Source organism: Streptomyces sp. NPDC059917 (assembly GCF_042730635.1).
Taxonomy (GTDB): domain Bacteria; phylum Actinomycetota; class Actinomycetes; order Streptomycetales; family Streptomycetaceae; genus Streptomyces.
The window spans coordinates 1-85,978 of record NZ_JBHWLC010000034.1 but is presented as its reverse complement, the minus strand read 5'-3'; the positions used below and the strand labels follow the sequence as shown (position 1 = coordinate 85,978).

At 71.8% G+C, this 85,978-nt stretch carries 81 protein-coding genes, 5 tRNA genes and 1 pseudogene; 64 read left to right on the top strand and 23 right to left on the bottom strand.

Annotated features, from left to right (window positions below; genetic code table 11):
- Window positions 1-44: 44 nt before the first annotated feature.
- Window positions 45-1,475 carry a cytosine permease gene (locus tag ACFWAR_RS20950; protein WP_385779216.1) on the bottom strand — a complete coding sequence of 477 codons (1,431 nt, stop codon included), beginning with the start codon at window positions 1,473-1,475 and terminating at the stop codon, window positions 45-47.
- Window positions 1,476-1,631: 156 nt separating this feature from the next.
- Here ACFWAR_RS20950 and ACFWAR_RS20945 point away from each other — a divergent pair.
- The 5 genes and pseudogenes from ACFWAR_RS20945 to ACFWAR_RS20925 form a co-directional block, all read left to right on the top strand.
- Window positions 1,632-1,886: pseudogene (locus tag ACFWAR_RS20945) on the top strand (urease subunit gamma); the annotation flags it as partial.
- 130 nt (window positions 1,887-2,016) lie between these two features.
- Entirely contained in the window at window positions 2,017-3,021 is a 1,005-nt protein-coding gene (locus ACFWAR_RS20940; protein WP_385779228.1) for an agmatine/peptidylarginine deiminase, read from the top strand.
- A gap of 27 nt (window positions 3,022-3,048) precedes the next feature.
- Window positions 3,049-3,693, top strand: coding sequence for a TetR/AcrR family transcriptional regulator (locus ACFWAR_RS20935; protein WP_385779214.1), 645 nt, complete (start codon window positions 3,049-3,051; stop codon window positions 3,691-3,693).
- Window positions 3,694-3,988: 295 nt separating this feature from the next.
- On the top strand, window positions 3,989-5,611 hold the full coding sequence (cimA, locus tag ACFWAR_RS20930; RefSeq protein WP_385779212.1) for a citramalate synthase: 1,623 nt from the start codon (window positions 3,989-3,991) through the stop codon (window positions 5,609-5,611).
- Window positions 5,612-5,708: 97 nt separating this feature from the next.
- Complete coding sequence (locus tag ACFWAR_RS20925; RefSeq protein WP_385779210.1) at window positions 5,709-7,043, top strand: hypothetical protein; 1,335 nt, start codon at window positions 5,709-5,711, stop codon at window positions 7,041-7,043.
- 66 nt (window positions 7,044-7,109) lie between these two features.
- Here ACFWAR_RS20925 and ACFWAR_RS20920 read toward each other — a convergent pair whose 3' ends face one another.
- Entirely contained in the window at window positions 7,110-7,742 is a 633-nt protein-coding gene (locus ACFWAR_RS20920) for a YceI family protein (protein ID WP_385779208.1), read from the bottom strand.
- 278 nt (window positions 7,743-8,020) lie between these two features.
- Between ACFWAR_RS20920 and ACFWAR_RS20915 the strand changes: the two genes are divergently transcribed.
- Together ACFWAR_RS20915 and ACFWAR_RS20910 are read left to right on the top strand one after the other, a co-directional pair.
- Window positions 8,021-9,604, top strand: a complete 1,584-nt coding sequence (locus ACFWAR_RS20915) for an acyl-CoA carboxylase subunit beta (RefSeq protein WP_385779206.1) — start codon at window positions 8,021-8,023, stop codon at window positions 9,602-9,604.
- 23 nt (window positions 9,605-9,627) lie between these two features.
- Window positions 9,628-9,831 carry an acyl-CoA carboxylase subunit epsilon gene (locus ACFWAR_RS20910; protein WP_354380047.1) on the top strand — a complete coding sequence of 68 codons (204 nt, stop codon included), beginning with the start codon at window positions 9,628-9,630 and terminating at the stop codon, window positions 9,829-9,831.
- A gap of 96 nt (window positions 9,832-9,927) precedes the next feature.
- On the opposite strand, the gene ACFWAR_RS20905 is transcribed toward ACFWAR_RS20910, so the two are convergent.
- The 8 genes from ACFWAR_RS20905 to ACFWAR_RS20870 all read right to left on the bottom strand — a co-directional run bounded on the left by ACFWAR_RS20905 (window position 9,928) and on the right by ACFWAR_RS20870 (window position 20,610).
- Entirely contained in the window at window positions 9,928-10,515 is a 588-nt protein-coding gene (locus ACFWAR_RS20905; protein ID WP_351048370.1) for an ATP/GTP-binding protein, read from the bottom strand.
- The gene (locus ACFWAR_RS20900) at window positions 10,496-11,080 is read right to left on the bottom strand and encodes a DUF742 domain-containing protein (protein WP_385779204.1); all 585 of its coding nucleotides are present in this window, start codon (window positions 11,078-11,080) and stop codon (window positions 10,496-10,498) included. Before ACFWAR_RS20900 ends, ACFWAR_RS20905 begins: the two co-directional genes overlap by 20 nt.
- A gap of 93 nt (window positions 11,081-11,173) precedes the next feature.
- On the bottom strand, window positions 11,174-11,587 hold the full coding sequence (locus tag ACFWAR_RS20895) for a roadblock/LC7 domain-containing protein (RefSeq protein WP_319722215.1): 414 nt from the start codon (window positions 11,585-11,587) through the stop codon (window positions 11,174-11,176).
- 10 nt (window positions 11,588-11,597) lie between these two features.
- Window positions 11,598-14,825, bottom strand: a complete 3,228-nt coding sequence (locus ACFWAR_RS20890) for a nitrate- and nitrite sensing domain-containing protein (protein ID WP_385779202.1) — start codon at window positions 14,823-14,825, stop codon at window positions 11,598-11,600.
- 292 nt (window positions 14,826-15,117) lie between these two features.
- Window positions 15,118-15,702, bottom strand: a complete 585-nt coding sequence (locus tag ACFWAR_RS20885; RefSeq protein ID WP_354380050.1) for an ATP/GTP-binding protein — start codon at window positions 15,700-15,702, stop codon at window positions 15,118-15,120.
- Window positions 15,683-16,078: a DUF742 domain-containing protein gene (locus ACFWAR_RS20880; RefSeq protein ID WP_385779199.1), complete on the bottom strand. Its 396-nt coding sequence runs from the start codon at window positions 16,076-16,078 to the stop codon at window positions 15,683-15,685. Before ACFWAR_RS20880 ends, ACFWAR_RS20885 begins: the two co-directional genes overlap by 20 nt.
- Before the next feature lie 149 nt (window positions 16,079-16,227).
- On the bottom strand, window positions 16,228-16,641 hold the full coding sequence (locus tag ACFWAR_RS20875) for a roadblock/LC7 domain-containing protein (RefSeq protein ID WP_008739864.1): 414 nt from the start codon (window positions 16,639-16,641) through the stop codon (window positions 16,228-16,230).
- 9 nt (window positions 16,642-16,650) lie between these two features.
- Window positions 16,651-20,610 carry a nitrate- and nitrite sensing domain-containing protein gene (locus tag ACFWAR_RS20870; protein WP_385779197.1) on the bottom strand — a complete coding sequence of 1,320 codons (3,960 nt, stop codon included), beginning with the start codon at window positions 20,608-20,610 and terminating at the stop codon, window positions 16,651-16,653.
- 584 nt (window positions 20,611-21,194) lie between these two features.
- Between ACFWAR_RS20870 and ACFWAR_RS20865 the strand changes: the two genes are divergently transcribed.
- The 9 genes from ACFWAR_RS20865 to ACFWAR_RS20825 all read left to right on the top strand — a co-directional run bounded on the left by ACFWAR_RS20865 (window position 21,195) and on the right by ACFWAR_RS20825 (window position 25,206).
- Entirely contained in the window at window positions 21,195-21,389 is a 195-nt protein-coding gene (locus ACFWAR_RS20865; protein ID WP_385779195.1) for a hypothetical protein, read from the top strand.
- Window positions 21,390-21,525: 136 nt separating this feature from the next.
- Window positions 21,526-22,329, top strand: coding sequence for a fumarylacetoacetate hydrolase family protein (locus tag ACFWAR_RS20860; protein WP_385779193.1), 804 nt, complete (start codon window positions 21,526-21,528; stop codon window positions 22,327-22,329).
- Window positions 22,322-23,797, top strand: coding sequence for a glutamate--tRNA ligase (gltX, locus tag ACFWAR_RS20855; RefSeq protein ID WP_385779191.1), 1,476 nt, complete (start codon window positions 22,322-22,324; stop codon window positions 23,795-23,797). The genes ACFWAR_RS20860 and gltX overlap by 8 nt, the downstream gene beginning before the upstream one ends.
- Before the next feature lie 76 nt (window positions 23,798-23,873).
- Window positions 23,874-24,626, top strand: coding sequence for an HAD family hydrolase (locus ACFWAR_RS20850; protein ID WP_385779189.1), 753 nt, complete (start codon window positions 23,874-23,876; stop codon window positions 24,624-24,626).
- Between the two features lie 87 nt (window positions 24,627-24,713).
- Window positions 24,714-24,785 (top strand) — tRNA-Gln (locus tag ACFWAR_RS20845).
- A 27-nt stretch (window positions 24,786-24,812) separates the two neighbouring features.
- Window positions 24,813-24,885: transfer RNA gene (locus ACFWAR_RS20840), tRNA-Glu, on the top strand.
- A gap of 61 nt (window positions 24,886-24,946) precedes the next feature.
- Window positions 24,947-25,019 (top strand) — tRNA-Glu (locus tag ACFWAR_RS20835).
- A 24-nt stretch (window positions 25,020-25,043) separates the two neighbouring features.
- Window positions 25,044-25,115 (top strand) — tRNA-Gln (locus ACFWAR_RS20830).
- Window positions 25,116-25,133: 18 nt separating this feature from the next.
- A tRNA-Glu gene (locus ACFWAR_RS20825) sits at window positions 25,134-25,206 on the top strand.
- Window positions 25,207-25,370: 164 nt separating this feature from the next.
- Here ACFWAR_RS20825 and ndgR read toward each other — a convergent pair.
- Window positions 25,371-26,087 (bottom strand): IclR family transcriptional regulator NdgR, encoded by a 717-nt coding sequence (ndgR, locus tag ACFWAR_RS20820; protein ID WP_073911130.1) that lies wholly within the window; start codon window positions 26,085-26,087, stop codon window positions 25,371-25,373.
- 184 nt (window positions 26,088-26,271) lie between these two features.
- Here ndgR and leuC point away from each other — a divergent pair, with 184 nt between their 5' ends.
- From leuC to ACFWAR_RS20800, 4 genes are all read left to right on the top strand, one after another.
- A complete protein-coding gene (gene leuC / locus ACFWAR_RS20815) occupies window positions 26,272-27,696 on the top strand; it encodes a 3-isopropylmalate dehydratase large subunit (RefSeq protein ID WP_385779186.1) in 1,425 nt (474 codons plus the stop codon).
- Window positions 27,697-27,699: 3 nt separating this feature from the next.
- Window positions 27,700-28,293 (top strand): 3-isopropylmalate dehydratase small subunit, encoded by a 594-nt coding sequence (leuD, locus tag ACFWAR_RS20810; protein ID WP_385779184.1) that lies wholly within the window; start codon window positions 27,700-27,702, stop codon window positions 28,291-28,293.
- 125 nt (window positions 28,294-28,418) lie between these two features.
- Window positions 28,419-28,646: a hypothetical protein gene (locus ACFWAR_RS20805; protein ID WP_330332835.1), complete on the top strand. Its 228-nt coding sequence runs from the start codon at window positions 28,419-28,421 to the stop codon at window positions 28,644-28,646.
- Window positions 28,647-28,790: 144 nt separating this feature from the next.
- A complete protein-coding gene (locus ACFWAR_RS20800) occupies window positions 28,791-29,468 on the top strand; it encodes an HU family DNA-binding protein (RefSeq protein ID WP_385779181.1) in 678 nt (225 codons plus the stop codon).
- Between the two features lie 122 nt (window positions 29,469-29,590).
- Here the strand turns inward: ACFWAR_RS20800 and ACFWAR_RS20795 are convergent, their stop codons facing one another.
- Both ACFWAR_RS20795 and cofC read right to left on the bottom strand, forming a co-directional pair.
- Entirely contained in the window at window positions 29,591-29,797 is a 207-nt protein-coding gene (locus ACFWAR_RS20795; RefSeq protein WP_283459872.1) for a hypothetical protein, read from the bottom strand.
- Between the two features lie 59 nt (window positions 29,798-29,856).
- The gene (cofC, locus tag ACFWAR_RS20790; protein ID WP_385779179.1) at window positions 29,857-30,498 is read right to left on the bottom strand and encodes a 2-phospho-L-lactate guanylyltransferase; all 642 of its coding nucleotides are present in this window, start codon (window positions 30,496-30,498) and stop codon (window positions 29,857-29,859) included.
- A 222-nt stretch (window positions 30,499-30,720) separates the two neighbouring features.
- On the opposite strand from cofC, the gene ACFWAR_RS20785 reads away from it, so the two are divergent.
- The 3 genes from ACFWAR_RS20785 to ACFWAR_RS20775 are packed head-to-tail and all read left to right on the top strand — an operon-like array spanning window position 30,721 to window position 33,677.
- On the top strand, window positions 30,721-31,473 hold the full coding sequence (locus tag ACFWAR_RS20785; RefSeq protein ID WP_385779177.1) for a lysophospholipid acyltransferase family protein: 753 nt from the start codon (window positions 30,721-30,723) through the stop codon (window positions 31,471-31,473).
- Window positions 31,470-32,480, top strand: a complete 1,011-nt coding sequence (locus ACFWAR_RS20780) for an NAD(P)H-dependent glycerol-3-phosphate dehydrogenase (protein WP_385779175.1) — start codon at window positions 31,470-31,472, stop codon at window positions 32,478-32,480. The genes ACFWAR_RS20785 and ACFWAR_RS20780 overlap by 4 nt, the downstream gene beginning before the upstream one ends.
- A 39-nt stretch (window positions 32,481-32,519) precedes the next feature.
- Entirely contained in the window at window positions 32,520-33,677 is a 1,158-nt protein-coding gene (locus ACFWAR_RS20775; protein WP_385779173.1) for a D-alanine--D-alanine ligase family protein, read from the top strand.
- Between the two features lie 84 nt (window positions 33,678-33,761).
- On the opposite strand, the gene ACFWAR_RS20770 is transcribed toward ACFWAR_RS20775, so the two are convergent.
- Together ACFWAR_RS20770 and ACFWAR_RS20765 are read right to left on the bottom strand one after the other, a co-directional pair.
- Complete coding sequence (locus ACFWAR_RS20770; protein ID WP_385779171.1) at window positions 33,762-34,262, bottom strand: DUF3515 domain-containing protein; 501 nt, start codon at window positions 34,260-34,262, stop codon at window positions 33,762-33,764.
- A gap of 23 nt (window positions 34,263-34,285) precedes the next feature.
- A complete protein-coding gene (locus ACFWAR_RS20765; protein ID WP_351040055.1) occupies window positions 34,286-34,519 on the bottom strand; it encodes an Lrp/AsnC ligand binding domain-containing protein in 234 nt (77 codons plus the stop codon).
- Window positions 34,520-34,755: 236 nt separating this feature from the next.
- Here ACFWAR_RS20765 and ACFWAR_RS20760 point away from each other — a divergent pair, with 236 nt between their 5' ends.
- On the top strand, window positions 34,756-35,736 hold the full coding sequence (locus ACFWAR_RS20760) for a thiamine-phosphate kinase (RefSeq protein WP_356407989.1): 981 nt from the start codon (window positions 34,756-34,758) through the stop codon (window positions 35,734-35,736).
- Window positions 35,733-36,539, top strand: a complete 807-nt coding sequence (gene thiD / locus ACFWAR_RS20755) for a bifunctional hydroxymethylpyrimidine kinase/phosphomethylpyrimidine kinase (RefSeq protein WP_385779168.1) — start codon at window positions 35,733-35,735, stop codon at window positions 36,537-36,539. The genes ACFWAR_RS20760 and thiD overlap by 4 nt, the downstream gene beginning before the upstream one ends.
- Before the next feature lie 160 nt (window positions 36,540-36,699).
- Here the strand turns inward: thiD and rpmB are convergent, their stop codons facing one another.
- On the bottom strand, window positions 36,700-36,885 hold the full coding sequence (gene rpmB, locus ACFWAR_RS20750; protein WP_073911113.1) for a 50S ribosomal protein L28: 186 nt from the start codon (window positions 36,883-36,885) through the stop codon (window positions 36,700-36,702).
- 244 nt (window positions 36,886-37,129) lie between these two features.
- Here rpmB and ACFWAR_RS20745 point away from each other — a divergent pair, with 244 nt between their 5' ends.
- The 9 genes from ACFWAR_RS20745 (at window position 37,130) to mutM (ending at window position 46,229) form a co-directional block, all read left to right on the top strand.
- Window positions 37,130-38,803: a DAK2 domain-containing protein gene (locus ACFWAR_RS20745; protein ID WP_385779166.1), complete on the top strand. Its 1,674-nt coding sequence runs from the start codon at window positions 37,130-37,132 to the stop codon at window positions 38,801-38,803.
- Window positions 38,804-38,864: 61 nt separating this feature from the next.
- Window positions 38,865-41,078 (top strand): ATP-dependent DNA helicase RecG, encoded by a 2,214-nt coding sequence (gene recG, locus ACFWAR_RS20740; protein ID WP_385779164.1) that lies wholly within the window; start codon window positions 38,865-38,867, stop codon window positions 41,076-41,078.
- A 53-nt stretch (window positions 41,079-41,131) separates the two neighbouring features.
- Window positions 41,132-41,710: a 16S rRNA (guanine(966)-N(2))-methyltransferase RsmD gene (gene rsmD / locus ACFWAR_RS20735; RefSeq protein WP_385779162.1), complete on the top strand. Its 579-nt coding sequence runs from the start codon at window positions 41,132-41,134 to the stop codon at window positions 41,708-41,710.
- Between the two features lie 29 nt (window positions 41,711-41,739).
- The gene (gene coaD / locus ACFWAR_RS20730; RefSeq protein ID WP_385779226.1) at window positions 41,740-42,219 is read left to right on the top strand and encodes a pantetheine-phosphate adenylyltransferase; all 480 of its coding nucleotides are present in this window, start codon (window positions 41,740-41,742) and stop codon (window positions 42,217-42,219) included.
- A gap of 94 nt (window positions 42,220-42,313) precedes the next feature.
- Complete coding sequence (locus tag ACFWAR_RS20725; protein WP_385779224.1) at window positions 42,314-43,405, top strand: cell division initiation protein; 1,092 nt, start codon at window positions 42,314-42,316, stop codon at window positions 43,403-43,405.
- Between the two features lie 143 nt (window positions 43,406-43,548).
- Entirely contained in the window at window positions 43,549-44,196 is a 648-nt protein-coding gene (locus tag ACFWAR_RS20720; RefSeq protein WP_385779222.1) for a YceD family protein, read from the top strand.
- Between the two features lie 2 nt (window positions 44,197-44,198).
- Window positions 44,199-44,372 carry a 50S ribosomal protein L32 gene (rpmF, locus tag ACFWAR_RS20715; protein WP_003965982.1) on the top strand — a complete coding sequence of 58 codons (174 nt, stop codon included), beginning with the start codon at window positions 44,199-44,201 and terminating at the stop codon, window positions 44,370-44,372.
- A gap of 19 nt (window positions 44,373-44,391) precedes the next feature.
- A complete protein-coding gene (gene rnc / locus ACFWAR_RS20710; RefSeq protein ID WP_351040040.1) occupies window positions 44,392-45,231 on the top strand; it encodes a ribonuclease III in 840 nt (279 codons plus the stop codon).
- A 128-nt stretch (window positions 45,232-45,359) separates the two neighbouring features.
- Window positions 45,360-46,229: a bifunctional DNA-formamidopyrimidine glycosylase/DNA-(apurinic or apyrimidinic site) lyase gene (gene mutM, locus ACFWAR_RS20705; protein WP_385779160.1), complete on the top strand. Its 870-nt coding sequence runs from the start codon at window positions 45,360-45,362 to the stop codon at window positions 46,227-46,229.
- Here mutM and ACFWAR_RS20700 read toward each other — a convergent pair.
- Window positions 46,202-46,609, bottom strand: coding sequence for a winged helix-turn-helix transcriptional regulator (locus ACFWAR_RS20700; protein ID WP_385779158.1), 408 nt, complete (start codon window positions 46,607-46,609; stop codon window positions 46,202-46,204). The two genes, mutM and ACFWAR_RS20700, sit on opposite strands and share 28 nt — an antisense overlap.
- A gap of 105 nt (window positions 46,610-46,714) precedes the next feature.
- On the opposite strand from ACFWAR_RS20700, the gene ACFWAR_RS20695 reads away from it, so the two are divergent.
- A complete protein-coding gene (locus tag ACFWAR_RS20695) occupies window positions 46,715-47,317 on the top strand; it encodes a flavodoxin family protein (RefSeq protein ID WP_385779156.1) in 603 nt (200 codons plus the stop codon).
- 37 nt (window positions 47,318-47,354) lie between these two features.
- Here ACFWAR_RS20695 and ACFWAR_RS20690 read toward each other — a convergent pair whose 3' ends face one another.
- Window positions 47,355-48,215 carry a CAP domain-containing protein gene (locus tag ACFWAR_RS20690; protein WP_385779154.1) on the bottom strand — a complete coding sequence of 287 codons (861 nt, stop codon included), beginning with the start codon at window positions 48,213-48,215 and terminating at the stop codon, window positions 47,355-47,357.
- Window positions 48,216-48,338: 123 nt separating this feature from the next.
- Between ACFWAR_RS20690 and ACFWAR_RS20685 the strand changes: the two genes are divergently transcribed.
- The 4 genes from ACFWAR_RS20685 (at window position 48,339) to ACFWAR_RS20670 (ending at window position 54,810) form a co-directional block, all read left to right on the top strand.
- A complete protein-coding gene (locus ACFWAR_RS20685; protein ID WP_385779152.1) occupies window positions 48,339-48,620 on the top strand; it encodes an acylphosphatase in 282 nt (93 codons plus the stop codon).
- A 314-nt stretch (window positions 48,621-48,934) separates the two neighbouring features.
- Window positions 48,935-49,150: a hypothetical protein gene (locus ACFWAR_RS20680; protein ID WP_283460000.1), complete on the top strand. Its 216-nt coding sequence runs from the start codon at window positions 48,935-48,937 to the stop codon at window positions 49,148-49,150.
- 218 nt (window positions 49,151-49,368) lie between these two features.
- On the top strand, window positions 49,369-53,124 hold the full coding sequence (locus ACFWAR_RS20675; RefSeq protein ID WP_385779150.1) for an AAA family ATPase: 3,756 nt from the start codon (window positions 49,369-49,371) through the stop codon (window positions 53,122-53,124).
- A 255-nt stretch (window positions 53,125-53,379) separates the two neighbouring features.
- Complete coding sequence (locus tag ACFWAR_RS20670; RefSeq protein ID WP_385779148.1) at window positions 53,380-54,810, top strand: sugar porter family MFS transporter; 1,431 nt, start codon at window positions 53,380-53,382, stop codon at window positions 54,808-54,810.
- A gap of 43 nt (window positions 54,811-54,853) precedes the next feature.
- Here ACFWAR_RS20670 and ACFWAR_RS20665 read toward each other — a convergent pair whose 3' ends face one another.
- Together ACFWAR_RS20665 and ACFWAR_RS20660 are read right to left on the bottom strand one after the other, a co-directional pair.
- Window positions 54,854-55,840, bottom strand: coding sequence for an LLM class flavin-dependent oxidoreductase (locus ACFWAR_RS20665; RefSeq protein WP_385779146.1), 987 nt, complete (start codon window positions 55,838-55,840; stop codon window positions 54,854-54,856).
- A 71-nt stretch (window positions 55,841-55,911) separates the two neighbouring features.
- Window positions 55,912-57,369: a purine-cytosine permease family protein gene (locus ACFWAR_RS20660; protein WP_385779144.1), complete on the bottom strand. Its 1,458-nt coding sequence runs from the start codon at window positions 57,367-57,369 to the stop codon at window positions 55,912-55,914.
- A gap of 146 nt (window positions 57,370-57,515) precedes the next feature.
- On the opposite strand from ACFWAR_RS20660, the gene ftsY reads away from it, so the two are divergent.
- Window positions 57,516-58,739, top strand: a complete 1,224-nt coding sequence (gene ftsY, locus ACFWAR_RS20655; RefSeq protein ID WP_385779142.1) for a signal recognition particle-docking protein FtsY — start codon at window positions 57,516-57,518, stop codon at window positions 58,737-58,739.
- A gap of 108 nt (window positions 58,740-58,847) precedes the next feature.
- Here ftsY and ACFWAR_RS20650 read toward each other — a convergent pair whose 3' ends face one another.
- A complete protein-coding gene (locus tag ACFWAR_RS20650) occupies window positions 58,848-59,516 on the bottom strand; it encodes a bifunctional DNA primase/polymerase (protein WP_385779140.1) in 669 nt (222 codons plus the stop codon).
- Between the two features lie 491 nt (window positions 59,517-60,007).
- Between ACFWAR_RS20650 and ACFWAR_RS20645 the strand changes: the two genes are divergently transcribed.
- The 6 genes from ACFWAR_RS20645 (at window position 60,008) to ftsH (ending at window position 70,205) form a co-directional block, all read left to right on the top strand.
- On the top strand, window positions 60,008-61,453 hold the full coding sequence (locus ACFWAR_RS20645; RefSeq protein ID WP_385779220.1) for a hypothetical protein: 1,446 nt from the start codon (window positions 60,008-60,010) through the stop codon (window positions 61,451-61,453).
- A gap of 315 nt (window positions 61,454-61,768) precedes the next feature.
- Complete coding sequence (locus ACFWAR_RS20640) at window positions 61,769-63,112, top strand: ammonium transporter (RefSeq protein WP_385779138.1); 1,344 nt, start codon at window positions 61,769-61,771, stop codon at window positions 63,110-63,112.
- Entirely contained in the window at window positions 63,109-63,447 is a 339-nt protein-coding gene (locus ACFWAR_RS20635) for a P-II family nitrogen regulator (protein ID WP_351040006.1), read from the top strand. The genes ACFWAR_RS20640 and ACFWAR_RS20635 overlap by 4 nt, the downstream gene beginning before the upstream one ends.
- 17 nt (window positions 63,448-63,464) lie before the next feature.
- Window positions 63,465-65,900, top strand: a complete 2,436-nt coding sequence (locus tag ACFWAR_RS20630) for a [protein-PII] uridylyltransferase (RefSeq protein WP_385779135.1) — start codon at window positions 63,465-63,467, stop codon at window positions 65,898-65,900.
- A gap of 635 nt (window positions 65,901-66,535) precedes the next feature.
- Window positions 66,536-68,110, top strand: a complete 1,575-nt coding sequence (gene ffh / locus ACFWAR_RS20625; protein WP_385779133.1) for a signal recognition particle protein — start codon at window positions 66,536-66,538, stop codon at window positions 68,108-68,110.
- Between the two features lie 130 nt (window positions 68,111-68,240).
- The gene (ftsH, locus tag ACFWAR_RS20620; protein WP_385779131.1) at window positions 68,241-70,205 is read left to right on the top strand and encodes an ATP-dependent zinc metalloprotease FtsH; all 1,965 of its coding nucleotides are present in this window, start codon (window positions 68,241-68,243) and stop codon (window positions 70,203-70,205) included.
- A gap of 39 nt (window positions 70,206-70,244) precedes the next feature.
- On the opposite strand, the gene ACFWAR_RS20615 is transcribed toward ftsH, so the two are convergent.
- On the bottom strand, window positions 70,245-70,928 hold the full coding sequence (locus tag ACFWAR_RS20615) for a methyltransferase type 11 (RefSeq protein ID WP_385779129.1): 684 nt from the start codon (window positions 70,926-70,928) through the stop codon (window positions 70,245-70,247).
- 133 nt (window positions 70,929-71,061) lie between these two features.
- On the opposite strand from ACFWAR_RS20615, the gene proS reads away from it, so the two are divergent.
- The 18 genes from proS to ACFWAR_RS20525 all read left to right on the top strand — a co-directional run bounded on the left by proS (window position 71,062) and on the right by ACFWAR_RS20525 (window position 85,519).
- The gene (gene proS, locus ACFWAR_RS20610; protein WP_385779127.1) at window positions 71,062-72,474 is read left to right on the top strand and encodes a proline--tRNA ligase; all 1,413 of its coding nucleotides are present in this window, start codon (window positions 71,062-71,064) and stop codon (window positions 72,472-72,474) included.
- A gap of 199 nt (window positions 72,475-72,673) precedes the next feature.
- Window positions 72,674-73,273, top strand: coding sequence for a hypothetical protein (locus ACFWAR_RS20605; RefSeq protein ID WP_385779125.1), 600 nt, complete (start codon window positions 72,674-72,676; stop codon window positions 73,271-73,273).
- 230 nt (window positions 73,274-73,503) lie between these two features.
- The gene (rpsP, locus tag ACFWAR_RS20600; protein ID WP_330332868.1) at window positions 73,504-73,944 is read left to right on the top strand and encodes a 30S ribosomal protein S16; all 441 of its coding nucleotides are present in this window, start codon (window positions 73,504-73,506) and stop codon (window positions 73,942-73,944) included.
- A gap of 2 nt (window positions 73,945-73,946) precedes the next feature.
- Window positions 73,947-74,186 (top strand): RNA-binding protein, encoded by a 240-nt coding sequence (locus ACFWAR_RS20595; RefSeq protein ID WP_283456387.1) that lies wholly within the window; start codon window positions 73,947-73,949, stop codon window positions 74,184-74,186.
- Window positions 74,187-74,279: 93 nt separating this feature from the next.
- Window positions 74,280-74,867: a ribosome maturation factor RimM gene (gene rimM / locus ACFWAR_RS20590; protein WP_385779123.1), complete on the top strand. Its 588-nt coding sequence runs from the start codon at window positions 74,280-74,282 to the stop codon at window positions 74,865-74,867.
- A complete protein-coding gene (gene trmD, locus ACFWAR_RS20585; protein ID WP_385779121.1) occupies window positions 74,867-75,688 on the top strand; it encodes a tRNA (guanosine(37)-N1)-methyltransferase TrmD in 822 nt (273 codons plus the stop codon). The genes rimM and trmD overlap by 1 nt, the downstream gene beginning before the upstream one ends.
- Window positions 75,689-75,821: 133 nt before the next feature.
- Window positions 75,822-76,172, top strand: coding sequence for a 50S ribosomal protein L19 (gene rplS / locus ACFWAR_RS20580; RefSeq protein ID WP_354380090.1), 351 nt, complete (start codon window positions 75,822-75,824; stop codon window positions 76,170-76,172).
- 46 nt (window positions 76,173-76,218) lie between these two features.
- The gene (gene lepB, locus ACFWAR_RS20575; protein WP_385779119.1) at window positions 76,219-76,974 is read left to right on the top strand and encodes a signal peptidase I; all 756 of its coding nucleotides are present in this window, start codon (window positions 76,219-76,221) and stop codon (window positions 76,972-76,974) included.
- A complete protein-coding gene (lepB, locus tag ACFWAR_RS20570; protein ID WP_385779117.1) occupies window positions 76,967-77,854 on the top strand; it encodes a signal peptidase I in 888 nt (295 codons plus the stop codon). Before lepB (ACFWAR_RS20575) ends, lepB (ACFWAR_RS20570) begins: the two co-directional genes overlap by 8 nt.
- A gap of 115 nt (window positions 77,855-77,969) precedes the next feature.
- Window positions 77,970-78,842, top strand: a complete 873-nt coding sequence (gene lepB, locus ACFWAR_RS20565; RefSeq protein ID WP_385779115.1) for a signal peptidase I — start codon at window positions 77,970-77,972, stop codon at window positions 78,840-78,842.
- 45 nt (window positions 78,843-78,887) lie between these two features.
- Window positions 78,888-79,664 carry a signal peptidase I gene (gene lepB / locus ACFWAR_RS20560; protein ID WP_385779113.1) on the top strand — a complete coding sequence of 259 codons (777 nt, stop codon included), beginning with the start codon at window positions 78,888-78,890 and terminating at the stop codon, window positions 79,662-79,664.
- Window positions 79,651-80,142: an NUDIX hydrolase gene (locus ACFWAR_RS20555; protein WP_385779111.1), complete on the top strand. Its 492-nt coding sequence runs from the start codon at window positions 79,651-79,653 to the stop codon at window positions 80,140-80,142. The genes lepB (ACFWAR_RS20560) and ACFWAR_RS20555 overlap by 14 nt, the downstream gene beginning before the upstream one ends.
- Before the next feature lie 55 nt (window positions 80,143-80,197).
- Window positions 80,198-80,506 carry a DUF2469 domain-containing protein gene (locus ACFWAR_RS20550; protein WP_005311352.1) on the top strand — a complete coding sequence of 103 codons (309 nt, stop codon included), beginning with the start codon at window positions 80,198-80,200 and terminating at the stop codon, window positions 80,504-80,506.
- Window positions 80,507-80,610: 104 nt separating this feature from the next.
- Complete coding sequence (locus ACFWAR_RS20545; RefSeq protein WP_385779109.1) at window positions 80,611-81,060, top strand: YraN family protein; 450 nt, start codon at window positions 80,611-80,613, stop codon at window positions 81,058-81,060.
- Complete coding sequence (locus ACFWAR_RS20540) at window positions 81,060-82,685, top strand: YifB family Mg chelatase-like AAA ATPase (protein ID WP_385779107.1); 1,626 nt, start codon at window positions 81,060-81,062, stop codon at window positions 82,683-82,685. The genes ACFWAR_RS20545 and ACFWAR_RS20540 overlap by 1 nt, the downstream gene beginning before the upstream one ends.
- Window positions 82,682-83,866 carry a DNA-processing protein DprA gene (dprA, locus tag ACFWAR_RS20535; protein ID WP_385779105.1) on the top strand — a complete coding sequence of 395 codons (1,185 nt, stop codon included), beginning with the start codon at window positions 82,682-82,684 and terminating at the stop codon, window positions 83,864-83,866. The genes ACFWAR_RS20540 and dprA overlap by 4 nt, the downstream gene beginning before the upstream one ends.
- A 209-nt stretch (window positions 83,867-84,075) precedes the next feature.
- Window positions 84,076-84,909, top strand: coding sequence for an RNA polymerase sigma factor WhiG (gene whiG, locus ACFWAR_RS20530; RefSeq protein WP_385779103.1), 834 nt, complete (start codon window positions 84,076-84,078; stop codon window positions 84,907-84,909).
- Between the two features lie 52 nt (window positions 84,910-84,961).
- Window positions 84,962-85,519, top strand: coding sequence for a TetR/AcrR family transcriptional regulator (locus ACFWAR_RS20525; RefSeq protein ID WP_385779218.1), 558 nt, complete (start codon window positions 84,962-84,964; stop codon window positions 85,517-85,519).
- Window positions 85,520-85,535: 16 nt separating this feature from the next.
- On the opposite strand, the gene ACFWAR_RS20520 is transcribed toward ACFWAR_RS20525, so the two are convergent.
- On the bottom strand, window positions 85,536-85,978 hold a 443-nt coding region (locus tag ACFWAR_RS20520), incomplete at its 5' end, for a M23 family metallopeptidase (protein WP_385779101.1).

The window sequence follows — 85,978 nt, the reverse complement described above, 5'->3', positions numbered from 1 at the left end:
GCCCTTTCGTCGGGGGCGCGGGCCGTCGTCGTACCGGCGGGGGCTCAGACCCCGGCCAGCTCCTCGGCGGCGGCCGCGGCGGCCGGGTCCCGGGCCGGTTCGGCGCGGGCGGTCAGCGCCGCGTAGACCAGGCCGCCGGCCAGGCCGGAGAAGATGAAGGAACAGTCCACCCCGCCGGTCAGGGCGAGCAGCGGACCCTCGTAGAAGGGGGTGCTCACGGCGAGCAGCCCGACGCCCGCGCCGATCGCCCAGGACGCGGTGGCGGCGGGGTTCCAGCCGCCGCGGTACCAGTAGATCCCGCCCACCGCGCGGCGGTTGAAGACCTGGAGCGCGTCGGCGTCGTACCGGCCCCGGCACCGGAAGAAGCCGATCAGGGTGATCACGGCCCACGGGGTGCCGAGCGCGGTCAGCACCAGGACGAAGGACGTCATCGCGGACTGCACGTTCCACTCGAAGGAGCCGACGAAGACGAAGGCGGTGGCGACGGCGGCGGCGATCACGGTGGCCCGGGTGCGGGTGGCCCGGGGCACGATCGCGTCGAGGTCCAGGCCCATGGAGTACAGCATCAGCCCGGCGTTGCCGACCGAGCCGGCCGCGGCGGCGACGAGCAGCGGGACCAGGTACCAGAAGGGGGAGGCGGCCACGAGCGGCCCGGCGTAGTCGTCCGCGCCCGCCCCCGCGGCGAGCGCGGTGTAGGTGCCGAACAGCTGGGGGATCAGCAGCCCGATCAGCAGGCCGAAGCCGGTGGCCCAGAACACCTTGCGGGGGCTGTGCGCGCGGGGGGACACGTAGCGCGTGTAGTCGCCGAGCAGGGTGATGAAGGCGACCGGGCCGCTGAGCCCGGCGGCCACGGCGGCGAGCAGCCAGGTCGGCCAGAAGCCGCCCAGGAGGTAGGAGGCCTCCACCGGGGCGGTGGTGAAGTCGGGGGCGTAGGCGAAGACGCCGATCGCCAGCAGGACCACCATGGCGACGGAGAGGACCTTGCTCATGCGCAGCAGGAGCCGGTAGCCGAAGACGGCCCCCACGACGGTGCAGGCGGCGAGCACGCCGTACATCGCGGCCCGCGAGACGCCGGTGTTCGGCAGTCCGGTGAGCCGGGACAGGGCGCCCACCATCACGTCGCCGCCGATCCACAGCGTCAGGGCGGTGTAGCCGAGCGAGAGCAGCAGGCCCACGACCGAGCCGACGAGCCGCCCGCGGACGCCGAACTGCGCGCCGCTGGAGGTGGAGAGGTTGGTCGCGGTCCGCAGCGAGACCAGCGCCAGCGGCGCGGTGACGGCGATTCCGACGACGGTGCCGGTCACGATGGCGGTGACCGACGGCCACAGGCCCAGTCCGAAGGACGGGGGCAGCCAGCCGAAGACGATCACACCGAGGCACAGATTGGAGCCGAGGAGGATCGAGATCAGGTCACGTGGACCGCTCGTTCGCTCCTCCTCCGGAATGGTGTCGACTCCGCGCTGTTCGATGGGCATGGGGGGACTCCCTTGGCAGGGCGGGGGGCGGCAACGCATTGTTTGAGCGCCATTCAATGTGACCTAAGGCCAGGTCTCAGGTCAATGCTTCATTGCCGAGAAATGAAGAGTTAGAGTGATGCTCTAACCCATCGACGCACAAGGTGGTGGATCGTCGTGCGGCTGACCCCGACGGAACGTGACCGGCTGCTGCTCCGCGGCGCCGCGGAACTGGCCAGGGCCCGCCGGGCCCGCGGGCTCGAGCCCGACGTTCCCGAGGCCACGGCGCTCATCGCGGACACGGTCTGCGAGGCCGCGCGCGACGGCAATCGATTGGCACGGGCCATCGAGGAGGCCCGCTCCGTCCTCGGCCCCGACGACGTCCCGCCCGGCGTCAGCGACGTGGTCACCGAGGTGCACGTGGAGGCCGTCCTCTGATCCGCCCCGCACCACCCCTTTCGCCCCGTCCCGCAGCCCGGAAGGACCTTCCGCCATGAACGCCACGCCCGCCACGCCCGCCACCTCCGACCCGTCCGCCACGCCCGCCTCCGCCGGTTTCCGCATGCCCCCCGAGTGGGCCCCCCACGAGCGCACCTGGATGGCCTGGCCCAGCCCCAACCCGACCTTCACCGACGAGCACGAGCTGGCCGGGGCCCGCCGGGCCTGGGGCGCCGTGGCCCGCGCCGTGCGCGCCTTCGAACCGGTGACCCTGGTCGTCGCGCCCGGCGACGCCGACGGCGCCCGCGCGATCGTCGGCGACGACGTCGAGCTGGTGGAGCGCGAGCTGGACGACGCCTGGATGCGGGACATCGGCCCGACCTTCGTCACCAACGACGCGGGCGAGCTGGCGGCCGTGGACTGGACCTTCAACGGCTGGGGCGCCCAGGAGTGGGCCCGCTGGGAGCACGACTCGAAGATCGCCCGGTACGTCTCCGACCTCGCCGGCACCCGGACGTACAGCACCCCGCTCGTCAACGAGGGCGGCGCGATCCACGTCGACGGCGAGGGTACGGTCCTGCTCACCGACACCGTGCAGCTCGGCCAGGGCCGCAACCCCGACTGGACCCGGGAGCAGGTCGAGCGCGAGATCCACGCGCACCTGGGCACCACCAAGGCGATCTGGCTGCCCTACGGCCTCGCCGGCGACTACGGCACCTACGGCACCCAGGGCCACGTGGACATCGTCGCCGCCTTCGCCCGCCCCGGCGTGGTGCTGGTGCACACCCAGCCCGACCCCGCGCACCCCGACCACGAGCGCTGCAAGCTGATCGCGGCCCTGCTGCGCGGCCAGACCGACGCCCGCGGGCGCCGGCTGGAGGTCGTCGAGGTCCCCGCGCCGACCGTGCTGGAGGAGGACGGCGAGTGGGTGGACTACTCCTACATCAACCACTACCTGTGCAACGACGGCGTGGTGCTGTGCTCCTTCGACGACCCGCGCGACGAGGAGGCCGCCGAGATCTTCCGCGGACTGTTCCCCGAGCGGACCGTGCGGCTGGTTGACGCGCGTACGATTTTCGCCGGGGGTGGCGGTATCCACTGCATCACCCAGCAGCAGCCGAAGGTGTGACCCGCGGCGGACGGTAAGGAGTGGCCCATGGCGGCCCCGGTAGTACGCGCGCGGAAGAACGCGCCGCCGCGCGAGGACGTACTCGTCGCCGCCATGGCCATGATCGCCGAGTGCGGTCTGGAGGGCCTGACCATGGCCGGTCTGGGCCGCCAGGTCGGCATGAGCAGCGGCCACCTCCTCTACTACTTCCGCAGCAAGGACGAACTCCTCCTGCAGACCCTGGAGTGGAGCGAGGCCGCCCTCGGCGACGCGCGGCGCGGCCTGCTCTCGCGCCGCGGCCCGGCCCGCGAGCGGCTCCAGGCGTACGTCGACCTGTACGTGCCCGACGGCGCCCGCGACCCGCACTGGACCCTGTGGATGGAGGTCTGGAACCGCTCGCAGAACGCCGGACCCGAGGAACGCGACCGCCAGGCCGCCGTCGAGGGCGCCTGGCACCGCGACCTGGTGGCGCTGCTCGCCGAGGGCATCTCGCGCGGGGAGTTCCGACCGGTGGACGCCGACCGCTTCGGAGCCCGGCTGCGGGCGCTGCTGGACGGATTCAGCATCCAGCTGGCCGTGGGCCTGCCCGGGATCGGGCGCGAGGACATCCTGGCGCACGTCGGGGAGTTCCTCGACGAGGCGCTCCTCGCCGCCCCCCACCGGTCCACGGACGCCCGTTCGACCGGATCGTGAGACGGCCCGCTCGCGGGGCGGACCGTGTGGCAGACTGCGGACGTGCTTGCTCAGCCCATGATTATCGGCAGCAGCGCGCCGGTCCGCAGTGACCGCTGACACCGTGGAAGAACTTCGCGGCAGCGGCATCGTGCCCCAGACCCGCGCGCAGACCTCTCGCACCCGCGAGGGGTTTTTTCGTTTCCCGGCCCCATTCCTGCCGGGAGCGGACCGCGCGCGATGATGGGGGCAAGCGACGGCGGCCTTCCCTCGGGCGGGCGTCCGGAGCCACTCATCCGACAGGAGTCAGATCAGCATGACGACGACAGAGGCGACAGCGGCGAGCGCGGTCCTCGACGACGGCTTCCACGTCTTCGACACCACCCTGCGCGACGGCGCGCAGCGCGAGGGCATCAACCTCACCGTCGCGGACAAGCTGACGATCGCCCGGCACCTGGACGACTTCGGCGTGGGCTTCATCGAAGGCGGCTGGCCCGGCGCCAACCCGCGCGACACCGAGTTCTTCGCCCGCGCCCGCGGCGAGATCGACTTCAAGCACGCCCAGCTGGTCGCCTTCGGCGCGACCCGGCGCGCGGGCGGCTCGGCCGCCGAGGACCCGCAGGTCCGCGCGCTGCTGGAGTCCGGCGCCCCGGTCATCACGCTGGTGGCCAAGTCGCACGACCGGCACGTCGAGCTCGCCCTGCGCACCACCTTGGACGAGAACCTCGCCATGGTCCGCGACACCGTCTCCTACCTGCGCGAGCAGGGCCGGCGGGTGTTCGTCGACTGCGAGCACTTCTTCGACGGCTACCGCGCGAACGCCGCCTACGCCAAGGCGGTCGTGAGCGCCGCGCACGAGGCCGGCGCCGACGTGGTCATCCTCTGCGACACCAACGGCGGCATGCTGCCCGCCCAGGTGAGCGCCGTCGTCGCCACCGTCCTCGCCGACACCGGCGCGCGCCTGGGCATCCACGCCCAGGACGACACGGGCTGCGCGGTCGCCAACACGCTGGCCGCCGTCGACGCGGGCGCCACCCACGTGCAGTGCACGGCCAACGGCTACGGCGAGCGGGTCGGCAACGCCAACCTCTTCCCGGTGGTGGCCGCGCTGGAGATCAAGTACGGCCGCACCGTGCTCCCCGAGGGCGCGCTGGCCGAGATGACCCGGATCTCGCACGCCATCGCCGAGGTCGTCAACCTCACGCCCTCCACCCACCAGCCCTACGTCGGCGTCTCGGCCTTCGCGCACAAGGCGGGCCTGCACGCCTCGGCGATCAAGGTGGACCCGGACCTCTACCAGCACATCGACCCCGAGCGGGTCGGCAACACCATGCGGATGCTGGTCTCCGACATGGCCGGGCGCGCCTCGATCGAGCTCAAGGGCAAGGAGCTGGGCGTCGACCTCGGCGGGGACCGCGCGCTGGTCTCCCGGGTGGTGGAGCGGGTCAAGGAGCGCGAGCTGGCCGGCTACACCTTCGAGGCCGCCGACGCCTCCTTCGAGCTGCTGCTGCGGGCCGAGGTCGAGGGCCGGGCGCGCAAGTACTTCCGTACGGAGTCCTGGCGCGCGATCGTCGAGGACCGCCCCGACGGCACGCACGCCAACGAGGCCACGGTGAAGCTGTGGGCCAAGGGCGAGCGGATCGTCGCCACCGCCGAGGGCAACGGCCCGGTCAACGCACTCGACCGGGCCCTGCGGGTGGCGCTGGAGCGCTTCTACCCCCAGCTCGCCAAGTTCGAGCTGATCGACTACAAGGTCCGCATCCTGGAGGGCAAGCACGGCACGGACTCCACGACCCGGGTGCTGATCTCCACCACCGACGGCCACCGCGAGTGGTCCACGGTGGGCGTGGGCACGAACGTGATCGCGGCGTCCTGGCAGGCACTGGAGGACGCCTTCACCTACGGCCTGTTGCACGCGGGCGTGGAGCCCGCGGAGTAGGTCCGGCGCAGGGGCGACCGGGGGTCCGCGGACGGGCCCCCGGGGGGCTTATGTCCTACTCACACAGGAAACGACCGGTTCCGGTACCGTCGTGACCATGAGGACCAGGCTGATATCCGCACTTTCCGGTCTGCTGCTGGCCCTGTCCGCGACCGCCCTCGTGGTCGCGCCGCAGGCCGCCGCGGCCACCGGACCCGCAGCCGTGGCGGAGGCCCTCAAGAAGGGCCCGGTCTACGTCGACCCCCGCGCCGAGGCGCAGCTCCCCAAGGACCGGGCGGACGCCCTGGCGAAGAAGATCAAGGATGCGGGCAAGCCCGTGTTCGTCGCGGTGCTGCCCGCCACCGCCGAGTTCCCGGCCGCCAGCGTGCTGCGCACGGTCCGTACCGAGACCGGCGTCACCGGGCTCTACGCGATCCGGCTCGGCGACGGCTTCAACGCCGCGGCCGACCGCACGGTGATGTCGGCCAACTCGGTCCGCAACCTCACCGACGCCGTCAAGGCGGGCGGTCCCGTCGACGCGGCCACCCAGCTCGACAACTTCGTCGACCAGGCCCTGTCCCAGACCAAGGGCCGCGCCCCGGCCTCCTGGGGCGGCGGCTCGGACGACGGCGGCGGCTCCGGCGCGCTGATCGGCCTGGGCGCGGTGGCGCTCGTGGGCGGCGGTGGCGCGTACGCGCTGGTGCGCCGGGGCCGCAAGAAGAAGGAAGAGGCGGAGCGCGAGGCCGTCCGCAAGCTCTCCGTGGTCGTCGACGAGGACATCACGGCCTTCGGCGAGGAGCTGGACCGGCTGGACTTCCACCCCGGTGAGCCCGGGGCCGACGACGCCATGCGCAAGGACTACGAGCAGGGCCTCGACTCGTACGAGAAGGCCAAGCAGATCATGGCCTCGGTGCGGCACCCCGAAGAGGTGCGGGGCGTGACCCAGGCGCTGGAGGACGGCCGCTACGCGCTGGCCTCGCTGGACGCGCGCCGTCAGGGCAAGCCCGTGCCCGAGCGTCGGGCGCCCTGCTTCTTCGACCCGCGCCACGGGCCCAGCACCGAGGACGCCGACTGGGCCCCGGTGGGCGGGGCGCCCCGGACCGTCCCGGTCTGCGCGGCGGACGCCGTCCGGCTGCGCGACGGCCAGGACCCGGCGGTCCGCACGGTCGACACGGAGCACGGTCCGCGTCCCTACTACGACGCGGGCCCGGCGTACGGTCCCTGGGCCGGCGGATACTTCGGCGGCGGCATGCTGCCCGGCCTGCTCATGGGCACGATGCTCGGCTCGATGATGATGTCGGGTCCCGCCTACGCCTCCGACATGGGCGGCGGCGGCTTCGACGGCGGGGACGTCTCCGGCGCCGACTTCAACCCCTCCGACTTCGGCGGGGGCGACTTCGGCGGGGGCGGCGGCTTCGACGGCGGCGGCGGCTTCGGCGGCGGGGACTTCTAGGGCGTTCTCACTCCGTGGGGGGACGGGCCGACCGGCCCGTCCCCCCACGCGCGTCCCCCCGCCGCATCAGCCCTGCTTGATCGCGGAGATGTCGAAGGTCAGCTTGACCTTGTCGCTCACCATCACGCCACCGGCCTCCAGGGCGGCGTTCCAGGTCAGGCCCCAGTCGGAGCGCAGGATCTCGGCGGAGCCCTCGAAGCCCACGCGCTCGTTGCCGTAGACGTCCTTGGCGGATCCGCCGAACTCCAGGTCGATGGAGAGCGGCCGGGTGACGTCCTTGATCGTCAGCTCACCGGTGATGCGGTAGGTGTCGCCGGACAGCGGGGCCGCCGCGGTGGAGCGGAAGGTCATCAGGGGGAAGGCCTCGGCGTCGAAGAAGTCTCCGGAGCGCAGGTGGCCGTCGCGGTCGGCGATCCCGGTGTCGACCGAGGCGATCCGCACGTCGATGGAGGCCGTGGAGCGCGCGGGGTCGGCGCCGTCCAGGTGCAGGGTGCCCTCGTGGTCGGCGAAGGTGCCGCGGACGTTGGTCACCATGGCGTGGCGGACGGTGAAGCCGATGCGGCTGTGGGCGGCGTCGATGACGTAGTCACCGGTGAGCGCGGCCAGTGCCGGGTCCACGTCCAGCGTGGCGACCGCGCCGGACGCGTTCGCGGCGGTGGCGGGGGTGGTGTTCTGGCTGCGGCGGGTGAAGATTCCCATGACTCACTCCTCGGTTCTGGCGCCCGGTGGGAACGCTTCTCGTTGAGGCCCTGTTGTTTAAGCTTCAACGACATTGACGTTAGACCCATTCCGTTCAAATTTCAACATCTCCGCATCGCGTCGCGCCGCTTTGTGGTGTCCCCACAAAGGACGAAGGTCCCAACTGGTGGAGTCCTCGCATGACGCGAGCCATCTGTCCGGGCCGGACAGCGGATCGGGCCGGAGACTGTGCGGAACCAACGGAGGGTTTTCGGCGGTCCGCTTCGTAAGGTCGGTACATGACCGTTGTGGACCAGACTTCGAGCGAGCCCACGGACGCACGTGGCCGGGTGGCCGAGCTGCACGACCTGCGGGAGCAGGCGCGGCGCGGACCCAGTGACCGTGCGACCGAGGCGCAGCATGCCAAGGGCAAGCTGACGGCGCGGGAGCGGATCGCGCTCCTGCTCGACGAAGGGTCCTTCAAGGAGGTCGAGCAGCTGCGTCGCCACCGTGCGACGGGCTTCGGCCTGGAGGCGAAGAAGCCCTACACCGACGGTGTGATCACGGGCTGGGGCACGGTCGAGGGCCGGACGGTCTTCGTCTACGCCCACGACTTCCGCATCTTCGGCGGCGCGCTGGGCGAGGCCCACGCCACGAAGATCCACAAGATCATGGACATGGCGATCGCCGCGGGTGCTCCGCTGGTGTCGCTGAACGACGGTGCGGGCGCCCGTATCCAGGAGGGCGTCTCGGCGCTCGCCGGTTACGGCGGCATCTTCCAGCGCAACACCCGGGCCTCGGGCGTGATCCCGCAGATCTCGGTCATGCTGGGCCCCTGCGCGGGCGGCGCGGCGTACTCGCCGGCGCTGACCGACTTCGTCTTCATGGTCCGCGACACCTCGCAGATGTTCATCACCGGCCCGGACGTGGTCCGCGCGGTGACCGGCGAGGAGATCTCGCAGAACGGTCTGGGCGGCGCCGACGTGCACGCGGAGACCTCGGGCGTCGCGCACTTCGCGTACGACGACGAGGAGACCTGCATCGCCGAGGTCCGCTACCTGATCTCGATGCTGCCCTCGAACAACCGGGAGAACCCGCCGGTCCACGAGAGCACGGACCCGGCCGACCGCCGCTCCGACGTGCTGCTGGACCTGGTGCCGGCGGACGGCAACCGTCCGTACGACATGCTCAAGGTCATCGAGGAGCTCGTCGACGAGGGCGACGTCCTGGAGATCCACGAGCGCTGGGCCCGCAACATCATCTGCGCGCTGGCACGGATGGACGGCCAGGTCGTCGGCATCGTCGCCAACCAGCCCGGCCACCTCGCCGGCGTGCTGGACATCCACGCGTCGGAGAAGGCCGCACGGTTCGTGCAGCTGTGCGACGCCTTCAACATCCCGATCATCACGCTGCTGGACGTGCCCGGCTTCCTGCCGGGCGTGGACCAGGAGCACGGCGGGATCATCCGGCACGGCGCGAAGCTGCTCTACGCCTACTGCAACGCGACGGTGCCGCGGATCTCGCTCATCCTGCGCAAGGCGTACGGCGGTGCCTACATCGTGATGGACTCCCAGTCCATCGGTGCGGACATCACCTACGCCTGGCCGACCAACGAGATCGCCGTGATGGGCGCCGAGGGCGCCGCCAACGTGATCTTCCGCAAGCAGATCGCGGACGCCGAGGACCCCGAGGCGATGCGCGCGCGGATGGTCAAGGAGTACAAGTCCGAGCTGATGCACCCGTACTACGCGGCCGAACGCGGTCTCGTCGACGACGTCATCGACCCCGCCGAGACCCGCGAGACCCTCGTGGCCGCGCTCTCGATGCTCCGCAACAAGCACGCCGACCTGCCGTCGCGCAAGCACGGCAACCCGCCGCAGTAAGAAGTGAAGGAGACCTGCCACCCATGAGCATCAGCACCGACACCCTGCTGCGCGTCGAAAAGGGCCACGCCGAGCCCGAGGAGCTGGCCGCGATCACCGCGATCCTGCTCGCCCGCGCCGCCGCCACCTCCGAGGCCGGTCCGGTCCGCACCACCGGCTCCACCGCCGGATGGCGCCGCCTGGAGCGCACCCCGGGCTTCCGCGCCCCGCACAGCTGGCAGGGCTAGGCACCGGCCGCGCACCCCGCGGCCCGCACCGCGCACCATACGAAAGGCCCCCCGCACTCTCGCGAGTGCGGGGGGCCTTTCGCCGTCCTGCGGTGGCTACCGCAGGCGGGCCATCAGCGCGTGCTCGACGAGAGTGATCAGGGCACTCTTGGCGTCGCCGCGGTGGCGGGCGTCGGTGGTGATGATCGGTGCGTCGGGTCCGATCTGCAGGGCCTCGCGCACCTCTTCGGGGGTGTACGGCTGGTGCCCGTCGAAACCGTTCAGGGCGATCACGAAGGGGAGGCCGCTGTTCTCGAAGTAGTCGACGGCGGGGAAGCAGTCGGCGAGGCGGCGGGTGTCCACGAGGACGACGGCGCCGATGGCGCCGCGCACGAGGTCGTCCCACATGAACCAGAAGCGGTCCTGTCCGGGGGTGCCGAACAGGTACAGGATCAGGTCCTGGTCCAGGGTGATGCGGCCGAAGTCCATGGCGACCGTGGTGGTCGTCTTGTCCCCGGTGTGGGTGAGATCGTCGATCCCCGCGGAAGCGGACGTCATCACGGCTTCGGTGCGCAGCGGGTTGATCTCGGAGACGGCGCCCACGAACGTGGTCTTGCCCACGCCGAAGCCACCCGCCACCACGATCTTCGCGGAGGTGGTGGAGCGAGTCGCTCCGCCGCCGCCGCTAGAGCTTGCGAAGTCCACTGAGCACCCTTTCGAGCAGTGTCACGTCTGGCTGACCGCCGGCGGATTCGTCCCCGCCGGGCTGATGGATGGCGACAAGGCCCGCCTCCGCCAGGTCGGCGACGAGGATTCGGGCGACGCCGAGGGGAATGGAGAGCAGGGCCGAGATCTCGGCGACCGACTTGATCTCGATGCAGAGTCGGCAGATGCGCTGGTGCTCGGGCAACTGCCCTTGCAGGCGCGAGGGATCGGCCGTGGTGCTGACCAGTGCCTCGATGGCGAGCTGGTAGCGGGGCCGGGTCCGGCCGCCGGTCATGGCGTACGGACGCACCAGCGGGTTGTGCGCCTTGGGGGCCGGCGGCTGCGAAGGCCGCTGCGGCTGCTGGTGCTGCTGGTGCTGCGGGGGCGTGTACGGCTGCTGCCGCTGCGGAGCCTGCGAGGGCTGTCCGTAGGGCTGCTGCGGGTAGGGCTGGTGCTCCGGCGCGGGCCGGCTGGGAGCGGAAGGGAAGTTGAAGCGGTTCTGGTCGTGCCCACCCTGCGGCTGCTGCGCGCCGCCATAAGGATGTCCTCCGTGGGGTGTTGTCACGTTTCCTCCTCCGACTCCAAGAACGCAGTACTCCCTGTGGAACCGCGCCACCGCACCCTATGGTGCGATGGCGCGAAACGCACTGCCTGTCTGCTAGTTGAGAAGACTGCCCTGCAGCTCCGCACGCAGGTCCGGAGTGAGGACGCTGCCCGCGCGATCCACGAGCAGGGCCATCTCGTAGCCCACCAGACCGATGTCGCACTCGGGGTGCGCGAGCACCGCGAGGGAGGATCCGTCGGACACCGACATGAGGAAGAGGAACCCGCGGTCCATCTCCACCACTGTCTGGTTGACGGCGCCGCCTTCGAAGATGCGGGAGGCACCCGCGGTCAGCGAGGTCAGTCCGGAGGCCACGGCCGCCAGCTGGTCGGCGCGGTCCCGGGGGAAGCCTTCCGACATGGCCAGAAGGAGGCCGTCGGCGGAGACCACCACCGTGTGGGACACCCCCGGGGTGTTGTCCACGAAGTTCGTGATCAACCAGTTCAGGTTCTGTGCCGCCTGGCTCATCGGGCTCACACTAACGCTCCTGGTCATAGCTGTTACTTGACTGCTCCGAACCCGCGGTGCGTCCCTGTTGGACACCGCGGCGCAGGTTGCTCAACCTGCCGCGGACGTCCTCCGGGGCGCGGGAGACCTGTGGGCCGCCCTGCGGAGTCGATTCCGCCGCGCCCTCGACCAGGTTGGCCTTGGGCACCCGCCGAGGGAGACCGGACGGGGTGACCCCGCCCGCCTTCGGCTCACGGAGCTTTCCGGCCTGCTGCCAACGCTCGTCATTGCGCGAGCGCCAGGAGTCGGGGCCTTGTGCTTCCTCCGGGGCCGTCTCCGTTTCGGCGGACTGCTGCTGTCGCTGCTGCCGCCCCTCGAAGAGGGATCCGGTGGACTCCGTTTCCTTCTGTGCCGGCTGCCACTGCTGCTGGCTGCCGCGACGCGGCAGGCCCGCTCCGGTCAGTGCGTGACCGGTGTCGGCAGCGGTGTCCGGACGGTCGAAGCCTACGCGCTCCGGGGCGGGTTCGGCACCGGCCGGTGATTCCGATTCGGTCCCGTAATCCTGCTGGTAGGCGGCCGGATAGGTGTTCTGTTCCGGCCACTCCGCCTGGTGGGGCTGGGCGTCGTAGCCACCGGCGTAGGGCTGTTCACCCTGCTGGTTGTCCTGGTACCCGTCTTCCGGATAGGCGTAACCGTCCTGCTGGTACGGCGCGTAGCCGGCCTGCTGGGGGTAGCCGTCGGGGGTGCCCTGGGCGTCGTAGGCGGCGCTCTCGTAGCTCTGCTCGGGCTGCTGCTCGTACCCCTGGTACTGCTGGTAGCCGTGTTCCGGCTGGGGTTCCGCATACTCCTGCTGCGCGGGCTGCGCCTGCGGTTGCTGCTGCGGGAAGCCGACCTGGGCCTCCAGCGCGGCCCGGCGCTCGTCGCGGCCCAGCGAGCGGCCGACCGCGTCCAGCTCGCGCGGGGCGCCGTCCGGGCCGCCCTCGGGGGCCGGGCGGCGGTCGTACTGCGAGTCGTCGAAGCCGAGCTCGGCGGCCGTGCGCAGCGGTGCGCTCTGCTGGAGCTGGTGCTGCTCCGGGATCATCTGCGAGACGGTGAAGTCGTCGTCGGGTATGCCCTCGCCACCACCACCATGGGTGATCGCGTCCGGGAGCATGACCAGCGAGGTCGTACCGGCCTGCTCGCCCGAGGGGCGCAGCTGGACCCGGATGCCGTGCCGGTCCGACAGCCGCCCGACCACGAAGAGGCCCATGCGCTGCGAGATCGCGGCGTCCACGGTCGGCGGGTTGGCCAGCTTGTGGTTGATGTCCGCGAAGTCCTCGGCGGTGAGGCCGATGCCCTTGTCGTGGATCTCGACCATGACGCGGCCGTCGGGCAGGCGGGTCGCGTTGACGCGGACCTTGGTCTGCGGGGAGGAGAAGGTGGTGGCGTTCTCCAGCAGCTCGGCGAGCAGGTGCACGAGGTCGGTCACGGCCTGGCCGTGGATCTCGGCCTCGGAGACGCCCGACAGCTCGATGCGCTCGTACTGCTCCACCTCGGAGGAGGCGGCGCGCAGGACGTCGACCAGCGGGACCGGCTGGTCCCAGCGGCGGCCCGGTTCCTCACCCGCGAGGATGAGGAGGTTCTCGCCGTTGCGGCGCATACGGGTGGCCAGGTGGTCCAGCCGGAAGAGGTTCTCCAGCTGGTCCGGGTCGGCCTCGTTGTTCTCCAGGTCGGTGATGAGGGTCAGCTGGCCCTCGATCAGCGACTGGTTGCGCATGGAGAGGTTCGTGAAGATCGCGTTGACGTTGCCCCGCAGCAGGGCCTGCTCGGCGGCGAGCCGGACGGCCTCGCGGTGGACCTGGTCGAAGGCGCGGGCGACCTCGCCGATCTCGTCCTGGGAGTCGATCGGGATCGGCACGACGCGGGTGTCGACCTTGCCGGGGTCGGTGCGCGAGAGCTGGTCGACGAGCATCGGCAGGCGCTGCTCGGCGACGTCGAAGGCCGCGCTGCGCAGGCGGCGCATCGAGCGGCCCATCTGGCGGGCCATCATGCCCGCCAGGATGAAGGCGGCCAGCAGGGCCACGACCACGATGGCGCCGTTGGTGATGGCGGCGTTGCGGGCGTCGTCGGAGATGACGATGGTGTCGCTGACGGCCTTGTCGAGCAGGTCCTTCTCGACCTCGGCGTAGCCGTCGAACTTGGCGGTGGAGGCGGCCTGCCAGGCCAGCGGGGTGGTACCGCCCGCGGCCAGCTTGGTGTTCTTGTCGCCGCTGGCTATTGCCTCGGTCATGCCCGTCAGGGCGGAGCCGTTGACGAGCGGCGGGGCCTTGAAGGGCGTGCCGGACTGCTGGGCCTGGTTCTGGGCCTCGGCGAGCTTGTTGGCGCCCGCCGTGGACCGCTTGCCCATGACCTCCTTGAGCTTCTCCGTGTCCTCCTCGGTACCGGCGGAGACGTACTCGCCGATCGCGATGTCCTCGAGGTAGGCGTAGGAGGAGAAGGCGACCAGCTGGGCCTTGCGGATCTCCTCGCTCTCGTTCGGGCGGACCAGGAGGTGGGTGCCGACCGAGCGCTGGAGCGAGTTCGCGGCCTTGGCCAGCTCGATCGCGTAGACCATGCGGCCGTAGCTCGTGATGTTTCCGGTGCCCAGACCCAGTTCGTTGGAGAACGACATGAGGTTGTGCTGCACCAGGACGTAGCCCTCTTCGGTCGGGATGGGCCCGGCCGACTTGGGGAGGTCCTTCTTCGCGGTCTCCGGAGCGGAGTACGCGGTCTTGCGGATGGCGTCGAGCTTGGGCTCCTCCTCCTGGAAGAGCTGGAGGCGGCGTTCGAGGCTCTGCTTCTTCGGCATGCCCTTGACGGCGTCGGCGAACTTCGCCTTGGCCGCGTCGGTCGCCGCGTACGCCTTGGTGACCACCTCGCTGCCGCGCTCCCCCTTGAGGAGGGGCTCGGCGGTGAGGTCGCGCTCGTTGAGCAGCGCTTGGCCGTATTCGGCCGCTGCCTGGACGATGCGGGCCGTCTTCTCGGCGTCCTTGGCCTCGTTCCAGGTGTCGACCGAACCCTTCACCTGGAAGCCGCCCATGACCAGTCCGACGAGGACCGGGACGAGCAGGATGGCGTTCAGCTTGGTGGGCACGCGCCAGTTGCGGGGCGCGAACCTGCTGGTGCTGCCACCGCCGACGGGCGCGTCCACGGGCACGTCGAAGGACGCCCCCGCACGCGGCGGCGGGGTGAAGTTGCCGCGCGCGGGTTCCTCCGCGGGGCTCGAATTGCTTCGCCTCACTCGACCAACAACCTCTCGGCGGTGCTACTAGCTAGTTCATTGATTCCAGCACGGTTAACGGCCGTGTTCCAAACAGTTGAATCCGGCCATACCTAGGGCCTTATGCCCCGCATAAACCGGACATAAAGAGCAACGGGCGGGAAAAATGGGGGCAGTTGTGAGCGGAGTGGAACCAACCGAACGCAGCGCGTGTCCGCAGGGGGGCAATTCTCTGTCGAAACGTTATGAAAAGAAAGGGCGGGCCGTGTCGCAAGACACAGCCCGCCCTGAACCCGCGGAGGGGACGCGCGTGCTACTTGAGGCGCGCCATCAGCGCGTGCTCGACCAGCGTGATCAGCGCGCTCTTGGCGTCCGCGCGGTGGCGGGCGTCGGTGGTGATGATCGGTGCGTCGGGTCCGATCTGCAGGGCCTCGCGCACCTCTTCGGGGGTGTACGGCTGGTGCCCCTCGAAGCCGTTGAGCGCGACGACGAAGGGGAGGCCGCTGTTCTCGAAGTAGTCGACCGCGGGGAAGCAGTCGGCGAGACGGCGGGTGTCCACCAGCACGATCGCGCCGATGGCGCCGCGCACGAGGTCGTCCCACATGAACCAGAAGCGGTCCTGTCCAGGGGTGCCGAACAGGTACAGGATCAGGTCCTGGTCCAGGGTGATGCGGCCGAAGTCCATGGCGACCGTGGTGGTCGTCTTGTCCCCGGTGTGGGTCAGGTCGTCGATGCCCGCGCTCGCGCTGGTCATCACGGCCTCGGTGCGCAGCGGGTTGATCTCGGAGACGGCGCCCACGAACGTGGTCTTGCCCACGCCGAAGCCACCCGCCACCACGATCTTCGCGGAGGTGGTGGAGCGGGTCGCTCCGCCACCGCTAGAGCTTGCGAAGTCCACTGAGCACCCTTTCGAGCAGCGTTACATCCGGCGTTCCGCCGGCCTCTCCATTGCCCGGCTGGTGGATGGCCACCATGCCGGCCTCCGCCAGGTCGGCGACGAGGATCCGGGCGACGCCCAGCGGCATCGACAGCAGCGCGGACACTTCCGCGACCGACTTGACCTCGCGGCACAGCGTGCAGATGCGCTGGTGCTCGGGAAGCAGGCCCGAGAGGTGCATCGGATCGGCGGTGGTGCTGACCAGTGCCTCGATGGCGAGCTGGTAGCGGGGCCGGGTCCGGCCGCCGGTCATCGCGTAAGGGCGGACCAGCGGCTGATCGCCTTCCGAGTACGACGGGTCGCCGTATGAATCGGAATAGGCGGGGGGCGGGGTCATGAATCCTCCGGGCTGGACAGCAGTGGTCAACGTGCCGTCCGACGGGGCCGGTGGGGGGACGGGATGACGGCCAAACGGCGGTACTGGGTTCCGGGGCGGGGGCCCCGGTCCCCCGGCCGGCAGTACCCGCCGGCCGGGAGATGTGGATGTCAGATGAGGAGGCTGCCCTGCAGCTCCGCGCGCAGGTCCGGGGTGAGGACGCTGCCCGCGCGGTCCACGAGCAGGGCCATCTCGTAGCCCACGAGGCCGATGTCGCACTCGGGGTGCGCGAGCACGGCCAGCGAGGATCCGTCGGACACGGACATGAGGAAGAGGAATCCCCGGTCCATCTCCACCACGGTCTGGTTGACGGCGCCGCCCTCGAAGATGCGGGAGGCGCCGGCGGTCAGCGAGGTCAGCCCGGAGGCCACCGCGGCGAGCTGGTCCGCGCGGTCCCGGGGGAAGCCCTCGGACATGGCCAGAAGGAGGCCGTCGGCGGAGACCACCACGGTGTGGGACACCCCGGGGGTGTTGTCCACGAAGTTCGTGATCAACCAGTTCAGGTTCTGTGCCGCCTGGCTCATCGAACTCAACTATCGCTCCTGCTGGTAAGTGGGGTCGATGTGGTAACTGCCGGTCGCCGGACCGGTGGTGCCGGCCTGACGGCCCTGCTGGATACCGCGCCGGAGATTGGTGAGCCGGCCGCGGACGTCGTCAGGGGCGCGCGAGACCTGCGGACCCGCCTGGGCCTCGGCCTGCTGCTGCGCGGTACCCGCCACGAGGTTGGCGCGGGGCACCCGACGGGGCAGGCCCGAGGTGGTGATCCCGCCCGCGGCGGGCTGGCGCACGCGCTCGGCCTGCCGCATCAGCTCGTCGTTGGGGGAGGAGCGCCAGCTGACCGTGGGCGAGCCGGGCGCCGCGGACTGCTCGCCCGCACGCTCCTGGCCGCGCTGCGGCAGCGGCTGCTGCGGGGAAGCGGGGACCGGGGTGGGGCCGGTCGCCATCCCCTGCTGCGGCTGCTGGGGTACGGCCGGCACCGGACCGGAGGGCTCGCCCTCCTGGCGGAACCAGTTCGACTCCAGGTTGTCGAAGAGCGGCGTCCGCGCCTCGCCCAGCGGCTGGGCCGGGGGCAGTGCCTCCGGCTGGCGGGACGGCAGGCGCGGGGCCTCGCCGCGGGATCCCGGTACGGGCCCCCCGAGCGGCTGCTGCGACTGCGGGGCCTGGTACTGCTGCGGGGCCTGGGGCGCCTGCTGGGCGCCCTGGTCGCCGTAGCCGGTGACACCGGGACCGCCGGTCCGCGGGGCCGCGAAGTCGGGGCGGGCGAACTGGCCGGTGGACGCGGGGTCCTGGGCGGCGGGGAACTCCGGACGGGCGAACTGGCCCGTCGTGGAGGGGTCCTGGGGCCCGCGTATGTCGGCCCGCTCGAACTGGCCCGTCCCGGACTGCGGGAAGTCGGGCCGCGCGAACTGGCCGGTGGTGGACGGGTCCTGGGTGCCCGGGAAGGCCGGACGGGGGAACTGGCCCGTACCGGAGGGGTCCTGGGCGCCCGGGAAGTCGGGGCGCGCGAACTGGCCGGTGGACGCGGGGTCCTGGGCGGCGGGGAACTCCGGACGGGCGAACTGGCCCGTCGTGGAGGCGTTGGCGGAACCGGGCATCGGGGCGTTGTAGTCCGGGCGGGCGAACTCGGCCGTGGAGCCGGGGCCCTGGACCTCGTCGTGCCCGCGCGGCACATCCGGGCCACCACGGCGGCCCGGGTCGGCGCCCCAGCTGGTGCTCGGCGGGAGCCCGGCGGAGGCGGCGGTGCCGGCGCCCGGGAGCTCCGGACGCGGCGCGCCACCGCGCGGCGGCAGCTGCGGCCGCACCCGCGGGGTCACCGGTCCGCCCTGACCCGGCGCCTGGGGCTGCGGACGCTCGAAGCCGTTGCCGCCCTGCGGCGCGCCGGACGGGGTCACCGGTCCGAAGGGGTCGTTCTGCGGGAAGGCGGCGGTGCCGGACTGCGTGGCACCGGCCGGAGCCGCGCCCGGACGGGCCTGGGGCCCGCCGGCCGGACCGCGACCGGCCGCCGGAGCACCGGCGCCGAAGGCGTTCGGGCCCTGCGGTGCCTGACCGCGGCCGCCCTGCTGGCCCTGCTGTCCCTGGGGACGCTGCTGGCCGGAGTTCTCGCGACCGGGCAGCGCGGCGCGCTGACCGCCGCCCGCGACCTGACCGCGCTGCGGGGCCGCGCCCACCGGGGGACGGGCGCCCGTACCGGAGACCGCACCCTGCTGACCGGCCGCACCGGGGATGCCCGGGCCGCCCTGGCCCGGCATCGGAGCGGGCTTCTTGCCGCCCTGGGCCACATCGACCGGGAGCATGACGAGTGCCGTCGTACCGCCGGAGTCGGAGGGACGCAGCTGGATCCGGATGCCGTGTCGCAGGGACAGGCGGCCGACCACGAACAGACCCATGCGGCGCGAGACCGAGACGTCCACGGTCGGCGGCGAGGCGAGCCGCTCGTTGATCGCGGCGAGGTCCTCGGGGGAGAGGCCGATGCCGGTGTCGTGGATCTCGACCAGCACGCGCCCGTCGGGCAGCGCGTGACCGGTCACCTTGACCTTGGTCTGCGGGGAGGAGAACGAGGTGGCGTTCTCCAGCAGCTCGGCGAGCAGGTGCACGAGGTCGTTGACGACGCGGCCGGCGACGTCGGTGCCGGGCACCGACGAGAGTTCGATGCGCTCGTACTGCTCCACCTCGGACGCCGCGGCGCGGAGCACGTCGACGAGCGGGACGGGGCGGGTCCACCGGCGGCCGGGCTCCTCGCCCGCGAGGACGAGGAGGTTTTCGCCGTTACGGCGCATGCGGGTCGCGAGGTGGTCGAGCTTGAAGAGCGAGGACAGCTGGTCCGGGTCGGCCTCGCGCGACTCCAGCTCGGAGATGAGCGAGAGCTGGCGCTGGATGAGGCCCTGCGAACGGCGCGAGAGGTTGGTGAACATCGCGTTGACGTTGCCCCGGAGGAGGGCCTGCTCGGCGGCGAGGCGGACGGCCTCGCGGTGCACGTCGTCGAAGGCCGCGGCCACCTGGCCGATCTCGTCGCGCGAGTGCACGCCGACCGACTCCACCGAGGTGTCGACGTCCTGCGGGTCGGTCTCCGAGAGCTGCTTGACCAGCTCGGGCAGGCGTTCCTGGGCGACCCGGGTCGCGGTGTCCTGCAGGCGGCGCAGCGAGCGGATCATGGAGCGGGCCATGACGAAGGCGCCGACGAGGGAGACGCCGAGCACCAGGAGGATCAGCGCACCGTTGATGATGGCGTCCTGCTGCGACTCGGTCTTGAGCTCGCGGGCCTTCTGCTCCATGTCGTCGAGCAGGGTCAGCTCGATGACCTTCATGGCCGCGAGCTTGGTGTCGTCGGCGTCGTACCAGTCCATCCAGGACCGGTTCTTCTCCTTGCCGAACTGGCCCTCGGTGGTCAGCACGCGGCGGGCGTAGTGGTCGGCGGTGCCGATCTCGCTGTTGCCGTCGCCGAGCGACTGGAGGAGTTCCTCGGGCTTGCCCTGGTAGACGAGTTCGAAGGTCTTCTTGGCCTGGCTCTCGCCGCGCTGGGCGGCCAGGGCGTAGAGACGGTCGTTCTCGCTGAGCTTGCCGGGCTTGTCACCGGTCTCGGGCAGCGCGGCGGCGATGACCGCGCGCTGGATCGAGGCGTACTCCTTGGCGGAGGAGAAGGCGGCCAGGGCGCGCGTGCGCTTGATCATCTCCGGGCTGGAGGTGGCCTGGGCCATGTCCTGGGAGAGCGAGAGCAGCGAGACGATGAGGCCGTTGTACTCGGACACCGTCTGCTGGGCGCTGTTCTGGTACGCCTTCTTGCGGATGTCCTCGATGCCGGCGAGCTGACGGCCGATCTGCAGGACGTTGTTGCGGATCGACTTGAGGGTGTCGTCCTTGTCCTCGGCGCTGTCGATCTTGTCGGTGGCGCTGGCGAAGGCGGTCGCCGCGGCGTCCGTCTGGTCGCGCACACCGGCGACGAGGCTGTTGGCCGGGGCCGGGGCCCCGCCCGCGTTGGCGGCCGCGGCGGCCTTGGCCACCGACAGCGGACCCGCGGACTTGTCGCGCTCCTCCTGGAGCGCGGCGGCCAGGTTGGTGGCCTGCCGGGTCATCGTCGTCAGCAGCTGCATGTGGTCCAGCTGCGCGATGTCGTTCATGGAGTCGTTGATGCGGAAGCCACCGAGCGTGGTGGCGGCAACGACGGGCAGGGTCAGCAGCGACACCAGTCGCGTGCTGATGCGCCAGTTCTGCAGGGCGAGCCGGGAGCCGGGCCCACTGGGGGCCTTCGGTATCGCCTGGTCCCGCTCGGCGGACTCCTCCAGGGCGGTCTTGCCGCTCGCCTTGGCCTTCGTCTTCGCCTTCGAGCCCTTGCCCCGGCCCTTCGCCTTCACGGCGGGGGGCGTGTCGGGGCCACCCGTGCCACCGGCAGCCGGCCCGCGGTTCTGGGCGTGCTGGGGCGAGGAGCCACGGTCGGTCCCGCTGCGCGGCTCCTGCTCCGCCGCAGCGCTGCCATCCCTCTTGAAACGTCCCTGCACTAGCTCGCAACCTCTGGACCAGGCGTCCCGCCGGGAGACCGGTGGGACGGTGTCGAGTCGTGGGGCACTGACGGCCCCATGGTGGTCGTCGGTGACCGGCGCGTGTCCCTCTCCTTGCCACCGCGCTCGGCGCTTGGTCGCGCCGCTTGCGCACCGGCTGATTCCCGCGGCGGTCCCGCGAATTCCAGCACAGTGCCGGATCTCCAACAAGGTGCGAGCGTTCCATCGGAGAGTCGGTGACGGCTTGTGACAGAGGTACTACCGGATGTGGGGTCTCTTTCGGGGTGAACCGGACTTTCCCTGTGCAATCGCTATGATCCACAAGGTGTCCCAGTCGCCATGATCGGGAGCGGAATGGCGCATTCAGTGGCGCAATGTCCGTTTCTGACACTTGAATTGACTGACCGTATTGACCGGAATGCCCGGTCGTAGGTGAGCAAACTCACACAGCCATGGCCATTACTTCCCGGTTCCTCGGGGGATTCAGATGTTTAGCCTGGCCCTTTACAGGGATGGCACGCCCGACAACCGGCGCCCACGAGGTGCGTCCGGCCCACACACCGACCAAGGGTTCCGACACTCCGATGAGCACGCAGAAGACGACGATGATGTTCCGCAACATAGCCAACCCGCGCCGCACCACCCTCGCGCACCTCAAGGACGCCGAGGAGCTGCAGGCGGTTGAGACGCCGGAGCACTCGGTCGACCTGCCCACCCAGACCGCGAACCCGCGCCGCACCGTCCTCATGGACGCCCCGGTGGCCCCCGCCGCGCAGTAACCCCGCGCCGCGCACCGAACCCCCGCACCGCGCGGGAATCGAGCGAAGTGCCCCGGTCCGCCGCGTTAGCCTGGAGTCCGCAGACTCCGGCCCACTCGGGCCACCCAGTGGACGGACAGAGGGGCAGACGCAACACGTGCGCATCGCCAGGTTCTCGATCGACGGAAATGTCGCCTTCGGCGCGGTCGAGGGCGACGCAGCCCCCGGCGCCGAGGGCGGGCTCGTCCTCGACATCATCAAGGGCATCCCGTACGGGGACTTCGAGCTGTCGGGCACGAAGGTCCCGCTCGACCCGTCCTCCCGGGACCGGGTCCGGCTGCTCCCGCCCGTCCTGCCGAGCAAGATCGTGGCCATCGGCCGCAACTACGCCGAGCACGCCGCGGAGCTGGGCAACGAGGTGCCCGACGCCCCGATCACCTTCTTCAAGCCCTCCACTTCGGTGGTGGGCCCCGGTGACCCGATCGCGTACCCCTCCTTCTCCTCGGACGTCCACCACGAGGCCGAGCTGGCCGTGGTGATCGGCCGCATGTGCCGCGACGTCCCGCGCGAGCGCGTCAAGGACGTCATCCTCGGCTACACCTGCGCCAACGACCTCACCGCGCGCGACGTCCAGCAGCGCGAGAAGCAGTGGGCCCGGGCCAAGGGGTTCGACGGAGCCTGCCCCCTCGGTCCCTGGATCGAGACCGACCTCGACCCGAGCGACCTGGCCATCCAGTGCACCGTCAACGGCGAACAGCGCCAGCTCGGCCGCACCAGCGACATGGTCCGCTCCATCGAGGACCTGATCGTGCACATCACCGAGGCCATGACGCTGCTCCCGGGCGACGTCATCCTCACGGGGACCCCGGCCGGAGTCGGCCCCCTCAACGTCGGCGACGAGGTCGCCGTCACCATCGAAGGCATCGGCACTCTCACCAACAAGGTGATCAAGCGTGGTTAACGGACCTGTCCGCGTACGTTTCTGTCCCTCCCCGACCGGTAACCCCCACGTGGGCCTGGTCCGGACGGCCCTCTTCAACTGGGCGTTCGCCCGCCACCACGGCGGTACGTTCGTCTTCCGCATCGAGGACACCGACGCGGCCCGCGACTCCGAGGAGTCGTACGACCAGCTCCTGGACTCGCTGCGCTGGCTCGGCTTCACCTGGGACGAGGGCCCCGAGGTGGGCGGCCCGCACGCCCCGTACCGCCAGTCCGAGCGCATGGACATCTACGCGGACGTCGCGGAGAAGCTCAAGGACGGCGGCTACGCCTACGCGTGCTACTGCACCACGGAGGAGCTGGACGCGCGCCGCGACGCCGCCCGCGCCGCCGGCAAGCCCTCCGGCTACGACGGCCACTGCCGCGACCTGAGCGCCGAGCAGGTGGCGGCGTACCAGGCCGAGGGCCGCGCCTCGATCGTCCGCTTCCGGATGCCCGACGAGACCATCACCTTCACGGACCTGGTCCGCGGCGAGATCTCGGTCACCCCCGAGAACGTGCCGGACTTCGGCATCGTCCGGGCCAACGGCGCTCCGCTGTACACGCTGGTCAACCCGGTCGACGACGCGCTGATGGAGATCACGCACGTGCTGCGCGGCGAGGACCTGCTGTCCTCCACCCCGCGCCAGATCGCCCTCTACGGCGCCCTGATCGAGCTCGGCATCGCGAAGGCGGTCCCGGCCTTCGGGCACCTGCCGTACGTGATGGGCGAGGGCAACAAGAAGCTCTCCAAGCGCGACCCGGAGTCCTCGCTCAACCTGTACCGCGAGCGCGGCTTCCTCCCCGAGGGCCTGCTGAACTACCTCTCGCTGCTCGGCTGGTCCTTCTCCAAGGACCAGGACGTCTTCTCGATCGAGGAGATGGTGGCGAAGTTCGACATCCCGGACGTCAACGCCAACCCGGCGCGCTTCGACCTGAAGAAGGCCGAGTCGATCAACGGCGACCACATCCGCATGCTGGACGTGAAGGCCTTCGCCGAGGCCTGCACCCCCTGGCTGCGCGCCCCGCACGCCCCGTGGGCCCCCGAGGCCTTCGACCAGGCGGCCTGGGAGGCCATCGCCCCCCACGCGCAGACCCGCATGGCGGTCCTGTCGGAGATCACGGCCAACGTCGACTTCCTCTTCCTCGACGAGCCGGTCTTCGACCAGCCCTCGTGGGACAAGGCGATGAAGGGCGAGCCGGCGGCCCTGCTGACCACGGCGCGCGCCAACCTGGAGTCGGCGCACTGGAGCGACCCCGAGTCGCTCAAGCAGGCCGTCCTGAGCGCGGGCGAGGCCCACGGCCTCAAGCTCGGCAAGGCGCAGGCCCCGGTCCGCGTCGCGGTCACCGGGCGCACCGTCGGTCTCCCGCTCTTCGAGTCCCTGGAGATCCTGGGCAAGGACAAGTCTCTGTCCCGCATCGACGCGGCGCTGGCGAAGCTGTCCGCGTAGCACCACCTCGCGTTCCCCCGGGGGCGGCAGCCGCAAAGGCTGCCGCCCCCGGGGCGTTGCGGCGTAGGGTCGGGGCATGCCGATACGCGCGGTGCTGTGGGACATCGACGACACGCTCTTCGACTACACCGGGGCGGACACGGCCGGACTCCGGGCGCACCTGGAGCGGGAGGGGCTCGCCGAGCGGTACGGGGCGCCGCACGAGGCGCTGGCGCTGTGGCGGGCCCACACCGACCGCCACTGGGCCCGCTTCGCCGCCGGGGAGGTCGACTTCCAGGAGCAGCGCCGGGACCGGGTGCGGGACTTCCTCGGGCGGCCGGAGCTGGACGCCGCGGGAGCCGACGCGTGGTTCGGCCGCTATGTCGAGCACTACAAGGCGGCCTGGGCCGTCTTCCCGGACGTGCTGCCCGCACTGGACGCCCTGGCCCACAGCCACCGGCACGGGGTGCTCTCCAACTCCTCCCTCGCCAACCAGGACCCCAAGCTGCGCGACCTGGGCCTGCGCGAGCGCTTCGAGGTCCTGGTGTGCGCCGCCGAGCTGGGGGTCAGCAAACCCGACGCGGCGGCCTTCCTGGCGGCCTGTGCGGCGCTGGGGCTGGCTCCGGGGGAGGTGGTCTACGTGGGGGACCAGCCGGAGATCGACGCCCGCGGGGCGCGCGACGCGGGGCTGACCGCGGTCTGGCTCGACCGCGACGGCGGGAGCGAACCCGTGCGCGGTCCGGCCCGCGTCGCCGTCCCCGAAGGGGTGCACCGGATCACCGGGCTCGCACAGCTTCCGTCACTGCTGGCCGGTGATACCCGTTTTGGAGCACGGTCAGGCATCCGGTAATGTTCTTTCTGCGCCGCCGGTGCGGGCCGCAAGGCCGGAACGGAAGCGCAAAACCAAACAAACCCCCCGCAAGGGGTTGCGTTTTGGTGGGCTATAGTGTAATTGGCAACACGAGGGTTTCTGGTTCCCTTATTCTAGGTTCGAGTCCTGGTAGCCCAGCGCAGTGCAGCAGTAACGCAGTGCTTTGCCCCCGTTGTGTAGCGGCCTAGCACGCCGCCCTCTCAAGGCGGTAGCGCCGGTTCGAATCCGGTCGGGGGTACAGATCCTTCCCGCGAGATCTCCAGGGTCGCACCCGGACGTCACGATGCAGGATCGCTAGGGCCCCCGTTGTGTAGCGGCCTAGCACGCCGCCCTCTCAAGGCGGTAGCGCCGGTTCGAATCCGGTCGGGGGTACTGTCTAGCTGGTCTAGACCACTATGGGCTATAGTGTAATTGGCAACACGAGAGTTTCTGGTTCTCTTATTCTAGGTTCGAGTCCTGGTAGCCCAGCGCAGTAACTGCAAGCAGGCCCCCGTTGTGTAGCGGCCTAGCACGCCGCCCTCTCAAGGCGGTAGCGCCGGTTCGAATCCGGTCGGGGGTACGTACAGGAGAGGCCCTCCGCGATCATCGCGGAGGGCCTCTTCGTCGTTTCCGGACGTCGGGGGCACAAGTACGGACCCGAGGGCGCGCGTTCGGACGTGTGCGGCGTCGTACGCGCCCCCGGGCCCGGGGGAGTGGATGGGTGGGACGGAGGCCGGGAGGGGCTCAGCCGGAGCGGCGCAGCGCCTCGCTCAGCCGGGCGGCCGCGTCGATGACGGCCTGGGCGTGCATGCGCCCCGGGTGCCGGGTCAGCCGCTCGATCGGCCCGGAGACCGATACGGAGGCCACCACGCGGTTCGAAGGACCGCGCACCGGCGCCGAGACGGAGGCCACACCGGGCTCCCGCTCGCCGATCGACTGGGCCCAACCGCGGCGACGTACGCCGGACAGGGCCGTGGCCGTGAACCGCGCGCCCTGGAGGCCGCGGTGGAGCCGCTCGGGCTCCTCCCAGGCCATCAGGATCTGCGCGGCCGAACCGGCCTTCATCGGGAGCGTGGAGCCGACCGGGACGGTGTCCCGCAGGCCCGACAGCCGTTCGGCCGCCGCCACGCAGATGCGCATGTCGCCTTGACGCCGGTAGAGCTGCGCGCTCTCGCCCGTCACGTCACGAAGGTGCGTAAGCACCGGTCCCGCCGTGGCCAGCAGACGGTCCTCGCCGGCCGCGGCGGCGAGTTCCGCCAGCCGCGGTCCGAGGATGAACCGGCCCTGCATGTCCCTCGCCACCATCCGGTGGTGTTCCAGTGCCACGGCCAGGCGATGTGCCGTGGGTCGTGCGAGCCCTGTCGCCGCGACCAGCCCGGCGAGGGTGGCCGGACCGGACTCCAGTGCGCTCAGTACCAGAGCTGCCTTGTCGAGAACGCCGACGCCGCTAGAGTTGTCCATGAAACGATATTCGCGTCTCACACTGTGAAACGCAAGTTCAATTTTTCCAAGAACCAGCGAGTCTGTATGTGCAGGTCCACGAACCACGGGGCCTGAGCTGCCGTCTGTCACGTGGGGTACGGACCGATCGGTGGCAGGAAATCTCTAGAAGCGCCGGCTCTACCAGCCGGCCGGAGGGAAAGCGATGGGTAGGACACTCGCGGAGAAGGTCTGGGACGACCACGTCGTCCGGCGCGCCGAGGGCGAGCCCGACCTCCTCTACATCGACTTGCACCTGCTGCACGAGGTGACCAGCCCCCAGGCCTTCGAGGGTCTGCGGCAGGCGGGCCGCCCGGTGCGGCGCCTCGACCTCACCATCGCCACCGAGGACCACAACACCCCCACCCTCGACATCGACAAGCCCATCGCGGACCCGGTCTCCCGGGCCCAGCTGGAGACGCTGCGCAAGAACTGCGCCGAGTTCGGCGTCCGGCTGCACTCGCTGGGCGATGTCGAGCAGGGCGTCGTCCACGTCGTGGGACCGCAGCTGGGCCTGACCCAGCCGGGCACCACCGTGGTCTGCGGCGACTCGCACACCTCCACGCACGGCGCCTTCGGCGCACTGGCCTTCGGCATCGGCACCAGCCAGGTCGAGCACGTCCTGGCCACCCAGACGCTGCCGCTGGCCCGCCCCAAGACGATGGCGATCACCATCGACGGCGCACTGGCCGAGGGCGTCACCGCCAAGGACCTGATCCTGGCGATCATCGCCAAGATCGGCACCGGCGGCGGCCAGGGCTACGTCCTGGAATACCGCGGCGCCGCCATCGAGCAGCTGTCGATGGAAGCCCGCATGACCATCTGCAACATGTCGATCGAGGCGGGCGCCCGCGCCGGCATGATCGCCCCGGACGCCACCACGTTCGAGTACCTCAAGGGCCGGGACCACGCCCCGGTCGGCGCCGACTGGGACGCGGCAGTCGCCTACTGGTCGACGCTGCGCTCGGACGACGACGCGGTGTTCGACGCGGAGGTCGTCATCGACGGCACCACGCTGTCCCCCTTCGTCACCTGGGGCACCAACCCGGGCCAGGGCGCGCCGCTGTCGGCCAACGTCCCCGATCCGGCTTCGTACGAGGACGCTTCGGAGCGGCACGCCGCCGAAAAGGCCCTGGAGTACATGGGGTTGACCGCCGGACAGCCGCTGCGCGACATCCGCGTCGACACCGTCTTCGTAGGTTCCTGCACCAACGGCCGCATCGAGGACCTGCGCGCCGTCGCGGGCATCATCGAGGGCCGCAAAGTCGCCGACGGCGTACGGATGCTGGTCGTCCCCGGCTCGGTCCGGGTCGCCCTGCAGGCGATGTCCGAGGGCCTGGACAAGGTCTTCACGGAGGCCGGCGCCGAATGGCGGCACGCGGGCTGTTCGATGTGCCTGGGCATGAACCCCGACCAACTGGCCCCTGGTGAGCGCTCCGCGTCCACCTCGAACCGCAACTTCGAAGGCCGGCAGGGCAAGGGCGGACGCACCCACCTGGTCTCCCCGCAGGTGGCCGCGGCCACCGCGGTGCTCGGCCATCTGGCCGCGCCCGCCGACCTGACCGAAGCCACCGCGACCGCCGGAGTCTGAACCATGGAAGCCTTCACCACCCACACCGGCCGGGCCGTGCCGCTGCGCCGCAGCAACGTCGACACCGACCAGATCATCCCCGCCCACTGGCTGAAGAAGATCACCCGTGACGGGTTCGAGGACGGGCTCTTCGAGGCCTGGCGCAAGGACCCGGCGTTCATCACGAACCAGCCGGAGCGCGCGGGGGCGACCGTCCTGGTCGCCGGTCCCGACTTCGGCACCGGATCCTCGCGCGAGCACGCCGTCTGGGCCCTGCAGAACTTCGGCTTCAAGACGGTGATCTCGGCCCGCTTCGCCGACATCTTCCGTGGGAATTCCCTCAAGAACGGCCTGCTGACCGTCGTGCTGCCGCAGGAGACGGTCGATCGGCTGTGGGAGCTGACCGAGGCCGACCCCACCGCCGAGATCACGGTGGACCTGGTCGCCCGGGAGGTCCGAGCCGAGGGCGTCGTGGCCGAGTTCGAACTGGACGACAATGCCCGTTGGCGTCTCCTGGAGGGTCTGGACGACATCTCGCTCACCCTTCAGAACGAAGGGGACATCGCCTCCTACGAAAGCGTCCGCCCGAGCTTCAAACCGCGCACGATTCAGGCCTGATCAGCGCTTATTCACCTTGAGTGAACTCGTCTTGGCCAGTGTGCCCCCCGCCTTCCGGCGGGGGGCACACGCGTTTGTTGAGGCCCCATGAGGCGACAACTCGCCCCAGATGGCACAATCTGTGCATGGAACGCGACAGTCAACTCGAGCTCTACGGACTTGTCGCGGACCGGCTGAAAGAAGCGCACACAAGGGTGCGCTCGCTGCAAGTCCCGGAGGGCGTAAGGATGGCGCTGTCCCGGAAGCTGTTGGTCGCCACGGCAGCGGCGAAGCACGATCTCGCCGATGCGGCAAGGCGCCTGGACAGGTTGATGAAGGACCTCGACGAGGGTCGATTCCCTGAAGGCGACTGATGCGAAGGAACTCCGTAACGGCCTACATCGTTGCGGCACTAGGGTGATTAGCCCGTTTCGTGTTTGATTTGCGGTATATATCCGCCTAACGTGCGAAATAAGCTTGAACACATTCGTTCTGGCGAAGTCTCCGAAGGGGAAGACGTGAACAAGGCGCAGCTCGTAGAAGCGATTGCCGACAAGGTGGGCGGCCGCCAGCAGGCCGCGGACGCCGTCGACGCGGTGCTCGACGCGATCGTCCGTGCGGTGGTCGCCGGCGACCGGGTCTCGGTCACGGGCTTCGGCTCGTTCGAGAAGGTCGACCGCCCGGCCCGTTACGCCCGCAACCCGCAGACGGGTGAGCGCGTCCGGGTCAAGAAGACCTCGGTCCCCCGCTTCCGCGCGGGTCAGGGCTTCAAGGACCTGGTCAGCGGCACCAAGAAGCTGCCCAAGGGCGGCGAGGTGTCGGTCAAGAAGGCGCCCAAGGGCAGCCTGACCGGCGGAGCTTCCGCGACGGTCAAGAAGGCCGCGGCCAAGAAGACCGCCACCGCCAAGAAGGCGGCGGCGAAGACCGCGGTCGCGAAGAAGACCACCGCGAAGAAGACCACCGCCACGGTGGTCAAGAAGTCCGCCGCGAAGACCACGGTCGCGAAGAAGGCCACACCGGCCGCCAAGAAGACCGCCACGGTCAAGAAGGCGGCGGCGACCGCCAAGAAGACGACCGCCACGGCCAAGAAGACCGCTCCCGCGGCCAAGAAGGCCACCGCCGCCACGAAGGCGCCGGCGAAGAAGACGGCGACGCGCAAGGCCACCGCGAAGAAGACCACCGCCCGCAAGAAGTAGACCCACGGGCGACGTCACACACGTCGGGCCGGCCCCCCATGCCAGGGGGGCCGGCCCGCGGTGTTGTCCGGGAGCCCGTGGGGCCCGTGGGGCCCGCGGGGCCCGTGGGGCCCCTTCCGGTGCTACACGAAGGTCTGCAGGGTGATCAGGGTGATCCGCAGCCCCGCGCCCTCGCCCTCGGTCTCGATCCGCACCCGCTGCCCCGCGCGCAGCAGCCGCAGGCCGCCCGCGTCGAACGCCGCGGCCTCGAAGGGCACCGGGGTGCCGTCGTCCAGCAGCACACTTCCGCCGCGGGTCTGGGAGTCGTAGGTGAACGCCGTTGCCTGCATGAGCGCAGCTTAAGGGCTGCCCCGCGGGTCGGGGCGGGCGGCGGTGCGGGTGTCCGCGGTCACCGGACCTCGGGCCGCAGCACGGGCGCACCGGCCCGCAGTCGGGCGCCGTGACGTCCCGTGCGGGGGCCCACGCCCAGCAGCAGCGCCTCCCGCAGGTCCGCCGCCGTATCGACGTCCCTGCGCACGCTGTCGACGCCGCGGAGCGTGATTTCCGCCGCACCCGAGGCGGAATGCCGGGCCCGTGACGGGCCGCCGAAGGCGGGGGCCAATTCGATGCCCGGGGCGGCGGAAAGCAACGTCGTTCCGATTCCTGCCGCATCGGCCAGGAATGCCCGGGGAAATTCCGCCGCGTTATCGAGCACCCGTTGCAATTCCGAAGGCCGTAGCGCGGGCAGATCCGCGTTCATCGCGGCCACCGCGGCCCCCGGCCGGACCTCCCGGACCGCCCCCGCGCCATGGGCCAGCGCCGCGTTGAGCCCGGCCGCCGGCCGGTCCGCCACGATCCGCGCGCCCAGCGCGGCCAGTTCCGCACCGGCCAGCGGGTCGTCCGTGACGACCACCACATCGCGGACCGCCGCGCAGGTCAGCGCCGCCGCCACGGTGTCCTGGGCGAACGCCAGCGCGAGCCGCGGCCGGTCGGCCCCGGCCGCCGCGGCCAGCCGGCTCTTGGCCACGGAGAGCGGCTTGAGCGGGATCACCAGGCTCCAGACGGCGTTCGTGGCCGACCCCTTCCCCCTGGACGTGTCATGGACGCGTTCTCGCACACGCGTCGGCCCATTGTCACCCCCTCCCGGGCAGCCCGGCGGTCCGGCGGCGCGAGCGGGGCGTACGGTGTTCTCGACAGAGACCGGACCCGGAGAGAGACTTGTCCGGGCCGGCCGGGCGCCCGCCGCGCACCGGTCCTAGAGGAAGGTGTCCGAGTGTCCCGCCGCAGAATCGGCTTCTGGTACCGCCTGGCGGCGGTCATCGCGAAACCGCCGCTGGTAGTGCTCTTCAAGCGGGACTGGCAGGGAATGGAGCACATTCCGGCCGAGGGCGGATTTATCACCGCCGTCAATCACAACTCGTATCTGGACCCGCTCTCCTACGCGCACTTCCAGTACAACACCGGCCGGGTGCCGCGATTGCTCGCGAAGGCCGCCCTCTTCAAGGTGCCGATTGTCGGTTCGATCCTGCGCGGATCCGGACAGATCCCCGTCTACCGGGAGACCACGAACGCCCTCGACGCATTCCGGGCCGCCGTCGCCGCGATCGAGCGCGGGGAATGCGTGGCCTTTTACCCGGAGGGCACGCTCACCCGCGATCCCGACCAGTGGCCGATGGCCGGCAAGACCGGCGCCGCGCGGGTGGCCCTGCTGACGAAGGCGCCCGTCATCCCGGTGGCCCAGTGGGGCGCGAACCTCGCGGTGCCGCCGTACGCCAAGGAGAACAAGGTCCGGCTCTTCCCGCGCAAGACCCTCCAGGTGCTCGCCGGACCGCCCGTGGACCTCTCCGAGTTCTACGGCAAGGAACCGACTCCGGACGTCCTCAAGGCCGTCACCGAAGTCATCATGGCGGCCATCACGGAGCTGCTGGAGCAACTGCGCGGAGAGACCGCTCCCGCGCAGCCGTACGACCACCGCAAGGCCAGGGTGGAACAGCGGCGCAAGGCCGCGGGGGAGGGCGAGAAGTGACGCGCACCGTCAAGGCTGCCGTGTTCGGAACCGGCTCGTGGGGCACGGCCTTCGGCATGGTGCTCGCCGACGCGGGCTGCGAGGTGGTCCTGTGGGGCCGCCGCGCCGAAGCGGTCGAGGCCATCAACACCGGCCGCTCCAACCCGGACTACCTCCCGGGCGTCGCCCTGCCCGAGAACCTGCGCGCCACCACGGACGCGGCCGAGGCCGCCCGGGGCGCCGACTTCGTCGTCCTCGCGGTCCCCTCGCAGACCCTGCGCGGCAACCTCGCCGAATGGGCTCCGCTGCTCCCCGCCGACAGCGTGCTCGTCTCCCTGATGAAGGGCATCGAACTCGGCAGCGCCAAGCGGATGAGCGAGGTCATCGAAGAGGTGGCGAAGGTCCCCTCCGAGCGCGTCGCCGTGGTCACCGGCCCCAACCTGGCCCGCGAGATCGCCGCCCGGCAGCCCGCCGCCGCCGTGGTCGCCTGCGTCGACGAGGGCGTCGCCCAACGCCTCCAGACCGCCTGCCACACCCCGTACTTCCGCCCGTACACCAGCACCGACGTCATCGGCTGCGAGCTCGGCGGCGCCGTCAAGAACGTCATCGGCCTCGCCGTGGGCATCGCCGACGGCATGGGCCTGGGCGACAACACCAAGGGCTCCCTGATCACCCGCGGCCTGGCCGAAGCCACCCGGCTGGGCCTGGCCATGGGCGCCGACCCGCTCACCTTCTCGGGCCTCGCGGGCCTCGGCGACCTGGTCGCCACCTGCTCCTCGCCGCTCTCCCGGAACCACACCTTCGGCACCAACCTCGGCCGCGGGATGACCCTGGAGGAGACCATCGCGGTCACCAAGCAGACCGCGGAGGGGGTCAAGTCCTGCGAGTCCGTGGCCGATCTGGCCCGCCGCCACGCGGTGGACATGCCCATCACGGACACCGTGGTCGACATCGTCCACCACGGCAAGCCGCCGCTGGTGGCCCTGAAGGAGCTCATGGGACGCAGCGCCAAACCGGAACGCCGCTGACTCCGTTCCGGTACACGGACCGGGTACCCTCGGACCGATATGAGCAGCCAGAACTCTTCCCAGAGCCCTGACCAGCAGGGTCGCAAGCCGCGCGTGGCCGTCGTGTTCGGCGGCCGCAGCTCCGAACACGCCATCTCGGTCGTCACTGCGGGCGCGGTTCTGCGTTCCATCGACCGGTCCAAGTACGAGGTGCTGCCGATCGGCATCACCACGGACGGCCGGTGGGCCCTGACGGCCGACGAGCCCGAGCGGATGGCCATCGCCGACCGCAAGCTCCCCAGCGTCGAGGACCTGGCCGACTCCGCCGGGGGCACCGTGGTGCTCCCGGTCGACCCGGCCAGCCGCGAGGTCGTCTACACCGAACCCGGCGTCGTGCCCAAGGCGCTGGGCGAGGTCGACGTCGTCTTCCCCGTCCTGCACGGTCCCTACGGCGAGGACGGCACCCTCCAGGGCCTCCTCGAACTGTCCGGCATCCCCTACGTCGGCTCGGGCGTCCTCGCCTCGGCCGTCGGCCAGGACAAGGACTACATGAAGCGGGTGTTCACCTCCTTCGGGCTGCCGGTCGGCCCGTACGTGACCATCCGCCCCCGCGAGTGGGAGCACGACGAGAGCGCCGCCCGCGAGAAGATCGTGGCCTTCGCCGCCGAACACGGCTGGCCGCTCTTCGTGAAGCCGGCCCGCGCCGGGTCCTCCATCGGCATCACCAAGGTCGACGACCCGTCCGGCCTCGACGACGCCCTCAAGGAAGCCCAGCGCCACGACCCGAAGGTCATCGTGGAGGCGCTGCTGCGCGGCCGCGAGATCGAGTGCGGAGTGCTGGAGTTCGAGGACGGTCCGCGCGCGAGCGTGCCCGCCGAGATCCCGCCGGTCTCCAGCCACGACTTCTACGACTTCGAGGCGAAGTACATCGACTCCGCCTCCGGTCTGGTCCCCGCCCCGCTGACCCCGGAGCAGACCGCGGAGGTCCAGCGCCTCGCGATCGAGGCCTTCGAGGCCGCGTCCTGCGAGGGCCTGGTGCGCGCCGACTTCTTCCTCACCGAGGACGGCACCTTCGTCATCAACGAGATCAACACGATGCCGGGGTTCACCCCCATCTCCATGTACCCGCGGATGTGGCAGGAGACCGGCGTCGCGTACCCGGAGCTGGTCGACCGCCTGATCCAGGCGGCCCTGCGCCGCTCCACGGGGCTGCGCTAGCACGCCCGCGCCACGACGCACGAGCGACCGCCCGCCGGGTCACGGATCCGGCGGGCGGTTCTCAGTGGGCGCAGGGGGGAGCGGTCAGTAGGAGGAGATGCCCTCGGGCACCGTCTTCTTGACCGCGGCCGACAAGGGCACCAGGAGACCGGCGTCCTTGGCGTGCTCCTTGTCCACCGTGACCTCGGTGTACGCCAGGCGCAGCCCGGTGGTGAAGCGGAAACCGCCACCGTCGAGCTGCTCCAACAACCACCCCACGCCGTTCACCTCGACGCCGTCCTGCGCGGGATCCGACATCGCGGGGGGCTTGGGGATACCGCACCGCAGTACGATCGCCGAGCCGCCCCACGCGGCGGTCAGGTCGGAGGACGGTTCGGCGGGCGAGCGCTTCAGGCCGGCCACCGTCTCCGGGAGCTCCTCGTGCAGCGCGGCACAGAGCCCCGCGACCGCGGCGGGCGGCGTGGGGGGCGGAGCCACCCGGGCCCCGGCGGTACCCGGGGAGCAGCCCGCGAGGACTGCCACGGCGAGTACGGCCATCGGGGCGGGCAGGGCCAGCAGACGGACGGGCCGGTGGTGGAGGGACATCACCGGCCAAGAGTAGACGGGGGCTACAAATGGACGACCGGGCAGGTCAAGGTGCGGGTGATGCCCTCCACCTGCTGGACCTTCGCGACCACCATGCGGCCGAGTTCGTCCACGGTGTCGGCCTGGGCCCGCACGATCACGTCGTACGGCCCCGTCACGTCCTCGGCCTGGATCACCCCCTGGATCCGGCCGATCGACTCGGCCACCACCGATGCCTTGCCCACCTCGGTCTGGATGAGGATGTACGCCTGTACCACGGAACCTCCAGAGCGGCCGCGAGGATCATTTCCCCTAATCTTCGGGTGGGAAATCCCGGGCCCGGGGAGAAAGGGACGCCACGGTACCGCGTCGCCGAGCGCCACGGGGAGACCCGGGGGCCCGGTGCCACGCGCAGCGGGGCCTACGGGGAGCAGAAGTTGACGTATCTGTTGACGGTACCCAGAGCTGGGACGGCTCGCGACCGCGAGCGGACTGGGCCAGAAGGAGCACAGCGATGAAGGGCACTGTCGGCGAGCTGGGGGAGTTCGGGCTCATCAAAGAGCTGACCTCACGGCTGACCACCACCCCCGCGGTCCGGCTCGGACCCGGTGACGACGCCGCCGTCGTGTCCGCGCCCGACCGGCGGGTCGTGGCCAGCACGGACATCCTGCTGGAGGGACGGCACTTCCGGCGCGACTGGTCCACCGCCTACGACGTCGGCCGCAAGGCCGCCGCGCAGAACCTGGCGGACATCGCCGCCATGGGCGCCGTGCCGACGGCGCTGCTGCTCGGCCTCGTCGTACCGGCCGAGCTGCCGGTCACCTGGCCGACCGAGCTGATGGACGGACTGCGCGACGAATGCCAGGTCGCCGGCGCGGCCGTGGTCGGCGGGGACGTCGTGCGCGGGGACACCATCACTGTGGCCATCACCGCCCTCGGCGACCTGCGCAACCACGACCCCGTGCTGCGCTCCGGCGCCCGGCCCGGCGACGTCGTCGCCGTCACCGGCTGGCTCGGCTGGTCCGCGGCGGGCTTCGCGGTGCTCTCCCGGGGGTTCCGCTCCCCGCGGGCCTTCGTCGAGGCCCACCGGCGCCCCGAACCGCCCTACCACGCGGGCCCCGCGGCCGCCGGACTCGGCGCCACGGCCATGACCGACGTCAGCGACGGCCTGGTCGCCGACCTCGGCCACATCGCCGAGGCCAGCAAGGTCCGCATCGACCTGCGCTCGGCCGCCGTCGACATCCCGACCCAGATGCACGACATCGGTCAGGCCGTCGGCGTGGACCCGCTCCAGTGGGTGCTCACCGGGGGAGAGGACCACGCGATCGTGGCCACCTTCCCGCCCGACGTGAAGCTCCCGGCCCGCTGGAAGGTCATCGGCGAGGTGCTCAACCGGTCCGCACTGCCCCAGGTCACCGTGGACGGCGCGCCCTGGACCAGCACCGGCGGCTGGGACCACTTCGGCGCCGACCCGGCGCAGGAACCCCCGCGATGAGCGGTGCGCCACCGCTGTGCCTGACCGTCGCCGGATCCGATTCCGGCGGCGGGGCGGGCATCCAGGCCGACCTCAAGACCATGCTGGCCCTCGGGGTGCACGGGATGAGCGTGGTCACCGCCGTGACGGCCCAGAACTCCCTCGGGGTGCGCGGGGTGTGGGAACTGCCCGCCGAGGCCGTGACGGCCCAGTACCGGGCCGTGGTGGACGACATCGGGGTCGGGGCGGTCAAGACCGGCATGCTCTCCTCGGCGGTCCTGGTGGAGACCGTGGCCGCGCTGCTGGCCGGGACCGCGGCTCCGGCCGTGGTGGACCCCGTCGGGGTCTCCAAGCACGGCGACGCACTGCTCGCCGCGTCCGCGCTGGAGGCCGTCCGCACGCTGCTGCTGCCGCGGGCCACCGTGGCCACCCCGAACCTCGACGAAGTGGCACAGCTCACGGGCGTGCGGGTGGAGAGCGAGGACGACATGCGGCGGGCCGCCGGTGCGGTCCTCGGGTACGGGCCGCGCTGGGCCCTGATCAAGGGCGGCCACCTCGCGTCGGGCCACCAGGCCGTCGACCTGCTCAGCGACGGCTCCACGGAGCTGTGGCTGCGGGCGCCCCGCCACGACAACCGGCACACGCACGGCACCGGCTGCACCCTGGCGAGCGCGATCGCCGCGGGCCTGGCCAAGGGCCTGGACGTCCCGGCGGCGGTCACCGGCGCCAAGGACTACGTCACGGGCGCCATCGCGTCCGGCTTCGCCCTCGGCGCGGGCATCGGCCCGGTGGACCACGCCTGGCGGTGGCGGTCACGGGACTGAACCGTCCCACGACGTCGGACGGCCGCCCCGGCAGTGGTTGCGGGGCGGCCGTCCGTACGCGGTCCGAGGCCGTGCCCGGACAAAGGCAAAAGACCGGCCCACCGAGGTGGACCGGTCTTTTTGGCAACCGGAAAGGGCTGCGCTACGACGACGGAAGGCGTCAGCGCGAGACCTTGCCGGCCTTGATGCACGAGGTGCAGGCGTTGAGGCGCTTCGGCGTCCCATTGACCACGGCACGGACGCGCTGGATGTTCGGGTTCCAGCGACGGGAGGTGCGGCGGTGCGAGTGGGAGATGCTGTTGCCGAAGCTCGGCCCCTTGGCGCAAACGTCGCAGTTGGCAGCCACAGGTCACTCCAAAGACTTCAGATGCAATTACAGTGAAACCGGCGCACCGGAATCAGAGATCTGAAGTGGTTTGCCGGGGGAATGGCCCGACTCTCATCGGGCAACCGGAGCAGCATACAACGACTGCGTCCGTCCAAGAAAACTACCATGGCAGCCGCGGACCCCGTCCCGGGTGCACCCCTGATCCCGGGCCGTCCTTCGTTACCCTGCGGTGAACCCTCGCCCGCCCAAGGAGGAACACCCGGTGCCGCACGAGCCGCACAGCCTGGACGCCGACGCGGTGCGCACCTGGAGCTCCCTGACCCTGGCCGCACTGGGCCGGGCCCGCGAGGACATCGACGCGATCAACGTCTATCCGGTCGCCGACGCCGACACCGGGACCAACCTCTACCTGACCGCCTGCTCGGCCGCCCGGGCGCTGGAAGCCGCCTTCGACGCCCCCGCGGATGTGAGCGAGGGCACAGCCCCGGGCGGCGACGGCGGCGGATCCGCCACCACCTCGCTGGGCGAGGCCGTACGGGCCTACGCCCACGGAGCCCTCACCGGGGCCCGCGGCAACTCCGGGACGATCTTCGCGCAGCTGCTGCGCGGGGTGGCCGACGTACTCGGCGGGGAACCCCGCGCGACGGCGTCGGGCGGACTGCTGGCCGGGGCGCTCGCCCGGGCCGCGGAATCGGCGTACCAGGCCGTCGCACACCCCGTCGAGGGGACCATGCTCACCGTCGCGGCCGCCGCCGCGACCGCCGCCGGCGCCGCCGAGGCGGCCGCCGGGAGCGCGGCCGACGTGGCGCGCGCCGCCTACGAGGGGGCCCGCGCCGCCCTCGCCGAGACCCCGGGGCAGCTGGCCGCGCTGGGCCGTGCCGGGGTCGTCGACGCCGGGGGCTGCGGGATCGTCGCCGTGCTCGGGGCGCTGTGGCAGGCCCTGTCCGGGCAGGAGGTGCCGCTGGAGCCGGTGCGCGGGCGGGCCGTGGCCGTACCGGCGCAGCCGCAGCCCTGCGACGAGGAGCCGGACGGCCCCGGGTACGAGGTGACCTACCTGCTCGACGCCCCCGACCCGGCCGTCGACCTGCTGCGCGGGACGCTGGACGCCCTCGGCGACTCGCTCGTGGTCGTCGGCGGCGACGGCCTGTGGAACGTCCACGTCCACGTCGACGACCCCGGCGCCGCCGTGGAGGCCGGAGTGGTCGCCGGACGCCCCTACCGGATCCGCATCACCCACTTCGGCGACGAACGCCGCCGCGCCCGCACCGAGCGCGCCCAGCGGGCCGTGGTCGCCGTCGTCCAGGGCGAGGGCCTGGCCGGGCTCTGCCAGGACGCGGGCGCGACCACCGTGCTCGCCCTGCCCGGCGAACCGCCCGCCGCCGCCGAGATCGCCGCCGCCGTGCGGCGCGCCCACGCCCGCGAAGTGGTCCTGCTGCCCGGCGGCGCCGAACAGCGCGCGGCCGCCGCGGCCGCCGCCGAACAGGCGCGCGCCGACGGCGTACGGGTCGCCGTCATCCCCACCCGGTCCGCCGTCCAGGGCCTGGCCGCCCTCGCCGTGCACGACCCGGACGCCAGCTTCGACGAGGACGTCGTCGCGATGACCGCCGCCGCGGGGGCCACCCGCCACGGCGAACTCGCCATCGCCGAACGGCAGTCCTTCACCTCGGCCGGCATCTGCCAGGCCGGGGACGTCCTCGGGCTCATCGACGGCGACGTCGCGGTCATCGGATCGGAACTGGCGCAGACCGCCGAGGCCGTCCTGGAACGGATGCTGGGCTCCGGCGGCGAACTCGTCACCCTGGTCCTCGGCCCGGAGGTGCCGGACGCGCTCGCCGCGCGCCTGGAGGCGTACGTGCAGCACGGACACCTGGCCGTGGACACCCTCACCTACCGGGGCGGCCGCTACTCGGCGCCCCTGCTCATCGGCATCGAATAGGCGCCGGGCGGCGGGCCGCCGCCGGGCCGCCTCCGGGTCGCGTGCCCGCGTTGTCACAGGGATGGTGTGCAATGAACGGGTGCCCGCGCTCGACGAAGATCTCAAGAAGACCCTCGGCCCCGCCACCGCCAAGGTGCTGGCCGAGCAGCTCGGCCTGCACACGGCCCTGGACCTGCTGCACCACTACCCGCGCCGGTACGCCGAGCGCGGGGAGCTGACCTCCCTGGCGGAGCTGGCCGACCAGATCGACGAGCACGTCACCGTCGTCGCCCAGGTCGCCGACGCCCGCGTGCTCACCTTCAACGGGGGGCGCGGCAAGCGGCTGGAGGTGACCATCACCGACGGCAGCGGCCGGCTCCAGCTCGTCTTCTTCGGCGCGGGCGTCCACAAACCGCACAAGGACCTGCTCCCCGGCAGCCGCGCGATGTTCGCGGGCAAGGTCTCGATGTTCAACCGCAAGCTCCAGCTCGCCCACCCGGCCTACGAGCCCCTGGGCCTGGACGCCACCACGGCCGAGGCGGTCGACGCCTTCGCCCAGCAGCTGATCCCGATCTACCCGGCCTGCAAGCAGCTGGAGTCGTGGAAGATCGCCAAGGCGGTCGACGCGGTCCTGCCCAGCGCCCGGGAGGCCGTGGACCCGCTGCCGCCCGCGCTGCGCGAGGGCCGCGGCATGCTCCCGCTCACCGAGGCGCTGCTCGCGATCCACCGGCCCCGCACCAAGGCCGACGTCGAAGCCGCCCGCCAGCGGCTCAAGTGGGACGAGGCCTTCGTCCTCCAGGTCGCCCTGGCCCGGCGCCGCCACGCGGACACCCTGCTGCCCGCCGTCCCGCGCCGCCCCGCCCCCGGCGGCCTGTTGGACGCCTTCGACGCCAAGCTCCCCTTCACCCTCACCGACGGCCAGCTCACGGTCTCCCGCGAGATCTTCGACGACCTGGCCACCGACCACCCCATGCACCGCCTCCTCCAGGGCGAAGTGGGTTCGGGAAAGACGATGGTCGCCCTGCGCGCGATGCTCGCCGTCGTCGACTGCGGCGGGCAGGCCGCGATGCTCGCGCCCACCGAGGTGCTCGCCCAGCAACACCACCGCTCGATCACCGAGATGATGGGCGAACTCGCCGAGGGGGGCCTGCTCGGCGGCTCCGACCTGGGCACCAAGGTGGTCCTGCTCACCGGCTCGATGGGCACGGCCGCGCGGCGCCGGGCGCTCCTGGACCTGGTCACCGGCGAGGCCGGGATCGTCATCGGCACGCACGCCCTGATCGAGGACAAGGTCAAGTTCCACGACCTCGGCCTCGTCGTGGTCGACGAACAGCACCGCTTCGGCGTGGAGCAGCGCGACGCGCTGCGCTCCAAGGGCAAGCAGCCCCCGCACCTGCTCGTGATGACCGCGACCCCGATCCCGCGCACGGTCGCGATGACCGTCTTCGGCGACCTGGAGACCTCCGTCCTGGACCAGCTCCCGGCCGGACGCTCCCCGATCGCCACCCACGTGGTGCCCGCCAAGGACAAGCCGCACTTCCTCGCCCGGGCCTGGGAGCGGGTCCGCGAGGAGGTGGAGAAGGGGCACCAGGCGTACGTGGTGTGCCCGCGCATCGGCGACGGCGAGGACGACCCGAAGGCCGCCAAGAAGAAGGCCGCGGCGGAGGAGGACGGGGAGAGGCGCCCGCCCCTCGCCGTCCTGGAGATCGCCGAGCAACTGGCCGGCGGCCCGCTCGCCGGGCTGTCCGTCGAGGTGCTGCACGGCCGGATGGACCCCGCCGACAAGGACGACGTGATGCGCCGCTTCGCCGCGGGCGAGGTGAAGGTGCTGGTCGCCACGACCGTCATCGAGGTCGGGGTGAACGTACCCAACTCCACGGTGATGGTGATCATGGACGCGGACCGGTTCGGGGTGTCCCAGCTCCACCAGCTGCGCGGTCGCGTCGGCCGCGGCTCCGCCCCCGGGCTGTGCCTGCTGGTCAGCGAGATGCACGAGGCCAGTCCCGCCCGGGCCCGGCTCGCCGCCGTCGCCGCCACCCTCGACGGCTTCGAGCTCTCCCGGATCGACCTCGAACAGCGGCGCGAGGGGGACGTCCTCGGCCAGGCCCAGTCGGGCGTGCGCTCCTCGCTGCGGATGCTGTCCGTCATCGAGGACGAGGAGGTCATCGCGCAGGCCCGCGAGGAGGCCACCCGGGTCGTCGCCGAGGACCCCGAGCTGACCGGGCTGCCCGGCCTGCTGACCGCGCTCGACGCGCTGCTCGACACCGAGCGCGAGCAGTACCTGGAGAAGGGCTGACCAGGAGGTCCTATCGTGGAGCCGCGAGCATTCCCTGAGCGAAGGACCTCCACATGACCCGCGTGATCGCCGGCAGCGCCGGTGGGCGACGCCTCGCCGTGCCGCCCGGCACCGGCACCCGGCCCACCTCCGACCGGATGCGCGAGGGCCTCTTCTCCACCTGGGAGTCGCTGCACGGAGTCCAGGGCGCCCGGGTCCTCGACCTGTACGGCGGCTCCGGCGCGGTCGGCCTGGAGGCCCTCTCGCGCGGCGCCGCGCACACCCTCCTGGTGGAGGCCGACGCCAAGGCCGCCAAGGCGATCCGCGACAACATCGCCACCCTCGGCCTGCCGGGCGCCGAGTTCCGGGCGGGCAAAGCGGAGCAGATCGTCGCGGTCCGGGCGCTCGGGGACCCGTACGACATCGTTTTCCTGGACCCGCCGTACGAGGTCGCACATGACGATCTTGCGGAGATCCTGCTCACACTCCGGTCGAATGCCTGGCTCACCGACGATGCGCTCGTCACCGTGGAACGCAGCACCAGAAGCGGTGCGTTCCCCTGGCCCGACGGTTTCGAGCCGCTCCGCTCCCGGCGGTACGGCGAAGGCACCCTTTGGTACGGTCGCGCCGCCTTCACCAGCGAAGAGTCATGATGCCCGCACCGGAGAGCGAGGGACTTCAGTTGCGCCGCGCCGTCTGTCCGGGGTCGTTCGACCCCATCACCAACGGACACCTCGACATCATCGGCAGAGCCGCCAGGCTCTACGACGTCGTGCATGTCGCCGTGATGATCAACCAGTCGAAGCAGGGCCTTTTCACCGTCGAGGAGCGGATCGAGCTGATCCGCGAGGCCACCGCCGGCTACGGGAACGTCGAGGTCGAGTCCTTCCACGGGCTGCTCGTCGACTTCTGCAAGCAGCGGGACATCCCCGCCATCGTCAAGGGCCTGCGCGCCGTCAGCGACTTCGACTACGAGCTCCAGATGGCCCAGATGAACATGGGCCTGACCGGGGTCGAGACGCTCTTCGTGCCGACCAACCCGACCTACAGCTTCCTGTCCTCCTCCCTGGTCAAGGAGGTGGCGACCTGGGGCGGCGACGTCTCCCACCTGCTGCCGCCCTTCGTCCACGCCGCGCTGATGGAACGACTGCACGGCAACTGACGCCGCCTGACGCGCTGCCGGGGGCCACCCGGTGGCCGTACAGTCGACCCGTCCGTCTCAGGAACCGCCCGAGGCCGAGAGAGTGCGAGCCGCCGTGGACGTGCAGAAGAAGCTCGACGAGATCGTCGCGTCGGTCGGTGGCGCCCGGTCCATGCCGATGTCCGCCTCGTGCGTGATCAACCGCGCCGAGCTGCTGGCCCAGCTCGACGAGGTGCGCCAGGCGCTGCCCGGCTCCCTGGCCCAGGCGCGGGAGCTGATCGGCGGACGCGAGCAGATGGTCGAGGAGGCCCGCCGCGAGGCGGACCGGATCATCGAGTCCGCGCACGCCCAGCGGGGCTCGCTGGTCTCCGACACCGAGGTCGCGCGGCGCTCGCAGGGCGAGGCGGACCGGATCCTGGCCCGGGCCCGCCAGGAGGCCGAGGAGATCCGCGCCGAGGCCGACGACTACGTCGACAGCAAGCTCGCGAACTTCGAGGCGGTCCTCTCCAAGACCATCGGATCCGTCGACCGCGGCCGCGAGAAGCTGCTCGGGCGCGGCCCCGGGCTGGACGCGCACGGCTTCGCGGACCCGGAGGCGCCGGAGCGCAGCCACGACCCCGAAATCCAGCGCGGCCAGGCCGACGCGTACGTCGACACCAAGCTGGCCACCGTCGAGGCGGTGCTGACCAAGACGCTGGAGGCGGTCGGCCGCGGCCGCCAGAAGCTGCTCGGCCGACTGCCCGCGGACGACCTCGGCGCGCACATGGCGGCCCAGGACGCGGCCGGCGGGCAGCAGCACACGAGCGACGCGGACTTCCTGGCGGGCCTGGCGGAGCCGGCCGCCGTGATCCCGCAGCAGTCCCAGCAGCCGCGGGAACCGGTGTACGAGGCCTACTCCTACGAGCAGCAGTCCCCGCAGCCGGCGGCGCCGGACGGGTACGGCTACCAGGACCCCTACGGCTACCAGCAGACCCCGCAGCAGCCGGACCCGTACGCCGCGTACCAGCCCCAGCACCAGGGCGGCGGGCACCAGCAGCCGGACCCGTACGCCGCCTACGAGCAGCCCGGCCAGCCGCAGCACCAGCAGCACCAGCAGCCCGCCCAGCAGCACCAACAGCCCGCGCAGCAGGCGCTCGACGAGACCAGCTTCTTCGACACGAGCATGATCAACCTGGACCAGCTGCGCCAGTACGAACAGGGCCGCTGACCGGGCCCCGTCGGCCCCGCGGTCCCGGATTGGGCTCAGAGCGAAGCGGCGGGTATCCTGGCTCTTCGGTCGCGCGTATGCGACGCGATCCTTGCTGCCCGCAAGCGGCAAACAGCTCGGCGATTTCGAAAGCAGGACCAGCCCTGAACACCCACCTCGATCACCGCAACCCCCTCGTGTTCGATACGCACGAGCTGGGTCGGCGTCCTGGTGCGTTGCTGCGGTTGACCCGTGAGATCGCGGCGCCGGGGGACTTCGGTCTCGCCGACGTCATCGGAGTGCCGGAAGGCGCGCCGGTCCAGCTGAGGCTCCGGCTGGAGTCCGTCATGGAAGGGGTGCTTGTCACAGGCACCGCCCGTGCACAGGCCACCGGAGAATGCGTAAGGTGTCTGGAGGCTGTGGAGGCCAAGGTCTCCGCGGACTTCCAGGAGATGTTCTCGTACCCTGACGCCGACGACCGGGGCCGTGTGAAAACGGAACCGGGCGACGACGTTGAGAATGACGAGGACACGCTCTTCATCGAGGACGGCTTGTTCGACCTCGAATCCGTGCTGCGTGACGCGGTGGTGCTCGCACTGCCGCAGCAGCCGGTGTGCCGGGAGGACTGTCTCGGGTTGTGTTCCGACTGCGGAACCAACCTGAACGACGACCCGGACCACCACCATGACGCCACCGACATCCGTTGGGCGGCGTTGCAGGGACTCGTCGTGACCGATCAGGACGACGAGAAGGACAACATGAGCGGCGCCGCATCTGACGTCCAGCGCGCCGCCGAGAAGCAGGAGAAGTAGCCGTGGCTGTTCCGAAGCGGAAGATGTCGCGCAGCAACACGCGCCACCGCCGGTCGCAGTGGAAGGCTGCGGTCCCCACCCTGGTTTCGTGCGAGCGTTGCCAGGAGCCGAAGCTCCAGCACATTGCGTGCCCGAGCTGCGGCACCTACAACAAGCGCCAGGTCCTCGAGGTCTGAGCGGCTGGTGAGAGGCGCAATGTCTGAGCTTGCCGGCGGCCAAACGCAGGCAGACACGAACAACGCGGCCTCGTCCCACACGCTTCTGGAAGGGCGGCTCGGGTATCACCTCGAGTCCGCCCTTCTGGTGCGTGCACTGACCCACCGTTCGTACGCGTACGAGAACGGCGGTCTGCCCACCAACGAGCGGCTGGAGTTCCTAGGGGACTCCGTGCTGGGCCTGGTGGTCACGGACACGCTCTATCGGACCCACCCGGACCTGCCGGAAGGCCAGCTGGCCAAACTGCGGGCCGCTGTGGTCAATTCGCGTGCGCTGGCGGAGGTCGGGCGCGGGCTCGAACTCGGTCTCTTCATCCGGCTCGGCCGGGGCGAAGAAGGCACGGGCGGCCGGGACAAGGCCTCCATCCTCGCCGACACGCTCGAAGCGGTGATCGGCGCGGTCTACCTCGACCAGGGTCTCGACGCGGCATCGGAGCTGGTCCACCGGCTCTTCGATCCGTTGATCGAGAAGTCCTCGAACCTCGGCGCAGGCCTGGACTGGAAGACCAGTCTCCAGGAACTGACCGCGGCCGAGGGACTCGGTGTGCCCGAGTACCTGGTCAGCGAGACGGGACCGGACCACGAGAAGACCTTCACCGCTGCTGCTCGCGTCGGTGGTGTCTCGTACGGCACCGGCACCGGCCGCAGCAAGAAGGAAGCGGAACAGCAGGCTGCGGAGTCCGCATGGCGCGGTATCCGCGCCGCCGCGGACGAGCGGATCGCGGCGGAAGCCGCTGCCGCCGCCGCACCGGCTGTCGCCGAGGCTCCGGCCGAGGACGGCGGGGCGCCGACGCCCGCCGACCCGACGCCGACGGCCTGACTTCCTTCCGGATTTTCCCCGCCCGCCCCTGCTCCGGCAGGGGCGGGCGGACCCGTTTCCGGGCCCTGTGCCGCGCGGCGCTAAGCTCGGGGCGACGTCGAGAAGGAACGCCCGCCCAAGGAGACACCGTGCCCGAGCTGCCCGAAGTCGAAGTCGTGCGGCGCGGGTTGGCGCGCTGGGTGGCCGGACGGACGGTCGACTCCGTGGAGGTGCTGCACCCCCGCGCGGTACGCCGCCACCCCGGGGGCGGCGCCGACTTCGCCGCGCGCCTGGCGGGCCGGACCATCGGCGCCCCGCAGCGGCGCGGCAAGTACCTGTGGCTGCCCCTGGACGACCGGGACCTGTCCGTACTGGCCCACCTCGGCATGAGCGGCCAGCTCCTGGTGCAGCCCACCGGGGCCCCGGACGAGAAGCACCTGCGCATCCGGGTCCGCTTCGACGACTCCACCGGGACCGAGCTGCGCTTCGTCGACCAGCGGACCTTCGGCGGGCTCTCCCTGCACCCGACCGTCGCCGACAGCGCCGAAGGGATCCCCGACGTCATCGCGCACATCGCGCGCGACCCCCTGGACCCGGCCTTCGACGAGGCCGCCTACCACGCGGCGCTGCGCGCCAAGCGGACCACGCTCAAGCGGGCCCTGCTGGACCAGTCCCTGATCAGCGGCATCGGCAACATCTACGCGGACGAGGCGCTGTGGCGCGCCAAGCTGCACTACGAGCGCCCCACCGGCACCCTCGCGCGCCCCCGGAGCCGGGAACTCCTCGGCCACGTCCGCGACGTGATGAACGCGGCCCTCGCCGTCGGCGGGACCAGCTTCGACAGCCTCTACGTCAACGTGAACGGCGAGTCGGGCTACTTCGACCGCTCCCTGGACGCCTACGGGCGCGAGGACGAGCCGTGCCGGCGCTGCGGCACGCCGATGCGCCGCCGCCCCTGGATGAACAGGTCCAGCTACTTCTGCCCGCGCTGTCAGCGCCCGCCGCGCGCCTCGTCGTAGGACTGCCGGGCGGCCAGCACCGGAGTCATGCTGCCCTCGACGAAGTGGATCAGTGACAGCAGCCGCTCGGCGATCTCCCGGCCCAGCGGCGTCAGCTCGTAGTCCACGCGCGGGGGGTTCGTCGGCTGCGCCTCGCGGTGCACGATGCCGTCGCGCTCCAGCGCGTGCAGGGTCTGGGAGAGCATCTTCTCGCTCACTCCGTCGACCCGGCGGCGCAGTTCGTTGAAGCGGCGCGCTCCGTCGTAGAGGGCGCCGACCGTCAGGCTGCCCCAGCGCCCGGTGACGTGCTCCAAGGTCTCCCGGGACGGGCAGGCGCGCGCGAAAACATCGAACGGCAGATCGGCCGCTGCGGCACTTTCGGTACAGACAGGGGTCTCCATGAGGAACAGACTACTCCTGCGCAGCGCTAACCAACAGATTGCGCTTTCCAAAAGTTAGTGCTTACCTTCTCTCAACGCACCACCACGTTCCAGAGGAGATCCACCGTGTCCGCTCCGCTCCCCACCCCCGTCGTCTCGATCGCCTACCACTCCGGCTATGGGCACACCGCCGTCGTCGCCGAGGCCGTCCGCGCCGGAGCCGTCGACGCGGGTGCGACCGTGCACCTGATCAAGGTCGACGAGATCGACGACGCCCAGTGGGAACTCCTCGACGCCTCCGACGCGATCGTCTTCGGTTCCCCGACCTACATGGGCACCGCGTCCGGCGCCTTCCACGTCTTCGCCGAGGCCAGCTCGAAGCGCTGGTTCGCCGACGCCTGGCAGGACAAGCTGGCGGCGGGCTTCACGAACTCCGCGTCCAAGAGCGGCGACAAGGGCAACACCCTGGACTTCTTCCAGACGCTCGCCGCGCAGCACGGCATGAACTGGATCAACCTGGGCCTGAAGCCGGGTTGGAACTCCAGCACGGGTTCCGAGAACGACATCAACCGCCTCGGCTTCTTCGACGGCGCCGCCGCGCAGAGCAACTCCGACCAGGGCGTCGAAGGCGTGCACAAGGCGGACCTGCTGACCGCCGAACACCTCGGCCGCCGCGTCGCCGAGACCACCCGCGTCTTCCTCGCGGGCCGCGTCGCCGTCGCCGCCTGACCCGCGCGGAGCGCGGTCGCCCCGGGCGGGGAGTCGGTCAGAAGCCGAAGTCCTGGGTCCACCACGGGCCGCCGGAGGCGAAGTACGCCCCGACGCCGAGGGTGCGGTACTCGCAGTTGAGGATGTTGGCCCGGTGTCCCGGGCTCTCCATCCACGCCTTCATCACCGCGTCGGCGTCGCCCTGGCCCCGGGCGATGTTCTCCCCGCCGAGGCTGGTGATGCCGGCGTTCGACGCGCGGTCCCACGGGGTCTTCCCGTCCGGGTCGGTGTGGTCGAAGAAGCCGCGCACGGCCATGTCCTTGCTGAAGGCGCCGGCGAGGGCGGCCAGCGGCGGGTTCGCGCGCACCGGACCGCAGCCCGCCTTGGCCCGCTCCACGTTCACCAGCGTCAGCACGGCGGCCTCCTCGGAGGACCCCCCGCCGGAGGTCGGCGCGGAGGGCTCGGCGGGCGGCGGATCGGCCGGCTTCGGCGGCTTGGGTGCCGCCGGTACGGGCGTCCGCGCGGCCTTCGTCGAAGGTGCGGCCGAGGGGGAGGCCGACGCAGAAGCGGAAGCGGAGGGGCTCGGCGAGGCCGACGGCGAGGGGGAGCCTGAAGGGCTCGCGGAGGCGCTGCCGGACGGGGACGTGGCGTCGGGGGAGCGGCCGGAAAGGTTCGCCAGGCCGCCCTGCTCCGTCGGGTCCGAGGCGCCGGCGGCGTCCTTGTGCGCGGCGCCCTTGGCCTCGGCCTTGCCGTCCGAGCCCTGGCCGACGTAGGGGAAGGTCCCGCCGACGGGCACCAGGCCGGTGGTCACGGCCGCGGTCCCCAGGACCACTGCCACGCAGGCGCCGAGCAGGCCGGTGCGCACGGCGAGACCGCCGCGGCCGTCGCGCTGCGGCGCGGGGAGTCGGTGGCGTCCCATCGGCTGTGCCTTCCAAGATCAACCGTTACTCGCCCAAATGGGTGAGCATTGAGGCGCGACTGTAGCCCATGGCGTGCCGGGGGCGAGGTGACCGGAATCCGATTGCCCGGTTAGCGTTCACGCATGAATGAACATGTCCGGGTGACCGCCTGGGTACGCGGCCGGGTACAGGGAGTGGGCTTCCGCTGGTTCACCAGGGCCAATGCGCTGGAGATCGGCGACCTCGTGGGCTTCGCGCTCAACCTCGACGACGGGCGGGTACAGGTCGTCGCCGAAGGTCAACGTGAGAATTGCCACCGGCTGCTCGACTGGCTCCGCTCCGCCGACACGCCCGGGCGGGTGGACGGGGTGACCGAGATCTGGGGCGTTCCGCGGGGCGGCTATGACGGGTTCGCCATCCGGTGATCGTGCGCTGATCGCATCTACATACCGCCGGAACTGCGCATACGTTGCCGAGTGTGGTCATGAGTGGAAGGCTCGGAGGTGTGGACGATCTCCGTCCCCCTTGCGGGAAACGGGCTGCCCGCCGATACAGGGCGTGATCGTGTTGACCGTCAAACTTTTTGGTGAGACGCTGGAAGCCCCGCGCACCTGAGCTGTTTGGCAGTGTTGGCAGTATTTAGCGCAGTGACTGACAGCCACTGCCGGACAACGCGGGTGCGATTCCCTCACGACCCACACCGCTTCGGTCGGTCACTCAGTGTGGAGGACCATCCATCATGGCAAAGGCGCTTCTCGGTTACGTCGGCGGTTCCGACCCGCGACTCCTCGCCGAGATGCGACGGCTTCAGCAGCGCGTCCAGGACCTCGAGTCCGAACTCGGACGGATCCAGTCCGAGAATGACGCTCTGAACGCGGCCGCCGCTCAGCACGGAGACTTGCTGCTGGACAGCATCGACATCGACGTACCCCAGGCGGAGCCTGCGCTCACCTGATTCGCGATTCGTCGCTGTGACTGTCAGCCCGCCCCTCTCGACTGTCAGCACCGCTTGATCTGCAAGGGACGCTTCGGCGTCCCTTCTTTCTTTCCCGGCGTCCTCGCCGACTCCGCCGTTCTCCCCATTGCGCCAGGTGGGGGGCCATTTCCTTTAACGTCAGATGTGCCCTGCACCTTCATGGGCGAAACCGAACGTGAAAGGTAGAGTCCGGCGGCGTGCACCTCAAGGCCCTGACCCTGCGTGGTTTCAAATCGTTCGCGTCCGCCACCACCCTGCGTTTCGAGCCGGGCATCACCTGTGTCGTCGGCCCCAACGGCTCGGGCAAGTCCAATGTGGTGGACGCACTCTCCTGGGTCATGGGCGAGCAGGGGGCCAAGTCCCTGCGCGGCGGCAAGATGGAGGACGTCATCTTCGCCGGGACCACGGGGCGGCCGCCGCTCGGCCGCGCCGAGGTCTCGCTGACCATCGACAATTCCGACGGCGCACTGCCGATCGACTACGCCGAGGTCACCATCACCCGGATCATGTTCCGGGGCGGCAGCAGCGAATACCAGATCAACGGGGACACCTGTCGGCTCCTGGACATCCAGGAGCTGCTCTCCGATTCCGGCATCGGCCGCGAGATGCACGTCATCGTCGGTCAGGGCCAGTTGGATTCCGTCCTGCACGCCGATCCGATGGGCCGCCGCGCCTTCATCGAGGAGGCGGCGGGCGTGCTCAAGCACCGCAAGCGCAAGGAGAAGGCGCTGCGGAAGCTGGACTCGATGCAGGCGAACCTCGCACGGGTCCAGGACCTGGGCGACGAACTGCGCCGCCAGCTCAAGCCGCTGGGACGGCAGGCCGCGGTCGCCCGGCGGGCCGCCGTCATCCAGGCCGACCTGCGGGACGCCCGGCTGCGGCTGCTCGCGGACGACCTCGTCATCCTGCGCGACGCGCTCGACGCGGAGCTCGCGGACGAGTCCGCGCTCAAGGAGCGCAAGGAGTCGGCCGAGGCGGAGCTGGCCGGGGCGCTGCGCCGGGAGGCCGAGTTGGAGGAGGCCGTGCGCGTGCTCGCGCCGCGCCTGCAGCGGGCCCAGCAGACCTGGTACGAACTGTCGCAGCTGGCCGAGCGGGTGCGCGGCACGGCGTCGCTGGCCGGTGCGCGGGTCCGCAGCGCCACCGCTCCCGTCGAGGAGGAGCGGCGCGGCCGCGACCCCGAGGACCTGGAGAAGGAGGCCGGCCGGATCCGCGACCAGGAAGCGGAACTGACGGCCGCGCTGGAGGCCGCGACCCGCGCGCTGGAGGACACCTCGGCGCACCGGGCCGAACTGGAACGCGCGCTGGAGGGCGAGGAGCGTCGGCTGCGGGACGCGGCGCGGGCCATCGCCGACCGGCGCGAGGGCCTGGCCCGGCTGACCGGACGGCTGGGAGCGGCCCGCTCCCGGGCCGGGGCCGCACAGGCGGAGATCGACCGGCTGGTCGCCGCCCGGGACGAAGCGGAATCCCGGTCGGTGGCGGCGCGGGAGGAGTACGAGGCCCTCGCCGAGGAGGTCGGGGCGCTGGACGCCGGTGAGGCCGCGGCCGCGGAACACGAGGCCGCACGGGCCGAGCTGACCGCCGCGGAGGCCGCGCTCTCCGCGGCGCGCGACGCACTGGCCGCGGCGCAGCGATCCCTCGCGGCCGTGTCCGCGCGCAGGGAGGCGCTGGCGCTCGGCCTGCGGCGCAAGGACGGCACCGCGGCGGTGCTGGCGGCCCGGGAGCAGTTGGCGGGCCTGCTCGGCCCGGCGGCGCAGCGGCTGTCGGTGGCCGCGGGGTACGAGGTCGCGGTCGCGGCGGCACTGGGCGCGGCGGCCGACGCCCTCGCCGTGACCTCCCCGGCGGCGGCCGCCGCCGCGATCCGACACCTGCGCGACGCGGACGCGGGCCGGGCGACCTTCCTGATCGCCCCGACGGCGCTGCCCGCCCAGCCACCGGCCCCGGCGGCCGGCGCGCCCGGGGACGTACCGCCCGCCCAGGTGCCCGGACCGAGCGCCCCGGTCCCCGCCCCCGGCGCGGAACCGGCCCGGGAGCCGGACCGCGCGGGGGCCGTGCGGACCGTGGGGACGCGGGCCCCGGACCCCGTCGCGGCCCCGGCTCCCGGCGGGTCCGGCCTGGCCGTGGCCGAGCTGGTCGGCGGGGAGGCCGGGCTGCGCCGGGCCGTGGCCCGGGTGGTGCGGGACTACCGGGTCGTGCCGGAACTGGCCGACGCGGAGGCGCTCGTGGCCGAGCACCCCGAGCTGATCGCGGTGACCGCGGGGGGCGACGTACTGGGGGCGCACCTCGCCCAGGGCGGGACGGCCGGAGCGCCCAGCCTCATCGAGGTGCAGGCCGCGGTCGACGAGGCGGACGCCGACCTGGCCGCGCTGGAGGTCGAGTGCCGGGAGCTGGCCGGGGCCCGCACGGACGCCGAAGCCCGGCGCCGCGCGTGCGCCGACCGGGTCGAGGACCTGGCCGAGCGGCGCCGCGCGGGCGAACGGGCGAAGGCCGGGGTCGCCCAGCAGCTCGGTCGGCTGTCCGGCCAGGCCAAGGGCGCGGCGGGCGAGGCCGAGCGCTGCGCCGCCGCGGCGGCCACGGCGCAGGACGCGCTGGAGCGGGCGCTGGCCGATGTCGAGGAGTGCGCCGAACGGCTCGCGGTGGTCGAGGAGATGCCCGGCGCCGAGGAGCCGGACGCCTCGGCCCGCGACCGGCTCGCGGCGGACGGCGCCAACGCCCGGCAGACCGAGATGGAGGCGCGGCTCCTGCTGCGCACCCACGAGGAACGGGTCAAGGCGCTGGCGGGCCGGGCCGATTCCCTCGACCGCGCGGCCCGGGCGGAGCGCGAGGCCCGTGCCCGGGCGGAGCGGCGCACGGCCCGGCGGCGCCACGAGGCCCGGGTGGCCACGGCGGTGGGCGACGGCGCCCGCCAGCTGTCGGCGCACATCGAGGTGTCGCTGGCCCGCGCGGACGCCGAGCGCCGGGCCGCGGAGTCCGCGAAGGGCGTCCGGGAGGGGGAGCTGGCGCAGGCCCGTACCCGGGGTCGCGACCTCAAGGGCGAACTCGACAAGCTCACCGACTCGGTGCACCGCGGCGAGGTGCTCGGCGCCGAGAAGCGCCTGCGCATCGAGCAGGTGGAGACCAAGGCGCTGGAGGAGTTCGGGGTGACGGCGGCCGGTCTGGTCGCCGAGTACGGACCGGACCAGCCGGTGCCCGCCACCGAGCCCGCCGAGCCCGCCGAGCCCGGCGGCGCGCCCGGCGAGATCGAGGAGCGGGACGGCGGGGGAGCGGAGCGGGGCGCGCGGGAGAGCGCCGCGCCGTCCGTTCCCTACGTCCGGGCGCAGCAGGAGAAGCGGCTGCGGGCCGCCGAACGGGCGTACCAGCAGCTCGGCAAGGTCAATCCGCTCGCTCTGGAGGAGTTCGCGGCGCTGGAGGAACGGCACAAGTTCCTGAGCGAGCAGCTCGAAGACCTGCGCAAGACCCGTGCCGACCTCCTTCATGTCGTGAAGGAGGTCGACCAGCGCGTCGAGCAGGTCTTCACCGAGGCGTACCACGACACGGCCCGCGAGTTCGAGGGCGTCTTCTCGCGGCTCTTCCCGGGCGGCGAGGGGCGGCTGGTGCTGACCGATCCCGACAACATGCTCACCACCGGCGTGGACGTGGAAGCCCGCCCGCCGGGCAAGAAGGTCAAGCGGCTCTCGCTGCTCTCCGGCGGCGAACGCTCGCTGACGGCCGTGGCCCTGCTGGTCTCCATCTTCAAGGCCCGGCCCAGCCCGTTCTACGTGATGGACGAGGTCGAGGCGGCCCTGGACGACACGAACCTGCAGCGGCTGATCCGGATCATGGAGGAGCTCCAGGAGAGTTCCCAGCTGATCGTGATCACGCACCAGAAGCGGACGATGGAGGTCGCCGACGCGCTCTACGGGGTCTCGATGCAGGGCGACGGGGTCTCCAAGGTCATCAGCCAGCGCCTGCGCTGAGGGACCGCTGGAAGCTCATTTATTCAAGAAGTGAAGCCATCGAGGCTCCATGCACCTGCCTCGGCCCGTCAGGTGCGGGACGAGGGCCGGACGGAGCGAAGTTCGGGCGATGTCTTGACTTAATAAAATGAAGACATAGGCTCGCTCCCGCTCGTCCTTCCTTTCGGGTGGTGGCCGATCTTGAACTGTGCGCCACTGGAAGGAATCACCCCCCACATCCGCCCGTCACCGCAGCCGGGCACGCAGGAGCAGACCTTGACCAGCACAGCGCAGGCGTCCTCGTCGGGCGGCGGACGTGCATCGCAGCCCGAGCACCTCGGTCACGTCATCTTCATCACCGCCGCCGCGGCGATGGGCGGCTTCCTCTTCGGATACGACAGCTCCGTCATCAACGGCGCCGTCGAGGCCATCCGGGACCGCTTCGACGTCGGCTCCGCCACCCTCGCCCAGGTGATCGCCGCCGCACTCATCGGCTGCGCCCTCGGCGCGGCCACCGCGGGCCGCATCGCCGACCGGATCGGCCGCATCCGCTGCATGCAGATCGCGGCCGTCCTCTTCACCGCGAGCGCCATCGGTTCCGCCCTGCCGTTCGCCCTCTGGGACCTGGCCGTGTGGCGCGTCATCGGCGGCTTCGGCATCGGCATGGCCTCGGTCATCGGCCCCGCCTACATCGCCGAGGTCTCGCCGCCCGCCTACCGCGGCCGCCTCGCCTCCTTCCAACAGGCCGCGATCGTCATCGGCATCGCCATCTCCCAGCTCGTCAACTGGGGCATCCTGAACCTCGCGGACGGCGACCAGCGCGGCAAGGTCGGCGGACTGGAGGCCTGGCAGTGGATGCTCGGCGTGATGGTGGTCCCGGCCGTGCTCTACGGGCTGCTGTCCTTCGCGATCCCCGAGTCTCCGCGCTTCCTCGTCTCGGTGGGGCGGATGGAGAAGGCCAAGACCGTCCTGCGCGAGGTCGAGGGCGAGAACATCGACGCCGACGCACGGGTCCGCGAGATCGACAGCGCCATCCATTCGGAGCAGAAGTCCAGCTTCAAGGACCTGCTCGGCGGCCGCTTCGGCTTCCTGCCGATCGTCTGGATCGGCATCGGCCTCTCGGTCTTCCAGCAGCTCGTCGGCATCAACGTGATCTTCTACTACAGCTCCTCGCTGTGGCAGTCGGTCGGCATCGACCCGAGCTCCTCGTTCCTGTACTCCTTCGAGACCTCCGTCGTGAACATCATCGGTACGGTGATCGCGATGGTGTTCGTGGACCGGATCGGGCGCAAGCCGCTGGCCCTCATCGGCTCCGTGGGCATGACGATCTCCCTCGCGCTGGCCGCCTGGGCGTTCTCCTACAAGGACACCAGCGGCGGCGACATCGCCCTGCCGCACGCCCAGGGCCTGGTGGCCCTCATCGCCGCCAACTTCTTCGTCCTCTTCTTCGCCCTCTCGTGGGGCGTGGTGGTCTGGGTGCTCCTCGGCGAGATGTTCCCCGGCCGGATCCGCGCGGCCGCCCTCGGCGTGGCCGCCGCGGCCCAGTGGATCGCCAACTGGGCCATCACGGTGTCGTTCCCGACGCTCTCGGACTGGAACCTGTCCGGTGCGTACGTGATCTACGCGGTCTTCGCCCTGCTCTCGATCCCCTTCATCCTCAAGTGGGTGCCGGAGACCAAGGGCAAGGCGTTGGAGGAGATGGGGTAACCAATCCCCGCCACCGCCCCGTCTCCCCCGGTACTGCCCCGGCTCAGTCCTTGAGCCGGGGCAGTACCCGTTGGCACAGCAGCTCCAGGCTGCGCTGCCCCTCGTCCAGCGGCATGCCGCCGCACAGCGGGTGCAGGACCAGGTTGCCGGCCTCGCCCGCGCCCCGGGCGTACGTCACCGCCTCGTCCGGGGTCAGGATCCGGTAGACCCCCTCCGCGCGCAGCTCCTCCACGGTCCGCGCGCCGGAGCGCACCGCCGAGCGGATGTCCTTGGACTGCCAGGAGGCGTACATGCCCGCCTCGTGCAGGAAGTGGTGGCCGTACTGCGCCCACGCGCGGTCCGGGTCCTCGGCGATGTGCAGCAGCGGCGTCTCGGCCGCGGGCATCATGCAGAAGCCCTCGGTGCCGTACTCCGCCAGCCGCGCGAGGTAGTACGCCTCCAGCTCCGGCAGGTGCGCGCTCGGGAAGAACGGCAGTCCGAGCCGGGCCGCGCGCCGGGCCGCGGCCTGCGAGCTGCCGCCGACCAGCAGCAGCGGGTGCGGCCGGGTGAAGGGGCGCGGGGTGACCTTCACGGTGCGGCCGCGATAGGTGAAGGGCTCTCCGGTCCACGCCTGGAGCAGGGTCTCCAGCAGTTCGTCCTGGAGCCGGCCGCGCCTGCCCCACTCGACGCCGTGCTGCTCGTACTCCGCGGGCCGGTACCCGATGCCCGCCACCGTCACCAGGCGCCCGCCGCTCAGCAGGTCCAGGACCGCGATGTCCTCGGCGACCTTCAGCGGGTCGTGGAGCGGCCCGATGATCGCCGAGACCGTCACCGCGATCCGGCGGGTGGCGCCGAAGACGGCGCCCGCGAAGGCGAAGGGCGAGGGCAGCCAGTTGTTGTCGGTGCCGTGGTGCTCCTCGGTCTGGAGGGTGTCGACGCCGTGCTCGTCGGCGTACCGGGCCATCTCCAGCGCCGCGCGGTAGCGGGCGGAGAGGGTCTCGGGCGTGCCGTGCGGGTCGATGAGGTTGAACCGGGCCACGGTGATGGGCATGAAGAAGTCCCCCTTCGCCTTGCTGCTCGTGGTGACGGGCCGGGCGAAGGGGGACGTTAGCTGACGCGGCGTCAGTTGGACAGGGATCCGGCGGGCACGGGCTCCTCGGCGGGCGCGGCCGCGGCCGGGGCCGCCGTGCGCGGGAGGACGGCGTACAGCAGTCCGGAGGTCACGATGCCAGCCGCCCAGCCGAGACCGTTCTCGCCGATCCAGCTGTCGGCGAGCGGCCCGCCGAACCAGTCGACCTTGGTGAACAGCAGGCCCACGACCAGCGCGACCCCCCACGCGGTCATGGCCTGCCAGGCGTAGCCGCCCTTGTACCAGTAGGCACTGGTGCGCCCCGTGTTCAGCAGCGCGGCCCCGTCGTACGTCCGCCCGCGCAGCATGTCCAAGCCGAAGACGCCGATCCACGCGGAGAACGCCACGGCCAGCAGGGTCAGGAAGGAGATGAACGACCCGAAGAAGCTGGTGGCCACGACCATCAGCAGGAAGCCGAAGACCAGGCTGATGACGGCGTTGACACTGACGGCCCAGGCACGCGGGACCTTGATGCCGAGGGTCTGCGCGGTGAAGCCGGCCGAGTACATCGACATCGAGTTGATCAGCAGCATCCCGACCAGGGCCACGAGCAGGTACGGAACGGCGATCCAGACGGGCAGCAGCTCGCCGATGAAGGAGACCGGGTCCTGCGCGGTGGCGAGGTCCGGGGTGCCGACCGCCATGACCGCGCCCATCAGGACCATCGGGATGACGACCACGGCCGCGCCGCCGATCGTCGCGCCGACCATGCCCCTGGAGGAAGCGGTGCGCGGCAGGTACCGCGTGAAGTCGGGGCCGGAGGGCACCCAGCTGATCCCGCCCGCCGCGATCGTGCCGATGCCCGCGACCATCATCGCGGTCGAGCCGGCCGGCTTGTCGAAGACCGCGGACCAGTCGGTCTCGGCGATCAGGTAGCCCAGGACCAGCACGCTGAAGGCGCCGAAGAGGTACGTCGACCACTTCGAGCACACGCGCAGCGCGTTGATGCCGAGCCCGGAGACCAGGAAGGTGCAGCCGACGAAGAGCAGCAGCGTGACCACGATCAGCGCGGTGTTCTTGTGGACGTCGAAGAGCAGGTCCAGGACGGTCAGCATGGCGAAGGCGCCGCTGACCGCGTTGATCGTCTCCCAGCCCCAGCGGGCGACCCAGATGAGCGCGCCGGGGAAGAGGTTGCCGCGCTGGCCGAAGACGGCGCGCGAGAGGGCCATGCCCGGGGCGCCGCCGCGCTTGCCGGCTATGGATATCAGCCCGACGATCCCGTAGGAGAGCACGGGCGCCGCGACGGCGACGACGAGGACCTGCCAGAAGTTCAGCTTGTTGAAGATCACCAGCCCCGCGCCCATGGTCAGCAGCAGCACGCTGATGTTGGCGGCGACCCAGGTCGGGACGAGTTCACGGACGCGGCCCGTGCGCTCGCCGTCCGGGACGGGTTCGAGGCCGCGGGTTTCCATCGCGGTCTCTGTGGCGCCGTCGGCGGGCTCGGCAGACATGCGGTACTCCGGGAGTGGCTGGAGGGCGGGGGAGGTCGACCATCATCGTAGATTTGAGGTGAAAAGCTCAAATAGAGGCTTACGCCCCTTGGCTGATTCGCCAAGGTCCGGGGTCCGGGCCGACGGTGACCGATACTGGGTTGGTTATGGAAATCCTGATCCTTGCTGTAGTCATCGCCCTGGTCGCGGTCGGCGCGATCAGCGGGCTCGTGGTCAGCAGCCGCAAGAAGAAGCAGCTGCCCCCCACGGCACCGTCGAGCACGCCGACTATCACTGCCCCGCCCGCCGAGCCGCAGGTCGGGGACGACGCCGCATCCACGGTGGACGAGCCGCGGCGCACGATCGAGGAGGTCGTGCTCCCCGAGGGGGAGACCGCCGCCGACTCGCCGGTCGCCGTCGAGGACCCCGTCGTCGCGGCGCCCGAGGCGCCCGCGCTGGACGTCCCCGAGCCCACCGCGGGCCGCCTCGTCCGGCTGCGCGCCCGGCTCGCCCGTTCGCAGAACTCGCTGGGCAAGGGGCTGCTGACGCTGCTCTCCCGCGAGCACCTCGACGAGGACACCTGGGAGGAGATCGAGGAGACGCTCCTCATCGCCGACGTCGGCGTCACCCCCACGCAGGAGCTGGTGGACCGGCTGCGCGAGCGGGTCAAGGTCCTCGGCACCCGCACCCCGGCCGACCTGCGCGCCCTCCTGAAGGAGGAGCTGCTGACCCTGCTCGGCACCGACTTCGACCGCGCCGTCAAGACGGAGAGCGGCGTCGACACCCCGGCCGTCGTGATGGTCGTCGGCGTCAACGGCACCGGCAAGACCACCACCACCGGCAAGCTCGCCCGCGTCCTGGTCGCGGACGGCCGCAGCGTGGTCCTCGGCGCGGCCGACACCTTCCGCGCCGCCGCCGCCGACCAGCTCCAGACCTGGGGCGACCGGGTCGGCGCGCGCACGGTGCGCGGTCCCGAGGGCGGCGACCCGGCGTCGATCGCCTACGACGCCGTCAAGGAGGGCATCGCCCAGGGCGCGGACGTCGTGCTGATCGACACCGCGGGCCGCCTGCACACCAAGACCGGCCTGATGGACGAGCTGGGCAAGGTCAAGCGGGTCGTGGAGAAGCACGGCCCGCTGGACGAGGTCCTGCTGGTCCTGGACGCCACCACCGGGCAGAACGGCCTGACCCAGGCCCGTGTCTTCGCCGAGGTCGTGGACATCACCGGCATCGTGCTGACCAAGCTCGACGGCACCGCCAAGGGCGGCATCGTCGTCGCCGTCCAGCGCGAGCTGGGCGTCCCGGTCAAGCTGGTCGGCCTGGGCGAGGGCCCGGACGACCTGGCGCCCTTCGAGCCGGAGGCCTTCGTCGACGCCCTGATCGGCGACTGACCCCCGCACCGGCCACCCGGCCGTACGGCCCCCGGGGCCCCCGCGCCACAACGGCGCGGGGGCCCCGTCGCGTCGGGGCCGGGGCCGCGGGCGGCGCCGGCCGGGGCGTCAGCGGCTGAAGCGGTGGCAGATGTAGGCCAGCGTGCCCAGCAGCAGCCGGGCCTGCGGGGGGCCGCCCGCGGAGTCGAGGGTCGGCGGGCGCAGCCAGATCACCGGGCCGAGCCCCGCGTGGTCGGAGGGCGGGGCCGTGACGTGGGCGCCCGTGCCCAGCGCGCGCAGGTCGAGGTCCGCGTCGTCCCAGCCCATCCGGTACAGCAGCTGCGGCAGCTCGGCCGCCGCCCCCGGGGCCACGAAGAACTGGGCCCGCCCGTCCGGGGTCGCGGTCACCGGACCCAGCGGCAGACCCATCCGCTCCAGCCGCACCAGCGCCTGCCGCCCGGCCTCCGCGGAGACCTCGATGACGTCGAAGGAACGTCCCGCCGGGAGGAGCACCGCCGCGCCCGGGAACTCGCCCCAGGCCTCGGTCACCTCGTCCAGCGTGGCCCCCGCGGGGACCACCGCCCCGAAGTCCAGCGGGTGCGCCCCCGGGGCCGCGCAGCGCGCGTTCCCGCAGGAGCAGTCCCGGCCGGGGGAGGCGGCCCGGGCGCCGGGAACCGCGTCCCAACCCCACAGTCCGGTGTACTCGGCCACCGCTGTGCATTCCGACATCCGGCCGCGGCGCCGAGTGCCGGACCGGAACTCCTTGGTGCTCCGGCTGCCGCCGATCGTGAAGCCCATGCCCATGCCCCCTCCAACGGGTCGAGCGCGCCGGTGGTTACGACATCACCGCGACGCGGTCGTCGACCGTGCGGCACACGGGCCACGCCCGGCGCACTCCTCGCCGTGCGCGCCCCGGCGTACACCGCTGCGCCGACTGCGGGTCATCCCGTGTCAAGTGAATCGTGCTTGGCGCGTGGCGAGTTCATTCGAAGGGGTGGCGAATGGTGGCGATTCCGCAAACGGCCTCGCGGTAGGGGTGATCGTAGGATTACTTTCAGTGCACGAACCCCCGAAGGTACGCCCGTCCGTGGGTATGCCGGAGGCAATGTGTGAAGGGCTTGTGAAGGCCCCATGTGGCTCACCCGGGCCCGGCCAGGGTTTCGTGTGAAAGAGGCTGAGCGGATGGGGGCGTTCCAGTGAGCGGCAGCGACGCAAGCGGAGACGCAAGCGGAACGGACGCGGACTCCGACGTCCGGGGCCGCGCCGAGGACCCCCGTCCCAACGAGCAGCTGACGTCGTGGTTCGTCCGCAGCGGCTGGTCCAAGGGCGAACTCGCCCGCCAGGTGAACCGCCGCGCCCGCCAGATGGGCGCCCACCACATCAGCACCGACACCTCCCGGGTCCGCCGCTGGCTCGACGGCGAGCAACCGCGCGAGCCCGTCCCGCGCATCCTCTCCGAGCTCTTCTCCGAACGCTTCGGCAGCGTCGTCGCCATCGAGCAGCTCGGCCTGCGCACCGCGCACCAGACCCCCTCCGTCTCCGGCGTGGACCTGCCCTGGGCGGGCGACCAGACCGTCGCGCTGCTCGGCGAGTTCTCCCGCAGCGACCTGATGCTCGCCCGCCGGGGCTTCCTCGGGACCTCGCTCGCGCTCTCCGCCGGCCCCGCCCTCATCGAGCCCATGCAGCGCTGGCTCGTCCCCGCCCCGGCCGCCGACCCGGGATCGCGGGAGGCGGGACCGGCGGGCTCCCGGCCCGGCGCCCTCGGCGGCTACCGGCCGCCCCGGCTCTCCGAACCGGAACTCGACCTGCTCGAAGCGACCACCGTCATGTTCCGCCAGTGGGACGCCCAGTGCGGCGGCGGCCTGCGCCGCAAGGCCGTCGTCGGCCAGCTCCACGAGGTCACCGACCTGCTCCAGGAGAACCACCCGGCCCCGGTCATGCGGAGGCTCTTCAAGGTCGCCGCGGAACTCGCCGAACTCGCGGGCTGGATGAGCTACGACATCGGGCTGCACCCCACCGCGCAGAAGTACTTCGTGCTGGCCCTGCACGCCTCCAAGGAGGCCGGGGACAAGCCGCTCGGCTCGTACATCCTCTCCAACATGAGCCGCCAGATGATCCACCTCGGCCGCCCCGACGACGCCCTGGAGCTCATCCACCTCGCCCAGTACGGCAGCCGCGACTGCGCGGGCCCCCGGACCCAGGCCATGCTGTATGCGATGGAGGCCCGCGCCTACGCCAACATGGGCCAGCCCAGCCGCTGCAAGCGGGCCGTCCGGATGGCCGAGGACACCTTCGGGGACGCCGTCCTGGACGGCGAGACCGAGCCGGACTGGATCCGCTTCTTCTCCGAGGCCGAACTGAGCGGCGAGAACGCCCACTCCTACCGGGACCTCGCCTACGTCGCGGGCCGCAGCCCCACCTACGCCTCGCTCGCCGAACCCGTCATGCGGCGGGCGGTGGAGCTCTTCTCCAAGGACGAGGAACACCAGCGCTCCTACGCCCTCAACCTGATCGGCATGGCCACCGTCCACCTGCTCCAGCGCGAGCCCGAGCAGTCCGCGGTCCTCGTCGACCAGGCCCTCGACGTGGCGCGAAAGGTGCGCTCCGAACGCGTCAACACGCGGCTGCGCAAGACCGTCGACACCGCCGCACGTGAGTACGGCCACGTCGCCGAAGTCGTCCAGCTCACCGACCACCTCGCGGCCCGCCTCCCGGAGTCCGCGGAAGCCGTCTGAGGCCCTCGACGGCCCACCCCCGAGGCCCCGGCCGCGGCGGTCCTCCCGTGTAGCCCGATCAGGCTCCCCCGCGCCAGGTCATCCGGAGGACGGCCGCGGCCGGCTCGCTGTGCCCCCGTTCATGGACGCGTAACACGCCCGACCTCTTCGTCATCGGCGCGAAACACCCAGCGGCGCCGCCGGAAACCGGCCTGCGCGAATCTCAGGGCCAATAACCGGCCAGCCCCGGTCAGCTCCCCGGACCGGGCCCCTTTGACGCCGCTCAGGTTTTCACGATCGCCCGCACGCGAACGTACCGACGACGAGGAGACGCCGATGGCATCAGCCATCACGACCCTCGCGGCAGACGCCCCGACGCTGTCTGCCGCGAACACCGGGTTCATGCTCATCTGCTCCGCCCTGGTCATGCTGATGACCCCGGGTCTCGCCTTCTTCTACGGAGGCATGGTCCGCGTCAAGAGCAGTCTCAACATGCTGATGATGAGCTTCATCAGCCTCGGGATCGTCACGATCCTCTGGGTCCTCTACGGCTTCAGCCTCGCCTTCGGCACCGACAAGGGCTCCCTGATCGGCTGGTCCTCCGACTACCTCGGCCTCAGCGGCATCGGGATCACCGAGCTGTGGGACGGCTACACCATCCCGGTCTACGTCTTCGCCGTCTTCCAGCTGATGTTCGCGATCATCACACCGGCCCTGATCAGCGGTGCGCTCGCCGACCGCGTCAAGTTCAGCGCCTGGGCCCTCTTCATCACCCTCTGGGTCACGATCGTCTACTTCCCCGTCGCCCACTGGGTGTGGGGCACGGGCGGCTGGCTCTTCGAACTCGGCGTCATCGACTTCGCGGGCGGCACCGCCGTCCACATCAACGCGGGCGCCGCGGCCCTCGGCGTCATCCTCGTCATCGGCAAGCGCGTCGGCTTCAAGAAGGACCCGATGCGCCCGCACAGCCTGCCGCTCGTGATGCTCGGCGCGGGCCTGCTCTGGTTCGGCTGGTTCGGCTTCAACGCCGGTTCCTGGCTCGGCAACGACGACGGCGTCGGCGCCGTCATGTTCGTCAACACCCAGGTCGCCACCGCCGCCGCCATGCTGGCCTGGCTCGGCTACGAGAAGCTGCGCCACGGCTCCTTCACCACCCTCGGCGCCGCCTCCGGCGCGGTCGCGGGCCTCGTCGCCATCACCCCCTCCGGCGGCTCCTGCTCCCCGCTCGGCGCGATCGCCATCGGCGCCATCGCCGGCGTCGTCTGCGCCATGGCGGTGGGCCTGAAGTACAAGTTCGGCTTCGACGACTCCCTCGACGTGGTCGGCGTCCACATGGTCGGCGGTGTCATCGGCTCCCTGCTCGTCGGCCTCTTCGCCACCGGCGGGGTGCAGTCCGACGCGGCCGGCCTCTTCTACGGCGGCGGCCTCGACCAGCTCGGCAAGCAGGCCATCGGGGTCTTCTCGGTCCTCGCGTACTCTCTCGTCGCGTCCGCGGGCCTCGCCTTCCTCCTCGACAAGACGATGGGCATGCGCGTCACCGAGGACGACGAGGTCTCCGGCATCGACCAGGTCGAACACGCCGAGACCGCCTACGACTTCAGCGGAGCCGGCGGCGGTGCCTCGTCCCGCTCCACCAGCTCCGTACCCGTCGCCGCTGCCAGCAAGAAGGTGGATGCATGAAGCTCATCACCGCGATCGTCAAGCCGCACCGGCTCGACGAGATCAAGGAGGCCCTCCAGACCTTCGGGGTCCACGGTCTGACCGTCTCCGAGGCCAGCGGGTACGGCCGCCAGCGCGGGCACACCGAGGTCTACCGCGGCGCGGAGTACACCGTGGACCTCGTCCCGAAGATCCGCATCGAGGTGGTCGTCGAGGACGACGCGGCCGAGGACGTCATGCACGTCGTCGTCGAGGCCGCCCGCACCGGCAAGATCGGTGACGGCAAGGTGTGGAGTGTCCCCGTGGACTCGGTGGTCCGGGTCCGCACCGGCGAGCGCGGCGCTGACGCGCTTTAGCTGACAGGAGCCCCTGGGTGACGAGCGTCGACAACACGACCGGCACGGCCGACTCGGGACCCAGCGGTTACGCCGCGGCCCGGCTGCGACTCCTCCAGGAGGAGTCGCGGTCCGGGCCCGCCCGGCGTTCCGCCCTCTCCGGGCTGACCGACGACTGGCTGAACGCGCTGTTCGCGACCGCCGTGCGGGAGAGCGGGGTCCGGGGCGCCGCCCTGGTCGCCGTCGGCGGCTACGGGCGCGGCGAACTCTCCCCGCGCAGCGACCTCGACCTCCTCCTGCTGCACGACGGCAAGGCGGACCCGAAGGCGCTGAGCGTCCTCGCCGACCGCGTCTGGTACCCCGTGTGGGACCTCGGCCTCGCCCTCGACCACTCCGTGCGCACCCCCGGCGAGGCCCGCAGGACCGCAGCCGAGGACCTCAAGGTGCACCTCGGGCTGCTGGACGCCCGCCCCGTCGCCGGTGACGTCGGACTCCTCGCGGGGCTGCGCACCTCCGTCCTCGCCGACTGGCGCAACCACGCCGCCAAGCGGCTCCCGCAGCTGCACTCGCTGTGCCGGGAGCGGGCCGAGCGCAGCGGGGAACTGCGCTTCCTGCTCGAACCCGACCTCAAGGAGGCCCGCGGCGGACTCCGCGACGTCACCGCGCTGCGGGCCGTGGCCGCCTCCTGGCTGGCCGACGCCCCCCGCGAGGGACTGGCCGAGGCCCGCCGGCGCCTCCTGGACGCGCGCGACGCCCTCCACCTGGTCACCGGGCGGGCCACCGACCGGCTCTCCCTCCAGGAACAGGACCCGGTCGCCGCGCAGCTCGGCCTGCTGGACGCGGACGCGCTGCTGCGCGAGGTGTACGAAGCGGCGCGGGTCGTCTCGTACGCCGGCGACGTCACCTGGCGCGAGGTCGGCCGGGTGCTGCGGGCCCGGGCCTCCCGGCCGCGGCTGCGCGGGCTGCTCGGCACCCGGGGGGCGGCCGCCGTGGAGCGGGCCCCGCTCGCCGAGGGCGTCGTGGAAGCGGACGGCGAGGCCGTGCTGGCCCTGGCCGCCCGCCCCGAGCGGGACCCGGTGCTCCCGCTGCGGCTCGGCGCCGCCGCCGCACAGGCCGGACTCCCGGTGTCGCTGCACGCCGTACGACGCCTGGCCGCGCAGGCGAAACCGCTGCCCGTGCCCTGGCCGGCCGAGGCCCGCGAGCAGCTGCTGACCCTGCTGGGCGCGGGGGAGCCCACCGTGGCCGTCTGGGAGGCCCTCGAAGCGGAAGGGCTGATCAGCAGGCTGCTGCCCGACTGGGAGCGGGTCCGCTGCCGCCCCCAGCGCAACCCCGTGCACACCTGGACCGTCGACCGGCACCTCATCGAGACCGCCGTGCGCGCCTCCGCCCTCACCCGCCGGGTCGGCCGCCCGGACCTGCTGCTCATGGCCGCGCTGCTGCACGACATCGGCAAGGGCTGGCCCGGCGACCACTCGGTCGCGGGCGGGACCATCGCCCGCGACGTCGCCGCGCGGGTCGGCTTCGACGCGGACGACGTCGCCGTGCTGGGCACCCTTGTACGGCACCACCTGCTGCTCATCGACACCGCCACCCGGCGGGACCTGGACGACCCGGCGACCGTGCGCTCCGTCGCGGACGCCGTGGGCTCGACCGGCACCCTGGAACTGCTGCACGCCCTGACCGAGGCCGACGCCCTGGCCACCGGGCCCGCGGCCTGGAGCACCTGGCGCGGCTCCCTCGTCGCCGACCTGGTGGGCCGGGTCGCCGCGGTCCTCGACGGGGAGGCGGTCCCGACCGAGGCGCCGGGGACGCAGCGGCCGCCGGGCGCGGAACCGGAACGGCTCGCGGTGGAGGCCCTGCGCACGGGGGAGCCCGCGCTGGCCCTGTACGCGCGTCAGGAGGAAGAGGACGCGGTCGGCGTCGAGCTGATCGTGGCCGTCCCCGACCAGCCGGGGGTGCTGCCCGCGGCGGCCGGGGTGCTGGCGCTGCACCGGCTCACGGTCCGGGCCGCCGACCTGCGGACGCTGGAGCTGCCGGAGGCGCTGGGGGAGGTGCTGGTGCTCAGGTGGCGGGTCGCCGCGGAGTACGGGTCCCTGCCGCAGGGCGCGCGGCTGCGGACGGACCTGATCCGGGCCCTGGACGGGTCGCTCGACGTGCCCGCGCGGCTGGCCGAGCGCGAGGCGGCCTACCCCCGGCGGCGGGGGGTCGTACCGCCGCCGCCGCGGGTCACCGTGGTCGCGGACGCCTCCCCGCTCGCGACGGTGCTGGAGGTGCGGGCGCCGGATGCGGTGGGGTTGCTGCACCGGATCGGGCGGGCGCTGGACGAGGGCGGGGTCCGGGTGCGGAGCGCGCACGTGTCCACGCTCGGGGCCAATGCGGTGGACACGCTGTACGTGACCGACGTGGACGGCAAGCCCCTCCCGCCCGCGCGAGCCGCCCTCCTGGCCGAAGCGGTCCACAAGGCCCTGTCCTGACCCACCCCCGCCCCTCCCGGCGGCCCGCGCCTCCCCCTGGCGGGGCCGGTGGGCCTCCGGCGGCGCCTCAAGCGCCGGCGGGGCTGGTGGTGGCGATGCGCCTCGTGTGGCGGCGGGGCTGGTGGTGGCGATGCGCCTCGTGTGGCGGCGGGGCCGGTGGTGCCTCCGGCGGCGCCTCAAACGCCGGCGGGGCTGGTGGTGGCGACGTGCCTCGTGCGGCGGCGGGGCTGGGGGTGGCGACGTGGCTGTGGCGGCGGAGCCGGTGGGGCCTCCGGCGGCGCCTCAATCGCCGGCGGGGCTGAGGGGTGGCGATGTGCCTCGTGCTCCGGCGGGGCTGGGGGGTGGCGATGCGCCTCGTGCGCTGGCGGGGCTGGGGGTGGCGACGTACCTCGTGCTCCGGCCGGGCTGGGGGTGGCGATGTGCCTCGTGTGGCGGCCGGGCTGGGGGTGGCAGATCGGCCGCATCAGCCCCGCCGGCGTTTGAGGCGCCGCCGGAGGCGAGTGGGGCGGGCGGCGTCGGCGGCGGCTCCGGGGGGCGTTCCGGGACGGCAACCGCCCCGCAGGGTCCGGCATGCGGCGCGGCCCGATACCCTGGGGGGCGACCACACGCCCCCGACCCGAGGAATCGCGACTACCGTGTTCGATACGCTTTCCGACCGCCTCAGCGCGACCTTCAAGAGCCTCCGGGGCAAAGGTCGCCTCTCCGAGCAGGACATCGACGCTGCGGCCCGGGAAATCCGTATCGCCCTCCTCGAGGCAGACGTCGCCCTCCCCGTCGTCCGGTCCTTCATCGCGAAGGTCAAGGAGCGCTCCCTCGGCGTAGAGGTCTCCAAGGCCCTCAACCCCGGCCAGCAGGTCCTCAAGATCGTCAACGAGGAGCTCGTCGGGATCCTCGGCGGCGAGACCCGCCGCCTGCGGTTCGCCAAGACCGCCCCCACCGTGATCATGCTCGCGGGCCTCCAGGGCGCCGGTAAGACCACCCTCGCCGGAAAGCTCGGCTTCTGGCTCAAGGGCCAGGGCCACGCCCCGCTGCTCGTCGCCTGCGACCTCCAGCGCCCCAACGCCGTCAACCAGCTCAGCGTGGTCGCCGAGCGCGCCGGCGTCGCGGTCTACGCGCCCGAGCCCGGGAACGGCGTCGGCAACCCGGTGCAGGTCGCCAAGGACTCCATCGAGTACGCCCGTACCAAGCAGTTCGACGTCGTGATCGTCGACACCGCGGGCCGCCTCGGCATCGACGCCGAGCTGATGCAGCAGGCCGCGGACATCCGCGACGCCGTCAGCCCGGACGAGATCCTCTTCGTCGTCGACGCGATGATCGGCCAGGACGCGGTCAACACCGCCGAGGCCTTCCGCGACGGCGTCGGCTTCGACGGCGTGGTGCTCTCCAAGCTCGACGGCGACGCGCGCGGCGGTGCCGCGCTCTCCATCGCGCACGTCACCGGCAAGCAGATCATGTTCGCCTCGAACGGCGAGAAGCTCGACGAGTTCGACGCCTTCCACCCGGACCGCATGGCGGGCCGGATCCTCGACATGGGCGACATGCTCACCCTGATCGAGCAGGCCGAGAAGACCTTCAGCCAGGCCGAAGCCGAGAAGATGGCGGCCAAGCTGGCGAAGGGGCCGAAGGAGTTCACGCTCGACGACTTCCTGGCCCAGATGGAGCAGGTCCGCAAGATGGGCTCCATCTCCAAGCTGCTCGGCATGCTGCCCGGCATGGGGCAGATCAAGGACCAGATCAACAACATCGACGAGCGTGACATCGACCGCACCGCGGCCGTCATCAAGTCGATGACCCCGGCCGAGCGCCAGGACCCGACGATCATCAACGGTTCGCGCCGCGCCCGCATCGCCAAGGGCGCCGGCGTCGAGGTCAGCGCCGTGAAGTCGCTCGTCGAGCGGTTCTTCGACGCCCGCAAGATGATGTCCCGCATGGCCCAGGGCGGCGGGATGCCCGGGATGCCGGGCATGCCGGGCATGGGCGGCGGCCCCGGCCGCCAGAAGAAGCAGATCAAGCAGGCCAAGGGCAAGCGCAAGAGCGGCAACCCGATGAAGCGCAAGGAAGAGGAGGCCGCGGCCGCCCTGCGCAAGGAGCAGGGACCGCAGGAGGCCGTCGAGCCGGGCGCCGGCGCGGGCAACCCGTTCGGCCTGCCCGCCGGCCCCGCCGGCCAGGACTTCGAACTCCCCGACGAGTTCAAGAAGTTCATGAAGTAGCACGCACCCCGAGGGGCCCCGGTCGCGACCTGCGACCGGGGCCCCTCGCGCGTGCGGGCCGCTCGGGGGCCGCGGCGGGGCTGCCGCGCGGGGTGCCCCCTCATGGGGCGATGGCCCGGTTTGTGGCTTAATGTCGGCCGGGAGGACGGCAGAAGGAGGCCTCGTGCCCAGCCCCACCCCCGTACCGCCGCGCGACCGGGCCGACACGCCCTGGCGCTCCGAGGGCGCCCCGCCCGCCCCGCCGCCCAAGAAGAAGATGCCCGGCGGCTGGCGCGGGCTGATCCTGACGGCGCTGATCGTCTACCTGCTGACCAACCTGGTGCTGTCGTTCTTCAACGAGGGCGACGAGCCGACCATCCCGTACACGGAGTTCAGCAAGCAGGTCACCAGCGGCAACGTCTCGAAGATCTACTCCAAGGGCGACGCCATCCAGGGCGAGCTGAAGAACAAGCAGCCCAGGCCCGCCGGTGACGGGGACGGCGACTACACCAAGTTCACCACCCAGCGCCCCGCCTTCGCCGACGACCAGCTCTGGTCCAACCTGACGTCCAAGGGCGTCGTCGTCACCGCCTCCCCGGTCGTGGAGCACCGCAGCTTCCTGGCCAACCTGCTCATCTCGCTCGCCCCGATGCTGCTGCTCGTGGGCCTGTGGGTGCTCATCGCCCGCAGGATGAGCGGCGGCGGCCTGGGCGGCCCCGGCGGGCTCGGCCGCAAGCAGCCCCCCAAGCCGGTCGAGCTGGAGGGCAGCAAGCGCACCACCTTCGAGGACGTGGCGGGCATCGACGAGGTGGAGGGCGAGCTGAGCGAGGTCGTCGACTTCCTCAAGAACCCCGAGCGCTACCACCGGATGGGTGCCCGGATGCCCGGCGGCGTCCTGCTCGCGGGTCCGCCCGGCACCGGCAAGACCCTGCTGGCCCGCGCGGTCGCCGGCGAGGCCGGCGTGCCGTTCTTCTCCGCCTCCGCCTCCGAGTTCATCGAGATGATCGTCGGCGTCGGCGCCTCCCGGGTCCGCGAACTGTTCACCGAGGCCCGCAAGGTGGCCCCCGCGATCATCTTCATCGACGAGATCGACACCATCGGCCGGGCCCGCGGCGGCGGCGCGGGCATGGGCGGCCACGACGAGCGCGAACAGACCCTGAACCAGATCCTCACCGAGATGGACGGCTTCTCCGGCTCCGAGGGCGTCGTCGTCATCGCCGCCACCAACCGCGCCGACGTACTCGACCCCGCCCTCACCCGGCCCGGCCGCTTCGACCGCACGGTCGTGGTCTCCCCGCCCGACCGCGGCGGCCGCGAGGCCATCTTGCGCATCCACACCCGGGACATCCCGCTCGCCCAGGAGGTGAGCCTGGCCCAGGTCGCCCGCACCACCCCGGGGATGACCGGCGCCGAACTCGCCAACCTCGCCAACGAGGCGGCCCTGCTGGCCGTCAAGCGCGAGCAGAAGGCCGTGACCCAGACGGACCTGTCCGACGCCCTGGAGAAGGTCCAGCTCGGCGCGGAGCGGCCGCTGGTCATGCCGGAGGAGGAGCGCCGCCGCACGGCGTACCACGAGAGCGGCCACGCGCTGCTGGGCATGCTCCAGCCGGGCGCCGACCCGGTCCGCAAGATCACCATCGTGCCGCGCGGCCGGGCCCTCGGCGTCACCCTCTCCACCCCGGACGCCGACCGGTACGCGTACACCGAGGAGTACCTGCGCGGCCGGATCATCGGCGCGCTCGGCGGGATGGCCGCCGAACAGGTGGTCTACGAGGTCATCACCACCGGCGCCGAGAACGACCTCGAACAGGTGACGAACCTGGCCCGGGGCATGGTCGCCCGCTGGGGCATGAGCGAGCGCGTGGGCAGGCTGACCGCGATCCCCTCGGACGCGCAGAGCGCCTACGGACTCTCCGCGGCCCCGGCCACCCTGGACGCGGTGGACGCCGAGATGCGCCGGATCGTGGACGAGTGCTACGAGTCGGCCTGCCGGCTGCTGCGCGAGAACCGCGACAAGCTGGACGCGCTGGCGCAGGCCCTGCTGGCGAACGAGACGCTGGAAGAGGCGGCGGCGTACGAGGCGGCGGGCATCACCCGGCTGTCGAAGGAGCGGTAACGGCGGGGGCCGCGCGCCCCCGCCCCCGCGCGCCCGGCCTCAGGCCGTCCGGGCGATGACGTAGCGGAAGATGTTCGGCAGCCACACGGCCCCGTCGGATCGCTCGAACGGGTGCAGCGCCTCGACGAGTTCCTTCTCCGCCTGCACCGGGTCGGCGCCGTCGTAGAGCCCGGTCGAGAGCAGGCCCCGCACCGCGCTCTCCATGTCCGCGTACCCGAACGGGCAGAACACCCGCCCCGAGCCGTCGGGCCGCAGCCCGGCCCGCTCCACCAGGGCGTCCAGGTCCACCGGCGCGGGCCCGCCGCCCGGCACTGCGGGGACCGTGCAGCGCTCCGGCGGCCCCCAGTCGGCCAGCACCACCGCCGCGCCGCGGCGGAGCACGGCCAGGGCCGCGGGCAGCGCCCGGGGATCGGGCCCCACGGAGGTGAGCACGTCGTACGGGCGCCGCTCCGGGCCTGGCCCGGGCGGCGCGGCCAGCACCTCCAGCACCCGCTCCCCGGCCAGGGCCCGCAGTGCGGGCCGCCCCTCGACCCCGGTCACCCGGGCTCCCCGGCCCGCGGCCAGCAGCAGGCCGAGACCGGCCCCGCAGTCCAGGCCGAGCAGCCGGTCGCCCGGCCCGACCTCCAGTCGGTCGTAGACCGCTTCGTAGAGCGGCACCAGCATCCGTTCCTGGATCTCCGCCCAGTCCCGGGCGACGTGCGTCGCCGTCGGCGTCGGTGTCATCGAAAGAGCGCTCCTGATTCCGTGTCGCCCCCCTTGGCCCCCGTTGCCAGGGAACTCCCCATTCGCCCCCGCGTCCAGAGGAGCGCCGGCCCCGATTCACGTTCGGCGTGCCGGGCGCCGTACCATTCGCGCCATGGCAAAGGCACCCGTTCTCACCCCCCAGGCGGAGGATTTCCCCCGCTGGTACCAGGATCTGATCAACAAGGCCGAGCTGGCCGACAACGGTCCGGTACGCGGCACCATGGTCATCCGACCGTACGGCTACGGGCTGTGGGAGCGGATGCAGCAGGAGATGGACGCGCGCATCAAGGACGCGGGCGCCCAGAACGCGTACTTCCCGCTGTTCATCCCGCAGTCGTACCTGACGAAGGAAGCCGAGCACGTCGAGGGCTTCGCCCCCGAGCTGGCGGTCGTCACGCACGGCGGCGGCAAGGAGCTCGACGAGCCGGTCGTGGTCCGGCCCACCTCCGAGACGATCATCAACGACTACTTCTCCAAGTGGGTCCAGAGCTACCGCGACCTGCCCCTGCTGATCAACCAGTGGGCGAACGTGGTCCGCTGGGAGATGCGTCCGCGCGTGTTCCTCCGTACGAGCGAGTTCCTCTGGCAGGAGGGCCACACGGCCCACGCCACCTACGAGGACGCCCGCGACTACGCCGCCCGGATCCACACGGACGTCTACGGCGACTTCATGACCAACGTGCTCGGCATCGACGTCGTCCTCGGCCGCAAGACCGCCAAGGAGCGCTTCGCGGGCGCCATCAACACCCTCACCCTCGAGGGCATGATGGGCGACGGCAAGGCGCTGCAGCTGGGCACCAGCCACGAGCTGGGCACCAACTTCGCCAAGGCCTTCAACACGCAGTACCTGTCGAAGGAAGGCAAGCAGGAGCTGGTCTGGCAGACCTCGTGGGGCGTCTCCACCCGCATGGTCGGCGGCCTGATCATGTCCCACGGCGACGACAACGGGCTGCGGGTGCCGCCGCGGCTGGCGGCCGTCCAGGTCGTCGTCATGGCGATCAAGGGCGACGAGGCCGTCGCGAAGGTGCGCGAGCTGGGCGACCAGCTCAAGGCCGCGGGCATCCGCGTGCAGGTCGACGACCGCGTCGACACCCCCTTCGGCCGTCGCGCCGTGGACTGGGAGCTCAAGGGCGTACCGGTCCGCATCGAGATCGGCCCCCGCGACCTGGAGGCCGGCACCGCGATGCTGGCCCGCCGGATCCCGGGCGGCAAGGAGCCGGTGCAGATCACGGACCTGGCCGCGCTGCTGCCCAAGGTGCTGGAGGAGGACCAGGCGCAGCTGCTGCGCGAGTCCCGCGAGCGCCGCGAGGCCCGCACCTCGGACGTCGCGACCATCGGGGAGGCCGCCGAGGCGGCCATCGCCGGTGGCTGGGCGCGGATCCCGTGGGCCGACCTCGGTCCCGAGGGCGAGGCGAAGCTCGCCGAGCAGGCCGTTTCCGTGCGCTGCCTCATCGCCGAGGACGGCTCGGTCCCGCAGGCGGACGACGCTCCGGGAACCCTCGCCATCGTGGCGCGTTCCTACTGATGTGACCTGAAGTGACGCTGGGGGTGCCCCCGGAAGGTGACTGACCACCTCCGGGGGCACCCCCATACGTACCGACTCCTCCGGAGATCTGCGCACCCGGCCTCATCAGGACGCATGAGACTGAACTGACTGGTACGTGCAAAAAATTTGGAATGGCCCGGAATCGGAACACCGGGGCACCCCGGCTCGTTGTCACGACGTGAGCACGACACCACCTGTTCTCGCCGCAGAGCTGGCGCAGGCGTGGGCCGATATTCAGCGGTACCACCCCGAGCTGCCTGACCTTGCCGCGCCCGAGTCCCTGATCGGAGAGTCCTCGTCCGCCTGCGGCGCGGAACTCTCCTTCGAGCGACTGCTGCACGAGGCAGTCCACGGCATCGCCGCAGCCCGCGGTGTCCGTGACACGTCCCGTGCCGGCCGCTACCACAACCGCAGATTCCTCGCGATCGCCGAGGAGATGGGCCTGGACCACTCCGACGAGCCGCACGCCAGCAGCGGCTTCTCACTGGTCGCCCTGAACCCCGAGGCGAAGAAGCGGTACCGGCCGACCATGGAGCGCCTCCAGCGCGCCCTGAAGGCCCATACCGCCGCCACCGCCGCCGACACCAAGCGCAGCTTCCGCGGACCGGCCGCCCGGCACGGGTCCTCCGGCGGCGGGGTGCGCGTCAAGGCGGTCTGCGACTGCGGGCGCAACGTCCGGGTCGTGCCGTCGGTGCTCGCCCAGGCCCCGATCGTGTGCGGCGGCTGCGGCAAGCCCTTCCGCATCCCCGAGGTGGCCGTCTCCGCCGCGGCTTCCTGAGCCCGGTGCGGCGAGGGGCCGGTCGGCCCGGGGTGCGCGGGGCCGACCGGGAGTGCGGGTGACCCCGGGTGGAAGCACCGCGGGCATGTGGCACAATGACTAGCTGTACTCGACAGTCGAACAGGACCCCTCTCTCCTACGGCTGACGCGTCCATCGGGCATCCGAGTACCGCAACCCCACGTGGCATCTCATGTGCCCAACCACGTCAAGTTCAGGAGACACCACTCCAGTGGCAGTCAAGATCAAGCTCAAGCGCCTCGGCAAGATTCGCCAGCCGCACTACCGCATCGTCGTCGCCGACTCGCGCACCCGCCGCGATGGTCGTGCGATCGAGGAAATCGGTCTGTACCACCCCACGTACAACCCCTCGCGCATCGAGGTCGACGCCGAGCGTGCGCAGTACTGGCTCTCCGTCGGCGCCCAGCCGACCGAGGCCGTCCTCGCGATCCTGAAGCTCACCGGTGACTGGCAGGCGCACAAGGGCCTCCCGGCCCCCGCGCCGCTGCTGCAGCCGGAGACCAAGGAAAGCAAGCGTCGCACCTTCGACGAGTTCGCCAAGGCCCTCGAGGGCATCGGCGAGACCAAGGGCGAGGCCATCACGCAGAAGGCCAAGAAGGCCGACAAGAAGGCGGACGAGGCTGAGGCCGCCGCCGAGTCGACCGAGGCCTGATCATGCTCGAGGAGGCTCTTGAGCACCTCGTGAAGGGCATTGTGGACAATCCCGATGACGTGCAGGTCGCCTCGCGCACCCTGCGTCGCGGGCAGGTGCTCGAGGTCCGGGTCCACCCGGATGACCTCGGCAAGGTGATCGGTCGCAACGGCCGCACCGCACGTGCCCTGCGTACCGTCGTGGGCGCCATCGGCGGCCGGGGGATCCGCGTCGACCTCGTCGACGTGGACCAGGTCCGCTGAGACCGCGTTCATCGCAGGAATGAATCACCGGCACGGGCCGGGGAGGGCATGTGCCCTTCCCGGCCCGTCGTCGTCTGAACAGGAGAAACAAGCGTGCAGCTCGTAGTCGCGCGGATCGGCCGCGCCCATGGGATCAAGGGTGAGGTCACCGTAGAGGTGCGCACCGACGAGCCGGAGCTGCGGCTCGGTGTCGGTGCCGTCCTCCAGACCGAACCCCTGTCGGCGGGTCCGCTGACCATCGAGGCCGGACGGGTGCACAGCGGCCGGCTCATGCTCCGCTTCGCGGGCGTCAAGGACCGCACCGCCGCCGAGGCACTGCGCAACATCCTGCTGATCGCCGACGTGGACCCCGAGGAGCTCCCGGAGGACCCGGAGGAGTTCTACGACCACCAGCTGATGGACCTGGACGTCGTGCTCCAGGACGGCACCGTGATCGGTCGGATCACCGAGATCTCCCACCTGCCCTCGCAGGACCTGTTCATCGTCGAGCGGCCGGACGGCACCGAGGTGATGATCCCCTTCGTCGAGGAGATCGTCCTGGAGATCGACCTCTCGGAGCAGCGCGCGGTCATCGACCCGCCGCCCGGGCTGATCGACGACCGCGCGGTGATCGCTTCCGAGCGCGACGCCGAGGCCGAGGTCAAGGCCGAGGCCGACGCCGAGCCCGAGGGCGATGCCTGATGCGGCTGGACGTCGTCACCATCTTCCCGGAGTACCTCGACCCGCTCGACGTCTCCCTCGTCGGCAAGGCCCGGGCCCGCGGCCAGCTCGACGTACACGTCCACGACCTGCGGGAATGGACGTACGACCGGCACAACACGGTTGACGACACCCCCTACGGCGGCGGCCCCGGGATGGTCATGAAGACCGACCCGTGGGGCGAGGCCCTGGACGCCGCCCTCGCCGACGGCTACGAATCCGGTGCCCACGGCCCGGTCATGGTCGTCCCCACCCCGAGCGGGCGCCCGTTCACCCAGGAACTCGCCGTCGAGCTGGCCGAGCGCCCCTGGCTGATCTTCACGCCCGCCCGGTACGAGGGCATCGACCGCCGGGTGATGGACGAGTACGCGACGCGCATGCCGGTCTACGAGGTCTCCATCGGGGACTACGTGCTGGCCGGCGGCGAGGCGGCGGTCCTGGTGATCACCGAGGCCGTGGCCCGGCTGCTCCCCGGGGTCCTCGGGAACGCCGAATCGCACCGGGACGACTCCTTCGCACCCGGTGACATGGCGAACCTGCTGGAGGGGCCCGTCTACACCAAGCCCCCGGAGTGGCGCGGACGCGGCATCCCCGAGGTCCTGCTCAGCGGGCACCACGGGAAGATCGCCCGCTGGCGGCGGGACGAGGCGTTCCGTCGCACCTCCCTCAACAGGCCCGATCTGATCGAGCGTTGCGAGGCGTCCGGCTTCGACAAGAAGGACCGCGAGACCCTCTCGGTCCTGGGCTGGTCGCCGACTCCCGACGGCCGATTTTGGCGCAGGCCCGACGCCGTGGAAGAATAGGCGGCTGCTGTACGCCCGCGCGCGCCCCTGCCACAGGGGGACCGTCGCCCGCGGGTCGGGACAGCTCCCGAATTCTCTCCGAAGAACCCGCCCGGCGGCCTGTGGCGTCGTGCGAAGAAAGCAGACGAAGAACATGTCTCACGTGCTCGACGCCGTCACCGCCGGCAGCCTGCGTACGGACCTCCCGGCCTTCCGTCCGGGTGACACCGTCAACGTCCACGTCCGCGTGATCGAGGGCAACCGCTCCCGTATCCAGCAGTTCAAGGGCGTAGTCATCCGTCGCCAGGGTTCTGGCGTCAGCGAGACCTTCACGGTCCGCAAGGTCTCCTTCAGCGTCGGCGTGGAGCGTACCTTCCCGGTGCACTCCCCGATCTTCGAGAAGATCGAGCTCGTCACCCGCGGTGACGTGCGTCGCGCCAAGCTGTACTTCCTCCGTGAGCTCCGCGGCAAGGCCGCGAAGATCAAGGAGAAGCGCGACCGCTGAGGTCCCCTTCGGCGTCCGGAGGCATCCGGATAGGCTCGCCCCCGATATGGACACCGAGGCATCTCACACGCAACGCGACCGCTCTTCCCCCGACGAGGGGGAGGGGAGGTCGCGTTTCGCGTTCTCCGGGGCCCGGCTGCGGCGCCCCGGCTGGTTCACCTGGCGCCGCGCCGGTCTGCTCGGGGTGGTCTGCACCGTCTTCCTGCTGCTGCTCAGCAATTTCGTGGTGCAGCCCTTCCTGATCCCGAGCCGCTCGATGGAGCCGACGCTCGCGATCGGCGACCGGGTGCTGGTGAACAAGCTGGCGTACGGGTCCGGGGCCCGGCCCCAGCGCGGTGACCTGGTCGTCTTCGACGGCACGGGGTCCTTCGTGCCGGACCGCCCCGGCGACGACAATCCGGTCGGCGAGGCCCTGCACGGCGCCGCGTCGGCCCTCGGGCTCGCCGAACCGTCCGACACGGACTTCGTCAAGCGGGTCATCGGGGTCGGCGGCGACGACGTGGTGTGCTGCGACAAGGGCGGGCAGCTGCTGGTGAACGGCGTCCCCGTGCGGGAGCCCTACCTGTATCCGGGTGACACGGCCTCGAAGGTGCCCTTCCGCATCGTCGTACCGCTGGGCACCCTGTGGGTCATGGGCGATCACCGCTCCCAGTCCCGGGACTCCCGGGACCACCTCGGGGAGCCGGGCGGCGGGATGGTGCCGGTGGACAAAGTGATCGGACGGGCCGACTGGATCGGCTGGCCCGCGTCCCGCTGGAGGTCCCTGGGGACCACCGCAGGCTCCGGCGGCGGACATGGGTAGCCGGGGGCGCGAGCGCGGCGAGGAGCCGGAGCCGGCCCGTCCGGTGGCTCCGGCCCCTGCTCCGGTCGCGGGCGCTGACCCCGAGCTGGCCGTGCTCGGCGGTCGGGCGGAGCGGCGCAGGCTGGCCCGCAAGGTCAAGCGGCGCAGGCGCACCCGGCGGGTCGGCGAGCTGCCGCTGCTGGTCGCGGTCGCGCTGTGCATCGCGCTGCTCCTCAAGACCTTCCTCGTCCAGGCCTTCTACATCCCGTCGGGGTCGATGGAACAGACGATCCGGATCGGCGACCGGGTCCTCGTGGACAAGTTCACCCCCTGGTTCGGCGCCAAGGTCGAGCGCGGCGACGTCGTGGTCTTCAAGGACCCCGGCGGCTGGCTGCGCGGCGAGTCGGCCCGGCCCGCGGCAGACCCGATCGTCGTCAAGCAGATCAAGCAGGGCCTGACCTTCATCGGGCTGCTGCCCTCGGCCGACGAGCAGGACCTGATCAAGCGGGTCATCGGCGTGGGCGGGGACACCGTCAAGTGCTGCGACGCCCGGGGCCGGGTCACCGTCAACGGGGCGCCCCTCGATGAGCCGTACGTGTCACCCGGCAACGCGCCCTCCGAGATCATGTTCGAGGTGAAGGTGCCCAAGGGCAGGCTCTTCGTCCTCGGCGACCACCGGGCGAACTCCTCCGACTCCCGCTACCACCTCGACGAGGCGTTTCACGGCACGATCGCCGAGAGCGGCGTGGTGGGGCGGGCCATCGTGATCGCCTGGCCCTACGGGCACTGGGGCGAGTTCGATCAACCCGCCACCTTCCTCTCGGTTCCGGACGAGGAGCGCCGCAGCCGCCGCGGGCGCCGCGGGCGGCGTGCGCGTCGAGGGGGCTCCGCGTTCGCATAGTGTGTCCTAGGTCTCCCGTTCCTTACCCAGGGAACTCCCGCTCGTTAAGGGAGGGGAGGGCCCCCGCCGGTTCGGCGCGGGCGGCACATCGGAGTGAGGAGTGGATGTGGGGGACGTGGCGGTAGGAGCACGATCCGGACGCGATGAGCCCGAGGACCAGCGGCCGGAGGCAGCCGTCGAGAGCGAGACCCACGACGACGAGAGCGCCCCGCCCGCGCACCGCTCCTTCTGGAAGGAGCTTCCGCTCCTCATCGGCATCGCGCTGGTGCTGGCCCTGCTGATCAAGACCTTCCTGGTCCAGGCCTTCTCGATCCCGTCCGAGTCCATGCAGAACACTCTGCAGAAGGGCGACCGGGTCCTGGTCGACAAGCTGACCCCGTGGTTCGGCTCGGAGCCGGAGCGCGGCGAGGTCGTGGTCTTCCACGACCCGGCGAACTGGCTGGACGGCGAGCCCACTCCGGACCCGAACATCGCGCAGAAGGTGCTCAGCTTCATCGGTCTGATGCCCTCGGCCGAGGAGAAGGACCTGATCAAGCGGACCATCGCGGTCGGCGGGGACACCGTGGAGTGCAAGAAGGGCGGCCCGGTCGTCGTCAACGGCAAGCAGCTCGACGAGCCGTACATCTTCCCGGGCAACACCCCCTGTGACGACAAGCCGTTCGGCCCGCTGACCGTGCCCAAGGGCAAGATCTGGGTGATGGGCGACCACCGGCAGAACTCGCAGGACTCGCGCTGGCACCAGGAGGACTCGACCGGTGGCTTCGTACCGGTCGACAAGGTCGTCGGCCGCGCCGTGGTGGTCGCCTGGCCGATCACCCGCTGGTCCACGCTGCCGGTGCCGGACACCTTCGACCAGCCGGGCATCAACAAGAAGCCCGTGGCGACGGCGCTCGGCGCGGCGGCTCCCGCCGGTCTGGGCCTCGCGACGGCGCTGCCGATCGTGCTGTGGCGCAGGCGGAAGCTGACCAAGACGCCTACCGCCGGGTAGGGTGCCGCCCAGGTCGACGATCTCCGAGGTGCTGGGGGCGCTGGTATGGGCGGGTCAAACGGTTCGATACGTGGCAGGGACGGCCGCGGCGGCCTCGGCAATGTCTTGTCGGGGATCGCCGTGGCCGTTGGTTTCGCGCTCTTCCTCGGAGGGTTCGCCTGGGGTGCGCTGGTGTACCGGCCGTACACCGTGCCGACCGAGTCGATGGTCCCGACGGTGCAGGCCGGGGACCGGGTGATGGCGCAGCGGATCGAGGGCTCGCAGGTGCGCCACGGGGACGTGGTCATCTTCACCGATTCCGTGTGGAGCGACTCGCCGATGGTCAAGCGGGTCGTCGGGCTCGGCGGCGACACCGTGCGCTGCTGTGACGCGGCGGGCCGGCTGACCTTGAACGGCAAGCCGCTGGTCGAGCCCTACATCGCCGATCCGGGGTCCACGCGGACCTCCACGGGATCGGGCAAGGCGTCGGACGTCACCTTCGAGGTGACCGTGCCGCCGGGCAAGCTCTTCCTGCTGGGCGACCGGCGCTCGAACTCCCTGGACTCCCGGGCCCACCTGCAGGACGCGGGACAGGGCATGGTCCCGCTGGAGTCGGTGAGCGCGCGGGTGGACGCCCGGGCGTGGCCGGACCCCGCGATGTTGGCGCGGCCGACGACCTACGACGCGGTGGCGGGCGGTACCTCCCGCCCGGGCCCGCTGCGGCTCCAGCTGGCCGCGGTGGTGGCGGGAGCGGCGCTGGTGCTCCTCGGGGCCGCCTACGGGCCGCTGGCGCGGGTCCTCGGGCGCCGGGGGCGGCGGGAGCGCGCCGATGCCCGGGGTTGAGGTCCGCAAGGTGTCCCGGGTGATCCTGCTCGACCCGGCCGACCGGATCCTGCTGCTGCACGGGTTCGAGCCGCAGGACCCGGCGGAGCACTGGTGGTTCACCCCGGGCGGCGGGCTGGAGGGCGCGGAGAGCCGCGAGCAGGCCGCGCTGCGGGAGCTCGCGGAGGAGACCGGGATCACCGAGGTGGAGCTGGGGCCGGTGCTCTGGCAGCGCCACTGCGCGTTCCCCTTCGACGGGCGGCGCTGGGAACAGGACGAGTGGTACTTCCTGGCCCGCACCGACCGGACGGAGGTGGCCACGGACGGTTTCACCGAGCTGGAGCGGCGCAGCGTCACCGGAGCGAGGTGGTGGACCTCCGAGGAACTCATCGCGGCGCGTGAGACGGTGTACCCGACCAGACTCGGCGAGCTGCTGCGCACGCTGCTCGCGGAGGGTCCGCCGGGTGCGCCGGTGATCCTGGCCCCGGAAATCGTTTAGGGGCGGACGGGCCTGGCGCACAATAGGGGGACGCACGGCTGAAGGGGAACATGCCATGAGCGCCGAGGACCTCGAGAAGTACGAGACCGAGATGGAGCTGAAGCTCTATCGGGAGTACCGCGACGTCGTCGGGCTGTTCAAGTACGTGATCGAGACCGAACGTCGTTTCTATCTGACCAACGACTACGAGATGCAGGTGCATTCGGTCCAGGGCGAGGTCTTCTTCGAAGTCTCGATGGCGGACGCCTGGGTCTGGGACATGTACCGACCGGCCCGGTTCGTCAAGCAGGTGAGGGTGTTGACGTTCAAGGACGTGAACATCGAGGAGCTCAACAAGAGCGACTTGGAGCTGCCGGGCAGCTGATTCACCCGAAGGGGTGAGCGAGTTGTCCACAACGCCCGGGTTGTCCACCAAGATCCACACGGTGGGCCGGGTCGCGGGATCGTCGGTGCCGGAGGTGGTGCCGGATGGACGCGAAGGGCGTGGCACAGCAGGAGGCGTCGGCCCGGCCGACGCGGGTGGTACGGACACCGGGGGAGCGGGCCGCGGCCCGGCGGGCGATCGGGCGGTACGGCGAGGAGCTGGCCGCCCGACGGCTGACCGGGTCCGGGATGACCGTGATCGCCCGGAACTGGCGCTGCCGGGCCGGTGAGATCGACATCCTCGCCCGGGACGGGGACGCCCTCGTCGTCTGCGAGGTGAAGACCCGTCGGTCCGGGCACGCCGGTTCGCCGATGTTCGAGCACCCGATGGCCGCGGTCCGGCCCGGCAAGACCGACCGGCTGCGGCGGCTCGCCGGGCGCTGGCTCGCCGACCACGGCGGACCACCGCCGGGCGGGGTGCGCATCGACCTGGTCGGGGTGGTGCTGCCCCGGCGCGGGGCCCCCGTGGTGGAACACGTCCGGGGGGTGTCCTGATGGGCTTCGCGCGGACCTGTTCGGTGGCGCTCGTGGGCGTCGAGGGCGTGGTGGTCGAGGTCCAGGCCGACCTCGAACCGGGAGTGGCCGCCTTCACCCTGGTCGGGCTCCCCGACAAGACCCTGATCGAGAGCCGGGACCGGGTCCGGGCCGCCGTGGTGAACTCCGGCGCGGAATGGCCCCAGAAGAAGCTGACGGTCGGTCTCAGCCCGGCCTCGGTACCCAAATCCGGCTCGGGTTTCGACCTCGCCGTCGCCGCCGCCGTCCTGGGCGCGGCGGAGCGGCTGGACCCGGCGGTGATCGCGGACCTGCTGCTCATCGGTGAACTCGGGCTCGACGGGCGGGTGCGTCCGGTGCGCGGGATCCTGCCCGCCGTGCTCGCCGCGGCCGAGGCGGGGTACCGGCAGGTGGTGGTGCCCCAGCAGTGCGCGGCCGAGGCCGCGCTGGTGCCCGAGGTGTCGGTGCTGGGGGTGCGGAGCCTGCGCCAGCTGATCGCCGTGCTGACCGACGGGGAGGTGCCGGACGAGGGGCCGCCGGACGCGGCCGTGCGACCGGATCCGATGACGGCCGCGCTGGTGCTCCCGGGGGCCGGTCTGGGCACGGGGACGGCGAGCGCGGGGTACGGCGCCGGCGCGCCGCCCGACCTCGCCGAGGTGGCGGGGCAGCACGGAGCCCGGCGCGCGCTGGAGGTGGCCGCCGCGGGCGGGCACCACCTGTTCCTGACCGGACCGCCGGGCGCGGGCAAGACCATGCTCGCCGAGCGGCTGCCCGGGATCATGCCGCCGCTCGGTCGGCAGGACTCCCTGGAGGTCACCGCCGTGCATTCGGTCGCGGGGATCCTGCCGCCCGGCGAACCCCTGGTGACCGCGGCGCCGTACTGCGCCCCGCACCACTCGGCGACCATGCAGTCCCTGGTGGGCGGGGGCAGCGGGATGCCCCGGCCCGGGGCCGTGTCCCTGGCCCACCGCGGGGTCCTCTTCCTGGACGAGGCGCCCGAGTTCAGCGGGCGGGTGCTGGACGCGCTGCGCCAGCCGTTGGAGTCGGGCCAGGTGGTGATCGCCCGGGCCGCCGGGGTGATGCGGCTGCCGGCCCGCTTCCTGATGGTCCTCGCGGCCAACCCCTGCCCCTGCGGGCGGCAGACCCTGCACGGCGGGGGGTGCGAGTGCCCGCCCTCGGCCGTCCGGCGCTACCAGGGGCGGCTGTCCGGGCCGCTGCTGGACCGGGTGGACCTGCGGGTCGAGGTCGAACCGGTCGGCCGGTCCGACCTCGTCGGCGGGGGCGGCCCGGGCGAAGCCAGCGCGGCCGTGGCCCTGCGGGTGGCGGGGGCCAGGGCGCGGGCGGCGGAGCGGCTCGCCGGCACCCCCTGGCGGGTCAACTCCGAGGTGCCGGGCCACGAGCTGCGCACCCGCTGGCTGCCCGCACCGGGCGCCCTGGCCCAGGCCGAGCGGGACCTGGAGCGGGGCCTGCTCACCGCGCGCGGCCTGGACCGGGTGCTGCGGGTCGCCTGGACGGTGTCCGACCTGGCCGGGAAGGACCGCCCCGACGCCCGGGACGTGGCGGTCGCCCTGGAACTGCGCACCGGCATCGCCCGCGGTGTCCCGCTCCCGCAGGGATGCGGGTCATGACCCCGGCGGCGGCGGACCCGGAGGAGGAGCGGCGGGCCCGGGCCGCGCTCACCCGGGTGCTGGAGCCCGGGGACGAGCGCGCCGGCCGGCTGCTGCGGGAGCGGGGCGCGGTCGCGCTGCTGCGGGAGCTGACCGGGCCCCGCCCGGGACCCGAGGACCCGGCCGGGCCGGACGGGCGCCGGTTCGAGGGGTACCGCAGACGGGCGTCGACCGCGGATCCCGATCGGGACCTGGCCGCCGCGGCGGCGGTCGGCGCCCGGTTCGTCTGCCCGGGCTCGGCCCAGTGGCCCTCCCAGCTCGACGACCTCGGCGACGCCCGCCCGGTGGGGCTGTGGCTGCGCGGCCTGCCCGACCTGCGGACGTGGGCGCTGCGCTCGGTCGCGGTGGTCGGCGCCCGCGCCTGCACCCCCTACGGCGCGCACATGGCGCAGGCGCTGGCGGCCGGGCTCGCCGAGCGGGGCTGGGTGGTGGTGTCGGGGGCGGCGTACGGGATCGACGGGGCGGCCCACAGGGGGGCGCTCGCCGCGGGCGGGGCCACGGCGGCGGTGCTGGCCTGCGGGGTGGACGTCGCCTACCCGCGCGGCCACGCCGGACTGCTGGGCCGGATCGCCGCACAGGGGCTGGTGATCGGTGAACTGCCGCCCGGCGGCCACCCCACGCCCAGCCGCTTCGTCCAGCGCAACCGGGTCATCGCGGCGTTGACCCGGGGGACCGTGGTCGTCGAGGCCGCCCATCGCAGCGGATCGCTCGTCACCGCCCGGCGGGCGCACGGGCTGGGCCGCCACACCATGGGCGTCCCCGGGCCCGCCACCAGCGGGCTCTCGGGTGGCGTGCACGAACTGCTGCGCGGCGAAGGGGTGCTGGTCACGGACGCCGCCGAGGTCGTCGAACTGGTCGGCGCCATGGGGGAGCTGGCCCCCGAGCGGCGCGGACCGGTGCTCGCCCGGGACCTGCTCCACCCGGACACCGCACGCGTGTTGGACGAGCTCCCCGTCGGACGGCCCGTGCGGGCGGAGGACCTCGCCCGCGCCGTGGGCAGCGGCACCGATGAAGTCATCGGCAGACTGTACGAACTTCACTCTCTGGGGTTCGTCGAACGGCAGGGCGATGACTGGCGGTTGAGCAGGCAAATACATGGGAGAGCCACTCGAACCGGTGGCGTCCGGCGAGGCGGTCATTGACCTGGGGCGTTCCGGTGAAAGAGTGAAGCCGATGAGAGAAGCGGTCTTCCCGATGGCAGCCGCCGGAACCCCGCCCGGGGCGCCGGCCCTGGGCCTGCCGTGCGAGGCGGGAAGCCCCGACGGCCCCGCGCGATCCCGTACTCTTCGCGCACCGCGACACTCTCGTCACGCTACGCTCCCAAGGAATCCGGCTCCGGCAAAGGCGAAGCATGCCCCAGCACACCTCAGGGTCTGACCGCGCTGCGGTGCCCCCCGCTGCCCGTGGCAGCGTGCGGACCACCGCGCCCTCGTCCCTGGACGTGCTCTGGCGCTCGTACAAGGAATCGGGGGACGAGCGTCTGCGGGAACAGCTGATCCTGCACTACTCGCCCCTCGTCAAGTACGTGGCCGGCCGGGTCAGCGTGGGCCTGCCGCCCAATGTGGAGCAGGCCGACTTCGTCTCCTCCGGGGTCTTCGGGCTGATCGACGCCATCGAGAAGTTCGACATCGAGCGCTCCATCAAGTTCGAGACGTACGCGATCACCCGGATCCGGGGCGCGATGATCGACGAACTGCGCGCCCTGGACTGGATCCCGCGCTCGGTGCGGCAGAAGGCGCGGGCCGTCGAGCGGGCCTACGCCACGCTCGAGGCCCAGTTGAGGCGCACGCCCACCGAGACCGAGGTGGCCGACGAGATGGGCGTCGCCCTGGAGGAACTGCACGCGGTATTCAGCCAGTTGTCGCTGGCCAATGTGGTCGCCCTGGAGGAGTTGCTGCACGTGGGCGGCGAGGGCGACCGCCTCTCGCTGATGGACACGCTGGAGGACACCGCCGCCGACAACCCGGTGGCCGTGGCCGAGGACCGCGAGCTGCGCCGCCTCCTCGCGCGGGCCATCAACACGCTCCCCGACCGGGAGAAGACGGTGGTGACCCTCTACTACTACGAGGGGCTCACCCTGGCCGAGATCGGTCACGTCCTCGGGGTCACCGAGAGCCGGGTCAGCCAGATCCACACCAAGTCGGTCCTCCAGCTGCGGGCCAAGCTGGCGGATGTGGGGCGCTGAGTCGCCGGTACCTCCGTAGAGTGGGCGCGTGCCCAGGATTCGAGCGGCCTCCGTGGCCGAGCACCGGACGATGCAGCGAGGCGCCCTGCTGGACGCCGCGCGATCCCTGCTGTCCGAAGGCGGGACGGAAGCGTTGAGCTTCCCCGCCCTCGCCGAACGGACCGGACTCGCCCGGTCCTCCGTCTACGAGTACTTCCGCTCCCGGGCGGCGGTGGTCGAAGAGCTGTGCGTCGTGGACTTCCCCGTCTGGGCCGCCGAGATCGAGGCCGCGATGGAGCGGGCCGCCACTCCGGAGGCGAAGATCGAGGCGTACGTCCGCAGCCAGCTGGGCCTGGTGGGCGACCAGCGGCACCGGGCCGTGGTGGCGATCTCCGCCAGCGAGCTGGACGCCGGTGCGCGGGAGAAGATCCGCGCCGCGCACGGGGGCCTCATCGCGATGATCGTCGAGGCGCTGGCCGCCCTGGGCCAGGAGCAGCCGCGACTGGCCGCGATGCTGCTGCAAGGGGTCGTCGACGCCGCCGTGCGCCGGATCGAGCTGGGGGCCGGTGAGGACCCGGCCGAGGTGACCGAGACCGCCGTCTCGATGGCGCTCCGGGGCGTCCGGGGCTGATGCTCCGCCGCCGCCCTCAGGAGGCCCGCGGCAGCAGTCGGGGGCTCGGGCGCGGGAGCAGGACCAGCGGGTTGAGGTAGCTCTCGCCCGCCAACAGTCCCCAGTGCAGGCACGGGGCCGCGCAGTGACCGCCCGCTTCGAGGACCGCGACCACCAGCCCCGCGCGCACCTGGTCACCCTCGGCGACGAGGGGGCGCACCGGCTCGTACGTGGTGCGCAGGCCCCCCGGCAGGGTGAGCGAGAGCACGCCGCGTCCCGCCACCCGTCCGGCGTAGTGCACGCGGCCGGCGCCCACCGCCCGGACCCGCGTACCCACGGGCGCGATCAGGTCCACGCCCCGGTGGCCCGCCGCGTACGGGGTGGGCGGCGGCTCCCACCAGCGCGCCACTCGCAGCGGGGCGGGCAGCGGCCGTCCGCCGGCCCCGCCGGCCCCGCCGGCCCCGCCGGCCCCGCCGGCCC

Excerpts from the sequence above, each read along its gene's own strand:
- ACFWAR_RS20950 (WP_385779216.1), bottom strand. The coding sequence starts at position 1,475 with ATGCCCATCGAACAGCGCGGAGTCGACACCATTCCGGAGGAGGAGCGA.
- ACFWAR_RS20940 (WP_385779228.1), top strand. The coding sequence starts at position 2,017 with ATGCCCCCCGAGTGGGCCCCCCACGAGCGCACCTGGATGGCCTGGCCC.
- ACFWAR_RS20935 (WP_385779214.1), top strand. The coding sequence starts at position 3,049 with ATGGCGGCCCCGGTAGTACGCGCGCGGAAGAACGCGCCGCCGCGCGAG.
- cimA (WP_385779212.1), top strand. The coding sequence starts at position 3,989 with ATGACGACGACAGAGGCGACAGCGGCGAGCGCGGTCCTCGACGACGGC.
- ACFWAR_RS20925 (WP_385779210.1), top strand. The coding sequence starts at position 5,709 with ATGAGGACCAGGCTGATATCCGCACTTTCCGGTCTGCTGCTGGCCCTG.
- ACFWAR_RS20920 (WP_385779208.1), bottom strand. The coding sequence starts at position 7,742 with ATGGGAATCTTCACCCGCCGCAGCCAGAACACCACCCCCGCCACCGCC.
- ACFWAR_RS20915 (WP_385779206.1), top strand. The coding sequence starts at position 8,021 with ATGACCGTTGTGGACCAGACTTCGAGCGAGCCCACGGACGCACGTGGC.
- ACFWAR_RS20910 (WP_354380047.1), top strand. The coding sequence starts at position 9,628 with ATGAGCATCAGCACCGACACCCTGCTGCGCGTCGAAAAGGGCCACGCC.
- ACFWAR_RS20895 (WP_319722215.1), bottom strand. The coding sequence starts at position 11,587 with ATGAGCCAGGCGGCACAGAACCTGAACTGGTTGATCACGAACTTCGTG.
- ACFWAR_RS20880 (WP_385779199.1), bottom strand. The coding sequence starts at position 16,078 with ATGACCCCGCCCCCCGCCTATTCCGATTCATACGGCGACCCGTCGTAC.
- ACFWAR_RS20875 (WP_008739864.1), bottom strand. The coding sequence starts at position 16,641 with ATGAGCCAGGCGGCACAGAACCTGAACTGGTTGATCACGAACTTCGTG.
- ACFWAR_RS20865 (WP_385779195.1), top strand. The coding sequence starts at position 21,195 with ATGAGCACGCAGAAGACGACGATGATGTTCCGCAACATAGCCAACCCG.
- ACFWAR_RS20850 (WP_385779189.1), top strand. The coding sequence starts at position 23,874 with ATGCCGATACGCGCGGTGCTGTGGGACATCGACGACACGCTCTTCGAC.
- ndgR (WP_073911130.1), bottom strand. The coding sequence starts at position 26,087 with ATGGACAACTCTAGCGGCGTCGGCGTTCTCGACAAGGCAGCTCTGGTA.
- leuC (WP_385779186.1), top strand. The coding sequence starts at position 26,272 with ATGGGTAGGACACTCGCGGAGAAGGTCTGGGACGACCACGTCGTCCGG.
- leuD (WP_385779184.1), top strand. The coding sequence starts at position 27,700 with ATGGAAGCCTTCACCACCCACACCGGCCGGGCCGTGCCGCTGCGCCGC.
- ACFWAR_RS20805 (WP_330332835.1), top strand. The coding sequence starts at position 28,419 with ATGGAACGCGACAGTCAACTCGAGCTCTACGGACTTGTCGCGGACCGG.
- ACFWAR_RS20795 (WP_283459872.1), bottom strand. The coding sequence starts at position 29,797 with ATGCAGGCAACGGCGTTCACCTACGACTCCCAGACCCGCGGCGGAAGT.
- ACFWAR_RS20775 (WP_385779173.1), top strand. The coding sequence starts at position 32,520 with ATGAGCAGCCAGAACTCTTCCCAGAGCCCTGACCAGCAGGGTCGCAAG.
- ACFWAR_RS20770 (WP_385779171.1), bottom strand. The coding sequence starts at position 34,262 with ATGTCCCTCCACCACCGGCCCGTCCGTCTGCTGGCCCTGCCCGCCCCG.
- ACFWAR_RS20760 (WP_356407989.1), top strand. The coding sequence starts at position 34,756 with ATGAAGGGCACTGTCGGCGAGCTGGGGGAGTTCGGGCTCATCAAAGAG.
- thiD (WP_385779168.1), top strand. The coding sequence starts at position 35,733 with ATGAGCGGTGCGCCACCGCTGTGCCTGACCGTCGCCGGATCCGATTCC.
- recG (WP_385779164.1), top strand. The coding sequence starts at position 38,865 with ATGGTGTGCAATGAACGGGTGCCCGCGCTCGACGAAGATCTCAAGAAG.
- rsmD (WP_385779162.1), top strand. The coding sequence starts at position 41,132 with ATGACCCGCGTGATCGCCGGCAGCGCCGGTGGGCGACGCCTCGCCGTG.
- rnc (WP_351040040.1), top strand. The coding sequence starts at position 44,392 with ATGTCTGAGCTTGCCGGCGGCCAAACGCAGGCAGACACGAACAACGCG.
- ACFWAR_RS20700 (WP_385779158.1), bottom strand. The coding sequence starts at position 46,609 with ATGGAGACCCCTGTCTGTACCGAAAGTGCCGCAGCGGCCGATCTGCCG.
- ACFWAR_RS20690 (WP_385779154.1), bottom strand. The coding sequence starts at position 48,215 with ATGGGACGCCACCGACTCCCCGCGCCGCAGCGCGACGGCCGCGGCGGT.
- ACFWAR_RS20685 (WP_385779152.1), top strand. The coding sequence starts at position 48,339 with ATGAATGAACATGTCCGGGTGACCGCCTGGGTACGCGGCCGGGTACAG.
- ACFWAR_RS20680 (WP_283460000.1), top strand. The coding sequence starts at position 48,935 with ATGGCAAAGGCGCTTCTCGGTTACGTCGGCGGTTCCGACCCGCGACTC.
- ACFWAR_RS20665 (WP_385779146.1), bottom strand. The coding sequence starts at position 55,840 with ATGCCCATCACCGTGGCCCGGTTCAACCTCATCGACCCGCACGGCACG.
- ACFWAR_RS20660 (WP_385779144.1), bottom strand. The coding sequence starts at position 57,369 with ATGTCTGCCGAGCCCGCCGACGGCGCCACAGAGACCGCGATGGAAACC.
- ftsY (WP_385779142.1), top strand. The coding sequence starts at position 57,516 with ATGGAAATCCTGATCCTTGCTGTAGTCATCGCCCTGGTCGCGGTCGGC.
- ACFWAR_RS20650 (WP_385779140.1), bottom strand. The coding sequence starts at position 59,516 with ATGGGCTTCACGATCGGCGGCAGCCGGAGCACCAAGGAGTTCCGGTCC.
- ACFWAR_RS20640 (WP_385779138.1), top strand. The coding sequence starts at position 61,769 with ATGGCATCAGCCATCACGACCCTCGCGGCAGACGCCCCGACGCTGTCT.
- ACFWAR_RS20635 (WP_351040006.1), top strand. The coding sequence starts at position 63,109 with ATGAAGCTCATCACCGCGATCGTCAAGCCGCACCGGCTCGACGAGATC.
- ftsH (WP_385779131.1), top strand. The coding sequence starts at position 68,241 with ATGTCGGCCGGGAGGACGGCAGAAGGAGGCCTCGTGCCCAGCCCCACC.
- ACFWAR_RS20615 (WP_385779129.1), bottom strand. The coding sequence starts at position 70,928 with ATGACACCGACGCCGACGGCGACGCACGTCGCCCGGGACTGGGCGGAG.
- proS (WP_385779127.1), top strand. The coding sequence starts at position 71,062 with ATGGCAAAGGCACCCGTTCTCACCCCCCAGGCGGAGGATTTCCCCCGC.
- ACFWAR_RS20595 (WP_283456387.1), top strand. The coding sequence starts at position 73,947 with ATGCTCGAGGAGGCTCTTGAGCACCTCGTGAAGGGCATTGTGGACAAT.
- trmD (WP_385779121.1), top strand. The coding sequence starts at position 74,867 with ATGCGGCTGGACGTCGTCACCATCTTCCCGGAGTACCTCGACCCGCTC.
- rplS (WP_354380090.1), top strand. The coding sequence starts at position 75,822 with ATGTCTCACGTGCTCGACGCCGTCACCGCCGGCAGCCTGCGTACGGAC.
- lepB (WP_385779119.1), top strand. The coding sequence starts at position 76,219 with ATGGACACCGAGGCATCTCACACGCAACGCGACCGCTCTTCCCCCGAC.
- lepB (WP_385779117.1), top strand. The coding sequence starts at position 76,967 with ATGGGTAGCCGGGGGCGCGAGCGCGGCGAGGAGCCGGAGCCGGCCCGT.
- lepB (WP_385779113.1), top strand. The coding sequence starts at position 78,888 with ATGGGCGGGTCAAACGGTTCGATACGTGGCAGGGACGGCCGCGGCGGC.
- ACFWAR_RS20555 (WP_385779111.1), top strand. The coding sequence starts at position 79,651 with ATGCCCGGGGTTGAGGTCCGCAAGGTGTCCCGGGTGATCCTGCTCGAC.
- ACFWAR_RS20550 (WP_005311352.1), top strand. The coding sequence starts at position 80,198 with ATGAGCGCCGAGGACCTCGAGAAGTACGAGACCGAGATGGAGCTGAAG.
- ACFWAR_RS20545 (WP_385779109.1), top strand. The coding sequence starts at position 80,611 with ATGGACGCGAAGGGCGTGGCACAGCAGGAGGCGTCGGCCCGGCCGACG.
- ACFWAR_RS20540 (WP_385779107.1), top strand. The coding sequence starts at position 81,060 with ATGGGCTTCGCGCGGACCTGTTCGGTGGCGCTCGTGGGCGTCGAGGGC.
- dprA (WP_385779105.1), top strand. The coding sequence starts at position 82,682 with ATGACCCCGGCGGCGGCGGACCCGGAGGAGGAGCGGCGGGCCCGGGCC.
- whiG (WP_385779103.1), top strand. The coding sequence starts at position 84,076 with ATGCCCCAGCACACCTCAGGGTCTGACCGCGCTGCGGTGCCCCCCGCT.